We start from the raw sequence: 115,343 nt of genomic DNA, 5'->3' as shown, positions 1-115,343 counted from the left end.
TCCATTTACTGTACTTTCTACTGTATCTAAAATACCATCATTATCATCATCTATATCTATTGTATCTGGAACTCCATCGCCATCTGAATCTAATTCCTCTACAGCGTTTAATTCTACTGCGATGTGTATCGATTCTACATTATCAAAAGTAGGGTTACCATTTCCATCAAAAGGATTAACTACATTATCTAATGGATAAAAAATTAATGTCATTTCACCACTTGCATTAGGTTCAGCTTTAAAAATATAAGCTTTTTCAACCCAGTTGTTATGTGCAGAAGATATTACTGGTATCTTTTGTCTTGCATTTCCATCAATTTGGTAATCGAAAGCGTCTATAAATTTACGAGAGTAAGGGTCACCACCTACGCCATTATAATTACTAATAGAAGTCATATGGTAAACAGAAAGTTTGTATAATTTTCCATTAACAAGACCACCCATATTAGTAGTTACAGATTCTTCTGGTAACGTATTTAAGTTACCAACATCTCTCATGGAAATCCAAGTAATATCTCCGGTAGGAGGTAATGGTAATGGTGCACTAATCCAAGATGCATTACCACCATTGGTGCCTTGACCACCAGCGTTATTTCTGTTAGAAACATCTGGAGATCCACCAGTGTTAAACCAACCTACAGGTGTACATGTACCGCAGGTAGTAGTTCTAGAACCTGTACCTGTAATAGTTTGTGAAAAAGATTGAAAGTTAAAAAGGAATAAAAATAGCACAGTTAAAAAACCTATTGATTTTTTTGATGCATTTTTTTTAGATAAGCACTGAATTTCCCCAAATTCAGTTACTTGAAAAAAACTTTTTTTCATAGTATACTATTTGTTTATGTTTTTGGGGGAAATGTTTAGACTTGATTATGATAATAATTAAATCTAGTGAATTTGCAAAATTAATCATTTTTTTGATTAATTGCTAAATTTATTATATTAAACTATTTTACACTTTGTTATTACATCTTTATGACACTCAATGATTTTAAAAGTCACACTAAATATTTAATTAGTCATTAGTTTCTTTAGAACTTACATTAATGTTTTACTATATTATTAAAACTAAATTAATATGTAGTTAAAGCAAAAGAGTTAAAAATAATGGTTAATAAAGTTAAGTATAAATACTTAACTAACGTAAATTTGCATTTTGTAATATACTTATGTCAACTAAAAAAAGAGAAAAGAGAAAATATCGGTTTTTAAGAAGAGCTTTAAGGGTTTTCCTAGGAGTTGTAGTTTTTCTATTACTCCTTGTTCTTTTTGTGAGAAGTTCTTGGGGGCAAAGCATTATTGTACAAAAAGGAGTAAATTATGTTTCTGAAAAAACTAAAACTAAAGTTGTTGTAGAAAAAATGTTTCTTACTTTTAACGGAAACTTGCAATTAGAAGGTTTGTATTTAGAAGATAAAAAAGGAGATACCTTAATTTATTCTAAATCTTTAGAAGCTAATTTACCTCTTTGGTCTATAATAAGAGGAGACGCAATAGGTGTAGATGATTTAAAATGGAAGGGTTTAAGAGCTAATATTATAAGAAAAGACACCTTTTCTAGTTATAATTTTCAATTTCTAATTGATGCTTTTACTTCAAAAAAAACGAATTCAGTTGAAGATAAATCCACTTCAGAACCATTAGATATTATCATTGGAAATCTAAATTTAGAAGATATTAATGTAGATTTTAAAGATGATGTTTTAGCTATAGATAGCAAATTTAAAATTGGTTCTTTGGATGCAAGTATGGAATCTCTAAATCTTGAAAAAATGATTTTTAAGACACATGATATTTCGCTTTCTGATGCTGATGTTAAGTTTATTCAAAATCCAGTTACAATAGCATTACCAGTTGAAGAAGTTCCGCTACCGACTTTTTCTGCCGAAAGTATTACCATAAAAAATACAAAAGCATATTATAAATCTGAAGTAGATAATATCCTTGCAGATGCAAACATTAAAGATTTTTATACAGAAATTCCTGAATTAAATTTAAAAAACAAAACCTTCAATTTAAACAAAATAAGGTTGAAAAATTCGGCAATTTTAATGAAAATGAAAACTGTTGAAAATACAGTAGTTTCATCATCAACAAATACAACAAATGTAATTTGGCCAGAGATAGCTATTAAAATAAACGATTTAAATTTAGAAAATAATAATATTAAATATTTTGTAAATGATGCTATAGTGCAGAAGAATGTGTTTAACCCGAATGCAATATCATTACAAAATTTAAACTTAAAAGTTACAGATGTTTACCTTAAAGACCAAAAAGGTGGTTTAGAACTTAAAAAGTTTAATTTTATAGAGCAGTCTGGTATTCACTTAAATTCACTTTCTTTAAATGCAGAAATTACGGATAAAAATTTGGAGGTTTCAAATTTTGATATTGCAATAAATAAAAATAAAATTACAGGTTTTACAAGAGCAGATTACCTATCTCTTTCTCAATTAATTTCTTCGCCAGAAAAGACAAATGTTCAGCTAAAAATTTCTTCTTTTAAACTTTGGTTAGAAGAAGTTTTTAGGTTTCAGCCAAATTTAAAAAAGCAAGAGTATTTAAGGAAATTAAGCGCAAAAAAAATTACTGGGAATCTAAATCTAAAGGGTTCTTTAGCAGATGTAAAAATATTAGGGACTAACATAAATTGGGGAAATTCTACTGCAGTTTCTTTAAACGGAACCATAAAAAATGTAACTAAACCTGATATACTTCAACTAAATTTAACAAGTTTTAAAGCAGAAACTAAACGTACAGACCTTTTACAAATAGTAGATGAAAAGCAATTAAATATTCATTTACCAGAAGAAATTTTAGTTACTGGAAGTGCAAACGGAACTTTAAAAAATATAAGTTTAGATGGTAAAATTACCACAACACAAGGTGTAGCAAGAATTAAAGGAGGATTTAAAAATAAAGATATATTAAATTACAATCTAGCTTTAAATGTAGAAGATTACAATGTTGGAGAACTTTTAATGAATCCTAAATTAGGTAATTTAAGTCTTACTGTAAATTCTGAAGGAAGTGGAAAAAGCATTAATAATTTAGATGCTACCTTAAAGGCAAATATTTCTAAATTTCAGTTAGGCAAATATGCTGTAAAAGATTTAAAAATTGAAGGCGATATTAAAAACGGAAAAGGAAATCTTACTTCCAAATATAAAGATGAAAACCTAAATTTAGACCTAAATACTTATGTTGTTTTAGACTCTGTTGCTACAGAGGCAGACATTAATCTAAATGTAATTGGAGCAGATTTAGAAGGTTTAGGTTTTATGAATCGTAAAGTAAAAACTGGGTTAGAACTTGATTTAGATTTTAAAGGAAACTCAAAAAAATATGCTATAAAAAGTAATATTAAAAACGGAGTAGTAGTATATAATAATAGAACCTATTTATTGGGGCCTGTAAATGCAAAAGTCTACGTAGATAAAGATACAACTGCACTTTCGGTTAAAAATAAAATGATAGATTTAAATTTAGAATCTAACACAGATCCGCAGTCATTTAGTAAAGCTATACAACGCCATGTTTTTAGTTATTTTTATAGGGACGAAAAAATTTCTGATTCTATTAAAAACCCAGTTAATTTAAAATTAAAAGCTAAAATTTCTCAAACACCCTTAATAAAAGAAGTCTTTTTGGTAAATGTTAAAGATTTAGACACTATTAACCTTTCTGTAGATTTTAAAGAATTAGATAGAAAATTAGTAGCAAATATTACTGCACCGCATGTAAATTATAGCGGTAATGAGTTAGATAGTTTGGCTTTTTCTATGAATACAGATAAAGAGAATTTCAACTTTAATTTAGGGTTTAGAAACATTACAGCTGGTCCTTTAGATATCCCAAAAACTATAATTACCGGAAACCAAAATAACAACGAATTGTCTCTTAATTTTTTAGGTTTTCATCAAGGTGAAAAATTGATGAATGTAAACACAAAAATTACTGGAGATAGAAACAAATTAAGGTTTACTGTAGATAAAGATAGCTTGGTTTTAAATAGTGGAAAATGGAATATTCCAGAAAATAACGAAGTAATTCTAACCAAAAATAAGCTCGCTTTTACCGATTTTAAAATAACTAAAGGCAATCAATCAATAGAAATTACAGACAGATTACCAAATATTAAAAAAAATCACATTGCAATAAATTATAATAATTTTGAAATAAGTGAAGTTTTCAACTATTTAAATCCGAAGCAAGAAATTACTACCGGAATTTTAAATGGAGATTTTGTTTTAGAAGAACCATTTACAGATACTGGTATTATTGCAGACTTAAATGTTAGTCAACTAAAAGTATTAAAAACTCCTTTAGGTAAACTAACTTTAGATGCAAAATCTTTAGGAAATAGCAAATACGATTTTAAAGCAAAATTAAATGGAGGTGATATAGATTTAGATGTAAATGGAGATTATTATGTTAGTAATACTGTTGCCAATTTAGACTTAGATTTAATAATTAATGAGTTTAAAATGAAAGCTTTAAATACACTCTCATTAGGCGAAATAAAAGAAACTTCTGGAAGTTTTTCAGGAGAATTTAAAGTAACAGGTACAGTTGCAGAACCAAAATATAAAGGAAATTTAAAGTTTACCAATGCAGATTTTAATATTACTAAATTAAATACAAAATTTACATTAAAAGACGAGACTTTAAACATCGATAATAGTGGTTTAACAATGTCTAATTTTACCATTTTAGATGCTAAAAAGAATCCACTAATACTTTCAGGAAAAATCAATACAAAAAGTTTTATAAATCCAACTTTCAACCTAGATTTAAAAGCAAATAATTTTAGAGTGCTAAATGCAACTAAAGAAGACAACCCTTCATTGTATGGTAAAGCTTCTTTTAATGCTAATGCAAAATTAACTGGAGATTTACAAGTGCCAAAATTAAATGCCAAAATTACATTGGGTGCAGATACAGATGTAAACTATGTAATGCCCTCTACTTATGCTAATGTAGAAGAGAGAGATGGAGTTGTAAAATTTGTAAATAGAAAGAATCCAAACGCAATTCTAACACAAACAGAAGAACAAGAAGCTATAATTACTGGTTTCGATATTAAAAGTCAATTAAAAATTGGTAAAGAAGCTGTTGTTAACATAATTATAAATAAAGATACTGGAGATAATTTTAAAGTTTCTGGAGAAGGAGATTTTATTTTTACAATGTTTCCTAATGGGCGTTTGTCTTTAACAGGAGTTTACCAAATTTCTGATGGACATTACGAACTCAATTTATACAATTTAGTAAACAGAAAATTTTTACTAGCTTCAGGAAGTCGTATTTCTTGGGCTGGGGATCCTTTCGATGCAAAATTAGATATAAGAGCAATTTATCAATTAGAAACTTCTGCTTCATCTTTAATGGCTTCGCAAATTTCTGGAGAAGATTCATCCGTAAAAAATAAATACAAACAAGTGTTACCATTTAATGTGTACTTGAATATTGATGGAGAATTGTTACAGCCCAAAATATCTTTTAATTTAGATATGCCAGAAAATGACAGAGGTGCAATTGGTGGGCAAGTTTATGGACGAGTTCAACAAGTAAACCAACAAGAAGATGAGTTAAATAGACAAGTTTTCTCATTGTTAGTTTTAAATAGGTTCTACCCAGATTCTGGTAGCGATGGAAGTTCTGGAGGTTTTGCTACCATTGCAAGAGACAATTTAAATGATGCAGTTTCTGGGCAATTAAATGCTTTTTCTGATAAAATTTTAGGTGGCTCTGGGTTAGAATTAGATTTCGGTTTAAATAGTTTTACAGACTATCAAGGAGAAGCTCCAACAGACAGAACTCAACTAGATATAGCTGCACAAAAAAAACTATTTAAAGACAGGTTAATTGTTAGAGTAGGTAGTGAAGTAGATATACAAGGTAGTAGTGCAAACGGAGAAAAAACACCATTAATAGGTAATGTAAGTTTAGAATATAAAATTACTGAAGACGGCAGATACAGAATAAAAGGTTTTAGAAAAAGCGAGTTCGAAAATGTAATAGATGGACAAACAATAGTTAGCGGAATTGCTTTAATTTTTACCAAAGAATTTAATGAGTTTAAGGAACTTTGGAACTCTATTTTAAAGTCTGAAAAAGATAAAGATGATAAACTGAAAGCCGATAAAAAAGCTGCTGAAGAAAAAGGGAAAAAGCAAGAAGAAGCTGTTATAAAAAGTTTAGAAAAGAAAAAGAATTAAATGGTAAAAAATAACTGTAAATATATTGGTGTTTTACTTTTAGTAGTCGTGGTTTTCTATTCTTGTGGAATAAAAAAGTTTATTCCAGAAGATGAAAGGTTATACACTGGAGCAACCATAGAAATAGACGCAGATTCTTCCGTGCACAAAGTTGCCGATTTAAAGGAAGATTTAAAAACTGTAATAAGACCCAAACCCAACTCTAAATTTTTAGGAATGCATTTAGGACTTTATTACTATTACAAAAGTCAGAAAGAAAAACCTAGTTTTATAACTAAATGGTTGTTTAAGAGAATTGGGCAAGAACCTGTTTATCAATCGGATGTAGATGAATTAGAAGTTGAAGAAATCTTAAGAAATAGATTAGAAAACTATGGGTTTTTTTATAGCTCAATTGGTTCTTCTTTTAAAGAGCTAGAAAAAGAAGCTTCTATTATTTATAATTTAAAAGTGCCAGCATCATATAAAATGGCTAATTATAAGATAGATAGTATGGTTTCGCCAATTTATAAGGATATTAAAGATTTAACAACAAAATCTCCATTTCCAGAAAACATGCGTTTCGATTTGGCAAATTTAAAATTAGAAAGACAAAGGTTAGATGTAGAATTAAAGAAAAAAGGATACTTTAATTTTAATCCAGATTTTTTAATTTTTGAAGCTGATACCAATCAATATAAAAATAAAAGATTCGATTTATTTTTAAAGATGAAAGCTAAAGTTCCCAAAAAAGCAACCATACCCTATAAACTTAATCGAATAAACATTTACCCTAATTACAATTTAAATGACTCTACAAAAGTTAAGGAAATTCGTTTTGAAGGTAAGAGTTATCATCAAGATTCAATCTTTTTTAAACCAAAATATTTAGATGATTTTATTACCTTAAAAGAAGGTGATTTCTTTAACCCAGCAACTTCTAAAAATACAGCAAGAAGACTGTCTACCATTGGCGCATACAAGTTTGTAAATATTCAGTATAAAGAATTAGATACTTTAGCTACAGATAATTTGGGTGGTTTAGAAGCTAATATATTTTTATCGCCTTTAACAAAACGTGCAATTCGTGCAGAATTGCAAGCGGTTACAAAATCTAATAATTTTGCAGGGCCAAAATTAGCATTAACTTATAGTAATAGGAACTTATTTAAAGGAGGAGAAACCTTAAACATTAGTACAAATATTGGTTATGAAACCCAAATTTCTAGTGGAGACAATGCAGGATTAAGTAGTTTAGAGTTGGGTGTAAAAGCCGAACTTATCTTTCCAAGAGTAATTGCACCTTTTTCTATAAACGAAGATTTTTTCGAATATTCTATTCCAAAAACAAAAACAAGTATTGGTGCTACGTATTTAAGTAGAAGTAAATTATATACATTATTGTCTGGTAATTTGGCATTTGGGTATGTTTGGAATGCAAATAGATATATTACTTACGAGTTAAATCCTATTTCTGTAAATTACACCAGTCTTTCAAATACAACAGCAGAATTTGAAGAAATATTAGCAAATAACTCTTTTTTAAGTAGAAGTTTCAATCAAGAATTTATAAGTGGACTCACATTTTCTTTCACGTATAATGAGTTTTCAAATTCATCAAAAACGCATCAATTTTATTTAAATTCTACGGTAGATATTGCAGGAAATAGTATTAGTTTATTAGGTAAAGAAAAGGTTGCTGGAGAACCAAAACAATTTTTAGGTTTAGAATATGCCCAATATGCAAAAGCAGATATAGATGCAAGATATCATTTTAATTTTGGCGATAAGAATTCGCAAACAATAGCTGCAAGATTATTTGCAGGTTATGGTTATGCATATGGTAATTCTGATGTTGTTCCGTTTGTAAAACAGTATTTTTCTGGAGGACCATATAGTGTAAGAGCTTTTAATATTAGATCTCTAGGTCCTGGAACCTATAATGATGAAGACAATACAAATTCTCAAACAATTGGTTCGTTTTTCGATAAAACAGGAAACATACGTTTAGAAGCAAATATGGAATATCGTTTTCCAATTTTTTCTTTCTTTAAAGGAGCTGTTTTTGTGGATGCTGGTAATGTTTGGAACTCTGTTTCAAATCCAGATTTTAAAGATTCTAATGGTAATGAAAGAGATAAATTTACATCTAATTTTATAAATGAATTAGGAATGGGAGCTGGTTTGGGTTTACGAGTAGATGTACAGGGTTTTGTAATTCGTTTCGATTTGGCAGCTCCTTTTCACGATCCATCTTTAGAGAAAGAAAAACGTTGGGACTTTAGAGTTGATGAACCTGTTTTTAACTTCGCAATTGGTTATTCTTTTTAATCCATCAATTTTTTAAAACATAAAAAAAACCGTTAGAATTAATTCTAACGGTTTTTTTATTTATCTGTGACGATTTGTTACTACATCATTCCTGGCATTCCACCACCCATTGGAGGCATTCCTGCAGCGCCAGCATCTTCTTTAATATCTACTAAAGCACATTCGGTTGTAAGAATCATTCCAGCAACAGAAGCAGCATTTTCTAATGCAACACGAGTTACTTTTTTAGGATCTATAATACCAGCTTTTAGCATGTCTACATATTCGTCAGTTTTTGCGTTATAACCAAAGTCTTTTTTACCTTCTAAAACTTTATTTAAAACTACAGAACCTTCACCACCAGCGTTTTCAACAATAATTCTTAACGGAGCTTCAATAGCTTTGTTAATAATTTGTACACCTGTAGTTTCGTCTAAATTATCTGTAGTAATTTTTTCTAACACTTTTTTAGCACGAACTAAAGCAACACCACCACCAGCAACAATTCCTTCTTCAACTGCAGCTCTTGTAGCATGTAATGCATCATCTACTCTGTCTTTTTTCTCTTTCATTTCTACTTCAGAAGCAGCACCAACATATAAAACTGCAACACCACCAGCTAATTTAGCTAAACGTTCTTGTAGTTTTTCTTTATCGTAATCAGATGTTGTAGTTTCAATTTGAGATTTAATCTGATTTACTCTAGTTTTAATAGCCTCTGCATCTCCAGAACCATTAACAATAGTTGTATTATCTTTATCTACAGTAATAGTTTCTGCAGTTCCTAATAAATCTAAAGTTGCATTTTCTAATGAAAAACCTCTTTCTTCAGAAATTACAGTTCCACCAGTTAAAATAGCGATGTCTTCTAACATTGCTTTTCTTCTGTCTCCAAAACCTGGTGCTTTTACAGCAGCAATTTTTAAACCACCTCTTAATTTATTAACTACTAAAGTTGCTAATGCTTGTCCATCTACATCTTCAGCAATAATTAATAAAGGTCTACCAGATTGAGAAACTGGCTCTAAAATTGGAAGAATTTCTTGTAAGTTAGAAATCTTTTTATCGAATAATAAAATATACGGATTTTCTAAATCTGCAATCATTTTATCTGCGTCTGTTACAAAATAAGGAGATAAATAACCTCTGTCAAATTGCATTCCTTCTACAACATCAACATAAGTTTCCATTCCTTTTGCTTCTTCTACAGTAATTACACCTTCTTTACCTACTTTGGTAAATGCAGTGGCAATTAAATCTCCAATAACATCATCGTTATTTGCAGAAATTGCAGCAACTTGTTTTATTTTTTCTGAAGAATTACCAACTTTTTGAGTTTGCTTTTCTAAATCAGAAATAATTGCAGCTACAGCTTTGTCAATTCCACGTTTTAAATCCATTGGGTTTGCACCCGCAGCAACATTTTTTAAACCTTCTTTTACAATTGCTTGTGCAAGAACAGTTGCAGTTGTTGTTCCATCACCAGCTAAATCGTTGGTTTTAGAAGCAACTTCTTTTACCATTTGAGCTCCCATGTTCTCTAGCTCATCTGCTAATTCTACTTCTTTTGCAACAGAAACACCATCTTTAGTTACAGTTGGTGCTCCAAAAGATTTAGAGATAATTACATTTCTTCCTTTTGGTCCTAAAGTTACTTTTACTGCATTTGCTAAAGCATCAACTCCACGTTTTAATCCGTCTCTTGCTTCAATATCAAATTTTATATCTTTTGCCATTTTTTTTAATTGTTTATTCGTTTAAATGTTTATCCGTTTAATTGTTGCAACCGAAAAATGCAACTAAAAACAGAATACTTATATAATCGCTAAAATGTCGCTTTCGCGCATCATTAAATAATCTTTTCCTTCTAACTTTAAATCTGTTCCACCATATTTACTGTATAGAACAGTATCTCCAACTTTTACAGTTAAAGGTTCATCTACTTTACCATTTCCAATGGCAACAACAGTTCCTTGTTGTGGCTTCTCTTTTGCGTTATCTGGAATAATTAATCCAGATGCTGTTTTTGTTTCTGCAGGTGCAGGTTCTACAAGAACTCTATCTGCTAAAGGTTTAATGTTTAATCCCATTTTATATAAATTTTGATTAATTAAATTAATTTCTATGCATTAAAACAGTCAGAAATTATGCCAATGCACTAAAACTGACAATTTTTCTATGATTGAATTTTGAAGTTCAGTTTAAAACAAAAAAAATGCCAACGTGTCATTTTCGTTGGCATTTTAAATTATTTCTAACAGATAATTATTGTAAACTATCGTTAGTATTTGTTGTTGGTTCTACAGGTGTTGTAGATTCAATTCCATCTAAAGTATTGTCTAACTTAAAGTTGTTGTCTCCATCTCTTGGTATTGCAAAATTTGCTAATAAAATTAGAGCAAACATAGCAATTGCTAAAGTCCAAGTTGTTCTGTCTAAAAAGTTGTTAGTGTTTTGAACACCACCTAAAGATTGTGCTCCACCACCTCCAAAAGAAGAAGATAAACCTCCACCTTTAGGATTTTGAACCATAACAATTAAGATTAAAGCGATAGCTACAATCAAAATTAGAATTAAAAATGCTGTATAACTCATGATCTGTTTTTTTGTAAAATTTGTACTCTTTTAATTTGGTCTGCAAAGAAACCACTTTTTTCTGGATATTTCAAACTTAAAATTCGATAAGCTTGTATGGCGTTTTCGTACTTTTTTTGTTCCAAGTAAACTTTGGCTAAAGTCTCTGTCATTAAAGAGGAATCTTGTTTGTTTTTTGTTACTGGAACAGTAATCGTTTTATCTTTAGATAAAGGCTCTATTTTTGGATTATTTTTAATGAATTTATCTATTAAAGTAGTCTTTTCAATAGGTTTTTCTTCAGTTTTTCTAACAATCGGTTTTTTAGTCGATAATTGAAGCCATTGCTGAAAAGAATGACTTTCATTAACCGAAAAAGACAATGGTTTTCCTATTTCTAATTTCTCTTCAATTACTTTTGTTTCTATTATTTTTTCTGATGAATTAGCTTCCTTTTCTTCAATTATTTTAGCAATTGGTTCTGTAGAAACTTCTTCAGTTATTTTTGCTGTAATTTGTTTGTGAATATTTTCTTCTTTTTCAGAATTAAAATCATTTGCAGTAATAAAATCAAATAAAACAGTTCTGTCTGTTGTGTAGGCGGCTGTAATTTTAAGTTCGTTATTATATTTAAAACTATCTAGGTTTTTTAATCCCTTTAAATACAATGATCTTGCAGCTTGAAAGTATGGAAACTCTTCAACAACAGATTTTAATTCTGCAGTTTCTAATTGCTGAATTTTAGTTTTTTGTGCTATTAAGTCTATGAAAGTTTCTGTTTTCAATTTTAATATTTAAATTTTACCACTTTGCTACTGAAGCGTTAAAAATATCTTGGGTTATTCTTTCCATAATTTCATCGAAAGCAGCTTCTTGTACACTTCCAATAAGTTGTGAGTTAGCTGGGTAATCTGAATAAAAAGAGAACTGTTTTTCAAAATCGTCTTTTTCTACCAACTTATTTACAAATCTAACATTTACTGTAATTGTTAATCTGTTTTGTGCAGCAGTTTGGTCTGCAGTTGCACTCATAGGTGTAATTCTGTATCCTGTAATTTCTCCACTAAAATACAAATCTCCATTAGATTTGGTTAAAGTTAAATTTGTCTGACGTGTAAATAAATCTTGTAAATCTTGTGTAAATCGCTGACTTAAACTAGGTTCTACTAAAGGTGCTTGATTTGGAAAAAAATCTACTTGCAACGTTTTTGCATCACCTGTACTTCCTCCAGTAAAAGAATATGCTCCGCATGAAATCATCAGTAAAATACTAATAGAAATAGATGTTATATAAAGTAGTTTTTTCATGATTTTACAAATCGTATTGTTTAATTTTTCTGTATAAAGTTCTTTCAGAAATGCCTAATTCTTTAGCGGCTAATTTACGTTTATTGTTGTTTTTCTCTAAAGATTTTTTAATCATTTCTATTTCTTTGTCTTGTAAAGATAGAGATTCGTCTTCCTCAATAGTCTCAATAAAATCATAATCTTTTTCGGCAGAAGAAGATTTTTGAGGAATGTTTAAGACCTCAATATCATGTTCTCTTAATTCTTTATCGCTGTAAATTTTTTCTATTAATTGATGGTTTTCTTCTTGAACTTCTTCTAGATTTCCGTTTTTCATTAAATCTAACGTCAACTTTTTTAAATCGTTGATGTCATTTCTCATGTCAAACAAAATTTTGTACATAATATCTCTTTCTGTAGAGAAATCATTTTCTTTTTTACTACCAATAACTGCAGGGAAATTTCCTTTATTGTTAGGTAAATATTGCTGTAATTTAGAACCAGTAATTGTTCTGCTTTCTTCTATTACAGAAATTTGTTCTGCTAAATTCTTAAGTTGACGAATATTTCCTGGAAACCTGAAATTTAATAAAACACCTACAGCATTTTCATCTAAACGAATAGAAGGCATTCTGTATTTCTGTGCAAAATCTGCAGCGAATTTCCTGAACAATAAATGAATATCTTCATTACGTTCTCTTAAAGCAGGTAAATGAATTTCTACAGTACTTAATCTATAATATAAATCTTCTCTAAAGCGTTCTTTTTCAATAGCTTGCTGCATGTTAACGTTTGTTGCAGCAACAATTCTAACATCTGTTTTTTGTGGTTTAGAGGAACCTACTTTTATAAATTCGCCATTTTCTAAAACGCGTAACAAACGAACTTGTGTTGTTAATGGTAATTCACCAACTTCATCAAGAAAAATAGTTCCTCCATCTGCAACTTCAAAATAACCTTTTCTGTCTTGTGTTGCTCCAGTAAAAGAACCTTTTTCGTGACCAAAAAGTTCACTATCAATTGTTCCTTCAGGAATTGCACCACAGTTTACAGCAATGTATTTTGCGTGTTTTCTGTGCGATAAAGAATGAATTATTTTAGGAATACTTTCCTTACCAACACCACTTTCACCAGTAACTAAAACAGATATATCTGTAGGCGCAACTCTTACAGCTTTTTCTAAAGCTCTATTTAATTGAACATCGTTACCGATAATTCCAAAACGTTGTTTTATTGCTTGTAAGTTTTCCATATAGCCCCTTTTAATTTCCCCAAAGGGGAAAAACACTGTTGTGTTCTCTATTGTGTTTTATTTTCTTAAATTTTAATACCTTTTTGCTTTCTAATATAAGTAGCTAATAACCATCTTAATATAAACTTTTAGTTTGAGTGTCTCTCCCCTTTGGGGAGACTAAGAGGGGCTTCTTAATTATTATCAGAATACCCAACAACAGTTCCTTTTAAGGTTGCTGAAGTACAATCTTCTACTTTTACCATTACAAAATCACCCAATTTATAATCGCCTTTTTCAAAAACGGCAACTGTATTTTGTGTATTTCTTCCTTTCCATTCATTCGGGTTTTTCTTTGAAGTTCCTTCAATAAGAAACTCTTCAGTTTTTCCTAAATGTTGTTGTGTTCTGTATAAAGCGTGTTCTTGTTGTAAGTCGATAACTTCTTGTAATCTTCTTTTTTTAGTTTCAAAAGGAACATCATCTTCCATTTTATTACCAGCTAAAGTTCCTGGTCTTTCAGAATAAGAAAACATAAAACCGAAATCGTATTTTACATATTTCATCAATTCTAAAGTATCTTGATGATCTTGTTCAGTTTCTCCACAAAAACCAACAATCATATCTTGAGATAAAGACATTTCTGGAACAATTTTAAAGATATTATCTACCAATTCCATGTATTCTTCACGCGTATGTTGTCTGTTCATGGCTTTTAACATGGCGTTACTTCCACTTTGTACAGGTAAATGTAAATATTTACAAATATTTTTGTGTTTTGCCATGGTATGAATCACGTCTAACTTCATATCTTGAGGATTTGAAGTTGAAAAACGAAATCGTGTTTTTGGGAATTTGGTAGCACACATATCTAACAATTCTGCAAAACCAACTGCAGTTGCTTGTGCCATTTCAGAAGCTTTATTAAAGTCTTTTTTCAAACCACCACCATACCAAAGAAAACTATCTACATTTTGCCCAAGCAAAGTAATTTCTTTATAGTTTTGGTCAACCATAGATTGAATTTCCTCTAAAATGCTTTTAGGATCTCTACTTCTTTCACGTCCCCTTGTAAAAGGAACTACACAAAAAGTACACATATTATCACAACCTCTCGTAATGGAAACAAACGCAGTAACTCCGTTAGAATTTAAACGAACAGGAGAAACATCTCCATAGGTTTCTTCTTTCGATAAAATAACATTTACAGCATCTCTACCTTCAGAAACTTCTTCTAATAAATTTGGAATATCTCTGTAAGCATCTGGCCCAACAACTAAATCTACAATTTTTTCTTCTTCTAAAAACTTTTCTTTTAAACGTTCTGCCATACAACCTAAAACCCCAACTTTCATTTTTGGGTTTATGCGTTTCACCTTGTTGTATTTTTGCAAACGTTTACGAACTGTAGTTTCCGCTTTTTCGCGAATTGAGCAAGTATTTACCATAACTAAATCTGCTTCTTCTAAAATTTGAGTGGTATTATAACCCTGTTTGTCTAAAATTGAAGCCACAATTTCACTATCATTCATATTCATTTGACAGCCGTAACTTTCAATGAATAATTTCTTGGTATTTTCTTTTTTATTTTTAGTTACAAGTGCTTTTCCTTGTATTCTTTCGTCGATAACTTTTTCGATGTGTTCCATATTCAAAAAATGAATTGCAAATATACAACCAAAAATGAAAAATTGTGACAAATTGGCAGAAAAACAAAGAAATGATTTTTATAGATTTGAGTTTCTGAAAAGCAGCATCACAATGAAAAAATACATTTTAGCATTAGATCAAGGAACTACAAGTTCTAGAGCGATTGTTTTTGATAAAAAAGGAAACATAAAATCTATTGCTCAAAAAGAATTTACACAGATTTTTCCAAAACCAAGTTGGGTAGAACACGATGCTTTAGAAATTTGGTCTACACAAGCAGGTGTTGCAGCAGAAGCTATTGCTATGAAAAGTATAGAAATGGAAGAAATTGCTGCAATCGGAATTACAAATCAGCGTGAAACTGTTGTTGTCTGGGATAAAAACACAGGAAAACCAATATATAATGCAATTGTTTGGCAAGATAAAAGAACAGCTGATTATTGTGATGAATTAAAAGCAGCAGGAAAATCTGAAATAATTAAAGAGAAAACAGGCTTGGTTATCGATTCTTATTTTTCTGGAACAAAAGTAAAATGGATTCTAGATAATGTTGAAGGCGCAAAAGAAAAAGCAAAAAATGGAGAATTATTATTAGGAACTATCGATTCTTGGTTGGTTTGGAATTTTTCAAAAAAACAAAAACATATTACAGATGTTTCAAACGCTTCTAGAACTTTGTTATTCAATATATATACCATGTCTTGGGACGATGAATTGTTAGAATTATTCACCATCCCTAAATCGATGTTACCAGAAGTAAAACAATCCAGCGAAATTTACGGACATACAAAGTCCTCTTTTTTTGATTGCAATATTCCTATAGCAGGAATTGCAGGAGACCAACAAGCAGCGCTTTTTGGACAAATGTGCACCAAAAAAGGTATGGTTAAAAACACCTATGGAACAGGTTGTTTTATGTTGATGAATATTGGCGACAAACCAATTGTTTCAAAAAACAATTTATTAACTACAGTTGCTTGGAAAATCAACGGAAAAACCACCTACGCTTTTGAAGGAAGTGTTTTTATTGCAGGTGCAGCTGTACAATGGTTAAGAGATGGGTTAAAAATTATTAGAGATTCTTCTGAAGTAGAAGCATTGGCAAAATCTGTTGAAGATTCAGATGGTGTTTATTTTGTACCAGCTTTTGCTGGTTTAGGAGCACCACATTGGAATCAGAAAGCGCAAGGAACTATTTTTGGAATTACAAGAGGAACAACAGATGCGCATATTGCAAGAGCAACTATAGATGCGATTGCATACCAATCTATGGATATTTTAAAAGCGATGGAAGCAGATGCAGAAACTACAATTAAAGAATTAAGAGTTGATGGTGGAGCAACAGTTAATAATACTTTAATGCAATTTCAAGCAGATGTTTTAAACACAAAAACAATTAGACCAAAAATAGTAGAAACTACAGCAATGGGTGCCGCTTTTTTAGCTGGTTTAGCAGTTGGTTTTTGGGAAAGTGAAGAAGAAATTCAAAAAATCTGGCAAATAGATGAAACTTTTAAACCATCAAGAAAAAGAGAAAAAATAGAGGAGAATATTAAAGGTTGGTATAAAGCAATTGCAGCTTTAGAATATTGGGCTAAATAACTAAAATTTTCTATAAACCACTTTTATATATTTGTACTAAATAAATACTATGAGAAAATCGAAATCACTTTTTATAACTGCTTTAATCTTTATTGCTGTTTTTTTTAATTGTAAAGACTCTAAAAAGACAATGACAAACTCAAATTTAGATGAAAATATAGAACAGAAAGTAGATTCTGTTTTAGCATTAATGAATTTGGAAGAGAAAATTGGACAACTGGTGCAATATGCTTCAGGTGGAGATTTAACAGGGCCAGAATCTTCTAAAGGAAACAAAGAGAAAGCAAGCAAAATTAAAAAAGGTTTGGTTGGTTCACTTTTAAATGTTGCTACAGTAGAAGAAGTTCGCGAAGCACAAGAATTGGCAATGCAATCGCGCATAAAAATTCCATTAATTTTTGGTTACGATGTAATTCATGGTTTTAAAACAATGTTTCCAATTCCTTTAGGAGAAAGTGCAAGTTGGGATTTAGAAATTATGAAACAATCTGCTAAAATTGCTGCAAAAGAAGCAGCAGCTTCTGGTTTAAACTGGACTTTTGCACCAATGTTAGATGTTGCAAGAGATGCAAGATGGGGTAGAGTTATGGAAGGTGGAGGAGAAGATCCGTATTTAAATGCTGTAATTGGAGTTGCAAGAATTAAGGGTTTTCAAGGTGAAGATTTATCAAATAAAAATACGATTGCAGCTTGTGCAAAACATTTTGCAGGTTATGGTTTTGCTGAAGCTGGTAGGGAATACAGTGCTGTAAATATTGGCGAAAATGAATTACATAACACAATTTTACCTCCATTTAAAGCCGCTGCAAAAGCAGGAGTTGCAACTTTTATGAATGCATTTAATGATATTGATGGAATCCCTGCAACAGGTCATAAAATTTTACAAAGAGATATTTTAAAAGAAGGTTGGAACTGGAATGGTTTTATTGTTTCAGATTGGGGTTCTATTGGAGAATTGGTTGATCATGGTTTTGCAAAAGATAAAAAAGAAGCTGCAATTATTGCTCTAAATGCAGGAAGTGATATGGATATGGAATCGCATTCTTATGGAGCTCATTTGGCGAGTTTATTGGAAGAGAATAAAGTTTCTTTAGCAAATTTAGACGATGCTGTTAGAAGAATTTTAAGAGTAAAGTTTCAATTAGGTTTGTTTGATAATCCTTTTAAATATTGTGATGAAGAAAGAGAGAAAAACGAAATTTATACAAAAGAACATTTAGCAATTGCAAGAGATGTCGCAAAAAAATCTATTGTTTTACTTAAGAATGAAAATAATATTTTACCAATTTCTAAAAACGTAAAAAGCATTGCTGTTATTGGTCCTTTTGCAGATGATAAAAATCAACCTTTAGGAAATTGGCGAGCAAAAGCAACTTATAATTCTGCAGTTTCTTTATTAGAAGGTGTAAAAGCAAAAGTTGATAAAAACACAAAAATATATTACGAAAAAGGAGTAGAATTAACAATACCAACTGTAAAACCTGGCGATAATCAGTTTATGATTCCTCTAAAAATGAATACAGAAGATAGATCTGGAATTGCAAAAGCAGTTGCGGCTGCAAAGAAAGCAGAAATCGTTTTTTTAGCAATTGGTGAAGATGCATATCAATCAGGGGAAGGAAGAAGTTATACAAACATTGGTTTTGCAGGGTTGCAGAACGAATTGTTAGAGGCTGTTTATGAAGTGAATAAAAATATTGTTCTGGTTTTATCAAACGGAAGACCCATGGATATTTCTCATGTAAGTGAAATTTTACCAGGGATTCTAGTTACTTGGCATTTGGGTTCAGAATCTGGTAATGCAATTGCAGATGTTTTGTTTGGAGATTATAATCCGTCAGGAAAATTACCTGTTTCGTTTCCAAGAAATGTTGGGCAAGTACCTTTATATTATAATCAAAAAAATACAGGAAGACCTTATAGTGATATTCATGTTACGTATGCTGGTTATGACGATTCTAAAAAATCAGCACTATATCCTTTTGGATTCGGACTAAGCTATACTTCTTTTTCTTATGATAATTTAAAAGTAAATAAAGAAACAATAAAAGATGATGGAAAAATCACACTTTCAGTAGATGTAAAAAACACAGGAAAAGTTGCAGGAGAAGAAGTTGTACAATTGTACATTAGAGATTTAGTAGCCAGTATAATAAGGCCTGTAAAAGAACTAAAAGGTTTTCAGAAAATAAATTTGAAAGCAGAAGAAACAAAAACAGTTTCTTTTACAATTGATAAAGAAGTGCTTCAGTTTTATACTTCAAACAAAAAATGGGAAGTAGAGGCAGGAGAATTTTTATTATTTGTTGGAGGGAATTCAGCAACAAAAATGATGCAAAAAATCACTGTAGAATAAAAATTCTATAAAAAAATGAAGTAAAAACGCTTCAAAAAAAAATTAATAAAAAAAAACTACATACTTTTGCAGTCCAAAAACTCGCGGTTTCGATTGCGAGAATTACGACAAAAAAAGATACATGGCAAAGAATTTAGTAATTGTAGAGTCACCAGCAAAAGCAAAAACCATCGAGAAGTTTCTTGGAAAAGATTTTCAGGTAGAATCGAGTTATGGGCACATTGCAGACTTACCTTCCAAAGAATTAGGAATAGATGTAGATGGAGATTTTAGTCCAAAATACATTGTTTCAGATGATAAAAAATCAGTCGTAAAAAAATTAAAATCATTAGCAAAAAAAGCAGACACTGTTTGGTTAGCGAGTGATGAGGATCGAGAAGGAGAAGCAATTGCTTGGCATTTAAAAGAGCAATTAGACTTAAAAGACGAGAGTACAAAACGTATCGTTTTTCATGAAATTACAAAAAACGCCATATTAAAAGCAGTCGAAAATCCAAGAGATATCGACTATAATATGGTAAATGCACAACAAGCGCGTAGAGTTTTAGACAGACTTGTTGGTTATGAATTATCGCCAGTTTTATGGCGTAAAGTTAAAGGTGGTTTATCTGCAGGTAGAGTACAATCTGTTGCAGTGCGTTTAATTGTAGAAAGAGAACGAAGCATTCAAGACTTTAAAGCAGAAACACATTATAAGGTAGTTGCAGAATTTGCTAATAATGAAGGGAAAACCTTTAAAGCAACCATTCCAAAGAATTTCGATTCTAAAAAAGCAGCAGAAAATTTCTTAAAATCGTGTGCAAAAGCAGATTTTTCAATTGTAGATTTAACAAAAAAACCAGCAAAGAAATCTCCAGCAGCACCATTTACAACTTCAACATTACAACAAGAGGCCTCTAGGAAATTAGGTTTTCCAGTAGGTAAAACTATGCAAGTTGCACAACGTTTGTATGAAGCCGGTTTAATTACATATATGAGAACAGATAGTGTAAACTTATCTGTAGATGCAAGAAACGCGGCCGAAGAAGAAATTAGCAATTATTACGGAAAAGAATATAGCAAACAACGTGTTTTTAAGTCGAAATCTAAAGGAGCGCAAGAAGCGCACGAAGCGATTAGACCTACAAACATGAAAATGCATTCTATTGATACAGAATACGACCAAACAAGATTATATGATTTAATTTGGAAGCGAACTTTAGCTTCACAAATGAGCGATGCCTTATTGGAACGTACAAATATGAAGATTGAGAATTCTGAAAACTCAAAGATTTTTACTGCAAATGGTGAAATGATAAAGTTTGAAGGTTTCTTAAAAGTGTATTTAGAAGGAAATGATAATGAAGATGAAGAGCAAGCTGGAATGTTACCAAATTTAAAGGTAAATGAAGCTTTAGAATACAATTTTATAAACGCAACACAGCGTTTTACGAGTCCACCTTATCGTTTTACAGAAGCATCTTTGGTAAAACAATTAGAAGAATTAGGAATTGGAAGACCATCTACGTATGCACCTACAATTTCTACAGTACAGAGAAGAGGTTATGTAGAAAAAGGAACAAATGAAGGTGTAGAGAGAGAATATCAGCAATTAATTTTATCTGGTGGAAATGTGGAAACACAAACTTTAACAGAAAAGACAGGTTCCGATAAAAATAAATTAGTTCCTACAGATATTGGGAATATCGTAAACGACTTTTTAGTCGCTAATTTTTCAAACATTTTAGATTTTGGTTTTACAGCTAAAGTCGAAAATTCTTTTGATGATATTTCTGAAGGAAATGAAGATTGGACAGAAATGATTAAAGGTTTCTATCACAAATTTCACGACAATGTAGAAGATGTAAAAGAAAATGCAGATAGAGAAAGTGGAGAACGTATTTTAGGAAAACACCCAGAATCTGGAAAAACAGTTTTGGTAAGACTTGGTAAATTCGGACCAATTGCACAAATTGGAGCGCCAGAAGACGAAGAAAAGTCTTTTGCAAGCTTGAATAAAGACCAGAATTTAGGAACCATAACAATGGAAGAAGCATTAGAATTGTTCTTGCTTCCTAAAACGTTAGGAACTTATGAAGGTGAAGAGGTAATTGTTTCTAACGGACGATTTGGGCCTTATATCAAATTCGGAACCATGTTTGTTTCTTTAGATAAAGGTGAAAACCCAATGGAGGTAGATTTGCCAAGAGCAGAAGAATTAATTGTTGCAAAGCAAAAAGCAGATGCACCAATTTATCATTATGAAGATTTGCCTGTACAAAAAGGAGTTGGACGTTTTGGGCCATTTATAAAATGGAACGGAATGTTTATCAACGTAAATAAAAAATACGATTTCGATAATCTTTCAGATGATGATATTATTGAGTTAATTGAAGTAAAGAAGCAGAAAGAGATCGATAAAGTAATTCATAATTGGGAAGATGTTGGTATTCGCGTGGAAAAAGCACGTTGGGGAAGGTATAATGTTCTAAAAGGAAAAATTAAAATTGAGTTGCCTAAAACCACCGAAATTGAGAAACTTTCTAAAGATGAAGCAGTTAAGATGATAGAGGCAAAAACGCCAAAGAAAAAAGTAGCTAAAAGAAAAACTGCAGCCAAAAAAACCAGCAAAAAGAAGTAGGGATTTCTTATATTGCATGTCTATTAAAAAAAATTGATGAACCAAGACTTTTTAATCCCTGTAAAAGAATCGGTTGTGGCACATTTAGTGTTGCAATCAGATTTATGCTTGGGTAAAAAAATTAGAATTCATACAGAAAATGAAGGTTTTCCTGAACTAGATAATGTTCAAATAGCTGTTTTTGGGGTTCAAGAAGACAGAAACTCTCAAGATAATTTTGGTTGTGGTGAGAATCTGCATTTTATAAGAAAAAAATTATATCAATTATTTCCGGGAAATTGGAACACAAATATTGCCGATTTAGGGAATATAAAAAAAGGAAATGAAGTTTCTGATACGTACTTTGCTGTTAGAGAATTAACAACCTCTTTGTTAAAGAAAAATATAATTCCGGTAATTATTGGAGGTGGCCAAGATATTACATTTGTAAACTATAGAGCATACGATTCTTTAGAGCAAACTGTAAATATAACAGCAGTAGATAGTAGGTTCGATTTAGGGAATTTAGACGACCCGTTAACTTCCCAATCTTATTTAAGTAAAATAATTATGCAAGAACCAAATAACTTGTTTAATTATTCTAATGTTGGTTATCAAACTTATTTTAATTCGCAAGAAGAGATAAATTTGTTAGATAGTTTGTTTTTTGATGCACATAGATTAGGTAAAGCTAAAGAATTAGAAAATATAGAACCGGCATTCAGAAATTCAGATATTGTGTCTATAGATATTGGTGCAGTTAGGCAAAGTGAAGCTCCTGCAAACAACAATGCTTCCCCAAATGGTTTTTATGGCGAAGAAATTTGTGCAATTTCTAGATATGCAGGAATAAGTGATAAAGTTTCATCTTTTGGTATTTACGAGTACAATTCAAGACATGATAACAATCATCAAACGGCTCATTTAATTGCACAGATGATTTGGTACTTTATTGAAGGTGTCAACTTTAGGGTGAAAGATTATCCGTTTTCCGGTAAAGAAAATTACCAGAAATTTACAGTTTTATTAGAAGATGATGATCCAATAACTTTTTATAAAAGTAACAAATCTGGAAGATGGTGGATAGAAATAAATATTTTATCAAATAATAAATACAAAAGACATGCGTTAATACCATGTACATATAAAGATTATACAGACGCAACAAAGCAAATAATACCAGAAAAGTGGTATAAAGCAATGAGAAAGTTAGTATAATTGAAAGAAAATAAAAAAGAGAAAGTTAAAATGCAATTTGTAATTGTTTTTTAGCAAAAAAAATAATAGGTTTACGAACTTTTTAGTAAAGATATTTTAGCATATGAAGAAAGCAGCAATATTTGCACTTTTAATAACCGTTTTTTACAGTTGTGGCTCTAATGATAGAGGAGAATTAGTGGGTATAAAGGCCAAGAAAAAGTGGTTTTCAGAAAAACCATTTGGTATGGCTTTAATTCCTGGAGGTTCTTTTACCATGGGAAAACAAGATCAAGACATCATTGGTACAATGAATGCTCCTACAAAAACAGTTACAGTTAGACCATATTATATGGACGAAACTGAAATTACAAATAACGAATACAAAGAATTTGTTTTTTGGGTTAGAGATTCAGTTGTAAGAACAAGATTAGGATACCAACAAGAATTTGTTGCTATGGGTGCAACTCCAGATCCTACAGGAGCAGGTTTGTCTGGCGGAATTCACGAATACGCCTTTGCAGTAGCTGATACGACAGACGCAAATGCATATCAAAAATACATGTACGACAACTATTGGAGTTTAGGAGATGGAATCGATTCTATAAAACCATTAAATTGGGAAAATGAAATTATCTGGAAAAAAGAAGATTTCCCAGATGTCGATTATGTAGAAGTAATGGATTCACTTTTTATTCCAAGAGAAGAAGCCGTAGATGGTGTTAGAACTTTTAATACAAAATTCTTAAAATACAGATATTCTTGGTTCGACAGAGACAATGCAGCCAGAAAAGGTGGTAATAGAAAAGATTTTGTAGAAACGGAAGTATTAAATATTTATCCAGATACTACTGCTTGGGTAAAAGATTTTAATTATTCTTATAATGATCCAATGCACCAAGATTATTTTTATCATCAATCTTATGGAGATTATCCTGTAGTTGGTGTTACTTGGGGACAAGCAAATGCTTTTTGTAACTGGAGAACAAAAAAGAAAAATGATTATTTAAAAGGAAGAAAAAACGCAACTTCAGTTCCGGATTTTAGATTGCCAACAGAAGCAGAATGGGAGTATGCAGCCAGAGGTGGTTTAGAATTTGCAACATATCCTTGGGGAACAGGAAGTACAACTAGTGATAGAGGATGTTTTTTAGCAAACTTTAAACCAGTAAGAGGAAATTACGCAGTAGATGGCGCTTTATATACTATGGAAGCTAAATCTTTTAATGCAAACGACTACGGATTGTATAACATGGCTGGTAATGTTTCAGAATGGACAAATACAGCTTACAACTTATCATCTTACTATATGGCTTCAACAATGAACCCAAATGTAGAAGATAGAAAAAATAAAAGAAAAATTATACGTGGAGGTTCTTGGAAAGATGTTGCATACTTTTTAGAAGTAGGTTCTAGAGATTATGAATACGCAGATACAGCAAGAAGTTACATTGGTTTTAGAACCGTACAAAACTACATTGGTACAACAAACAAATAATTAACAAAAAATTAATCAAAGAAATAATATTATGGCACAGTCAAGATCTTACAAAAAAACAATGAACTTCGTATATGGAATGGGAGCAGCCGTTGTAATCATAGGAGCTTTATTTAAAATTCAACACTTTTCTATTGGTCCATTAACAGGAGGTATAATGTTAACAATTGGTTTAGTTACTGAAGCCTTAGTATTTGCTATTTCTGCTTTTGATACACCAGAAGATGATTTAGATTGGTCTAAAGTATATCCAGAATTAGGAGCAGATGGTATTGAGTCTGAAAGAGAAGAGGCTGGAGCTCAAGGTTTATTGTCTCAAAAATTAGATAATTTATTACAAGAGGCAAATATAGATGCTTCTTTAATGGCTAGTTTAGGAAATAGCATGAAAAACTTTCAGGGAGCTGCAGAAGGATTATCTGCTGCATCAGAATCTATTTCTTCAACTAATAAATACAATGAACAAGTGTCAATGGCAGCTGTTCAAATGGAAACATTAAACAATTTATATAAAGTTCAAGTAGAAAACACAACAAAGCAATCAGAATTAAATGGTGCTGTTGTAGAAAATACAGAAAAACTAAAAGAACAAATGGAGTCTTTAGCAAAAAACTTATCTTCTTTAAACGGAGTTTATGGTGGTATGCTTTCTGCAATGTCTAAATAATAATTAGTTCAATTAAAATGATTACTAACTTAAAAAACTAATTAGAATGGCTGGAGGAAAAATGTCCGCAAGACAGAAGATGATAAACTTAATGTACCTTGTTTTTATTGCAATGTTAGCAATGAATATGAGTAAAGAAGTGTTATCTGCTTTTGGTTTTATGAACGAAAAACTAGTAGAGAATAATATATCTACTACAGAAAAAAATAATGAAGCATATGCTAATTTAGCAACGAAAGCTTCAGAACAAGCAGCAAAATTTGGACCTTTAAAAGTTCAAGCTGATAAGATAAAAGCATATTCATCAGATTTTTATGCTTATTTAGCTGATTTAAAATCTAAAATGACTGCAGATATTGAAGATAAAACTGACTATGAAGCAATGGATAAGACTGCTTTTTTAGATGAGTACTTCTTTAAAGGTGATGGCATTACTGCTGAAGGTCAAGAGTTTTTAGATAATATTAATGGTTACAGAACAAATGTAATTTCGGTATTAGGAGCAGATTCTAAATTTGCACCAATTATCAAAGAAAGGTTTAATACAGAAGACGAAGTTAATAGAGATGGTAAGACAATTAATTGGTTAGATTATAGGTACAAAGGTTTCCCTTTAGTAGCTTCTTTAACTAATTTAACACAAATGCAAGCTGATATTAAAAATACAGAAGCAGATATTGTTGCAGATTTATTAGGTGGTAAATTAGAAGAATCTTTATCTCTTAACAATTATAAAGGAATTGTAGCGTTAGATAAGAACGCCTATTTTGCAGGAGAAAAAGTTACAGGAAAAATAGTTTTAGGTCGTTATGACGCTACTATGATTCCAGATAATGTAACTCTAAATGGTAGAGATTATAAAAACATACAATCAGGACAAGTAATTATAGATATGCCTGCAGGTAATGTTGGTAATCATGATATTAAAGGTAAAATAGCATTTACTCAAAATGGAGAGATTGTAGAAGTTCCTTTTGAGAGTTCTTATTCTGTTATTCCAGAACCAAGTAATGCAGTTGTTTCTGCAGATAAAATGAATGTTGTTTATAGAGGTTTAGATAACCCTATTTCTGTTTCTTTACCTGGTGTTGGAGATAATAACTTAAATGTTTCTGCTTCTGGAGGAAGATTAACAGGAAGTAGAGGTAAATATAGTTTAAGACCAAGTGCAGGAAACATTGCAACTATTAATGTAAGTGCAAAGTTAAGTAGTGGTAAAACTGTTAATTCTAAAGCAACTTTTAGAATTAAAGATATTCCTGCTGCTATGGGATCTGTTCGTAACCAATTTGGTACAGTTAGAATGCCTAAATCAGGTTTGTCTAATGCACCTATTGCTGCAGGTCTTCCAGATTTTGAATTTGATTTAAAAATTAATGTAACTAGTTTTAAAGTTAAAGTTCCTGGGCAATTAACTATTATAGTAAATGGAAGCAGATTAAATGCTGCTGCTAAAAAAGCATTATCGAAAGCTAGAAGAGGAGATATCATTAATATATATGGTATTGAAGCTACTGCTAATGGGACAAAACTTAAAAAAGTTTTACCTGTTGCGATTGAGTTAACAAACTAGAAGTAAAAAAATAAAATATGTTTAAAAATTGTTTAATATTATTTTTCGCTTTAATGATAAGTGGTTCAATAAATGCACAAGCAAATTTATTGAATTCAAAAACAGTTGATCAAATAGGGCAAAAAAACGAGCAACAATTAGCCGCAGATAACGATGGCCCATTACCATATGGTTATGTAGATGACAGAGACGTTTTATGGTCTAAAGTTGTTTGGGAATTTGTAGATTTAAATCAGAAAATAAATTTACCATATTACTTTCCTATCGATACTACAAATATCTCTACAGACAGAAGATCTTTGTTCGATACTTTAATTAAAGGAATCAAACAAGGTAAAATAAAAGAAGCGTATTCAGACTCTTTCTTTACATCTAAAATTACACAAGATGAAATCGATACACGTTTAATAAACGTTAGAGAAGAAAGTGGATATTCAGATACTTTTAGAATTCAGACACAAGATGTAGAAGGTTACATGATTAAAGGTATGTGGTATTTCGATAAGCGTCAAGGAGAATTAAAATACAGATTGTTAGCATTAGCACCAATGGGTAAAGACGTACAGTCTTTAGGAGTAGAAAATGTTGAGGATGATAATTTATATGAATTATTTTGGGTGTTTTTTCCATCAGCAAGAGATGTTTTACATGACGCAAAAGTATTCAATCCAAAAAATGCTTCACAACCAATTTCTTTCGACCATTTATTAAATGCAAGAAGATTTAGTTCTGTAATTGTTAGGGAAGAAAATATTTATGGTAATAGAGCCATATCAGATTATGTTCGTGGAAATTCTTTATTTCAATTATTAGAAGCAAATAAGATTAAAGAAAACATTAGAAACAGAGAAATGGATATGTGGAACTATTAATTCCATCATAAAACTTATATAAAAACGTTTGCGCAAGCAAGCGTTTTTTGTTTGAAGCTATTTCCTGCTTTTCGCACTCGCTTTTTTTCGTACCTCAAAAAGAGCTCAAACAAATGCTACAATCAGGGCTAAACTAGTTTGCAAACTATAGGCAAAACAAAAATCTTAAAAGTATTTTAAATTATGAAAGTAGATTACATTATTGTTGGTTTAGGATTAGCAGGTTTAGCATTTGCAGAAGAACTAATGGCAAATAATAAAACCTTTATAGTTTTCGAAGACGATTCTCAAACATCATCTTTAGTAGCTGGTGGAGTCTATAACCCTGTTATATTAAAAAGATTTACACCCGTTTGGAATGCTAAAGAACAATTAGCAATAGCGCTCCCTTTTTATAATAGAATAGAAGAAAAACTCAATATAAATATAGATGAGAAGTTTGTTATTAAAAAAGCTTTTAAGTCTATTGAAGATCAAAACATTTGGTTTGAAGCTTTAGATAAACCCAAACTAACAGACTATTTAGATCCAAAACTAGACAACCAAAATTATCCTGGAGTTATTGCAGATTTTAGTTTCGGAAATGTAAAAGAAGCAGGAAGAATTGATACAAAGAAGTTAGTAGAAAGTTATAGAGAATACTTAAAAAAAGAAAATAAAATTAGGTTCGAAAACTTCGAACATCAACAAATAGAATTCAAAGAAAGTTCTGTAAAATATAAAAGTATAGAAGCAACAAGAATTGTTTTTTGCGAAGGTTTCGGAATTAAAGATAATCCTTATTTTAATTACCTACCACTTAATGAAGTAAAAGGGGAACTGATAACTATTTTTGCACCAGAATTAAAAATTGATTTCTTATTGAAATCGACACTTTTTGTATTGCCTTTGGGTGACAATTTATACAAAGTAGGAGCCACTTTTAATTGGACAGACAAAACTTCTAATCCGTCAGAAGAAGGAAAAGAAGAGTTGGTAGAAAAATTAAAAAAAGTAATAAATGTACCCTACAAAATTGTGGAACAAACAGCAGGAATTAGACCAACAGTTTCTGGTAGAAGACCGTTAGTTGGAGTTCATCCTAAATACAAGCAATTAACAGTTTTAAACGGTCTAGGAACACGTGGAGTTATGATTGGGCCAACTGTAGCCAAAGAGCTTTTTAATCATCTAGAAAATGAAGAAAAATTAAACCTTGAAACAGATATATCAAGGTTTAATAAAAAATAGTTTTTTAAATTTAAAATTGCAGTTATTATTTAAGTTGTGGAACTCTTATAACGTTTTCTACTTCTCTCCAAATAATGTTTTCTAGAATGCCTGCTATTGGCTCTTCTAATTTGTCTGTAATAATCTAATTTTTCTTTTGTGTTTTCAATTTTTTTTGAAATAAATTTTAATAGTAACATAATTTCAAAAGTTGGGTTAATAACCCAAATTTAGCCTAAAGCTTTTATAGGATAATAGGTATCTATACCCTATTTAAACAGATGTTTGTTTTTTAAAACCCATGTTAACAAAGAACCAGTTTCATGAGATAAGTCTAATTTTAATATAATTCTACTTCTATGTTTTTCTACAGTTCTTGGAGAAATAAATAGTAAATGACCTATTTCTTTATTAGTCTTATGTTGCGAAATTAATTTTAAAATTCTTTTTTCGGAAAGAGATAAATCTTTTAAAACAGTATCAGATTCTTCAGTAAAACCAATATGTTTTTTAAGTTCTTTACTAAAATATGGAATATCATTTGTTACAGATTCAATACAAACTTCAATTTCATCTAACGCAAACTCTTTTAAAATGTAACCAAATACACCAATCTTTTTTGCCATTAAATACAAATCGATTTCTTTATGAAGCGTAATAAGAATAATTTTAGTTTTAAGCTTAAGTTTTTTACAGTATTTAGCTATTTCTATACCAGTTTTTAAAGGCATTTCTACATCTAAAATGGCTATGTCTGGTTTATTTTTTAGAATAAAATTAAGCGCCTCTTGCCCATCTGTAGCTTTCCCAACAACTTTAAAATGTTTTTCTAATAATAAATCTTCTAATCCTTTTAAAAGTATTGGATGATCATCAGCAATAAAAATTTTTTGATTTCTCATGCTTTTGGAAAATGTATTGTAAATGTTGTTCCTTCTCCTTTTACAGAATCAATTTTTAAAGTTCCTTTTAAAAACTTAACACGTTCTTTAATTGTTTTTAAACCTAAACTTTTAAAGTCATTATACTTTTCAGAAAAATCGAAACCAATACCATTATCTTTAATTGAAATAATAACCTCTTTTTCTTTGTCTATCAAATCAATTTTCGCAGAATCTGCATTTGCATGTTTAATAATGTTAGAAAAACATTCTTGTACAATTCTAAAAACATTAACTTCTTGATTTGAGTTAAGAGCATCTTTAATTTCATCAATATCACCAAAAATAAGAATGTCTTTATAGTTTTCATCTAATTGAGATATTAGATTTTCTATAGCTCTAGAGACGCCAATTTCTTCCAACTGAAAAGGATGTAATACCCTAGAAATACTTCTCATTTCTTCAATTGCATTATTTACCAATTCTTTAGTTTGAGAATCATCTTTTAGGGAAACCTTATTCTTTATAAGTAACAAACTTTGCCCAAGACTGTCATGTAAATCTTTAGAAATTCTCTTTCTCTCTTCTTCTTGAGAAAGTAATAATTTTTGAGAATATTCTTCTTGCATTTTAATCTTTTTAATAGCTTGCATTCTATTTCTGTAAAAATAAAACACTAAAAAAAGTAAGCTTGCGCCAATTGCACCAAATAATAATAATCGTTGTTTAGCTTCGTTTTCTTTAGCTAATAAATCTATAGAATTTTTTTGTTGGGTTATTTCTTTTTCTTTTTGTTCGGTTTCGTATAAAGTTTGGTAATAAGAAAGAGTGTTTGTTTTATCTGTTGTGGAAATAGAATCTTTAATGTTAGAATAATCTTTAAAGTATTTAAGGGCTTTTTTAGAGTCACCTTTTTGCTCATATATTTCAGAAAGTAATTTATTTACTTCACGTGAACCAGCTAAATTATTTCTACTTTTTTCGTGTTTTAAATTCTGTAAACTTAATTCTAAAGCTTCTTTAATATTACCTATTTTAAATAAATATAGGCTTTTTGCTTTGTTTTGAGAAGCAATGTTTAATGTGTTTTTCTCATTATTTATTGTTTCATTTACACTTAAATCTAAATATTTTTTTGCATTAACTAAATCATTTTTGTTTGAATAATATATAGAGAATTGATCATAAAAAACAGACAAATTATTAAAATTGTTATTGTCTTGTTTATTATGATTAATAGCTTTTTTAAGTGTTCTTTCAAAAAGTAGTGAGTCTCCAATTTTTAAATAATTATTTGCAAGATTATAATAATCAACACCAATTCCAGTTAAATAATTTTTTTCAATTCTTTTTTGTATTAAATTTTCTCGAGCTTCAATAGATTTCTTGCTTAAACCATTGGCTCCATATATCATAACAATTGATCCTTCAGTAAAAAACATGTATTCTTTATCACCTAGATTCTCATAGTATTTAGATGCTAGTTGGTAATCATTTATAGCTTTAATATATTCAGCAACAAAAGAATATGCCTGTCCTCTAAAATAAATTGCATCTGCTTTGTAAATAGAGTCTTTAGAAGCATAGTTTTTAATTGCTAAAGAATAGTTTTCTATGGCTTTGTTATAACTTTTGCCATTATAATATGCTCCACCTTTTTTTAAATATATACCTCCTAATAAATATGAATCTGTAATTTTATCAATATGTGTTTCAACTTTTTCAATTAAAGCTAAACTGCGTTCTCTTTGGCCTAACTTTGTGTTTATATTAAAAAAAGCACGTATAGTTTTTTCTGCCGCCTTTTCATATTTTTCTAATTCAATTGCTAAATCTACATATTGTTCTGTTCTTTCAGCAAACTTAATTAGGTCTTTTTGATTTCTAACATCATGAATCAAACTATCTAAAGAAGCTAGTTTTAAAGCTTTATTTTTTGTAGAATCAATAATTTTTAGATAATATGCTTCGTCTTTTTGGGCGTGACAGTAAAGACTAAATAGCAATAGAATTGCAAGTAATTTTAAATTTCTCATTTGATGGGGAATTTTACAAATATCTATAAAATACATGTAAATACCATCGTATTAATACCCTAAATTATAATTTTAAAAAGGGTAAGTGTTTAATAACGTTAAAATTAACTGTTTTTATTTGTTGTTTTGTCCTTGTAAGAAATAAACATATTTATCCAAAGAATTCTAGATAAACGCAAATTTACAGGGGCTAAAATAATAAGAGCGATAAAGATTGCAGCAAAAGATTGTAATAATGTAGCATTAAAAAGAAGCTTGGCAATTAAAAATGTAATAATAGAAAGACCAACTGTAATACCATAATTTACATACATAGCTCCATAAAAGAAAGAGGGTTCTATCATATATTTTAAATTACAGTTTGGGCAATTGTCATGTATTGCAGTAATTTTAGAAGGGTTAAAAGTAAACCCATTCGAAAAGAAATCGCCTTCGTGACATTGAGGGCATTTTCCTTTTACAATACTATATATTTTTGTGCCTTTTTTAAACATCTTAACCTTAAAATTTATATACTTTTGCAAAGGTAAATTTTTTACAACTTTAATTCAGTAACAATTATTACATTTCATGCTAAACGTTCATAATTTAACAGTTTCCTTTATGGGATCTGACTTGTTTTCAGGTATTACTTTCAAACTAAATAAAGGAGATCGAATTGGTTTGATTGGTAAAAACGGAGCAGGAAAATCTACATTATTAAAAGTGCTTTCTAAAGATTTAGAAAGTAGTGGTGGTACAATGGCTTTTGATAAAGATATTAGAATGGGTTTTTTAAGACAAGATATAGATTTTGTTGAAGGAAGAACTATTTTAGAAGAAGCATACCAAGCTTTCGAAGAAATAAAAGAAATAGAGTTACAATTAGATGAAATTAATGAACAATTAGCTACAAGAACAGATTACGAAAGTGAAGAGTACAGCCAATTAATTATAGATTTAACAGAAAAAACTGAACGTTATGAACTTTTAGGAGGTTATAATTATCAAGGAGATACAGAGAAAATATTACAAGGTTTAGGTTTTCAAAGAGAAGATTTTGATAAATTAACAGATACTTTTTCTGGAGGTTGGAGAATGCGTATTGAATTGGCGAAACTTTTACTTCAAAATAATGATATTTTATTATTAGATGAGCCAACAAACCATTTAGATATTGAATCTATTATTTGGTTAGAGAATTTCTTAAAAGGCTATTCTGGCGCAATTGTTTTGGTTTCTCACGATAAAATGTTCTTAGATAACGTAACCAACAGAACAATTGAAATTTCTTTAGGACAGATATACGATTACAAAAAACCATATTCTCAATTCTTATTATTAAGAGGAGAAATTAAAGAAAAGCAGTTACAAGCACAGAAAAACCAAGAGAAAGAAATAAAGCAAAAACAGCATTTAATAAACAAGTTTAAGGCAAAAGCGAGTAAAGCTTCTATGGCGCAATCTTTAATGAAACAACTAGATAAAGTTGAGTTGATAGAGGTTGATCAAGATGATAATCAAGCCATGAATGTTCGTTTTAATATTTCTAAAGAACCTGGTAAAATTATTGTTGAAGCAGAAAACCTCTCTAAAAGTTACGGAGATAAACACGTTTTAGAAGGTGTAGATTTATTAATTGAAAGAAATAGTAAAATTGCATTTGTTGGTCAAAACGGACAAGGGAAATCTACTTTAGCAAAAATGATGGTTGGCGAAATTCCTTTTGAAGGACATTTAAAACTGGGTCATAATGTAGAAGTTGGGTATTTTGCCCAAAATCAATCAGAACATTTACCTCCAGAAAAAACAGTTTTGGAAATTATGGAAGATGCTGCAACAGACGGAAACAGAATGCGTGTAAGAGACATGTTAGGTTCGTTTTTATTTGGTGGAGATGCTGTAGATAAAAAAGCAAAAGTACTTTCTGGAGGAGAAAGAAATCGTTTGGCACTGTGTAAATTATTATTATCGCCTTTTAACGTGTTAATAATGGATGAGCCAACAAACCATTTAGATATTGCTTCTAAAAATGTATTAAAAGAGGCATTAAATAACTTCAACGGAACTTTAATTGTTGTTTCTCACGATAGAGATTTTTTACAAGGTTTAACAACAACTGTTTATGGTTTTAAAGACAAAGAAATTAAAGAATATTTAGGTGATATCGATTATTTCTTGGAACAGCATAAGATTGAAAACTTACGTGAAGCAGAAAAAAGAACGGTTGTAAAAGTTGAAAAAGATACTTCTAAAAAAGAAGCACATCAATTATCTAGAGAACAAGAAAAGGAGCTAAAAAAACTAAACAACAAACTTTCTAATATAGAAACTGAAATTGCTGATTTAGAAAAAGAAATCGAGAAAATTGATTTAGAATTGGCCCAAAATTATGAAGAAGTTTCTTCCAGACCTAACTTCTTCGAAAAATACAAGGCTAAAAAAGCTAAAGTAGATTCTCTAATGGAAAAATGGGAAAAGGTAGAAGCAGAAGTTGCTAACTTTTCTTAATTACAGATAACTTATTCTTCCATAATTTCGGAAGAACAATCAAAAAAAAAACACAAATTCTTATTTAAAAGAGTGGCAATATAGAATGGATTTTACCCTAAAAGCAGATTCCCCGAATCAACAAATTCACCTTCCAATTTTGGAAGAAAAAAAAGTAGCACTTTTTATAAAACGAGAAGATTTAATTCACCCTTTTGTTTCCGGTAACAAGTTTCGAAAGCTAAAATATAATTTAGCAGAAGCAAAAAAATTAAAAAAGAAATCGATACTTACTTTTGGTGGTGCATATTCTAACCATATTGCAGCTACTGCAGTTGCTGGTAAATTAGCTGGTTTAAAAACTTTTGGAGTAATTAGAGGAGATGAATTAGGTACAAACCTTGCAGAAACTTTAAAAGAAAATGCTACTTTAAGAGAAGCTCATGAAAACGGAATGAAGTTTAATTTTGTTTCTAGAGAAATCTATCGTCAAAAAAACTCATTTGGTTTTACTGAAAAAATGAAAAACAAATGGGGCGATTTTTATTTGATTCCAGAAGGAGGAACAAACGGATTGGCAGTTGAAGGTTGTCAAGAAATTTTAACAGAAGAAGATGCAGATTTCAATTATATTTGTTCTTCTGTTGGAACTGGGGGAACCATTGCAGGAATTATAAAATCAAAAGGTAAACGTCAAAAAGTAATTGGATTTCCTTCTTTAAAAGGAGGTTTTTTATCCGAAGAAATTAGAAAATATACAATTAATAATAAAAATTGGAGTTTACAAAAAGACTATCATTTTGGTGGTTATGCAAAATATAATGATGAATTAATTCGTTTTATAAACTGGTTTTCAGAAGAAACGAATATTCAATTAGACCCAATTTATACCGGTAAAATGTTATTTGGTATTTTAGATTTAATTGAAAAAGATACTTTTCCAGATGGAACCAAAATTCTAGCAATTCATACAGGTGGTCTTCAAGGAATTGATGGAATAAATAAAAAGTTAGAAAAGAAAGGTGAACAAATAATTAAACAAATATGAAGTTAAGAATTGTATTGTATAGTCTTTGTTTATTGATTTTAGCAAGTTGTGGTTCGAGTAAAAAAGCTGCTCAAAAGAAAAGAGATTCTGGCGTTGTTTTGGTAGAGCCTATACCAGTAAAATTACCTTCTGTAAAAGAAGAGAAGCATGTTAAAAAACTTGCAAAAAAGAAACTCAATAAAAATGTTCTAAAATATATTGAAGATTATGCTGCAATTGCAGTTAAAGAAATGCACGAACACAGAATTCCTGCAAGTATAACATTAGCACAAGGAATTTTAGAATCTGGCAGTGGAAAAGGAGAACTGGCAAGTAAATCTAACAATCATTTTGGTATAAAATGCCATACAGGTTGGCAAGGAGAGCGTGTGTATCATGATGATGATGAGGATCAAGAATGTTTTAGAAAATACCAATATGTAGAAACTTCTTACGATGATCATTCAGAATTTTTAACTAAAAGAAAACGCTATGCTTTCTTGTTTAATTACAGTTCTAAAGATTATAAAAGATGGGCAAAAGGGTTAAGAAAAGCAGGTTATGCAACTGATAGAAAATATCCAGATAAGTTAATAGGAATTATAGAAAGATATAAATTACACGAATTTGATAAAGTAAAAAAGAAAGACTTTAAAATGAAAAATTCTCCTGAAGAAATAGAAAAACCAACCTATACCATTGGTAATTACTATGAAGTTAAAAAAGGAGATACATTGTATTCTATTGCTAGAAAATTTAACACTACAGTTGCAGTCTTAAAAGAAATTAACGGTTTAAAAGACAATACAATTTCTATTGGTCAGCACTTATTAACTAAATAAAAAAACAACTAGTAACCTTACCAAGTTTAAATTTACTTCTCTACATTAAATAAGTATAAATTATGCCAATAATTAAATCTGTAAACGGAAAACACCCACAAATACCAGAAGATTGTTTTGTAGCAGAAAATGCCACTATTCTTGGTGAAGTTTCATTGGGTAAAGAATGTTCTATTTGGTACAATGCTGTAATTAGAGGAGATGTACATTATATAAAAATTGGTAATAAAGTCAACATTCAAGATGGTGCAGTAATTCATGCAACCTATCAAAAATCGCCAACAACTATTGGAAATAATGTTTCTATTGGACATAATGCAATTGTGCACGGTTGTACAATTCAAGACAATGTTTTAGTTGGAATGGGAAGTATTATTATGGATGATTGTGTTATTGAATCTAACTCAATAATTGCTGCAGGAGCAGTAGTTACCAAAAATACGAGAGTAGAAAGTGGAAGTATTTATGCAGGAGTTCCTGCTAAAAAAGTAAAAGATATTTCCCAAGAACTAATCTCAGGAGAAATAGACAGAATTGCCAATAATTATGTAAAATATTCTAGTTGGTTTAAAGAGTAAGTTTTTGTAATTCTATAACTAATTCTTATTATTTGAGTGCTATCTTTGATTTGAATTTTTAAAAATAAAAATAGATGAAACAGCATAAAAAAGCAGGTTTAGCTGGAACAACTCTAGTATTTATATTTTTTATTTCTGGTTTGTATCACATTATTAGGATTAGTAAAGGGTTTAGTTTTAAAGAATCTTTTTTGCCAGAACTTATAAATCTAATTTCAACTCAAGTTCCACTTATTATTCCAGCAATTGTACTACTTTTAATTAAAGATTTTAAACAGAAGTATATTTTTTCTGTTTGGTTATACCCAATTATACTTGCATTAGGTTTAATAAATGTTTTTTTATCAAATGACGCTTTGGCAGCAGGTTTACCAATGATTGTTATCGTTTTTCCAGCTTGTATACTATTAGCAATTATATATTTTTTCTTAAGAGAAAGGCAATAGAATTATAGGTTGAATATTAAAAACTAAAAACCCGATTTCAATTAAGAAATCGGGTTTTATCAATCAACTAAACTAATCAACCAAACTAGTTATCTTTATGCTCTTTTTTGTGTTCTTTGTTTTTTCTGTGTTTTTTTCCTTTCATTTTGTTTTTCATCATCATTTTCCCTTTCATCTTTCTTTTCTTATGCATTTTTTCAAACTTCTCAAACTGATCTTTATTTAAGATTTCTTTCATGCGGTTTTTCATAGCAATTTGGTTGTCTAACATTTTGCTTTTAGCTGCATATATTTCATCAGAAGTTGATCTTTTTTTTGTTTCTTTTGAAGCCTTTCTTTTTTCCATAGCTGCTTTCCTTTCAGAAGCTTTTGCCATTATTAAGGGTTTAATTTGGTTTTGTTGTTTTTCAGATAAATCTAAAGCCAACGTCATTTTTTTTACAGCCAAATTTGTATGTTGTTCCACAGTAAATTCTGGTCTTTTATGATCTCTTTTTTTCTGTGCTTGTGTGTTTAAAGTAAAAGCGAAAACCAATACTAAAATGCTTGCTAAATTTTTCATATATAATAATTTTAATGTTTTTGTATACTTCTTTGACACTTAAAAATAACAAAGGTTTAATTTAAAATTCTGATTAACAGTTTTTTAACAAAACAAGTTCTTTTTAAAACTAAAAACCCGGATTCAATTAAGAACCCGAGTTTTTTTAACTAATCAACCCAAAACTAGTTACTATATTGTTTAATTTTTTTTCTTCTTTTTTTCTTTTCCTTTTCTACCTTTTTCTTTTGCCATTGCTTCAAACTTTGCAAATTGTTCTTTGTCTAAAATGCTAGCCATTTTTGCGTTCATTGTAGCTTCTGCTTCAGTTCTATCTTTTCTCATTTGCATTCTCTCTTCTTTAGATGGCTTTTCTCCAGAATCTTTTAAGGCTTTCCTTTTGTCATTCATCATTTTTCTATCTGCCATTTGTGCTTCTAATAAAGGTTTAATTTTATTTTGTTGCTCTGTAGATAAATTCAACTCTTTAGTCAATTTCTTAAGCACTTTTTCAGTAGATGGTTTTCCTCCTTTTTTTTGTGCTTGTGTAGTAAATGCAAAAGCAAATACTAAAACGATTACTGTTATTATTTTTTTCATTTTTATGATTTTGTTATTTATTAATTACACTTCTTTGACACTTAAAAAATCAAAAGGTTTAAATTTGTATTTCAATTAACGCTATTTTAACAATTTTAGAATGAAAAAGTTTTTCTGGTTATTACTGTTTATTCCATTTTTTGCAAATGCTCAAGATAGTATTCGTGTAGATTTAAGCAATCCACATGCAGCTATTTATACACATTTATATTTTTTACAATCAGATTCTTATGAACCTAAAAAAGCAGCAAAAGTTATTTTAGGTTTAGAAGAAAAGAAAGCAATACAAAAAGCTATTAAAATTAAACAAGTTTTAGATGGTAAGGGATTGTATGTAGACGTAAATAAGATTCCTACAAACCCCAATTTTAAAGATACCATTGGTTATTCTTCTTATTTTAGATATGTGTTATTCCCTCAAAGAATGCCTCAAATTTATGTAGAAAAGATAGAAGGAAAATGGTATTATTCTTCAGAAACTGTATCAAAAATAGATAACCTGTACAAAGAAGTTTATCCATGGTATGTACAGAAATTACAAGATATAATTCCTGTTTCTGGCCACAAAAAGTTTTTAAATTTAGAGTTATGGCAATTTATTGGGTTGCTAATTATGTTCCTTTTAATGTATATTATTTTCTTGTTAGTTAAAAGAATAGCTTTTTTTGTTTTACGTAAAATTCAACATCAAATAACTCATAACACAAATTTAGAAGTAAATAAGGTTCTTAAAAAACTAGCACATCCAATAAGTTTGTTAGTAGCTGTAGCCTTTGTAGATAAAATTTTTCCATCACTTCAATTAGGTTTAGGAACAAATACTTGGGTGTTTTTAATTTTAAATATAGCAAAGACAGTTTTTTGGATTTATGTATTCCTAAAACTAGTACAAGTTGTAATGAGAATTTATTCAGAATTTACAGAAAGAACGCACAGCAGATTAGATGACCAATTAGTACCAATTTTGCATAGCTTCTTTACTGGTCTGGTTTTAATAATTGGACTTTTTAAATTGCTAACTCTTTTTGGTGTAAATACTACAACTTTATTAGCAGGAGCAACAATTGGAGGTTTGGCATTTGCTTTGGCTTCTCAAGACACTGTTAAAAATTTGATAGGTACTATCATGATTTTTCTAGACAAACCTTTTCATATAGAAGATTGGATTGAAGCTGGAGAAGTTGTTGGAACTGTAGAAAAAGTTGGTTTTAGATCTACAAGTGTTAGAGCAGCAGATACTTCTGTATATAAAATACCAAATAGTAGATTATCAGAAATTGTTATTAACAATAAGGGTTTACGTTTATATAGACGTTATAACACAAATTTAGGGTTGCGTTATGACACGCCACCAGAATTAATAGAGGCTTTTGTAAAAGGAGTTAGAGAAATAATTATTGCACATCCAGAAACACGTTCAGACTCTTATAATGTAGAGTTTACAGGTTTTGGAGATTCTGCTTTATTAGTAATGGTAAATGTGTATTTTAAAAGTTTAGCTTGGGGAGTTGAACAATCTTCTAAACATAGGTTGCATATTGCTATTGTTAAATTAGCTAAAGAATTAGGAGTAGATTTTGCATTTCCTTCTACAACTGTTACCATTGAGAATTTTCCAGAGAAAAAAGGATTGAATCCTAAATATGATATTTCTAAAGAAAGAATAGATGCAGTAATTACAGGAGTTGTTGCAGATTTTACAAATGAAAATCCAACAGAATAAATAATATGAAAAGATTTATAAAAGTAATTTTCCGTCTATTATTATTGTTGGTATTTGCTTTTGTAATTTTCTTCTTTTGGGCTTCATCATCAACTTTAGATGAAAAAGAATATTCTAAATTGATGACAAATCAATTTGAAAATTCGATTGATAATGATTCTGTTTTTAGCATTGTCACTTATAATATTGGATATTTAAGCGGAATGACAAATAATCGTCCGATTCCGAAACCAAAAGAGTTATTTGATACTAATTTAGAGCAAGTTTTAGCTGAAACTAAAAAGGTGAATCCTGATATTGTTGCATTTCAAGAAATAGATTACAATGCTTCCAGAAGTTATAATGTAAATCAACAAAACGAAATTGCAAAACTTGGTTTTAATTATGTTGCACAAGCCGTAAATTGGGATGAAACCTATGTTCCTTTTCCTTATTGGCCACCAAGTATGCATTTTGGAAAAGTAGTTTCTGGACAATCGATAATTAGTAAATATCCTTTAAAAAAACACCAAAGAATTGTTTTAGAAAGGGTTGCAGATGCACCTTTTTATAGAGATGCGTTGTATTTAGAACGTTTAGCACAAGTTGTAAAAGTAATTTTAAATGGAAGAGAAGTTGTGTTGATAAATGTTCATTTAGAAGCTTTTGATAAACCTACAAGAGTAAATCAATTTGAAGCAGTTTTAAAGATTTTTAACAAGTATAAAGAAGACTATCCAACCATATTATTAGGCGATTTTAATTCTAGAGCGAGAGATTTAGAAGCAATAATTCAAAAAATGTTTTTAATGAATGATGTTGGAAATGCAGCTTTCAACAAAGAAAATCCTAAAAATACTTTTAATACAAGAAATCCTTTTAAAAGAATAGATTATATTTTTTACACAAAAAACTCCATTGAATATATTTCTGGAAAAGTATTAGTGGAGTTTGGAGAATCTTCAGATCATTTACCAGTAGAAATGAGTTTTAAGTTGAAATAATTTTTCTTATTTATCTTTTCGCTTCTTTAAAAATATCTTTTACTGCAATAGCATAAGACTTTGCATTACTTGCTTTTTTAATTTTTTTGTATGTTTTCTGCGGATTAGAAAAACTTTGAGAAAAGTATTCCCAGAAACCAAGCATTTTCATTTTTATAGGAGTTGGCCCAGAAAGTGCTGCGTCATATTCTTGGTAAATTCGGTCATGGAATTCATTAAAAATATGAAACCTGTTTTTAGGATATTCTGTGGTATCATTTTTTATCATACTTGGTAAAAAAGGATCTGCAATTAAACCTCTTCCAATCATCCAATGATCTATGTTGGTAAAACGTTCTTGTAGTTTTTTAAAGGCAGCTACAGAAGTAATATCGCCATTATAATACATTTTGTGTTTGCTGTTATCTAAACATTTTTGAAAGGCGTCTAAATCTGTTCCTCCTTTGTAAAGCTGTTTTCCAATTCTTGCATGAATTGCAATATTCTTTAAAGGATAGTTGTCTAAAATTGGTAAGACATCTAAAATTTCTTCAGCATTTTCATAACCCATTCTCATTTTCATAGAAACAATAATGTCAGATTCATTATGAATTTTATGAAGAATATTATTTATTTTTTCGTCGTCGTTAATTAATCCAGAACCCATTCCACGTTTTGTAACCATGGGATATGGGCAACCTAAATTCCAATTCAATTCCTTGTACCCTAATTCTTGCACATATTTAGAAACGAATAAAAATTCATCAGCATCATTTGTAATTATTTGTGGAATTACTTCAAGCTCTGTATTATTTTCTAAAAGTATATCTTTTTGATACGAGTTTTTAATAACCAATTTACCATTTAATCTTATGTATGGAGAATAGAAAGTATCAATTCCTCCAAAAAAATGATTGAATGCATTTCTAAATTTAAAATCGGTAAAGCCTTGTAATGGTGAAGATAATAGTGTCTGATTCATCAAAAAAAATAGTTGTGCAAATATAGCATACTTTTTAGAGGGTTTTAGAAATATAAAGTAAGGAATTTGATTAAGAATAAGATAAAAAAGATACAATTATAAAAATAATATAAGCAGTTCCAATACTATTAATTATCAGTAAAATGTGGTTTTTACGATGTTTCTTTTTTAAAGCTAATATACTTGGTATTAAAAATAAATGAGTTAAAAAAGTAAATGGTAAAAGTAAAACACCATAACCAAAAGAACCTCCAGCAGTAAAAAGTATTGAGATTGTAATGAATAGAAAATAAATATTTCCAAGAATTAGAAATAAAGCAATAAAAATATTGAATTTCTTAATCATTAAATAAAGATATAAAAAAACCTCATCAATTAAGATGAGGTTTATTAGTATATAAAAAGTAAGAATTTATTTAGGATCTAAAATCGCATCAATTCTATCTACAACATCTTGTAAATGGTAACGTGTTAAAGTGTTACCTCTGTTAGAAGCTGCTTTTGCATCTCTTTGTAAACGTTTTAGTTCACCTCTTGCAACAGATTTAATATCAGATTGATTAATTGTAATTCCACTTTGTTTAAAGTAACCTCTGTTGGCACCTCTTTGGTCTTTAGCTTCATTTAGTAAATAGTTTAGTCTATCTAAATGTGCTCTTTGTAAATTTCTTCTGTATGTATCAATAGAACGTCCAGTATAGATTTCACCCCAAACACCTTTTCTTAAATCACTCATCATACTAACTAAAGTATATGCTTCTGAAGAGCCATTTAAAGTTTCGTTTTCAATCATTCTTGCCATTCTCCCAGCATCTAAAAGATTGTTTAAAGTTCTTGCTTGCAAACCACGAACTCTTTCTACTGCTCCAGAAAATTCTGTTTTGCTAAAGATATTTTCGTCTAACATCCATTTTGGAGTTTCAAATAATTCATCAATTACAAATTGTAAAGCTTGTCTTTGAGTTGCTTTATCTACATGAGTATAAACAGCTCCTTCTTGGTCAGAGGTTTTGTAATATTCTGTTACACCACCAATATTGGCAGAAACATGCCCCATATATCTATTAAATTGACTTAAAACTTGTCCATACATTGTAGCTAGATCATCGTAATTTTCTCCTTTTTCAGAAGTCCACTCCTCTAATCTTGGCAATATTCTTTGCAAGTTTTTAATTCCGTACATAGAAGCTTTCATGGCATCATCACCTAAATCTTCTGTTTGAGAAGTAGGGTCTACAACTCCACCAGCTTGTTGGTGCCCGAATCTATACATTGGATCTCCAGCATGTTTTAAAATCCAACTATCTAAAATTGGTTTTTCTTCTTCTGCAGTTTTATCTAAAATTGGTCTATATCCCCAGTTAATAGCATGTTTGTCATAAACACCAATATTTGGCATTAAAGCAACACCAACATCTCCTGGTTGAGCTACATAATTAAAACGAGCATAATCCATAATTGAAGGTGCTGTTCCGTATTTTTGGGTGAAAGTTGCAGAACGTAAAGAATCTACAGGATAAGCAGCAGAACTACCCATGTTATGAGGCAATCCTAAAGTATGACCTAGCTCATGAGAAGAAACAAACTTAATTAATTCTCCCATTGTTTCTGTCTTAAAGTTATTTCCTCTAGCATCTGGATTGATGGCAGCTGTCTGAATAAAAAACCAGTTATGTAATAAAGACATTACATTATGATACCAGTTAATATCCGATTCTAAAATTTCTCCAGAACGAGGGTCACTTACGTGAGGTCCATTTGCATTTGGTATTGGAGAAGCTAAATATCTAATTACAGAATAACGCACATCTTCTGGGCTATAATCTGGATCTTCTTCTTTAGTTGGTGCTCTTTTTGCAATAATTGCATTTTTAAAACCTGCGGCTTCAAAAGCAACTTGCCAATCGTTTACACCTTGTATAATATAAGGAACCCATTCTTCTGGAGTTGCTCTATCTACATAATAAACAATCTGTTTTTTAGGCTCAACTAATTCACCTCTTTTAAACTTTTCGATGTCTTCATCTTTAACTTCTAATCTGTATCTATCTAAATAAGTTACAGTTTTACTTTTCTGGTCTTTTAAACCATAATCTGTTTGACCTCTAGCAAACCAACCAACTCTTTCATCAAAGTAACGACGCTTCATTGGAACTTTAGGTAATAATACCATAGAATTACTCATTTCTAAAGTAATAGAACCTAACGCACTGTTAGAAGGTGGTTTGTTGGCAAAATATGTTTTTACGTGACGAATTTCAATATTCTGTGGATAGCTATTTACTCTATCTATATAAGAACGAGTTTTATCCATTCTTGTAGCTTGATAAAATTTTCTATAAAACCCTGGTAAACCTAAAGGTTTAATATCTGAAGAAAATAATTCAGTTGCATCAATTACAGTAGCAGTAGAATCTTTGCTAATTGCTTTAATTGGAAAAGAGAATAAAATTGGTTCTAAATTCGAATTTACCACAGCTTCATGAACTGGTAGAATAGTGTCTGCTACTACATCATAAGAAACAATACGTAATAAAATGTTTTTGTTGTTTCTTTCCCAACGTAAAACTTGTGTGTTGGTTTTTCCACCACCAAAGCCTAATCCGCTTGCGGTTTTAGCAATTCTAGTTACCATTAACATTTCTCTTTTTAAAAGAGAATCAGGAATTTCGAATAAGTAAGAATCATCTTTCGTATGAACTTTAAATAAACCATCATCAGTTTTGTGATCTTTAGTTACCACTTTACTGTATGGTTGCATTGCACCTTTTTTAGGTTTTGGTTTCGGAGCTACTTTTGGAGCTTCTTTTTTCTTTTTCTTCCAAAATTGTGCATTAGATTCAGCAGAAAAACCAAAAACAAAAGCAACTAAAAGAATTTTTAAAAGTACTTTTTTTGTCATCATAAATGTTTTGTTTGAATAGTTTTCGAAGTTACGCAAACCTTAAATGATGGTTTCTTAAATATTTGTTAAAGAGAAATAGCTATTTATGTTAAATTTTGAAAGTAAAAAAGCCTTTGAAAATAGATTCAAAGGCTTTAATAATATATGATTTTCTAAACTTTTTTATAACCCAAAAGCTTCTTTTACAGTGTCTACATAATCTAATTTTTCCCAAGTAAAAGTTTCTACTTCTTCAGAAACTGTTTCACCCATTGGGTTAGAGAATGTTACTGTTTTAATTTCTGGAGTTCTTCCCATATGACCATAAGCAGCAGTTTCCGAGTAAATTGGCGTTCTTAATTTTAAACGTTGCTCTATAAAATATGGACGCATATCAAAAATTTCTTCAACTTTTTTACTGATTTCTCCATCTGTTAAATCTACAGTTGCGGTTCCATAAGTTTCTACATTTATACTGGTTGGTTTTGCAACACCAATTGCATAAGAAACTTGCACTAAAACTTCTTTACAAAGTCCTGCAGCAACTAAATTTTTAGCAATATGTCTTGTTGCGTAAGCACCAGATCTATCTACTTTACTCGGGTCTTTTCCAGAGAAAGCACCACCACCGTGCGCACCTTTTCCACCGTAAGTATCAACGATAATTTTACGTCCTGTTAAACCTGTATCTCCATGTGGTCCACCAATTACAAAAACACCAGTTGGATTTATGTGGTACGTAATATTATCTGTAAATAATTTCTGAATATGAGCAGGTAATTTAGCAACAACTCTTGGAATTAAAATTTCAACAATATCTTTTTTAATTTTTGCTAACATTACATCATCAGATTCGTTAAAATCGTCATGCTGTGTAGAAATTACAATAGCATCAATTCTTTGTGGCACATTGTCGTCTGAATACTCAATAGTAACCTGACTTTTAGCATCTGGTCTTAAATAAGTAATGTCTTTATTCTCTCTTCTTAAAAGTGCTAGTTCAATTAACAATCTGTGAGACAATTCTAACGCCAAAGGCATATAGTTTTCTGTTTCATCTGTTGCATAACCAAACATCATTCCTTGATCTCCAGCTCCTTGTTCTTCAGGTGAAGATCTATCAACTCCTTGATTAATATCTGGTGATTGTTCATGAATTGCAGATAAAACTCCACAAGAATTTCCATCGAACATATACTCGCTTTTCGTGTAACCAATTTTATTAATAACCTCTCTTGCAATTTGCTGAACATCTAAATATGTTTCAGATTTTACTTCTCCAGCTAAAATAACTTGTCCAGTTGTAACTAAAGTCTCACAAGCTACTTTACTGTTTTTGTCGAAAGCTAAAAAATTATCAATTAAAGCATCTGAAATTTGATCAGCAACCTTATCTGGATGACCTTCAGAAACACTTTCTGATGTAAATAAATATGACATAATATTCTTCTTTTAAATGTTGTAGGAAATTGAAATTGATTGCGTGGTCGCTAAAAGAAGTAGATAATTACTGCTTTAGCATTTTTTTAATGAGGTTGCAATCAGTTCAAATTTTTCCTCTTAATTCTGATGCAAAGTTACATTATAAAATGAAATACCAAGGTTTTTTAGTAATAATTATTTTTGATGACATCATCAATAAATCAATTTTAAAGAAGAAAAAGTAATCATTTTGAAGAATGATGAATACAAAGGCAAATAAAATATCAAATTAACATAAAATAAAAATAAAGTACTTTTTATTTGGATATTAAAATTTTCTAAACATATATTTGCACTCACAAAGTTCAATAACTTATTGAAATGTTATCAAGAAAGGTGAAGGGATTAGACCCGTTGAAGCCTTAGCAACCCTTTAGAAATAAAGAAGGTGCTAAATTCTACTCAATTATTCTATAATTGGATAGATAACAAAAAAGAATTTTCCTGTTCTGGAAAATCCTATTTTCTTAATAACATTTTTCTAATAATTTCATCATAAAAAATGATGTATTTGACTTATTTATTAACTCAAAAAAAAATAGAAAAATGAGTACACACAAATTAGCAACAAACGCGTTGCACGCAGGACATGATGTAAAAGCAAATGGAGGAACAAGAGCAGTTCCAATTTACCAAACTTCTTCTTATGTTTTTAACAATTCAGAACATGCAGCAAATCTTTTTTCATTAAAAGAATTAGGGTTTATTTATACACGTTTAAACAACCCAACTAATCAAATTTTACAAGATCGTTTAGCGGCTGTAGAAGGAGGAATTGGAGCAGTAGTTTTTGCCTCTGGAACAGCAGCAATCGCAACAGGTTTATTAACACTTTTAAAAGCTGGAGATCACATTGTGGCTTCAAGTAGTTTGTATGGTGGAACCTACAATTTATTAAGTGTTACTTTACCAAGATTCGGAATTACAACTACTTTCGTAGATGCTTCTGAACCAGAAAATTTTGGTAAAGCCGTTCAAGAAAATACAAGAGCTATTTTTGTGGAGTCTTTAGGAAACCCTAAATTAGATGTGTTAGATTTAGAAGCAATATCAGAACATGCTAAAAAAGCAGAAGTTCCTTTTATTGTTGACAATACAGTTGCAACACCTGTTTTATTGAACCCAATTAAACACGGAGCAAACATTGTAATTCACTCTCTAACAAAATATATTGGCGGACAAGGAACTTCTTTAGGAGGTGCAATTATAGATGCTGGAACTTTTAATTGGGCGAATGGAAAATTCCCTGAATTTACAGAACCTTCTGCAGGTTATCATGGTTTAAAATATCACGAAGCTTTAGGCGCAGCTTCTTATACTTTCAAATTAATTTTAGAAGGATTGCGTGATTTTGGTGGTGCTTTAAGTCCTACAAATGCCTTTAATATCATTCAAGGTTTAGAGACTTTACCTGTTAGAATCAAGCAACATTCAGAAAACGCTTTGGCTTTAGCAAAATGGTTAGAACAACAAGACGAAGTTGCTTGGGTAAATTATCCTGGTTTAGAAAGTAACAAATACAAGAAATTAGCAGATAAATATTTACCAAAAGGACAAAGTGGAATTGTAACTTTCGGACCTAAAAAAGGTTTTGAAGCTGCAAAAACAATTGCAGATAAAACAAAAGTATTTTCTTTGTTAGCAAATATCGGAGATACAAAATCTTTAATTATTCATCCAGCAAGTACAACGCATCAGCAATTAGATGAAGCTGCACAAGCAGGAGCTGGAGTTAGCCAAGATTTAATTCGTTTGTCTGTGGGTATTGAAGATTTAGAAGATTTAAAAGCAGATTTAAAAGCAGCTTTTTCAGAAATATAAAACATAAAATAGCAAGGGGTTTAAACCCCTTGTTTTAAAAATGAAAGACAAACTTCAACATATTAAAATAAAAAATTTCACCACAGAATTAGGTGCAAAAATTCCTGAAATCAATTTAAGTTACCAAGTTTTTGGTCAAGATTTAGGAACTGCGCCTGTAATTTTAATCAACCACGCATTAACTGGAAATAGTGATGTTGCTGGAGAAAATGGTTGGTGGTTAGATATTGTTGGTAAGGACAAAGCTATAAATACAGATGTGTATACAATTTTGTCTTTCAATATTCCAGGAAATGGTTTTGATGGTTTTTTAATCGAAAATTATAAAGATTTTATTGCAAGAGATATTGCAAGAATTTTTTTAGAAGGATTAATTGATTTAAAAATTAAGCAACTTTTTGCATTAATTGGAGGTTCTTTAGGTGGAGGTATTGCTTGGGAAATGATTGTGTTAAACAACAAAATTACCCAACATTTTTTACCAATAGCAACCGATTGGAAATCTACAGATTGGTTAATTGGAAACTGTCAAATTCAGGAACAATTTTTAGTAAATTCGAGCAATCCTGTACACGATGCAAGAATGCATGCGATGTTATGTTATAGAACGCCAGAATCTTTTAAAGCACGTTTTCAACGTTCTAAAAAAGAAAATTCAGATATTTTCAATGTGGAAAGTTGGTTGTTGCATCATGGAGAAAAGTTGCAAGAACGTTACCAATTATCTTCTTATAAATTAATGAATCAATTATTAAAAAGTATTGATGTCACTAAAAACGGAGAGAAAAATATAGAAGTTTTAGACCAAATTGAAGCAAATATTCACATTATTGGTGTGGATTCCGATTTGTTTTTTACGGCAGAAGAAAATAGAGAAACGCATAAAAAGTTGGCTTTAACAAAAGCAAACGTAACGTATAACGAAATTAATTCTGTGCATGGTCATGATGCATTTTTAATGGAATATGACCAATTACAGAAAATTATAGAACCTATTTTCAATAAAGATTATAGAGCAAAAAAGATGAAAGTATTAAAATTTGGAGGAAAATCTTTAGCCAATGGAAAAGGATTGGAAAATACCCTAGAAATCATTCTTAATAAATATAAAAACGGAGAGAAAATAACTTTAATTGCTTCTGCAAGAGGAAATACGACCAACGAATTAGAAAATTTGTTGACTTTGACTTCTCAACAGAAACCGTATTTAGATGCATTTGATGCTTTTAAAGATTATCAGTTAAAACCAAACCCGAATTTAGATTGCACACAAGAATTTTTAAAATTGGCAACAATTTTTGAAGGCGTGTATTTATTGGGAGATTATAGTGAAAAAATTAAAGATGAAGTCTTAGCACAAGGCGAATTATTATCCGTAAAATTAGTAGCAAGTTTATTGAATGAAAAAGGTATTTCAGCAAAACCTTCAGATGCAAGAAAATTAATTATTACAGATGATAATTTTGGAAATGCGCAACCAATTTCGGCAGTTTCTTCAGAAAATGTAGTTTCTTATTTCAAAGAAAATTCAGACACAATAAATGTGGTAACTGGTTTTATTGCATCCAACAAAAAAGGAGAAACTACAACTTTAGGTAGAAATGGAAGTAATTATACTGCTGCTTTAATCGCAAATTATTTAGATGCAGATGAGCTTCAGAATTATACACATGTAAGTGGAATTTTTACTGCAAATCCAGATTTGGTTGCAGATGCAAAGAAAATAGAGCAGTTATCGTTTTCAGAAGCGAATGAATTGGCAAATTTTGGGGCGACAATTTTGCACGCAAAAACCATTATTCCGTTATTAGAAAAGAACATTAATTTACGTATTTTAAATACGTTTAATAAAGAAGATAAAGGAACGTTAATTACATCAGAATCTTCAACAAAAGGGATAAAATCGATTTCTACAATTAACAATGTTGCCTTATTAAATTTCGAAGGAAGAGGTTTGTTAGGTAAAGTTGGTGTAGATGCAAGAATTTTTAGAGCTTTAAGTGATAAAAATATTAGTGTAAGTATTATTTCTCAAGGTTCTTCAGAAAGAGGAATTGGCTTAATTATCGATGCAAATAGAGCAAATGAAGCTGTTTTAGCATTAGAAAAAGAATTTGAAAATGACTTTTATTCACAAGATGTAAATCAGATTTCTATTGTAGATAATGTGGCTGTAATTTCAATTATTGGACAAGATTTAAGCGAATTTCATTTGCCTTATAATGCCTTAATCAAAAACCAAATTGTTCCTGTTTTATTCAACAATACCATCACAGGAAAAAATGTGAGTTTGGTGGTGAAAAAAGAACAATTACATAAAGCTGTAAATGTAATTCATGGACAAGTTTTTGGAGTTGCTAAAAAAATAAATATTGCCATTTTTGGAAAAGGAACTGTTGGTGGAACATTAATTGATCAAATTATTGAAAATACGGCATCAGTTTTGGAAAGAAGAAAAATTCAATTGAATGTTTTTTCTGTTGCTAATTCAAAAAAAGTACTTTTGAATAAAAATGGAGTTTCCAAAAATTGGGAAGCAGATTTGGTATCAAAAGGAGAAGAAAATATTGCTGTAGAAGACATTATTTCTTTTGCTAAAGCGAATCATTTCGAAAACTTAATTGCTGTAGATAATACAGCAAGTGTTAATTTTGTAAGTAATTATATACCTTTAGTAGAAGCAGGTTTCGATCTGGTTTCTTGTAATAAAATAGCGAATACATTGTCTTTTGAGTTCTATAAAGAATTAAGAAGAAAATTAAAAGAATACAAAAAACAATATTTATATGAAACCAATGTTGGTGCAGGTTTACCATTAATTGATACCATTCGTTTATTACATGAATCAGGAGAAAATATCACAAAAATTAGAGGAGTTTTTTCTGGAAGTTTAAGTTATTTATTCAATACGTTTTCTGAAGAAAATAAACCTTTTTCAGAAGTTTTACAAGTAGCAATTGATGCAGGTTTTACAGAGCCAGATGCAAGAGAAGATTTAGGTGGAAATGATGTTGCCAGAAAATTACTAATTTTGGCAAGAGAATTAGAATTAGAAAATGAGTTTGTAGATGTAAATATTCAGAATTTAATTCCAGAAAATTTAAGAGAAGGTTCTGTTGATGATTTCTTATCAAATTTAGCATTGATGAACGAGGAATATCAACAATTAAAAGAAAGTCAAGAAGAAAACCACGTTTTACGTTATATTGGCGAATTAAGTGGAGATTTATCTCAAGACACTGGGAATTTAGATGTAAAATTAGTGTCGGTTTCTAAAAATTCACCATTAGGGTCTTTAAAAGGTTCTGATGCAATTTTTGAAATTTATACAGAATCTTATGGAGAACAACCAATTGTAATTCAAGGAGCAGGAGCAGGATCTAAAGTAACAGCCAGAGGGGTTTTTGGAGATATTTTAAGATTAGCAAAACATAATAATTAAAAAAAAGTAGGCAGTTTTCTGTTGGCAGTATTTTAGTCAAGAAAAAAACTGATTGAAAAAAAAGTAAAAAAAAGTAAATAGTAGTTAGGTATTAGTTGGCACTAAAACCTAATTACTAAAACCTAACATATGAGCAAACATTTCGAAACAGAGGCAATAAGAAATCAGACAGAAAGATCTCAATTTTCTGAACATTCTACACCATTATATTTAACATCGAGTTTTGTTTTTGACGATGCAGAAGAAATGAGAGCTTCATTTGCAGAAGAAAAACAACGTAATTTATATAGTAGATTCACAAACCCAAATACAACAGAATTTACAGATAAAATTGTACAAATGGAAGGTGCAGAAGCAGGTTATGCTTTTGCAACAGGAATGTCTGCAATATTTTCAACATTTGCAGCTTTATTAAATGCTGGTGATCATGTAGTTTCTTGTAGATCTGTTTTTGGTTCTACACACAGTATGTTTACAAAGTTTTTACCAAAATGGAATATAGAAACTTCATATTTTAAAGTTGATGAAGTTGATTTGGTAGAAAGCTTAATTCAAGAAAATACCAAAATCTTATATATTGAAACACCTACAAATCCTGCTGTAGATATTTTAGATTTAGAATTGATTGGTAAAATTGCAAAAAAACATAAACTTATTTTTATTGTAGATAATTGTTTTGCAACATCTTATGTACAACAGCCAATTAAGTTTGGTGCAGATTTGGTTATTCATTCTGCAACAAAATTAATAGACGGACAAGGAAGAGTTTTAGGTGGAGTTACAGTTGGAAACAAAGAATTAATGCGAGAAATTTATTTATTCGCAAGAAATACTGGGCCAGCAATGTCTCCTTTTAATGCTTGGGTTTTATCAAAAAGTTTAGAAACTTTGGCAATAAGAGTAGAAAAACATTCAGAAAATGCTTTAAAAGTTGCAGAGTTTTTAGAAACTCAAGAAAATGTTGAGTTGGTAAAATATCCTTTTTTGAAATCGCATCCACAATATAAAATTGCTAAAAATCAAATGAGTTTGGGCGGAAATATTGTCGCTTTCGAAATAAAAGGAGGAATTGAAGCTGGAAGAAAATTTCTTAACAATATAAAAATGTGCTCACTTTCTGCAAATTTAGGAGATACAAGAACTATTGTTACACATCCATCATCTACAACTCATGGTAGACTTTCTGAAGAAGATAGATTAGAAGTTGGTATTACAAAAGGTTTGGTTAGAGTTTCTGTTGGTTTAGAAAATGTGGTAGATATTATTGCAGATTTAGAGCAAGCCTTAAACGCATAATTTTATTTTAATTTGTGTAATTTTGTTAAATGCTTTCAAAAAAGACAAAATACGGAATTAAAGCGCTTACTTATTTAGCAAGATTAGAAAACAGAGTACCTGTTCAAATTGCTACAATTTCTAAAAGCGAAAATATTTCACTTAAATTTTTAGAAAGTATTTTATTAACACTTCGTAAAAACGACATTTTAGGCTCTAAAAAAGGAAAAGGTGGTGGTTATTATTTATTAAAAGAACCATCAGAAATTCAAATGACCACTGTTATGCGAATTTTAGAAGGGCCAATTGCAATGGTACCTTGTGTTAGCTTAAATTTTTATAAAAAATGTGAAGATTGTCCAGATGAAAATACTTGTGCAGTAAACAAGTTAATGATTCAAGTAAGAGACAGTTCTTTACAGATTTTCAGAAATACTTCTTTAGCAGATTTGTGTTGTAGCTAGTCTCAATTTTTTCAAAAATTATTCACCATTAATATATCTAACTAAAACCTTTTAGTAATTAGATATTCTTAAATATTTATCACTTTTTTTATTAATCTACTAAAATTGTAGGGTTTTAAGAATTATTTAACTTCAATATTATTCTAATAGTGTTTTTTGGACTATGTTTGCATACCCTATTAATTAAGTAGGGTAATTATTTGAATTAATATTTATGATTTTAAACCAAGTCATTTTTAGTAAAAAAGCACAAAGTAGAGGTTTTGAAGAAGATAAAACTTCAGAAAAACCTTTGCGAAGTGTGGTAAAAGCATTGAGCTGGAGAGCAATTGGTACGTTAGATACTTTAGTGGTTTCTTATTTTTTAACAGGAGAAATAACTTTAGCAGCTTCAATTGCATCAGTAGATTTTGTAACAAAACTGGTTTTATATTTCTTTCACGAAAGAATTTGGAACAAAATAAAATGGGGAAAGTAATGAGTTTTAATATAGACGAAATAAACAAACAATTAGCGGATAAAAATCCGTTAGAAATTATAAAGTGGGCAATTTCTATTGCTAATAACCCTGTGGTTACTACAAACTTTAGACCTTATGAAGTAGCAATTTTAAATGCTGTTACAGAAGTAAAAAAAGATGTAAAAGTAATTTGGTGCGATACTGGCTATAACACCATTCAAACTTATAAACACGCAGAAGACATTATAGAAAAGTTAGATTTAAACATCAAATTATATGTGCCAAAACAAACAGTTGCACATAGAAATGTAGTTTTAGGAGTTCCTTCTATTGAAGATAAAAAGCATCAACTTTTTACAGAACAAGTAAAATTAGAGCCTTTTACAAGAGCAATGAAAGAGCATCAACCAGATGTTTGGTTTACAAATTTAAGAAAAGGGCAAACAGCCTTTAGAGATAGTATAGATATCGTTTCACAAAGTAAAGACGGCATTATAAAAGTGAGTCCTTTTTATCATTGGTCAGATGAAGATTTAGACACGTATTTAGAGCAATACAATTTGCCAAATGAATTTACATATTTCGACCCAACAAAAGTAGAAAGCAATAGAGAATGTGGCTTACATATCTAAAAGACATGATTATGAATCAAAGAACAATACAAGTAGATGCTTTAGAAAGCGAAGCAATTTTTATTTTTAGAGAAGTAGTAGCACAGTTCGAAAAACCGGTGTTATTATTTTCTGGAGGAAAAGATAGTATAACGTTAGTAAGATTAGCGCAGAAAGCATTTTATCCAGCAAAAATTCCATTTCCTTTAATGCATATAGATACAGGTCATAATTTTCCTGAAACTATCGAATTTAGAGATCGTTTAACCCAAGAATTAGGTGTTGAATTAATCGTGAGAAACGTGCAAGACAATATCGACAATGGAACAGTAAAGGAAGAAACTGGTAGATATGCAAGTAGAAATATGTTGCAAACTGAAACATTATTAGATGCCATTGAAGAATTTGGTTTTGATGCATGTATTGGTGGCGCAAGAAGAGATGAAGAAAAAGCAAGAGCAAAAGAAAGAATCTTTTCAGTAAGAGATGATTTTGGGCAATGGGATGAAAAAAACCAACGTCCAGAAGTGTTTGATATGTTAAATGGAAAGATAGATTTAGGTCAGAACGTACGTGTTTTTCCAATTTCTAATTGGACAGAATTAGACGTTTGGTCTTACATCAAAAAAGAAAATATCGAAATTCCTTCTATTTATTTCGCACACAAAAGAAACACTTTTTTAAGAGACGGTCTTATTTGGTCTGCAGACGATGCCGTTGTTTTTAGAGACGAAGAAGAAGAAGTTGTAGAAAGAATGGTTCGTTTTAGAACGGTTGGCGATATGAGTTGTACTGCCGCAGTTTTATCTCACGCAGTAGATATTGCAAAAGTGGTCGAAGAAATTAGAGATTCCTCCATTTCAGAAAGAGGTGCAAGAATCGACGATAAACGTTCGGAAGCCGCAATGGAAAAGAGAAAACAGCAAGGATATTTTTAGAATTATTTGGGCGTTTTAACGGGCTTTCCACTATATCTTTTTTTGAAAAAACAAAAAAAGGATGCCGTTTCAATCCCTAACGCAATAATTAAAAAACATTTTGCAAGATTCAAAAGCTTGTAAATATCAATAAAAAGAATACGAATTAAGCGATTAGTCATAAGCTAATAGCGAACAGCATAAAAGAAATGAACGTATTAAAAATAGCAACAGCAGGAAGTGTAGATGATGGTAAAAGTACCTTAATTGGGCGTTTATTATACGACACAAAATCGTTAACTGACGATAAGTTAGAGGCGATTGAAGAAAAAAGCAAACAAAGAGGTTTCGATTATTTAGATTTCTCTTTAGCAACAGACGGTTTGGTAGCAGAAAGAGAACAAGGAATTACTATTGATGTTGCTCACATTTACTTTTCAACAAGAAAAAAGAGTTTTATAATTGCAGATACTCCAGGTCATATAGAATATACCAGAAACATGGTTACTGGTGCTTCAACAGCACAAGCTTCTATTGTTTTAATTGATGCAAGAAATGGTGTTGTAGAACAAACGTATCGTCACTTTTTCATCAATAATTTATTACGAATTAAAGATGTTGTAATTGCTATTAATAAAATGGATTTGGTCGATTTTTCAGAAGAAAAATACAACATTATAAAAGGAGAAATCGAATATTTAGCCAGCAAAAGCGAATATAAAAATCAGAATTTAACGTTTATTCCATTATCTGCTTTAAAAGGTGATAATGTTGTTTCTGCATCAGAAAATATGCCTTGGTATAAAGGAGAAACATTAATGCATCATTTAGAAAGATTAGATGCAGAAGATGTGCAAGAGGAAACTCAAGTTCGTTTTCCTGTGCAAACAGTAATTAGACCAAAAACAGAAGAATACCACGATTTTAGAGGATATGCTGGTAAAATTTACGGAGGAGATTTAGAAATTGGAGATGAAGTTTCTGTATTACCTTCTCAAACAAAATCGAAAATAAAAAGTATTCATTTTTTTAATGAAGAGTTCGCAAAAGCAAAAAGCGGAAGTTCTGTAACCATCACTTTAGAAGATAATGTGAATGTGAGTAGAGGAGATATGTTGGTAAAAGTTGCAGAAGAACCAACAATTACAAAGCAAATAAATGCTACTATTTGTTGGATGGATAAAGAGCCATTGCAAGCGTCTCAAAAATATTATATCAAACATGGTGTAAATGACGCGCAAGCAAAAATTACGCAATTAAATACAATTATTAAGACGGATTTCTCTGGGAAAATAGAAAATCCATCAGCATTAGAATTAAACCAAATAGGAGATATTCAATTAAAATTAAGCAAACCTTTATTGGTAGATGCTTACAATCAAAACAAATCAAATGGATCGTTTATTTTAATCAATCCAAAAACAAATAATACAGTTGGAGTCGGTTTTATCCGATAAATAAAAGAAGATTATGCAAAGTTTTAGAACCGAAATAGAAAACCCAGTTGTAGAAAAAGACATTCTGGAATTAGAGAGAAAAATTCAACTTTTTAAAGAAGGTAAAATAGACGAAGAACGTTTTAGAAGTTTACGTTTGGCAAGAGGAGTTTATGGTCAGCGTCAATTTGGTGTTCAAATGATTCGTATAAAATTACCTTACGGAAAAGTAACCAGCGAACAATTACACAGAATTTCTGATGTTTCAGACGAATATTCTCGTGGAAGATTGCATATCACTACAAGACAAGATATTCAAATTCATCATGTGAGTTTAGATAGAACTCCAGAATTGTGGGCGCAATTAGAAAAGGACGATATTACATTGCGTGAAGCATGTGGAAATGCGGTTAGAAATATTACAGCATCAGAAACTGCAGGAATAGATATTAATGAACCTTTTGATGTTTCACCTTATGCAGATGCAACTTTTAAATTCTTTTTAAGAAACCCAATTTGTCAAGAAATGGGACGTAAATTTAAAATGTCTTTTTCAGGAACAGATGATGATACTGCAATTAGTTTTATTCACGATTTAGGTTTTATAGCCAAAGTAAAAACTGAAAACGGAGTTACTAAAAAAGGTTTTAAAGTCTTATTAGGTGGAGGTTTAGGTTCGCAACCAAGACACGCAGATGTTATTTACGAATTTTTAGAAGAAGATGTTTTAATTCCTACAATCGAAGGAGTTTTAAGAATTTTCGACAGATTTGGAGAACGTGCAAAAAGAGCAAAAGCAAGATTAAAATTTTTAGTAAAAGATTTAGGTGTTGAAGCGTTTTTAGAGTTGGTTTCTGCGGAAGTAAATGCGTTAGAAAACAAAACTTTTAAAGTTGATATAACTGCTTTTGAACAACCAATCATTTTTCAAGAAACAGCAATTCCTTCAGTAAAAATTGAAGACGAAGTTGCTTATAAAAAATGGAAAGAAACTAATGTAATTCCACAAAAACAAGAAGGTTTATTTGCCATCGGTTTAAAAATACATTTAGGAGATTTTTACACACCAAAAGCAAGATTGTTAGCAGATTTAGTTAAAAAATACGGAGCAAATGAAATCCGTTTGACTTTAAGACAGAATATTTTAATTCGTCATATTAGGTCAGCATTATTACCATTTTTCTATGTTGAATTGCAAAAATTAGGTTTCGCAAAGGCAGGTTATAATTCTACAGCAGATATTACAGCTTGTCCTGGAACAGATACGTGTAATTTAGGAATTTCAAGCAGTACAGGAATTGCAGTGGAGTTAGAAAAAGTATTGGAAGAAGAATATCCAAATTACTTAAATAACAAAGAAATTGCCATTAAAATTAGTGGTTGTATGAATGCTTGTGGGCAACATAATATGGCACATATTGGTTTTCAAGGAATGTCTATTAAAGTAGGAAATTTACAAGCACCAGCATTACAAATTTTAATTGGTGGAGGAATTTTAGGTGATGGAAAAGGTCGTTTTTCAGACAAATTGGTAAAAGTACCAAGTAAAAGAGGGCCAGAATCTTTGCGTATTTTATTGAATGATGTTGAAGAAAATCAGCAAGAAAAAGAGACTTTTTTACAATATTACGATAGACAAGGAAAAACTTATTTCTACGATTTATTAAAAGGATTGCAAGATACCACCAATTTAGAACCAAGCGATTTTATCGATTGGGGACATTCAGAAAACTACGTAAAAGCAATTGGAGTAGGAGAATGTGCAGGAGTTGTTATCGATTTAATTGCAACACTTTTATTTGAAAGTGAAGAAAAAATCACCAATTCAGAAGAGGCGTTAAAGGAAAATCAGTTTTCAGATAGTATTTATCACGCATATACATCTTTGGTAAATACAGCAAAAGCATTATTGATTGCCGAAAATGTAAAAACAAATACACAAGCAGTAATTATTTCTGATTTTCAGAAGCATTTTGTAGACACTAATAAATTCGAATTAAATGGTTCTTTTGAAGATTTAGTGTATCAAATAAAAAAAGAAGCACCAACCAAAACGTTTGCAGAAAGTTATTTGAATGATGCAAAATCATTTTATAAAAAAGCAGATGCGTTTAGAAAACAAGAAGTAAGTCATGTATAATAAAACACCAAAATTAACAGTAGTTGGCGCTGGTCCTGGAGATGTAGATTTAATCACATTAAAAGCAGTAAAAGTTTTAAAAAAGGCAGATGTTGTTTTGTATGATGCTTTGGTAAACGAAGAATTATTAGACTTTATAAACCCAAATGCAGAACTAATTTTTGTTGGAAAAAGAAGAGGTTGTTACAGATATCAGCAAGAACAAATTAACGAGTTAATTGTTGCAAGAGCAAAAACACACGGACATGTAGTTCGCTTAAAAGGTGGAGATCCTTTCATTTTTGGAAGAGGAGCAGAAGAAATGGAATTTGCAGCAAGTTTCGGAATAGAAACTGCAATGGTTCCAGGAATTTCGTCTTCATTGGCAGTTCCTGCGTATCAAAATATTCCAGTTACAAAACGTGGAAGCGCAGAAAGTTTTTGGGTAATTACAGGAACAACAAAAGAGCATAAATTATCGAATGATGTTGCATTGGCTGCAAAATCGAATGCAACAGTTGTGGTTTTAATGGGAATGGGAAAATTGCCAGAAATCATTAAACTATTTCAACAAGAAAATAAAAACGATTTGCCAGTTGCTATCATTCAAAATGGAACAAGAAGTAACGAAAAAGTAGGAATTGGAACTGTAGATACCATTTTAGAGGTGGTTAAAGAAAAAGAATTAACTAATCCTGCAATTATTGTTTTGGGTGAAGTTGTGAATCATAGAGCAGTTTTAGCGAATGTACAAGAAGAATATTCAAGAGAATTAATTGCTTCATAATGGAACAAAACGAATTATATCCAATTTTTTTAAAAACGAATCAATTAGAAACCCTAATTGTTGGTGGAGGTTTTGTGGCATTAGAGAAATTATCTTTTTTGTTGAAGTCGAGTCCTAATTCGAAAGTAACAATGGTTTCTCCCTTTTTTAGAGAAGAAACTCAAGAATTGGCGAATAAATTTGGAATAAAAATGATTGTTGATAAGTATGAAAAATCATATTTATCAAACAAACATATAGTTGTTGCCACGACAGATAATGTTGATGTAAATATTGAAGTTTACAAAGATTGTAAAGAACAAAACATATTGGTAAATGTTGCTGATAATCCTCCATATTGCGATTTTTATATGGGTGGAATTGTAACCAAAGGAAATGTAAAAATAGCTATTTCTACAAACGGAAAATCGCCAACAACTGCCAAAAGATTACGTCAGTTTTTTGAAGATGTAATTCCAAATAATATTGATGATTTAGTTAAGAATCTAAACGAATACAGAAAATCGATCAAAGGAAATTTTGAAGAAAAAGTAGAAAAACTAAACGAATTCACGAAGAGTTTAGTTGAATAAAAATATTAGAAATTAAAGATTATGATTACAACAGATATACTAATTATTGGAGCTGGTCCAACAGGATTATTTACAGTTTTTGAAGCAGGTTTATTAAAACTCAAATGTCATTTAATTGATGCTTTACCACAACCAGGAGGACAATGTTCAGAAATTTATCCGAAGAAACCAATTTATGATATTCCAGCATATCCAGAAATTTTAGCAGGAGATTTAACGCATAAATTAATAGAACAAAGTAAGCAATTTGAGCCTGGTTTTACATTAGGTGAAAGAGCCCAAACAATCGATAAACAAGATGATGGTACATTTATTGTAACTACAAATAAAGGCACAAAACATCATGCAAAAATTGTTGCAATTGCAGGTGGTTTAGGTTCTTTTGAGCCAAGAAAACCATTAATTCCTAATATTGCAGATTTCGAAGATAAAGGAGTAGAATACATTATTAAAGAACCAGAATTTTACAGAGATAAAAAAGTAGTTATTTCTGGTGGTGGAGATTCTGCTTTAGATTGGGCAATTTTCTTATCTAATATTGCATCAGAAGTAACTTTAATTCACAGAAGAAATGAATTTAGAGGCGCTTTAGATTCTGTTGAAAAAGCACAAGAATTAAAGAATTTAGGAAAGATAAATATTATAACACCTGCAGAAGTAAAAGGAATTTTAGGAACAGATAAAGTAACAGGAGTTGCTGTAGAGAAAAAAGGTGAAGATGCTTTTATTATAGATACAGATCATTTTATTCCACTTTTCGGATTGTCACCAAAGTTAGGCCCAATAGGAGATTGGGGATTAGAAATCGAGAAGAATGCTATTAAAGTAAACAACGCTTTAGACTATCAAACAAACATACCAGGAATTTACGCAATTGGAGATGTAAACACCTATCCAGGAAAATTAAAATTGATTTTATGCGGATTTCATGAAGCAACTTTAATGTGTCAGAGTGCATACAAAAGAATCTTTCCAGATAAGAAATATGTAATGAAATATACAACAGTTGGTGGTGTAGATGGTTTTGATGGAACAAGAAAAGAAGCACCAAAAGCTGTAGTAAAAGCAATTCAGTAACAAATTATTGATAGGTTTGCGTAACTTTGCAGACAGAACTAAAAAGTAGTATCAAAATGCAAGATGTAAATCTTAAAATAACAGACAGAAATGGAGTAACTCACGATGTGATTGCGCCAACAGATATGGCAATGAATCTAATGGAAGTTGTTCGTTCGTACGAATTGGCAGAAGAAGGAACTATTGGTATTTGTGGAGGAATGGCAATGTGTGCTTCGTGTCAATGTTATGTAAAATCAGATCACGAATTACCAGAAATGTCTGATGATGAAGATGCAATGTTAGCAGAAGCTTTTAATGTAGAGGATAATAGTAGATTGGGTTGTCAGATTCAAATTACGCCAGAAATTAATGGTTTAGAAGTAGAATTAGCGCCAGAATCATAATTAAAAATGAAAGAAGTAGCACAAAAAGTTCCCGTAAAAAATTACAGTATGTGTTTAAGAGATGCTGTAGAAGTTTTTACAAAAGAACTTATAAATTGTCTGTTTGATAAAAATTATCAAGAGGAAAAAGGTGCAGAAACTAAAAATAAATTCTTCAAGATTTTAGAAAGATTGTCTATTAATAATGAAGATTGTTCTTGGTCGGCTTTTGAAAATTCATTTCCAGAATTAAGAAGAAAATTAGATTTAGATGCTTTGTTTGCTTTAAATAGCGATCCTGCTGCAAAAAGTTTAAGAGAAGTTTATTTGGCTTATCCAGGTTTTTATGCAATTGCGGTTTATAGATTAAGCAATCAATTGTTAAAACAAGAAATTCCTGTTTTACCAAGAATGATGAGCGAATTTGCACACGGAGCAACAGGAACAGATATTCATCCTGGAGCAGAAATTGGAGATTCGTTTTTTATAGATCACGCAACAGGAATTGTAATTGGAGAAACCACCATCATCAAAAATAATGTAACTATTTTTCAAGGAGTTACTTTAGGTGGAATCCAAGTAAAGAAAAGTATGGCGTCTACAAAACGTCATCCAACTATAGAAAACAATGTAATTATTTACGCAAATGCTACTATTTTAGGAGGAGATGTTGTTATTGGAGAGAATTCAATAATTGGAGCAAATGTGTGTATTACAGAAACTGTTCTTGAAAATTCGGTAGTAACTGTGCAAGCAGAAAATAAAATTTTTCAAAGAAATTAAGATGAAGACTAAAAGTATTATAGATTTTGTTGGAAACACACCTTTGGTGGAAGCGCAACAGATTTTTAAAAAAGAAGGAGTTACATTATTGCTGAAATTAGAAGGTAATAATCCTGGAGGAAGCGTAAAAGATAGAGCTGCTTATAATATGATTTCTGAAGCTTTAAGAAGAAAAAATATTAAAAAAGGAGATACTTTAGTAGAAGCAACAAGTGGAAACACAGGAATTGCACTGGCTTTAATGGCTAAAGTTTTAGGAGTGAATATGGTGTTAGTAATGCCAGAAAATTCTACCATAGAAAGAGTAAAAACCATGCGTGCTTATGGAGCAAAAGTACATTTAACTCCACAAGAATCTGGTATGGAAGGTTCTATAGATTATGCCTTAAAATTAAAATACAAAAAAGGGTATTTTAGGTTGAATCAGTTTGATAATACAGATAATTCTAAAGCACATTACAAAACTACAGGACCAGAAATTTGGAGAGATACTGAAGGAGAAGTAACGCATTTTGTTTCTGCAATGGGAACTACTGGAACAATTATGGGTGTTTCAGATTATTTAAAAGAGCAAAATAAAAATATTACAATTATTGGTGCACAACCTAAAGACGGAGCTAAAATTCCAGGAATTAGAAAATGGCCAGAAGAATATCTACCAGCAATTTTCAATAGAAATAAAGTTGACGAAGTAATAGAAGTTAGTGAAGAAGAGTCTAAAGAAATGACTCAAAGATTGGCTGCAGAAGAAGGGATTTTTGCAGGAATGAGTAGTGGAGGTTCTGTTGCAACAGCAATAAAAGTTGCCGAAAAATTAGATAAAGGTGTAGTTGTGGCAATTATTTGCGATAGAGGAGATCGTTATTTGTCTTCCACTCTTTTTGAAAAAGAATAGATTTTTAAATGTATAAATACTGCAAATAAAAAAATAATCCGTTTATTTGCAGTATAGTTCATAAACTTATTGATTTACGTTATCACGAAAGGCAGAGGGATTAGACCCGTTGAAGCCTTGGCAACCTCTCACTTATGAGAAAGGTGCTACATTCTACAAGCTTTGGCTTGAAAGATAACAGCGAAAAAAACACCTTTCCTGATGACATATATTGATAAAAATATCAAAAAATGTCAAATATTTACAAAGCATTACAAGAACGAATTTTAGTTTTAGACGGCGCCATGGGTACCATGTTGCAGGCTTATAAATTCACTGAAGAAGATTTTAGAGGAGAACGCTTTAAAGACTACCCAACACCATTGCAAGGAAATAACGATTTGTTATCTATTACGCAACCAGAAGCAATAAAAACCATTCATGGAAAATATTTTGAAGCAGGTGCAGATATTATAGAAACCAACACTTTTTCTGGAACTACAATTGCAATGGCAGATTATCAAATGGAAGATTTGGTATATGAATTAAACTATCAATCTGCAAAAATAGCCAAAGAAGTTGCAGATGAATTTACAGCAAAAGAACCTCACAAACCTCGTTTTGTAGCAGGTTCAATTGGTCCAACAAACAGAACAGCAAGTATGTCTCCAGATGTGAATGATCCTGGATATAGAGCTGTAACTTTCGATGAATTAAGAATCGCATACAAACAACAAACAGAAGCATTAATCGATGGTGGTGCAGATTTATTATTAGTAGAAACCGTTTTCGATACTTTAAACGCAAAAGCAGCATTATTTGCGATTGAGCAGGTAAAAGAAGAAAGAAACATAGATATTCCTGTGATGTTAAGTGGAACAATTACAGATGCATCAGGAAGAACTTTATCTGGTCAAACTGCTGAAGCTTTTCTAATTTCTGTTTCTCATATTCCATTATTATCAGTCGGGTTTAATTGTGCTTTAGGAGCCAATTTATTACAACCACATTTAGAAGCAATTGCAAATAAAACAGATTATGCGATTTCTGCTCATCCAAACGCAGGATTGCCAAATGCTTTTGGAGAATATGATGAAACTGCCGAAGAAATGGGAGAACAAATTGAAGAATATTTAAAGAAAAATCTAATCAATATTATTGGTGGTTGTTGTGGAACAAGTCCAGAACATATTCGTGAGATTGCGAAGATTGCTTCAAAATATAAACCGAGAAAAGCAGATGCTTTGAACTCGGTTGAAAGTGCTAATTAAAAGGGAAGAAAGAAGATGAAAGTGAAACAAAATAAATACATGAAATTGTCTGGTTTAGAACCTCTGGTTTTAAACGAAAACAGCAATTTTATAAATGTAGGCGAACGTACAAATGTTGCTGGTTCTCGTAAATTTCTACGCTTGATAAAAGAAGAAAAATACGATGAAGCATTAGACATTGCAAGACATCAAGTAGATGGTGGTGCCCAAATTATCGATATTAATTTCGATGATGGATTAATTGACGGAAAAGAAGCAATGATTCGTTTCCTAAACTTAATTGCTGCAGAACCAGATATTTGTAGAGTCCCAATTATGATTGATAGTTCCAAATGGGAAATCATAGAAGCTGGTTTACAAGTTGTACAAGGAAAATGTGTGGTAAATTCTATTTCCTTAAAAGAAGGAGAAGAAAAGTTTATTTGGGAAGCAAAACAAATAAAACGCTATGGAGCAGCAGTAATTGTAATGGCTTTTGATGAAGAAGGTCAGGCAGATAATTACGATAGAAGAATAGAAATTGCCAAACGTTCTTATGACGTTTTGGTAAATAAAGTTGGTTTTCCAAGTGAAGACATCATTTTCGATTTGAATATTTTTCCTGTAGCAACAGGAATGGACGAACATAGAAGAAATGCCATCGATTTTATTGAAGCAACAAGATGGGTAAGACAAAATTTACCAAATGTTTCTGTAAGTGGAGGTGTAAGTAATGTGTCGTTTTCGTTTAGAGGAAATGACGGAGTTAGAGAGGCAATGCATTCTGTATTTTTATATTATGCGATCCAAGCTGGTATGAATATCGGAATTGTAAATCCTGCTTTGTTGGAGGTTTATGATGATATTCCTAAGGAATTATTAGAACATGTAGAAGACGTAATTTTAGACAGAAGAGAAGACGCAACTGAACGATTATTAGATTTAGCAGAAACAGTAAAAGGTTCTAAAAAAGAAAAAGTTGCAGATTTATCTTGGAGAGAAAATACACTACAAGAAAGAATTACTCACGCTTTAGTAAAAGGAATAGATGCTTTTATTATTGAAGATGTGGAGCAAGCAAGACAAGAAGCAGAAAAACCAATTGAAGTTATCGAAGGTCATTTAATGATTGGTATGAATGTGGTTGGAGATTTATTTGGCGCAGGAAAAATGTTTTTGCCACAAGTTGTAAAATCTGCTCGTGTAATGAAAAAAGCGGTTTCTTATTTAAATCCGTTTATTGAAGCAGAAAAAGGAGACAAACAAGAACCTGTTGGTAAAATTTTAATGGCAACTGTAAAAGGTGACGTTCATGATATTGGTAAAAATATTGTGAGTGTTGTACTTGCTTGTAATAACTACGAAATTGTAGATTTAGGTGTAATGGTTCCACCAGAAAAAATCATACAAACTGCTATTGACGAACGTGTTGATGCAATTGGTTTATCTGGTTTAATTACACCTTCTTTAGATGAAATGGTGTATTTGGCTAAAGAAATGCAACGTCAGAATTTTGTATTGCCTTTATTGATTGGTGGTGCAACAACATCCAAAGCGCATACAGCTGTTAAGATAGATACACAATATAAAAATGCAGTGGTTCATGTAAATGATGCAAGTAGAGCAGTAACTGTTGTTGGAGATTTGTTGAACAAAAAATCGAGCCATTTATATACAGCCAAATTAAAGAAAGATTACGACGAGTTTAGAACCAAGTTTCTAAAACGAGGAAAAGAAAAATCTTATATTTCTATTACTGAAGCAAGAAAAAGAAAATATAAAATTGATTGGGAAACTTCGGAAATTAAGAAGCCGAACGAATTAGGAATTCAGGTTTTAAAACAATTGAGTTTAAAAGAATTATTGCCATTTATAGATTGGAGTCCGTTTTTTAGAAGTTGGGATTTACATGGGAAGTTCCCAGACATTCTAACAGATAAAGTAGTTGGAGAACAAGCGACAATAATGTATGCAGAAGCTCAAGAAATGATCAAAGAAATCATTGCAAAACAATTATTAAAACCAAAAGCAGTTTTCGGTTTGTTTGAAGCAAACTCTATAAATGATGATGATATTTCGGTTCAGAAAAAAGGTGAAGAAGTTGCCATTTTTAGAACTTTACGTCAGCAATTAAAGAAAAGAGAAGGAATTCCAAACCATGCATTAGCAGATTTTATTGCGCCAAAAGAAACCAATAAAACCGATTATATGGGCGCATTTGCTGTCGGTATTTTTGGAGCGCAAGAATTGGCAGAAAGTTACAGAGCAAAAGAAGACGATTACAATGCAATTATGGCGCAAGCAATTGCAGACAGGTTTGCAGAAGCAATGGCAGAATATTTACACAAACAAATTAGAGTAAAACATTGGGGATATTCGTCAGACGAAACTTTAACAAACGACGATTTAATAAAAGAAAATTACAAAGGAATTAGACCAGCACCAGGTTATCCTGCGTGTCCAGATCATTTAGAAAAAGAAACCATTTGGGATTTATTAAGCGTCGAAGAAAACATAGGAGTCACTTTAACAGAAAGTTTAGCAATGTGGCCAGCAGCAGCAGTATCTGGATATTATTTTGCAAATAAAGAAGCAAAATATTTTGGTTTAGGAAAAATTACAGACGATCAAGTAACCGATTATTCCACAAGAAAAGGAATCACAAAAGAGAAAGCAAGAAAGTGGTTGCATCCAACTTTAGCAGAGGAAAGCCCATCTTAATCTTCCCAAAGGGAAGAAACACTCTTGTGTAAATTAGTTTGCAAAGAGTTTTGATGATGAATAAAGTTGCTAAATAAGTAGCGTTAGCGATTGAAACGACATCCTTTTTGCTTTTTCAGCAAAAAGATATAGTGTAAAGCGCGACCTTTTTAGGGAACGCCCAAATAAAGTATTAATAACATAAAATACCCGCGACAATTTTCCCTCCTTTGGAGGGATTAAGGGAGGCCTATTATGAAGATTACAGAACACATTAAAAAAGCAGACGGAAAAACATTGTTTTCATTTGAAATTATTCCGCCAAAAAAGGGAAATAACATCAATGATTTATACAATAATATAGATCCGTTAATGGAGTTTAATCCGCCATTTATAGACGTTACAACTTCAAGAGAAGAGTATGTTTACATAAATAAAGGAGAAGGTTTATTAGATAGAAAAATAACAAGAATGCGTCCTGGAACTGTAGGTATTTGTGCAGCAATTAAGCATAAATACAATGTAGACACTGTACCACACGTATTATGTGGAGGTTTTACAAAAGAAGAAACAGAATACGTTTTAGTAGATTGCCATTATTTAGGAATCGACAATGTAATGGCTTTGAGAGGAGATGCAATGAGTCATCAAAAATATTTTACGCCAAATGAAGGTGGAAATCATTACGCAACAGATTTGGTAAAACAGATCAATGATTTAAACTGTGGAAAGTATTTACACGATGTAATTGAAGCGACAAATAAGGCAGATTTTTGTATAGGAGTTGCAGGTTACCCAGAAAAACATTTAGAAGCACCATCTTTACAAACCGATTTAAAACGTTTAAAAGAAAAAGTAGATGCTGGTGCAGATTACGTAGTTACACAGATGTTTTTCGATAATCAAAAATATTTTGCGTTTGTAGAAGCTGCAAAAGAAGCCGGAATTAATGTGCCAATTATTCCAGGAATTAAGCCAATTGCAGTAAAGCGTCATTTGCAATTATTACCTCAAGTTTTTAAAATCGATTTACCCGAAACTTTAATTTCGTCTGTCGAAAATTGTAAGACAAATAAAGACGTTCGCCAAGTTGGTATTGAGTGGGCAATTCAGCAATCGAAAGAATTATTGGCGGCAGGAGTACCAGTTTTGCACTATTATTCTATGGGAAAAAGCGATAATGTACATGCAATAGCATCCGAATTATTTTAAAGTATTTTGGGCGTTCCCTAAAAAGGTCGGGCTTTCGCTACTCGCTTTTTTTGTAAAAACAAAAAAGAGCTCAAACAAACCGCTCAATCCCTAACGCGCTTACTCAAATTAAATTCAGCTAATATTATAATTAGTTACAATCAACTGTAATAATAAATACAATTGATAGACAAATAGTAAAAAGTAATTTTTTAGAAATATAGAAAGTAAATAAATTGTTTACTTTTGTAATACAAAACTGAAATAAGAATTTAAAAATATAAAAAATGGCATTAGAAATAACAGACGCAAATTTTGAAGAATTAGTATTAAAATCAGACAAGCCAGTATTGGTAGATTTCTGGGCAGCTTGGTGTGGACCATGTAGAATGGTTGGACCAATTGTAGATGAAATTCATGCAGAATATGAAGGGAAAGCTGTAGTTGGTAAAGTAGATGTAGATGCAAACCAAGAATTTGCAGCAAAATACGGAGTAAGAAACATACCAACTGTTTTAATCTTTAAAAACGGAGAAGTAGTAGATAAGCAAGTAGGTGTTGCTCCAAAAAATACATATACAGGAAAAATTGATGCTGCTTTATAGTAACAATTAATATTTTATAATATTGGAAAGGTTTGGCGAATGCTGAACCTTTTTTTAATTTAGTGAAACTCAATTTTAAAAATTAGCAAAGCTAATTTTTAAAATTGCAAGTTGAACTAACCCCGCTTTTTAGCGGGGTCTTATGAATTTTGTTCTAATAATTTAATAATAACCAAAACTAATTTTTAAAATTGCAAGTTGAACTAACCCCGTATTTTGGCGAGGTCTTAGCATGTTTAATCTAATGGTTTTAAAATGATAAAGTTAAATTTAAGATTGTAAATAGAACAAATTCTGCATATTTGCAGAACTTGAATGTAAACCTAAATTAATGAAGAATTTATTATACCTATTCTGTTCCCTAATTATAATTTCCTGCAATAAAACTAACAATAAAACTGCTATTCTCGAAAAAGGAATTTCTTTAGAATTAGCACAGTTAAGAAAACAACAAATTTCAGACGTTAACTATCATTTAGATTTTAAAATTCCGAAGGAGAAAATAAGTCCTATTTCTTCTAAATTATTGTTAGAATTGTCTTTAAATAACCTTAAAGATGATTTAATTTTAGATTTTAACGAAAAAAAATCACATTTAAAATCATTAAAAGTAAATGGACAAACTTCAGAAGTAAAACACGAAAAAGAGCATTTAATTATTGATAAAAAATTACTTGTAAAAGGAAAAAATTCTATAGAAATATTTTTTAATGCAGGTGAAGTTTCTTTAAATAGAAATGAAGAATTTTTATATACTTTATTGGTGCCAGACAGAGCAAGTACGTTGTTTCCTTGTTTTGATCAGCCAGATATAAAAGCCAACTATAAACTACGAATAACTGCGCCAAAAGATTGGAAAGTATTGTGTGGAGGTTTTGAAGAAAGTGCCATAGAAATTGATAGTTTTACAGAGCATACGTTCGCTAAAACCGATTTAATGAGTACGTATTTGTTCTCTTTTGTCGCTGGAAAATTTACAGAAGAAACCAAAAACCCAGGTGCTTTTGATATGCGTTTTTTATACAGAGAAAATAACCAAGAAAAAATTGATGAAAGTGTGGGTGAAGTTTTTAAAATTCATCAAAATTCGTTAGATTTTTTAGAAGATTACACACAAGTTAAATTCCCTTTTCAAAAAATGGATTTCGCTGCAATACCGCCTTTTCAATATGGAGGAATGGAACATGTTGGCGCGATTCAATATAGAGCTTCCTCTTTATTTTTAGATAAAAATGCGACTCAAAACAGAAAATTAAGCAGGGCAAAATTAATTGCGCACGAAACTTCACACATGTGGTTTGGCGATTTGGTTACTATGAAGTGGTTTAACGATGTTTGGATGAAAGAGGTTTTTGCCAATTTTATGGCAGACAAAATTATGAATCCTGTTTTTCCAGAAATAAATCATAATTTAAGTTTTATGATGGCACATTACCCAAGTGCGTATTCAGAAGACAGAACAAAAGGCACAAATGCAATTCGTCAATATTTAGGAAATCTAAAAAATGCGGGTTCTTTGTATGGAAGAATTATTTACAACAAAGCACCAATTATGATGCGTCAATTGGAGTTTTTATTGGGAGAAGAAGCTTTTCAGCAAGGAATTCAAGAATATATAAAAACATATCAAAATTCAAATGCAGATTGGAATGAATTGGTTTCAATTTTAGATAAAAAATCTGCTGGCGATATTAAAAACTGGAGCGATGTTTGGGTAAATTCATCAGGAAGACCTGTTTTTTATGAAGAAATCGAGTTGAATGAAAAAGGAAATGTTACAAAGTTTGTAATTCATCAAAAAGCAGAAGATGGTTCAGATAAAATTTGGACACAATCTTTTAGAATTCAATTATTAGATGAAAGAGGTTATTTGAAGAACATCAATATAAAAAATATGGGCAAATCTTTTGACATTACTTCAGCTACAAAAGATTTTAAACCAGGGCAAGTTTTATACAACACAAACGGATTTGGTTATGGCGTTTTTCCTATTTATAAAGGTAAAATAGCTTCTTATAAAGATATTAAAGATGAAGTTTCAAGAGGATATCAATATATAAATTTATACGAAAATATGTTAAATGGAGAAGTATCTCCATTAGAAACCTACAATGTGTATTTAGAGGCAATTCAAAAAGAAGAAAACGAATTAATTACTGGTTATTTGTCAGGTAGAATTCAAAATATATTTTGGACTTTTTTAAATGAAGAAGAGCAAAAAGACATTCAGAATAGAACAGAAACAACTATTTTTAATTTGTTAGAAAGTGAGTTGCCAAAAAATATCAAAAGAACGCTTTTTGGATTGTACCAGTCTGTTGCATTTTCTGAAGTTGGAACAAGTAATTTATATGAAATTTGGTCTAAAAAGAAAAATATTGAAAACCTCTTTTTAAATGAAAACGATTACACTTCTTTAGCAATAAAGTTGGCAATTTTCAAGCATCCAAAAGCCAATGAAATTTTAGAAGAACAACAAACTCGAATTTCAAATCCCGATAGATTAGAACGTTTTAAATGGTTGTTGCCATCACTTTCAAATGATGAAAGTGTAAGAGATGAATTTATGAAATCGCTTTTACAAAAAGAAAATAGAGAGAAAGAATCTTGGGTGCAAAGTGCATTGAACAACATACATCATCCATTAAGACAAGGTTCTTCAACAAAACATTTAAAATCAATTTTAGAGAAGTTAGAAGAAGTACAGTTAACAGGCGATATTTTCTTTCCAAAAGGTTGGTTGGCAAGTTCTATTGGAAATTATTCATCAAAAGAAGCGTTTGACATTTTAAGCGAATTTTTAGATGAAAATCCGAATTACAATCCTATTTTAGAGAAAAAATTACTGCAAACAACAGATAATCTTTCGAGAGCCCAAGAAATTAAAAAATAAGTATGGATTTATCAAACGTACAATCTTCGGAAATTAAAAATTTAGACATCCTTGCAAAACAAGTGGTGGAAGGTTTTATCACAGGAATGCATAAAAGTCCGTTTCATGGGTTTTCTGTAGAATTTTCCGAACATAAATTATACAATAAAGGCGAAAGCACACGACATATAGATTGGAAATTGTTTGCAAAAACAGAGAAACTCTACACTAAAAAATATGAAGAAGAAACGAACTTGCGTTGTCATATTATTATAGATAATTCAGCTTCCATGCATTATCCGATTATAAAAAAGCAAACAGTAGATTCTTTAAATAAAGTTGGTTTTTCTGCAGTTGCTGCAGCTGCATTAATGGAAATATTCAAAAAACAAAGAGATGCAGTAGGTTTAAGTATTTATGCAGATTCTTACGAATATTATGCTCCAGAAAAAGGGAGTGAGCGTCATAGAAAGATGTTATTGCATCAATTAGAGCAATTAATGGTTTCTGAATCGAATGCAACTACAGATACTTATAAATATCTCCACGAAATTGCAGAAAAGATTCACAGACGTTCTTTAATATTTGTTTTTACGGATATGTTTCAAACGTCAAAAGAAGATGAAGCACTTTTTGAAGCGTTACGTCATTTAAAATACAACAAACACGAGGTAGTTTTGTTTCACACTTTCGATGGAAAAACAGAATTAAACTTCAATTTTGACAATTCACCCAAAAAATTTGTGGATGTTGAGACAGGAGAAGAAATAAATGTTTACGCAGAGAATGTTCAAGAAAAATACAAGGAAATTGTAGAAAATTATTTTAAAGAATTGAAAAATAAATGTTTACAATATCAAATTGATTATGTTCCTGTAGATATTCATTCTGGATTTAATCAAATTCTCACAAAATATTTAATTAGTAGAAAAAAAATTAAATAAAAATCATTTTTTTGTTTGCAGATGTTAAAATCTGTTATATATTTGCAACCGCTAATAGCAACGGTCTGGTAGTTCAGCTGGTTAGAATACCTGCCTGTCACGCAGGGGGTCGCGGGTTCGAGTCCCGTCCAGACCGCAAAAAGCATCTCTTTTGAGATGCTTTTTTTGTTTATTATAATTTTGTTTTTAATAATAATTGTTAGAAACAATTACATTTATCATAATAAATAAACTTGATTTTAAAGAGTTCATAAATTTTTTTAAACTTCTTTCATATTATTTGTATATCTAAAATTAATCTTTAGATTTGTCATTCAAACCAAGAGAATAAATGTTGAACAATAATTTTACACGTTTCTATTTTTACTTTTACTTTTTTAGTAAGAGGAGAGACTTTGTATCATGTTGTTAAGAAACATAAAATATATATAAAGTCTCGAATTTAATTCGAGACTTTTTTTTTGATATTATATTAATGAATAAAACAATCGCCATACAAGGAGCAGAAGGCTCAAACCACCATAAAGTTGCACGCGACTTTTATGGAAACGACATTCAACTAAAAGAGTGTATGTCTTTTGATGTTTTGGTGGATAGTTTATTGGATAAAACTGCCAATTTGGGAGTAATGGCAATAGAAAACACAATTGCAGGTTCTATAATTCCTAATTATGCATTAATTGATAATAACAACCTACATGTTGTAGGAGAAGAATATTTGAATATTCATCATCATTTAATGTGTCTAGAGAATCAAACTATTGAAGATATAAAAGAAGTTTGGTCGCATCCAATGGCATTATTACAATGCAAGGAGTTTTTTAAAAAACATCCACATATAAAGTTGGTAGAAGATGTAGATACTGCTGAAGTTGCGAAAAGAATATCAAAAGAAAATTTAAAAGGAATTGCAGCAATTGCGCCAAAAATAGCCGCAGAAATTTTCGATTTGTCAATTATTGAAGATGAAATTCAGACGATAAAAGACAATTCAACACGATTTGTAATTGTACAAACTAACGAGCCAGCAATTAATGAGGAAGTAAATAAAGCATCGTTAAAATTTCAACTGAATCATAAACGAGGAAGTTTGGCAGCTATTTTAAATGTGTTGAGCGATTGTAAAATGAATTTAACCAAAATTCAATCTTTACCAGTAATAGAAATGCCTTGGAAATATTCGTTTTTTGTAGATGTTACTTTCGAAGAATATAAAGAATACGAAAAAGCAAAAGCGATTATAGAAATAATGGCAGAAGAATTCAAAATTTTAGGAACTTATAAAAACGGCAGAAAATAAAATGATACAACCTGCAAAAAGATTAGATACTGTTCAAGAATACTATTTCTCTAAAAAATTAAGAGAAGTAAGAGAATTAATGGCGGCTGGAAAACCAATTATCAATATGGGAATTGGCTCTCCAGATTTGCAACCACCAGCAAAAGTTTTAGAAGCAATTCAAGGAAGTTTAGGAGATGCTTCTGCTCACAAATATCAATCTTACCAAGGTTTACCAGAGTTAAGAAATGCTATTTCAACTTTTTATAAAAACAAATTTTCTGTAGAAACGAATCCAGAAAATGAAGTGTTGCCATTAATGGGAAGTAAAGAGGGAATTATGCATATTTCTATGGCTTTTTTAAACGAAGGCGATAAAGTGTTAATTCCGAATCCAGGATATCCAACATATACATCTGTCACCAAATTAGTAGGTGCAGAACCACTTTTTTATAATTTAAGTGCAGAAGACAATTGGCAACCAAATTTCGCAGAATTAGAAACTCAAGATTTATCTGAAGTTAAAATTATGTGGGTAAATTATCCACACATGCCAACTGGAACAAATGCAACTTTAGAAACCTTTAAAAAGTTGATTGCTTTTGGAAAAAAAAATCATATTTTAATCATTAACGACAATCCTTATAGTTTTATTTTAAACAATAATCCTATAAGTATTTTACAAGTAGCAGGCGCAAAAGACATTGCTTTAGAATTGAATTCTTTAAGTAAAACTTTTAACATGGCTGGTTGGCGAGTTGGAATGGTTTTAGGGAACTCAACATACATCAACGAAATATTAAAAGTAAAATCTAATATGGATTCTGGCATGTTTTACGGAATTCAAAAAGGCGCAATTGAGGCATTACAATTATCAGATTCTTGGTTTTCAGAACAAAATAAAATCTACACAGAACGTAGAAATTTAATTTGGGAATTAGCAGATAAATTAGATGCAAAATATAGTAAAAACGCAACAGGTTTATTTGTTTGGGCAAAAATTCCTGAAGGTAAAAAATCTGAAGAAGTTACAGATTCAGTTTTATACAACAACGATATTTTTATAACACCAGGAACAATATTTGGTTCTCAAGGGGAAGGATATATTCGTTTTTCGTTATGTGTAACAACAGAAATAATTAAAGAAGCTATATCAAGATTATAGATTATGAAAAATATATTTTTTATTGGTATTGGTTTAATTGGCGGAAGTTTCGCAATCGACATTAAAAAGCATTATCCAGATACTGTCTTACATGGAATTAGCAGAAAAGACGAAACGCTAAATAAAGCGTTAGAATTAAAACTGATTGACAAAAAAGCAACTTTAGACGATTTAGAAAATGCAGATTTGGTAATCGTATCAATTCCAGTAGATGCAACTGTAAAACTATTACCAACAATTTTAGATAAAATCGGTGATAATACACTGGTTGTAGATGCAGGTTCCACAAAAGAAGCAATTTGTAAATCTGTTGAACATCATAAAAGAAGACGAAACTTTTTGGCTTGCCACCCAATTGCAGGAACAGAAAAATCTGGACCAACAGCAGCAATTTCTGGCTTGTATAAAGGAAAAACGAACATTATTTGCGAAGTAGAAAAAACAACTTTTAAGTTGCAAGAAAAAGCATTAGACCTTTTTAGAGCAATTGGAATGCGTATTAGATATATGGATGCAGTTTCACACGACAAACATATTGCGTATGTTTCGCACCTTTCCCACATTAGTGCGTTTATGTTAGGGAAAACAGTAATTAATAAAGAAAAAAATGAGCGCGATATTTTCGATATGGCAGGTTCAGGTTTCGAATCTACAGTTCGTTTGGCAAAAAGTTCGCCAGCAATGTGGACGCCAATTTTTAAACAAAATAAAGAAAACGTAATAGAAACATTAGAAGAATACATCAACAATTTACAACATTTTAAAGAGTTGATGCAACAAGATAATTTCTCTGAAATTTTTAACGAAATGGAGAATACAAATTATATAAAACAAATTTTAAACGGCATAAAATAATAAGCCACAATAAGTAGAAAAATGAAGAATACAAAAGAATTAAGAACATGGTTGGACGATATGAAATTAGATCATCCACTAGTAATAGCAGGGCCTTGTAGTGCAGAAACCGAAGAACAGGTTTTAAAAATTGCACACGAACTAAAAGATTCTGATGTAAGCTATTTTAGAGCAGGAATATGGAAACCAAGAACAAGACCAGGAATGTTTGAAGGTGTTGGAGAAATTGGTTTAAGATGGTTAAAGAAAGTAAAAGAAGAAACAGGTATGAAAACCTGTACAGAAGTAGCAAATGCTGCACACGTAAAATTAGCAATCGAGAATGATGTAGATTTATTATGGATTGGTGCACGTTCTACAGTATCTCCTTTTATCATGCAAGAAATTGCAGATGCTTTGCAAGGAACAGATAAAATTGTATTGGTTAAAAATCCGGTAAATCCAGATTTAGCTCTTTGGTTAGGTGGAATTGAAAGATTATACACAGCAGGAATCAAAAATTTAGGAGCAATTCACAGAGGATTTTCTACGTACGAAAAAACGAAATATAGAAACACTCCAGAATGGCAATTAGCAATTGAATTCCAAAATAAGTTTCCAGATTTACCTTTAATTAACGATCCTTCGCATATTACAGGAAACAGAGAAATGATTCAAGATGTTTGTCAAACTGCGTTAGATTTAAATTTCGATGGTTTAATGATCGAAACTCATTTCGACCCAGAAAACGCTTGGTCAGATGCTGCACAACAAGTTACACCAACAAAGTTGAAACAGATCATGGAAGATTTAAAAATCAGAAAAGAAACCAATACAGAAGCAGATTATACAAATGCTTTAGACAATTTAAGAGCACAAATTAATGTTGCAGACGATCAATTGATTGAATTGTTAGGAAAAAGAATGAAAGTTTCCGATGAAATTGGCGCTTTGAAAAAACAAAAGAATGTTGCTGTTTTACAATCAAAACGTTGGAACGAGATTCTTGGAAACATGATTTTAGAAGGTGAGAGTAAAGGTTTAAGTGAAGAATTTGTATTGAAAATGTTCAAGGCAATTCACCAAGAATCTATCAATCATCAAGAAAAAGTAATTAACGGATAGTTTTTGGGCGTTACCTAAAGGTCAGGCTTTCACTACTCACTTTTTTTGCAGAAAAGCAAAAAAGAGTTCAAACAAGCCGTTCAATCCTTAACGCGTAGAACAAACCTTATAAGGAAGTTATTAAAACTAACTTTTAGAATATACAAACCTCACAGATATTAAGTCTGTGAGGTTTATTTTTTATTACAAATTCGTAATTTATTCTCATCTTTGTAATAATGACAGGAACAGTTTATAAATCTACAGGAAGTTGGTATCAGGTAAAAGCCGATAATGGAGAATTTTACAAATGTAGAATAAAAGGGAAATTCAGAATAAAAGACATTAAAAGCACCAATCCAATTGCGGTTGGCGACAAAGTGGTGTTCGATTTAGAAGCAAAAAACGACGAAGAGACAGGTGTTATAAAAAAGATTTTAGAAAGAGATAATTTTATCGTCAGAAAATCTGTAAACCTTTCCAAGCAAACACATATTATTGCTTCAAATATCGATCAAGTTTTTTTACTAATTACTATAAATAATCCACCAACATTTACCACGTTTATAGACCGTTTTTTAGTTTCTGCAAGAGCCTACAGAATCGATGTGATTTTAGTTTTCAATAAAATAGATTCTTACGAAATAGAAGAAAGAGCAGAAATTTTATACTTAAAAGATATTTACGAAGCCATTGGTTACAGATGTGTAGAAGTTTCTGCAACACAAAATAAAAATGTAGATACCATTAAAGAAATGATGTTGGGTAAAACATCTATGTTTGTTGGGCATTCTGGAGTTGGAAAAACCACTTTGGTAAATGCAATAGACAAAACATTAGACTTAAAAACCAAAGAAATTTCCGACCAACATAACCAAGGAAAACACACCACTACTTTTGCAGAAATGTTCGATTTAAGTATCGAAAATAAAAACGATGCAAAAATTATAGACACACCAGGAATTAAAGGTTTTGGAGTTGTAGATATAGATAAATACGAGTTAGGAGACTATTTTCCAGAGTTTTTTGCGTTAAAGCAAGACTGTAAATTCAATAATTGTATACATACAAAAGAGCCAAAATGTGCTGTAAAAGAAGCTTTAGAAGAAGAAAAAGTTTCTTGGTCTCGTTATAAAAGTTACTTACAAATTTTAGAAGGCGAAGAAGAATCAGAGCATTTTAGAACCGATATTTGGAACGAAGAAGATAATGAGTAGGTTATGAAAATTGTAATTCAAAGAGTTTCTAAAGCAAGTGTAACTATTAAAGAACAAAAAGTTGCAGACATCAAAAACGGACTTTTAGTTTTATTGGGAATTGTTAATGAAGATGCTCAAGAAGACATTAATTGGTTGGTTCGAAAAGTGGCAAATCTCCGCATTTTTAATGACGAAAATGGAGTAATGAACAAATCTTTATTAGAAAGTAATGGAGAAGTGATTGTTGTGAGTCAGTTTACGTTGCAAGCCTCCACCAAAAAAGGAAACAGACCAAGTTATATAAAAGCAGCAAAACCAGAAATTGCAATTCCTTTATATGAGAATTTTGTGAAAACATTGGAAAACGAATTGGGGAATAAAGTACAAACTGGAGAATTTGGTGCAGACATGAAAGTCGAATTGTTAAATGATGGTCCAGTAACAATCATCATCGATTCAAAAAATAAAGAATAACTAATTTGGATTTTATCAACATCCATACTCACAAAAAATCATCGGTTGAAAACGTGTTTTCTATTGAAAATAAATATCCAACTTCAGTAGATTTTTCTTCTCCTTTTTCAATCGGAATTCATCCTTGGTTTATCAATAAAAATAAAATTGAAGAAGAACTTTTACTTATAGAACAAAGTCTTCAAAATAAAAATTGTTTTGCTTTGGGCGAATGTGGTTTAGATAAAATTATAGAAGCAGATTTTAAACTTCAACAAGAAGTTTTCAGAAAACAAGTGAAACTTTCAGAAAAACACAACAAACCTTTAATTATCCACTGTGTAAAAGCATTTCAAGAAATTATTGAAATCCAAAAAGAAACAAAACCAAAACAAATTTGGATTTTACACGGTTTCAATAAAAACCTACAAGTTGCAGAAAGTTTAATTAAAAACGGAATTATTTTATCAATTGGAGTAGCAATTATCAAGAATGAAAAACTGCAAAAAGCAGTTTCAGAAATTCCTTTAGATAAATTGTTTTTAGAAACAGACGATTCAGAAGTTACAATTCAAGAAGTTTATAAAAAAGTAGCAAACATAAAAAGGTTAGAGGTTGAAGAACTTCAACAAATAATAAAACAAAATTTTAGAAATATATTTAGAGTATGAGTTGGTTAGAACGTACTGAACTTTTAGTGCAAAAAGAAGGAATTGAAAGATTACAAAATGCCAATATTTTAGTTGTTGGTTTAGGAGGAGTTGGAAGTTATGCAGCAGAATTTATAGCAAGAGCTGGTGTTGGAAAAATGACAATAGTAGATGGCGATGTTTTTGATGAAACGAATATCAATAGGCAATTGCCTGCATTACAATCTACAGTTGGTAAAGCGAAAACAAGCATTTTATCAGAAAGATTAAAAGATATTAATCCAGATTTAGAATTAACAGTTTTAAAAGAATTTTTATCACCAGAAAGAGCCTATGAAATTGTTTCAAAAGAGTTTGACTACGTTTTAGATTGTATAGATTCTATTACACCAAAAATTAATTTAATTGTGGCTGCAAGAAGAAAGAAAGTTAAAATTATTTCTTCAATGGGAGCTGGAGGTAAATTAGATGCAACCAAAATTCGTGTAAAAGATATTGCCAAAACAAAGAACTGTACAATGGCAAGAGTTTTAAGAAAGCGTTTAAAAGAAAGAAAGGTAGATAAAGGTGTAAAAGCGGTTTATTCAGAAGAAGTTCAAATTCCTGCAAGCGTAAAAATTACAGACGGAACCAATTTTAAAAAATCTTATTATGGTACCATAAGCTACATGCCAGCTGCATTTGGATTGCAAGCAGCAGCACATGTTGTTAATTTTTTAATAAAAAAGTAAAAAATAGTTTCCAAGGAAAATAAATTCATTGTATATTTGCCATGGGAAATAAATTTCCAGAATTTGAAAACTAATTAAAATCAAAATAAAATGAAAAAAGTATTTTTAACATTGGCATTAGTAGCATCAGTTTTAACTGCATGTAAAAGCGAGAAAAAAGAAAAAGTAGAAGCTAAAGAAGCTGTAAAAGTAACTGTAAATGTTGCTGAATTAAATAATGTAGATACAGATACATCTGTATTAAATTGGAAAGGAACAAAACCTGGAGGAGCGCATAATGGAACAGTTGCTCTAAAAAGTGGAGGTTTATTAATTGAAGATGGCAAATTAACACAAGGAGAGTTTATTATTGACATGACTTCAATTAAAAATTTAGATATGGCTGGTTCTGAAGGAGCTGGTAAATTAGAAGGACACTTAAAAAATGCAGACTTCTTTGATGTAGCTGAATATCCAAATGCAAAATTTGTAATTACTAAAATTGAAGAAACAGAAGGAAAACTAGCTGTAACTGGTAACTTATTAATTAAAGATATTGCTAAAAGCATTACTATTCCTGCAATGATTTCTACAGAAGGTGGTGTTACAACTTTTACAAGTGAAACATTTAATATTAACAGAGCAGATTTTAATGTAAAATATGGTTCTAAGTCATTTTTCGATAACTTAAAAGACAAGTTTATTGACGATTTAATTGAAATGTCTTTTGTTGTTAAAACAAAGAAATAAGCAAAAATTTTTTTAAAAAATAAATTAAACCCAAGACTTTGTCTTGGGTTTTTCTTTTTTTATATTGCATTGCTATATAAAAAAATATGAAGAAGAATATACTTTACGCTGTTACAACGGTACTGTTTTCTGTTACAATAACCTTTTCACAAAAAATAAACTATTCATCTTTACTAATTCCTGCAGAATTAAAGGAAAACGCGAATGCAGTTGTAAGAAATCAGTCAATAGATATTACCATAGAAGATGTAGATAAAATGGTAGTTAAAGAAAGAAGAACTGTAACAGTTTTAAATAAATTGGGCGATAGAAATGTTGCTATGTACGAGAGTTATGACAATGATACTAGAATTACAGAACTTCATGCCTTTATTTATGATGCTTTAGGAAATCAAATAAAAAAATATAAAGAAAGAGATTTTACAGACGTAAGCGCTGTAGATGGAGGAACTTTATATTCAGACTCTAGAGTTAAATATTTAGATTATACACCTATTACATATCCTTACACTGTAGTTTTTGAATCGGAATACAAAACATCTACTACTGGTTTCATACCTTGGTGGTTACCAATAAACGGATATTATATTGCTGTTGAAAAAGGACAATATTCAATTAAAAATCCTACTGGAATTCCTTTAAGGAAAAAAGAAACTAATTTTGAAGGTTTTAAAATTGAAAGCGCAAGTTCAGAAACAGAAATTTCTTATTCCATAACAAATCAAAAAGCAATTAAATATGAGAATAATGCTGTTTCATATAGAGAAATTTTACCCAAAGCAACCATAACTTTAGACAAGTTTAACTTAAAAGGTGTGTATGGCGAGTACACAAATTGGAATGAATTTGGCAAGTGGATGTATGAAAAATTACTAACAGGAAGAGATGTTTTAGATGAAGCTACAAAAACTAAAATTCAAGAATTAGTAAAAGGTGTTAATGACCCTATTGAGAAAGCTAAAATTGTATATCAATTTATGCAAGATAAAACGCGTTATATAAGTGTACAAGTTGGTATTGGAGGTTGGGAGCCTATTGCAGCAAATCTTGTAGACAAAGTTGGTTATGGAGATTGTAAAGGCTTAACAAATTATACAAAAGCATTGTTAGATGCTGCAGGTGTTACTTCATATTATACAATTGTTTATGCTGATGAAAAAAGAGATATAGATAAAGATTTTTCTTCAATACAAGGTAATCATGTTATTTTAAATCTTCCAAATAAAGGTAAAGATATTTGGCTAGAATGTACAAGTCAAACCATGCCTTTTGGTTTTTTAGGAGACTTTACAGACGATAGAAATGTTTTAGTTGTAACACCAGAAGGTGGAGTTATAAAAAGAACAACAGTTTATAAAGACGAAGTAAATCTTCAAACTACAAAAGGAGCTATTCAATTTAAAGAAGATGGAAGCTTAAATGCTACATTAAAAATTGTTTCCCAAGGTTTACAATATGATGATAAGTATAGTAATGAAGGTTATACTGAAGATGAATTAATAAAACACTACAAATCTAGTGTTTGGAATTATAACAACAATTTAGAAATTCAATCTTCAAAATTAGAAAACAACAAAAAAGACATTGTTTTTACTGAAGATTTAGAAATATCCATTAAAAATTACGCTTCTATAAATGCACAAGAATATTTATTTAGAGTTAATGTTTTTAATAAAAATAGTTTTGTACCCAAAAGATATAGAACAAGAAATTTACCGCTTAAAATAGCTAGAGGATACAAAGATGTAGACGAATTCGAAATTAAAATACCTGAAGGTTACACTCTTTCAGCTTTACCTCCAATAAAAGAACTTTCTACAAAATTCGGGAGTTACAAAGTAATCTTTACAAAAATCGATGACAATACTTTTAAATACAACAGATCTATAGCTATTAAAGAAGGAGTGTACCCAAAAGAAGATTATAAATTATATAGAAGCTTTAGAAGAAGTATTGCTAAATATGAAAATTTAAGAATTGCCATTACTAAAAAATAATTAAAATGAAGAAAATTACTATTGTATTACTGCTGTTAAGCCAAATCTCATTATTCGCCCAAGACCATAAATTTGGTAAAGTTTCTAAAGAAGAATTAGAAGAAAAATTTTATCCTTTAGATTCTACTGCAGATGCAGCTTATTTATTTAGAAAAAGAAGGACTTACTTCGATTTTATAGCGCAACAAGGAGATTTTCAGTTAGTTACAGAGATTCATGAAAGAATTAAGATATACACAAAAGAAGGGTTTGATATGGCTAATAAATCCATTTCATATTATGACCCAGATAGTGGGGCAAGAGAAGCTGTAAGTTCTATAAAAGCTTATACATTCTCTTTGGTAAACGGAAAAGTTGAAAAAGAAAAATTGTCTAAAAAAAATATTTTTAAAGAGAAAAAAGACAAGTATTATAGTCTTAAAAAAATTACAATGCCAAACATTAAGGAAGGGGTTATTGTAGAAATTAAATATAGGTTTATCTCTCCTTATGCAACTTCTGTAGATAATTTACATTTTCAATATGGAATACCATTAAAGAAGTTCGAATATCAAGTGGAAATTCCTGAATATTACACCTTTAATACTAAGTTTATAGGGTATTATACGCCTAGAATGAATAAAACTTCCAAAAATAGTTCAATTGGTTCTTTAAATTTTACTGTTAATGTTTTTCAATTTGATGGATTAAATGTTCCTGCATTAAAAAATAATGAACCCTATATTACAAGTATTAACAATTTTAGAGGTGGCGTACAGTTTGAACTAACTCAAACAAATTTTGCAAATATTGGAGGTGGTATTAAAAACTATTCTACTTCTTGGGAAAATGTTAGTAAAGAGATTTTTAAGTCTTCAAATTTTGGGTCTGAATTAAAAAAATCGAGTTATTATAAAGACGATTTAGAAAAGATTTTAACAGTTGCAAAAACAGATTCAGATAAAGTTTCGGCAATATTTCAACATGTTAAAAATCAGGTAAAATGGAATGAGTTTTATGGGAAATATACAGAAAATGGTGTTAGAAAAGCTTACAAGGAAAGAGTAGGGAATTCTGCAGACATTAATTTAATATTAACATCTATGTTACGTTCTGCAGGTTTAGATGCAAACCCTGTTTTAGTAAGTACAAGAACAAATGGCGTTCCATTATTTCCTACAATAAAAGGTTTTAATTATGTGGTTTCTATGGTAGAATTTTCTGGAGGAAGTTATGTGTTATTAGATGCAACTGAAAAATATAGTTTACCAAATATTTTACCAACCAGAGATTTGAATTGGAATGGTAGAAAAGTAACTAAAGATGGAAACTCTTCATGGGTAAAACTTACATCTTCTAAACCAGCTCTAGAAGAGAATTATTTATTGGTAAACATTACAGATGATTTAATGGCTGAAGGTATGTATAGAACCAAATATGACAATTTAAATGCCTTATCTTACAGGAAAAATAACAATCATATAAAAGAGGAAGATTTAATTACCAAATTAGAGGAGAAAAATAAGATTGAAATAGAAGATTATAAGGTTGTTAACAAAGAAAAAATAGCAAAACCAGTAATTAGAACAGTTAAGTTTGTGAGTGAAGATTTAATCGAACAAATTAATGGTAAAATATATGTAGAACCATTACTGTTTTTCTCGCAACACACGAATCCTTTTAAACTAGAAGATAGAAAATTTCCAGTAGATTTTGCAACTCCTTGGAAAGATAAGTACACTGTTTCAATAAAAATCCCTGAAGGTTATAAAGTAGAAACATTGCCAGAACCATTAGCTATTGGTTTGCCGGAAAATTTAGGGGTTTTTAAGTTTCAAGCTTCTACAGTAGGTAATAAAATAAATACCATTTGTGTTATACAATTTAATAGTGCAATCATTGCCCCACAATATTATGCAGCGTTAAAAGATTTTTATGGGCAGTTGGTTAAGAAAGAATCAGAAAAAATTGTTTTAGTTAAGATTTAATAAAAACATTTTTCATCAAGAATATTATAAACCCAAAACGAAAGTTTTGGGTTTTCTTTTTTAATTTTTTTAAGAAGGAAATCCCAACATTTCTCCCATACCAACAGTAAATAACCAGCATCCATAAATAGCATGTTCAACAGAAACTAAAAAAGTAGATTTCGTTTTTTTGTAGGTAATTGCGAATAAAATTCCACCAATAAAAGTGATGACAATCACAATTGTGTTTTGAAAGAATAAATGTGCTAAAGAAAACAAGACAGCATTTATAAAAATAAACAATCTTTCATTTTTGAAAAGATTCTCATATCGCTTAAAGAAGAAGGTTCTAAAAAGTAATTCTTGGGGATAAACAGAAAAAAAAGCATAAATAAACAGAAATATCATCCATTTAAAAGGCTGGTTTAAGACTATTTCGAAAAGATTTTCTGTATCTGTAAACCAAACAAAAATAGTAGTAAAAACAGCAATAATTACGGACTTAAAAAGTGTCGTTTTCCAAAAGTTTTTTCAATGGATATCTTTTTTAATTTTAAACTGAATTTTTTCAACCTTTAAAATAACATACAAAACATAAGCAAAACCCAAAACCCCAATAATCAGTTTTAAGATTGACGAATAATCAAAGCAAAAACTAATTGGTATCAATATAAAAATAACAAAAAGTTCAATAAGTTTATAATTGGTAGATTGCATATTAAGTCAAGTTTATAGCAGTTGTGTTCTTCACTTTTTCAATGGTAAAAATACTGTGTGTACTCCCAATATATTTTATGGCAGTTAACTTTGTAACCATAAAATCTCTGTATTCGTCCATATCTTTTGCATAAATTTTTAGAATATAGTCATAATCGCCACTTACATGAAAACATTCCGAAACTTCTTCTAATTTTAAAATTTCACGTTCAAAAGTAGTTACATATTCTTTAGAATGTTGCACTAATTTAATATGACAAAAAACTAAAAAAGATTTTTCAATTTTATTCTTGTTAATGATTGCCACATACTTTTCAATCACCTTTTCTTTTTCGAGTTTTTTAATCCGTTCATAAACAGCAGTTACAGATAAATTCAACTGTAAAGACAGTTGTTTTGTAGTCTGTTTACTGTCCTCTTGTAATAAATTGATCAGTTTTTTATCGATTTTGTCTAACATGTAAATTGAAAATTATCTAAAAATAGTAAAAATTTTAACTATTTATAGTTTATAAAACTAATTATGAGTTCAAAAATAGAAATAAAAACTGTATTTATTCAATTGTATTGATAAATAATCTATTTGCGGTTAATTTTGATTCAGATAAAAAACGAATAGTATGAAATTCAATCCAGCAGATAAAATTCAAGATTTACAATACTTTGGCGAATTCGGAGGTGTAAATCCATCCATTTCAGATTCATCAACTTACACTTTCATATCCGCAAAAACAATGTTCGATACTTTTGAGGGAAATGCAGATGGTTGTTATTTATATTCTCGTCATTCCACGCCATCAAATTTATATTTAGGCGAAGCATTAGCAGCAATGGAAGGCACAGAAACTGCCAACGTTTCAGCATCAGGAATGGGCGCAATTACCCCAGTTTTAATGCAATTGTGTGGAGCAGGAGACCATATTGTTTCAAGTAGAACAATTTACGGTGGAACCTATGCTTTCTTAAAGAATTTCACTCCAAGATTTAATGTAGAAACCACTTTTGTAGACATCACAAAGTTGGATGTTGTAGAAGCAGCAATCACAAAAAACACCAAAGTTTTATATTGCGAAGCAGTAAGTAATCCACTTTTAGAAGTTGCAGATATTGCAGGTTTATCAGCGTTAGCTAAAAAACACAATTTACAATTAGTGGTAGATAATACGTTTTCTCCACTGTCAATTTCTCCAGCAAAATTAGGTGCAGACATTGTTTGCCACAGTTTAACAAAATTTATAAACGGCTCTTCAGACACAGTCGGTGGTGTGGTTTGTGGTTCGCAAGAATTAATTAACAATTTGCGAAATGTAAACGATGGTGCAAGTATGTTGCTGGGTTCTACAATGGATAGTTTGCGAGCGGCATCAATTCTTAAAAACATGAGAACCTTGCATATTCGAATGAAACAACACAGTTTTAATGCTTCTTTTTTGGCAGAAAAGTTCGAAAAAGATGGATTAAAAACAGTGTATCCAGGTTTAGAATCTCATCCTTCCCATCATTTATTCAAAAAAATGATGAATCCAGAGTATGGTTTTGGAGGAATGTTAACCATTGATGTTGGTTCTTTGGACAAAGCCAATGAATTAATGGAGTTAATGCAACACAAAAATTTGGGTTATTTGGCTGTGAGTTTAGGTTTTTATAAAACGTTGTTTTCTGCTCCAGGAAGTTCTACTTCTTCCGAAATACCAGAAGACGAGCAAAAAGAAATGGGCCTTTCAGACGGTTTAATTCGTTTTTCAATCGGTTTAGACAACGATATTAAGCGAACTTACCACATGATGAAATCTTGCATGCAAGAAGTAGGAGTTTTGTAAAATTATTTGGGCGTTCCCTTTCAGGTCAGGCTTTCGCACTCGCTTTTTTTGTGAAAAACAAAAAAGAGCTCAAACAATTGCTCAATCCTTAACGCGAATTGCAAACCCGAAAAGGAAGTAATTTAAAAATACAAATAGATTTTTCAGACCTCACAGGTTTTAAAAACCTGTGAGGTCTATATTTTCATATAGAAAACGAACAGTTACTTCAGATTTTCTAAAGAATGAAGAGAAATAAACCAAGAAATTTTAAATTTACCTAAAACCTAAAACCTAAAACCTAAAACCTAAAACCTAAAACCTAAAACCTAAATCCCCCAAAAACGTTCTGTAAACTTCGAAAAATCTTCTTTGCTTGGCGGGTTTCCATTAAAAGGTAAAATATCCCATTCTTCATTTTCGTAAAAAACAGTAAAATTAAAAACAGATGTATTTATATCATCAGGGTTTAACATTGGGTAACGTAAATCTGTGTATTTATAAGTCCCAATTTTTTCCTTTTTGTAAACATTGTAATAACCATTACTAAACCAAGCCAATTTTTGTAGATTTTCGTCATTCATGTCTATTAAATGGTGTTGTTTATCAACTGTAATTATTTTTTCTGCAGTTTTACTTTTATCAAAAAGAGAATAAAAAGTAAGATGATATTTGTCTTCAGTTTCTGCAACTGCGTACCATAAAATATTATTTAGAATGGTTGGTTGTGCAGAAAAACGATTGTAAGAAACTCCAGCTTTTTCAAAAGATTTCTCAAATACGGAATCGATATATAGTTTATTACCAATTGTAAAAATCATGTAAGCAGAACTAATATAAATTCCTGCTTTTGTCCATTTTAATCTTTTCGAATTTGTTCTTTTCAGAAATAAAACCACAATTAAACAGATTAAAAAAGGTAGTGTATATAAAGGATCAACAACAAAAATATTATTAAAAGCAATTCTATAATCAGAAAAAGGAGCAAAAAGTTGTGTTCCATAAGGTGTAAAACAATCTAAAATAGGATGCGTAAAAAGTGATACAAAGAATAACCAAATCCAATCTTTTTGAGTGGTAGAATTTAACCTTTTTCCAGTATTGTAGAGTTTATGAATGATCCAACCAAAGAGAAAAGCCCCCAAGATTGAAAATAAAATAGAGTGCATAAAACCACGATGAAAAACCATCGCATTAATTTCATTGTCATACAAAAGTCCACCAATAAAAACATCTAAATCTGGAATTGTACCACCAATTGCCCCAAACAATAAAGCTTTATTTCCAGTTTTTTTACCGAGAATAATTTCGCCACAAGCAGCACCTAAAACAATTTGCGTTAATGAATCCATAAACGTAAAAATAGTGTAACCAAATCAATTTGCATAACTTCTTCTAAAATCGTAACATTACAGTACAAAAATTTATAAAATGCCAGACGAAAAAAATCTTTCAGAAATAAATATTGAAGATCAAAAAATTATTGAAAACAAAGAGTTAAATCTTTTAGAATCTTTAATTCCTGTGGTAATATTAATGTGTTTACTGGCATATAATATCTTTTTTGTGGAAGGACAAGAGTGGTTAGGAGGTTATACAAATCAGTACATTTTATTAATGGGAGGTATAGTTGCAGCAGCAGTTGGCTTTTTTAATAAAGTGTCTTTTTCGAGAATGATTGCAGAAGTTTGGGAAAACTGGAAAAGCGTTTTTGTACCAATTATGATTCTTTTTTTAGTAGGAGCATTAGCAGGAACTTGGCTCGTTAGTGGAATTATTCCAGCTATGGTTTATTATGGTTTGCAAGTTTTAAGTCCGGAAATATTTTTACCAGCATCTGTAATAATTGCAGCTATAATTTCGATTGCAACAGGAAGTTCTTGGACAACTTCTGCAACAGTAGGTATTGCTTTGGTAGGTATTGGAAGCGCTTTAGGAATTGCACCAGGAATGATTGCTGGAGCCGTAATTTCAGGAGCATATTTTGGCGATAAAATGTCTCCACTTTCAGATACTACAAATTTAGCGCCAGCAATGGCTGGTACAGATTTGTTTACGCACATAAAATATATGGCAATTACAACAGTGCCAACTATTATAATTACTTTAATTGTATTTGCAATTATTAGTGGAAATATAGATACTACAGGAAGTGCAGATATTAGTAATCTGTTAGCTTCAATTGATAATACGTTTCATATTTCGCCTTGGTTATTTTTAGTTCCAGGAATTGTAATTGCAATGATTTTAATGAAAACAAAACCATTAATTGCATTAGGAACTGGAGTTGTTTTAGCTGCAGTTTTTGCATTTATTTTTCAAGGAGATGTGTTAGCAAGTCTATCTGACTCTAAATTTTCTTCAATAATTAATTCCATTTTAACAGATACAAATATTGAAACTGATGATGAGAAATTATCAGAATTATTTTCTTCTGGTGGAATGAATGGAATGATTTGGACAATTCTATTAATAATCTGTGCAATGGTTTTTGGTGGTATTATGGATGCGATTGGAGCTTTAGCAAAAATTACAAAGAGTTTATTATCTGTAGCAAGTTCAGTATTTGGATTGTTTGCAAGTACAGTTGTAAGTTGTTTGGGATTAAATGCAATAGCATCAGACCAATATTTAGCAATTGTTATTCCTGGGAAAATGTTTAAAAAAGCGTATGAAGATAAAGGTTTAGCTCCAGAAAATTTAAGTAGAACTTTAGAAGATTCTGGAACTGTAACTTCGGTTTTAATTCCTTGGAATACTTGTGGTGCTTACCAAAGTAGCGTTTTAGGGGTTTCTGTAGCAGATTATTTTGTGTATGCTATTTTTAATTATTTAAGTCCGTTTACGACTTTGTTATTTGCAGCTTTAAATATTAAGATTAGACAGTTGGTAAAGAAATAAAATGATTGTTAAAGCAACACTTTCAGATGCAAAACAACTCACAGAAATCGCCTTAAAATCCAAAGCTATTTGGGGTTATTCTAATGAGTTAATAGAAAGTTGGCGAGAAGATTTAACAGTAATACCAAAAATGTTCGAAGATTTTAATATCTATAAATATCTTGTGAATAATGAAATTGCAGGATTCTATATTTTACACAGAGCAAATATTAGAACCAGTTTTTTAGAGTTTCTATTTGTTTCTCCTAGTTTTATAAAAAAAGGAATTGGCAAACAACTATTAGACCACGCAATTGAATATTGTATTGGAGGTTCATCTGCAATTTTAAATGTGTTATCAGATCCAAATGCGGAATCATTTTATGCAAAACATGGTTTTAAAGTAATAGGAAGAAGAGAAAGTTCTGTTGAAGGTAGATTGTTGCCAGAAATGGAATTAGAGTTTCCTGAAAACATGTAGTTTTGTCTTCAAAAAGATTTATTAAACCATGCAAAGAGAGATTAAACTTATTATTGATAGATTTAGAGAATTCTTATCTAAAAAAATCAATAAATATGATGAGAAGTTACCATACATAATCACAGTTATAATTGCTTTAATAGTTGTTGTTTCTGGTATAAAACTCTTTGTAAAACTTACTGAAAATTTACATACAGATTTATTAGGAACCTTTGATGCAAAAATTACAGAGTATATAATTTCTTTTAGAAACTCTTCTTTAACACACTACTTTACTTTTGTAACTGAAGTAGGAGATGCTGTAGGATATCTTATTGTTTTTCCATTATGTTCTTTACTATTTTATTTAGTTTTTAAAAGATGGAAATATGCAGGCCAGTTGACTTTAATATTACTTTTAGCATTAAGTTCTAACGTAATTTTAAAGCAAATAATTAACAGAGCAAGACCAACTTTAGAGCATTTGGTAACTGTAGAAACTTTAAGTTACCCAAGTGGTCATGCAATGACAGCTATGGCTTTTTATGGTTTTCTAATTTATTTAATTGCCACTTTTAATATTCGTAAGATTTTTAAATTCTTAATTATAACAGTTTTGGCTTTACTGATTTTAAGTATAGGAATTAGTAGAATTTATTTAGGTGTACATTTCCCTTCAGATGTTTTCGGCGGATTTATTGCCGGTTTTGTTTGGGTAATTTTCTGTGTTCTATTATTGAATCTTTTAAAAGTTTTTAAAACAGATCCTAAAACATAATTTTAGTTTGGACACAGTTCAATAATAAGAAATCTTACTTTTTTACTTTATAAGAAAGGATATTTACAATTGTAGAAATTAGTAATAAGACCCAAGGAGTCCCATGTAAAAGAACATCAAACCAATCTGCGGATTTCATTCCATGTTCTGGAGAAAAAGCATTTCCACCTAAAATCCATTGCAATTTACCCCAAATATGTGGCGGATTAAAAGGAGCCAAACCTAAAGTTAAACTTGCTAATAGAAAAAGTTTCCAATTATTTTTAAGTTGATTTTTCATAATTAAGAAGTTTAAAGTTTTTTGTATTAAATAAACCAATTCCAAACCAATCCAAAACGGATTGTAAAATCTCTATAAGGATAATTTGGTGCAGAAAAATAATTCTTTTTAGAAAAATCTGAAGTTGCATTATCAATCTTTAAATACAAACGAGTTCTTCTTACTTGTGCATTAAAAAAAACATCAAAAGTAGGGTAGCCAATTTGCTCATCATTCTGTATTCTAAATTCTGACAAAATTGGGTCGTAAGCATTTGCATTGTATGCTGTAAAATATTTAAAAGTCACACCAATATTTACCAACATTGGTTTTCCTTTAAACCAATAATCTGTGTAATAGAATGTGTTTCTAGTTACAAATTCTGGAACTCTAAAAACAGAACTTCCGCTACTAACGTTTTGATACATTATAGTATTGTCTAAAGCAAATTTACCAAGTCTAAACTCTCTATTAACTTTCGCTTTTAAATAGGTAATTTGATCTGCAAATTGTTGAGGTTGACTATCCTCATCAAAATACGTGTAGTTGTCTATGTTTGTAAAATTAAGTGAACCATTTAGCCATTTAGACTCTAAAGTAAAACCTAAATCCCTCGTATTTACGTTACTAAAATTGTTTTGCCAATTGTATTTATCATAACTATTTTGGTGTAAAAGCGTGTTGAAATTTGCAGATTTAGAACTGATTAGCAAACTTCCTTTTAAAGCAAAAACACTGTCTTTTTTATAAACAGCTTCACCCTTTAAAAAGTTACCAGACAATCTGCTACTTCCTGGAGTTAAATTACCTGTTGCATTCAATTGAAAGTTATTAATTTTAGCATTCCAATCTGCACCAACAGAAATTGCTTTTCCTTCTAATTTGGTTTTAGAAATGTTACTATTTGTGTTTAAAATAGTATCGTAACCATAACTATAATTTGTAAAATTTAATTTTGCTTTAAATTGGCCAAGTACATATTTAGAGTTAAAATCTAGGTTTAATTCGTTATTTGTAATTACACTTTTTGCTTCATTTTGGTTTGCACCAGAATCATTTCTGTCACCAAAAATACCAGTTGTAGTTGTTTTTTGTGTAAAGTTGTATGTTTTTGTTTCTGTGGTAAAAACATGCCCAATTTTTAAATTACTAAAATCTTTTTCTTTAAGACTGTCTTTACTAGAAAGTAATTTATAACTGTGTTCGTAATAAACCCTGTTTCCATCAAACTGATTTTCTGCATCATCTAGGTTTACATCTAAACGTGCTCTTGTTGTAAAGTTAGGATCATCGTCTATAAAATTTTGCAAGTCATCTGCAGGCAAACCACCATTTTCTTGATTGAAAAAATCTTGTGTGGTTAAATGTCCTCGCATTTCATATTGGTTTTCTTTAGTTCTGTAATGGAAAGCACCTCTAAAATTACCATTACTAACCAAAGCTCTTCTATAAGCTCCAAGAGAACGCAAACCTTTATAAGATAAAGAAACATTTAATCTCTTATGAAAATTAACAGTAAACAAAGCATCTAAAACTTGCCCTTGTTGCAAACCAGTTCTATAAAGAATTTCTGTAGTTGGTGTTGGTACTTCGTAATATTTTATCTCATCAATCTCTAAATAACTAAACTGTTTAGCAGTAAAACCAATATCTGGTAAAAAGCTTAAATTATTAAAAGAATATCCTAAATTATTAAAAGTTTGACCCTGATTATGAAAAGCTAACAATTCAAAATTATCAGTTCTTAAATAATTAAATTTGTATTCTTTTTCAATAGTTAATGTAGTGTCTATATAAGTTGTATCCCTTTTATGAGAGAAGATTTTATAATCTGTATACTTTGTTTTTCCATTCAATTTTACAGTTATTTCTCCAGAACTAGCAATAGAATCATTGCCAATTCTATTAATATTACTAAAGCCATTATTTTGCCCTTTGTTTGGTCTTTGAGAAAACACAGATTGTATTCCAAAGAAAAGAAGCGTAATTAATATAAAAAATGGTTTGTTCATAGATTATTTCTGCAATGACAAATGTAAAATAATTTAACGAAAATAATAGTTAATAATTATAAGGAATACTGTTAATTAAACAACCTTCTTTCTTTTAAATTTAGAGATGTATAGCTAAAAAATTTCTTTTCTTTGTAATATGTTACAATTAAACTACAGTGGTTTTTCTTTAGAGGCTGGTACAGATGAAGCTGGCAGAGGTTGTTTGTCTGGTCCAGTTGTAGCTGCAGCAGTTATTTTGCCAGAAGGTTTTTCGCATCCATTTTTAAATGATTCCAAGCAATTATCGAAAAAAAGAAGAGATGAATTAAGACCTTTTATCGAAGAAAATGCAATCGCTTTTGGAGTTTCTTTTGTTTGGCAACAAGAAGTAGATAAAATAAATGTTTTACAAGCTTCAATTACAGGAATGCATCGTTCTATAGAAGCTCTAAAAATTGCGCCAGAATTTATTATTGTAGATGGTAATAAGTTTAAAAATTATAAAGAAATTCCGCATGAAACCATTGTAAAAGGAGATGCTAAATTTATGAGCATTGCAGCTGCATCTGTTCTAGCAAAAACGTATAGAGATGAATATATGGCAAAAATTCATCAAGAATTTCCAATGTACAATTGGGCAAAAAATAAAGGTTACCCTACTAAAGAACATAGAAGTGCAATTAGAGAATTTGGCGCCACAGATTACCACAGAAAAACGTTTAAATTGTTGCCAGAACAACTAAAGTTGAAACTTTAAAATTAAGAAAGCGTTTTTTATTTGTAGCTATTTCCTGCTTTCACTACTCGCTTTTTTTGTTGAAAAAACAAAAAAGAGCTCAAACAAGCCGTTCAATCAGGGCTAAACTTTTTTATGAACTTTTAGCATTTTAATTTTAAAAACTAATTCATTTATTTAAAAACTTCAACTATTTTTACGCTCTCAATTTTACAAGATGATTAAAAAAACACGCGCAGAAATTACCAAATGCATACTTCATAAAGTAGCAAATAAATTCAATAGTGGTCAGAATGCTTTTTCTGAAGATTTAATTCGTTTCGATCAAGAAAGTTACGATTTAATGAAGAACTTCTTACTAAAACCATTTGGCAGTTTAACGCAAAGTTACCGTTTTACAAATCATGCAGATGTGCGTTTAAACGAATTAAATAACTATGCATCTGAAGTATTTAAAGAAGAAGCTTCTTTTGTAGAACATTCTAAAAACATTGTAAATCATTTATTTGAACAATCAAATTCCGCACAAATAAAAACAGGAGATGTACTTGTTGTTTTTATTGAAGGAATAGAATATAAAGATGTTTTAACAGAAGCAGTGGGTGTTTTTAAAATTGAGAATAAAGTAGATTTCTTTCAAACATATTTAGACGATAATGAAAGTTTCGATGTTGTGGTTCAGAAAGGAATTTCAACAAAAAGATTAGATAAAGGATGTTTAATTCTAAATACATCAGACACAGAAGGAACTGTGGTTTTTTCTGTAGATAATAACAATTACGATGCTCAATATTGGATTAAAAATTTCTTAAATGTAAAATTGGCAGATGATTATAATTCTCATACACAGAGTTATTTAGAAATGTGTAAAGAATTTTCTGAAGAAGTAATAAAGCCAGAATTAGGTATGCAACAGCAAGGTAATTTCTTGGCAAATACTGTAGATTATTTTAAAGAAAACGAATCTGTAGATTATGCTACTTTTAAAGACGAGGTTTTTGATGATGAGAAGCATAAAGAACAGTTTGACGAGTATAAAAAACACTTCGAAAACTTAAACGATGTCTTAATTAGAAATAATTTCGATGTTTCTGGAGTTGTTTTAAAGAAAGAAAAAAGTAAACTAAAAACCGAAATAAAACTCGACACAAACATCATTATTAAATTAGACGTAGATGCGCCTGAAGCAGCTTCAGAATATTTAGAAAGAGGTTATGATGAAGAGAAAAAAATGAAGTATTACAAAGTGTACTTCAACGAAGAGAAATAAGTATCAATATTAAAAGTAATAAAAAAGATTCCTGTGAAAACAGGAATCTTTTTTATTACTTTTAAATAAAAGCTTCAACCTCAAAAAGGTTTTTAAAATGCTTTAATATTTTTTGTTTCACTTCTTCTTGGTCAATTTTTTTTCCAAGTTCAGATTCCATTGTAGCAACCGCTTTTCCTCTAATTCCACAAGGAATAATATTATCGAAATAACCTAAATTTGTATTAACGTTTAGTGCAAAACCATGCATAGTTACCCAGCGTGAAGAACGAATTCCCATAGCACAAATTTTACGAGCAAAAGGAGTTCCAACATCTAACCAAACACCAGTTTCGCCATCACTTCTTTCTCCTTTTAAACCATATTCTGCAATGGTTAAAATAATAGTTTCTTCTAAAAGACGAAGGTATTTATGAATGTCTGTAAAAAAATTTTCTAAATCTAAAATAGGATACCCAACAATTTGTCCAGGTCCATGGTAGGTAATATCTCCACCACGATTTATTTTGTAAAAAGTAGCTCCTTTTTCTTTAAGTTGCTTTTCATTTAAAAGAAGATTACTTAAATCGCCACTTTTCCCTAAAGTGTACACATGAGGATGCTCTACAAAAAGAAAGTGGTTTTCCGTTTTTTTGTTGAGGTTTTTTCTCCTATTATTAATTTTTACATCAACAATTTCTTGTAATAATTGTGTTTGAAAGTCCCAAGTTTCCTTGTAATCTTTTATGTTTAGGTCTTTTAGTAGTATGTTTCTGTTCATAATCTCGACTACAAAGATAAATATTTACTTATATTTGGGTGTTACATTTATGTTATAAAACGTTTTATTATGAAAACAAAAATACTTTTCTTTCTTACTTTTTTGATGTTCTTTTCTTCTTTTGGAGAAATCAATGCACAACAATTATGGAGTGAACTTAATAAGCAAGACAATTCAATTTTAGAAAGTGAAATTCTTCAAAAGAAAAACTTTCCTTCAACTTATAAGTTATTTGCATTAGATATAACTGCATTAAAAAGTGAGTTAGCTTTACAGTCTAGAAATAGTGAAACTATTATTGAATTACCCAATTCAAAAGGAGGTTTGTCAAAATTCAAAATTAAAGAAACTTCGAACTTTGATGAGGAATTAGCTTCAAAATTTCCAATGATAAAATCCTATTCTGCACAAGGAATTGAAGATCCAACAGCGGTTGCAAAAATTAGTATTGGAGTAGATGGTTTTCATGCCATTGTTTTTTCAGGAAAAGAAAAAACAATGTACATAGACCCATATTCTAAAAATAATCAGAATTATATTTTATACAAACGAAACGATGTAACTAATGCCGATGATAATTTTACATGTCAAGTTAAAGAAAGTTTTTCTAAAGGTAATTTAACGTCTAATAATGTTGTAGAAAACGCTAACGATGGGCAATTAAGAACATTTCGTTTGGCTTTGGCTTGTAGTGCAGAGTATGCAGATTTTCAATTAAATAGACAAGGTGTTTCGGTTTCAGCAACAGATGCAGTAAAAAAAGCTGCAGTTTTATCTGCCATGAATACAACAATGACTAGAGTTAATGGTGTATATGAAAAAGACTTGTCTGTTAAAATGGTTTTAGTTGGTAATAATGAAGATATTGTTTTTTTAGACACCAATACAGATGGTGTTTCTGATGTGAATCAACAAGGTATTGCAAGTACAATTATAAATGAAGTTCAAACAATTTGCGATAATGAAATTGGTAACGCAAATTACGATATTGGGCATATCTTTACAATAAATGGAGATGGTTTAGCTGGTGGAGGTGTTGTTTGTCTGTCAGGTCAAAAAGCTAGAGGAGTAACAGGAAGAAGTCAGCCAGTAAATGATCCTTATGATATTGATTATGTTGCACACGAAATGGGGCATCAATTTGGAGCAAATCACACTCAAAATAATTCTTGTAATAGAAATTTATCTACAGCTGTAGAGCCGGGAAGTGCTTCTACAATTATGGGGTATGCAGGTATTTGTTCGCCAAATGTTCAAGGTAATAGTGATGATCATTTTCATGCAGTAAGCATTGCAGAAATGTGGAACACAATTCAGTCTACTGCAAGTTGTGGTGCATTAAGTGTAACCAATAATAATGCTCCAACTGCAAATGCTGGTTTAGATTACAGCATTCCAAAATCTACTCCTTTTGTTTTAAAAGGAATAGGAGCAGACGTAGATGGTGCTTCTAGTTTAACCTATAATTGGGAACAAATAGATAACGAAGTAGCGTCTATGCCACCACTTTCTACAAATTCTGGCGGACCAATGTTTAGATCTTTGCCTTCAAATACTTCTCCAAATAGATATATGCCAGATTTAGCTACAGTTGTTGCTGGGAATACATCTACAACTTGGGAAGTTTTACCATCAGTAGCAAGAAATTTAAATTTTTCTTTTTTAGTAAGAGATAACAATGCTGGTGGTGGAAGTACTGCAAGAGATGATATGGAAATTACGGTAACAAATGCAGATGCATTTACGGTTTCTGCTCCAAATTCGGCTGTTTCTTGGGATGTTGGCTCAACACAAACCATTACATGGAATAAAGGGACTACAGATGCTGCACCAATAAATTGCCAGAATGTAAATATTAAATTATCTGTTGATGGAGGTTTAACTTTTCCAATAACAATAAAAGCAAACACACCTAATGATGGTTCAGAAGATGTGGTAATTCCTAATAATTCATCTACAACTGCTAGAATTATGGTGGAAGCTGCTGACAATATTTTTTATAATGTCAACAGTACAAATTTTACAATAAATTCTACATTACCAACATTTATTATGAACAATACAAGTGGTATACAATCTGCTTGTAATACAGGAAATCAAACTGTAAGTTATGTGTTAAATTTAGATTTTATAAATGGGTTTTCTGAAACTGTTTCATTTGTAACGTCGGGAGAACCTTCAGGATCTTCAGTTTCATTTAGTCCAAATACTATTAATAATGATGGTAATGTAACCATGACAGTTTCTAATCTTAATGGAGTATCACCACAATCTTACACTATTAAAGTTGATGGAAATGCGAACACGGTAAATCAAACCACAAATGTTACTTTAAATATAACAACGTCTACTTTTGGTTCATTAACATTAACATCTCCTGCTGATGCTGCAACAAATGTAGGTATGTTTGATGATTTAACATGGAATTTAGACACAAATGCTTCTAATTACGATGTTCAAGTTGCATCTGATAATGGGTTTTCAACTATAGTTTCTAGCGGAAATGTTACAACAAATTCTTACACTTTATCAGGACTTTCCGGGAATACAACATATTACTGGCGAGTAAAACCTAAAAATAGTTGTGGAGAAGGAACGTTTTCTAATGCCTTTAGTTTTACAACAATAACGCCATCTTATTGCGAATCTAATTTTACAGATGAAATAGGAGGGTCTGAACATATTACAAACGTTACATTTAATACCATTAATAACAACTCTGGTAATAATACAGTTGATGGATATGAAGATTTTACAACAATAAATACCAATGTAAAAAGAGGGGAATCTCATCAAGTTAGTGTTACTTTAGACACTGCAGGTTTTCAAGATCACGTTTATGTATTTATAGATTGGAACCAAGATTATGTATTTAATAAAACAGATGAAAGGTATGATTTAGGTACGGAATTAGCAGATGTTGGTACCAGAACTTTTAATATTTCAGTGCCAAATGATGCTGTTTTTGGAGCAACAACTATGAGGGTTGTAATAGAATATGATGATCCTTCAGATGGTTTTGGAGATGGGCCTTGTGATACAGATCACTTAACTGAATGGGGAGAAACAGAAGATTATACTGTTGTTGTAGATAATACGGCTTCTATAGAAGATGTCACATTTAATGGGTTTAATTTGTATCCAAATCCAACTGCTGGAGCATTTACTTTAAATCTAGAAGTTTTAAACACAGATAAAGTTTCTGTTCAGTTGTTTGATGTTAGGGGAAGGTTAATTGGTGAAAAAGAATATGCCAATACTAAAACTAATTTCTCTGAAAGTATCTTTTTTGAAAAAGCTTCATCTGGCTTGTATTTATTAAAAGTTACAAATGGCAAAAAGCAAACTACTAGAAAGTTGATTATCAATTAAGAATTAAAAGTATTCACGATATGAGCCACATTATGAGAATAATGTGGTTTTTTTATGACTAATTACCAAAAAATAAAGTGTGTAAATATCTTCCTGGAGTAAATGTAAAACCACCTGCAATAATTAGTGCACCAAAATAAAGTAGTATCATTTTTATTTTATGTTTTTTTACTTGTCCTTTTTTTATGGCGATAATTGCAGTGGGAACACTGTATAAAGTTAAGAAGCTAAATAGGTGTATATAACCAAAATGATTTAAAAATTGTGGACCAACATAAGCTGGCATAAATAAAGTGATGATTGCAGTCGTAAACATTAAAATCATATAAACTTTACCTAAAGATTTATGAAAAGGAGTTCCTTTTTTTACAGATAGTAAATAAGCACCAATAAAAAAGCAAGGTACAACTGTAAACAAGTGTGTGTATAATAAATATTTATAATCCATAATCTAAAAAAGTAATTGTCTAAAATAAGGAAATAAAAAAACCGCATCAATTTTGATGCGGTTAATTAAAAATATTTTTTTCTGATTATCCTAAAAAAGGGTACTTGTAATCTGTAGGAGTTACAAATGTTTCTTTTATTAATCTAACAGAAGTCCAACGTAATAAGTTTTGCGCAGAACCAGCTTTATCATTTGTTCCAGAAGCTCTTGCTCCACCAAATGGTTGCTGTCCAACAACTGCTCCTGTTGGTTTGTCATTTATATAAAAGTTTCCAGCGGCATTTTCTAATGCTTTAGAAGCTTTTTCAACAATATATCTATCAGTAGAGAAAATTGCACCAGTTAAAGCGTATTCTGTAGATTCATCAACTAATTTTAATGAAGCTTCCCATTCTGCATCTTCATAAACAAAAACTGTCATAACAGGGCCAAATAATTCAGTTGTCATGGTTGCATACGTTGGTGATTTTGCTAAAATAACAGTAGGTTCAATAAAATATCCAACAGATTTATCGTGGTTTCCACCTATAATAATTTCTGCATCTTTATCTGCTTTTGCAGCATCAATAAAACTTGCTATTTTGTCAAAAGAACCTTCATGTATAACTGCATTTACAAAATTATTGGTGTCTTCTGGAGAACCCATTTTAATTTCGTTTGTTTGAGCTTTAACATGTTTCTTAACTTCTTCCCATAAAGAAGCAGGAATATAAGCTCTTGAAGCAGCAGAACATTTCTGACCTTGATATTCAAAAGAACCTCTTACAATTGCAGTTGCAATTTGTAAAGGATTAGATGAATTATGTGCCCAGATAAAATCTTTACCACCAGTTTCTCCAACAATTCTTGGATATGTTTTATATGTATGGATATTATTACCAATTTGTTTCCAAAGGTTTTTGAAAACATGAGTTGAACCTGTAAAATGCAATCCAGAAAAATCTGGAGAAGATAAACAAGCATCAGAAATCATAACAGGATCTCCATAAACAACATTAATAACACCATCTGGCAAACCAGCTTCTTTAAATAAATCTACAATTACTTGTGCAGAATATGCTTGGTGATCAGATGGTTTCCAAACAACTACATTACCCATTAAAGCTGCTGCTGCAGGTAAGTTTGCTGCAATAGAAGTAAAGTTAAAAGGAGAAATTGCATAGACAAAACCTTCTAAAGGTCTATATTCAACTCTGTTCCAAATTCCTGGTGCAGAAGCTGGCTGATCTTTAAAAATATCAGTCATGTATTGTACATTAAATCTAAAGAAATCTATCATTTCACAAGCAGCATCAATTTCTGCTTGGTGTACATTTTTAGATTGTGCAATCATTGTAGAAGCATTCATTCTTGCTCTGTAAGGTCCTGCTAAAAGTTCTGCAGCCTTTAAGAAAATAGAAGCTCTTTCCATCCAAGAAACGCTAGACCAAGCTTCTCTTGCAGCTAAAGCTGTAGAAATTGCTTCATCTATATGAGATTTCTCTGCAACATGATATTGCCCAACCACATGTTTATGGTCATGAGGAGGTGTAATGTTTCTTGTGTTTCCTGTTCTAACTTCTTTACCATTAATGTGCATAGGCACATCAATATTGCTGTTGAACATTGCTTTATAAGTTGCTAATACTTCTTCTCTTTCTGGAGAACCAGGAGCGTAACCTTTTACTGGTTCGTTAACTGCTGTTGGAACATTGAAAAATCCTCTTGCCATTCTGTATGTTTTTAATATTAAATCTATTAATTTTGAAGTTGCAAAGTTACAAATTTTATCAATCGATTTGAAGACTTTCAAAAATGAATTTTATTTGATAAATACATGTGCACAGTTACTTATTTACCTCTTGCTAATAATAATTTTATTTTAACTTCAAATAGAGATGAAACTCCTTTGAGAAAAACAATTCCACCAAAAAAATATATAGAAAATGGTGTGGAATTAACCTACCCAAAAGATGAATTAGCTGGAGGAACTTGGATTGGTTTAAGTGAAAAAAAACGATTGGTTTGTTTGTTAAATGGTGGATTTACAATTCATAAAAGAAAAGATTCTTATAAAATGAGTAGAGGAATTATTGTAAAAAATATCCTTACAAATGAAAATGCGCTTAATTATATAGAAACCTTCGATTTTAATGATATAGAACCTTTTACGCTTGTTTTTGTAGATTGGAATAAAGGTTTGGAAACCTACGAGTTAGTTTGGGACGGAGAAATTAAACATTTTAAAAAATTACCACAAGAACCTAAAATTTGGTCTTCTTCAACATTATATACCCAAGAAATGAAAGAATTAAGAAAAGATTGGTTTGCAAATTTTTTAAAAGAAAACCATGAGTTTCATCAACAAAAAATAATAGAATTTCATAAAAATGAAAATTTAGGAACTGTTGAAACTTCACCAAAAATGAAGCGTCATTTAGTAGAAACTGTAAGTATTACTTCAGTTAAAAAAACAGCTTTAGAAATTAATATGCAGTATCTAGATTTCCTTAATTAAGAGCACTAAAATAAGGCAAAAGAAACCAATAGTAAGAATATAATTCCGACTAAAGCAACAATAGAATAACTTACATTTAAGAGTATAAATTTAAAAAAAGTTTTAAAATATCCTTGTTGATAGAATTTCTTCATAGCAATTATTAGGTATAATAAAAACAGTACTGTAAAAATCCAAAGTTCTGGATTTACACCAAAAATTTCCAATAAAAAGAAAATTGAAAACAGCATAAAAAATACTGTTTGAATATGGAAAACAAAAATTAAATGATCTACATACGTATATTTTCTTCTGATGTAAAAAAGCTTTAAAAATAAAGTAAAAAGCGGAAGAAAAATAAATAAAGCAACAGAACCATAAGATAAAATTTGACTTAAAAATTGTTCTCTATTATCTTTCTTAACTAGAGAGTTTGCAACTTTTGCTCTTGTATATAGAAATCTGTTTGTGAAATTTTTATCATAATTCAAAGAATCTAAAGCTACATCTATTTTAGAATCTGGATATTTTTTCTGATACTTTATAAAATCATCTAACCTAGTGTCACCTCCAAAAGACAAGTTAATATCTCCACTTTTATCTATATCTACTGTTTTTGTAGAATCTCTAGCATCTTTTTCAATCTCTTCTAGAATTTTTTTTCTAGTCTCTTCCGGAATAGGGATAAAAGAATTCTTCAACTTTTCATCCATCTTATTTTTAATGGAATCTATCTTTTTATCGCTTATAACTTCCTTTTCCTTTGAAGTTTCTTTTTTTAGAACATCCGCAATATCTGCTTTGCTTTCTTGTGTTAGATCTTTATATTTTTCTTTGGTATTAGAAACACCAACAATTAAAAAGAAGATAATAGAAACTGTTAAATAAAAACGAAAAGGATTAGAGTAGCGTTGTCTTCTGCCTTCTACATAATTTTTAGAAACGGTACCAGGATTTATTAAAAGCGGAATAATAGTTTTCCAAAATTTAGCATCAAAATTGAATAAACCATTAAATATTTCATGAATAAAACTCTTAAAGGTAATTTTATTTCCTTTGTTGGCTTGTCCGCAATCTGGACAGAATTTTTCTTGTCCGTTAAACGGATGACCACAATTTAAACATTCTGGGTCTTTTATTTTTACTAAATTCTTTTTAGACTTTGTTAGTTTGATAGTGTAGTTGTTGTTAGTTGAAAAGTTGGTATAATTACTTTAAATTGCTCAAAAGTGTCAAGATTTATCATCGTGTAAAAACCTTTCATAGAACCAACATTAGATTCTAAAAGGCAACCAGAACTATAGGTGTAAACGTCGTTTGGTTTTAATATTGGTGTTTGTCCTACAACACCTTCTCCGCTTACAATTTCTGTTTTATTAAGAGAGTCGTAAATTTTCCAAAATCTATCTGTTAGTTTTACGGTTTCTGTAGAAGTGTTTTCAATAGTTATAAAGTACGAAAATACATGGCACAATCTATTATTTCTATAGCTAATACCATTGTGTTTTGTTTTTACAGAGATTTTAATTCCTTTTGTAATTTGTTGTACCATTATGAGTAAATGTAGTTTTTTTGACGAATACAAACAAATCTAAATAACGGTTTTATCTATTTTGATTGAAAAAACCTGTACCAACTCCAATTACACGTTCATAAAAACTTCCAAAAGGCTTGTAGTAAACTAGTACAGTATATTCGTTTTCGGTTTCATAAAAAGTACCATTAACATCATTTGTATTTACAATATTATCATCACCAACTGTTGCATAAGTGTAATTGTAAAAACCTTGTTTCATTAAGAAGCTTCCTTTGTATGTTTTTTCTGAAGGAAAATATTCCATTTTATTTTCTTCGGAAATGCTAAAATTATTAAAAGCTCCATAGATATAAATGTCTTTATTTTTAAAAGGTTCATCTACCAAAAGAGAAAAATGCATCATGGCATAATCAGATTCCGTTTTAGAATCTTGTGCTTCTAGCGTTCTAACAACAAACTGACCATTAATGTCTGGGTTGTATCTGTATTCTCGGTATTTGTTATAGGTAAAAGGATAGATGTAGTGATGAAAAACATCTTTCTTTTCAATTTGTACAATGTTTAAACTTTTATTTCTAACAAACTTACTGTCGAAGTTTAAATATTCATTTCCTCCCCAGAAATTGGTTTTGTTTGTATAGGTATATACAAGCTGATTTGGTTTAAAAAAAGTAGGTTGTAAATCTGTTATTTTTTCATTCCAATTATTATTTTTTATTACAGCAACGTTTATTTCTTGCCCTGGATTGTTAATTTTTAAGTTGGGGTGGTTTATTATAAATTGAACAGTCTGTTGAGAGTTTAGTGTTTTGGTATTTCTACTTCTAGCAACAGAAACACCTACTGTGGTTTCGTTTTCATACAAAACAAATTTTCTGGTAAAAACCACTTCGTTATAGCCATTTAAAACTGACAAAAGGTAGTTTCCGCTTTTAGTAATTACTGTATTTATGTTGGGAATTCTTACTGAATAATGCGTGTAGCTTTGTAATGTATTAAAAGAATTTGTTGCATCATTTATGTAATTTTGGTCAAAACCATCTATAAATTGACTGGACAGCAATCTGCTTTTTTTCCAGTCATGCGTCATGTGTTCTATTTTATATTGATATTCTTTACTATCTGCATCCAAATCATCAAAAGATAATTCTAAAACCGTTCCTAAAGGCACAATTGAGGTAAAATTGTTCTCTTGTAAAGGTCTTAATTGAATGGTTTTAATGTTTTGTGCTTCTAAAGAACACAAGGTAAATAGGGAAAAAAGAAATATTATTTTTTTAATCATCATACTAAATTATCTTTCAATTACAAGAATAATCAAATTTTAAGCCAAAAAAGAATAACGATAACGATTTCTAAAAATATATTATTTAGAATTATTATAAATAAGAATAATTCAGTAAGATTACCTTCAAAATATATCATTGTTAACCCTCAAAATCTTTAAATTTGCATGATTTTTTTAGATAACTAAATATTCCAATTTACTATGTCAAAAGACATTCGTATTAAAAAAGGCTTAGATATTAAGCTTGTTGGTCAAGCAGAAAAAACAACTACTTCTATTAATTTAAGTAGTGTTTATGCTGTAAAACCAGAAGACTTTCACGGAATTGTACCTAAACTTGTTGCCAAAGAAGGAGCTGAAGTAAAAGCGGGAGAAACACTTTTTTATTCAAAAAGTGACGAACGAATTTTATTTACAAGCCCCGTTTCTGGTAAAGTTACAGAGGTAATTCGTGGAGCAAGAAGAAAAGTATTAGCGGTAAAAATTACAGCAGACACAAATCAAGTTCATAAAGATTTTGGAACTAAAAATGCGACTTCTATGTCTGCAGAAGAAGTTAAAAATCATTTATTTACTTCTGGTTGTTGGCCTTTTGTAAAACAACGTCCTTATGACGTAGTTGCAAATCCTAATCAAGCACCAAAAGCAATTTTTATTTCGGCTTATGCAAGTGCACCTTTAGCAGCAGATTTAGATTATACTTTAGCTGGTAAAGAAGCAGAATTGCAAGCAGCAATAGATGCTATTTCTAAATTAACTGATGGAAAAGTACATGTTTCTGTAGGCGCTAATTCAAATTCTCCTTTATCAGGTTTAAAAGGAATTGAATTACATAAGGTTTCAGGACCACATCCCTCAGGAAATGTAAGTACTCAAATAGCAAAAATAGATCCTATTAATAAAGGTGAAGTTGTTTGGGTTGTTACACCACAAGATATAGTAGTTATTGGTGAATTATTCTTAACAGGAAAGTTAAATTTAACAAGAACAGTTGCTTTAACAGGATCTCAATTTAAGAATCCACAATATGTATCTGCAATTGCAGGAGCAACTATTTCAGATGTTACTGCAAATAATTTGAATGATGACAATACAAGAATTATCAGCGGAAACGTACTTTCTGGAAAGGAAGTGAAAGAAGATGAGTTTTTAGGTTATTATGACAATCAAATAACGGCAATTCCAGAAGGAGATGACTATGAGTTTTTTGGATGGAACAAACCAATTTTCAATAAAATTTCAACTTCAAGAGCTTTAACTTTTTCTTGGTTAACACCAAACAAAAAATTCGATTTGAACACTAACACAAATGGTGAACATAGAGCTTTTGTAGTAACTGGTTCTTATGAACAGGTTTTTCCTTTAGATATTTATCCAATGCAATTATTAAAAGCATTTATGTATAAAGATTTAGATGAAATGGAAGCTTTAGGAGGTTATGAAATAGCTCCAGAAGATTTTGCACTAACAGAATTTATTTGTGTGTCTAAACAGCCTCATCAAAAGATAATTAGAGAAGGTTTAGATTTAATGAGAGAAGAATTAGGATAAGATTATGGGCTTAAAACAAAATTTACATAATTTAAAAGAGAAATATAAAGGAACCAAAATGGCACCTGCGTTTAACGCAATCCATACCTTTTTATATTTACCGAACGAAGTTACTCATAAAGGAGGAACTCATATAAAAGCAGCAGACGATTTAAAGCGTACAATGAATATTGTAATTATGGCTTTAATTCCATGTTTGATTTTTGGAATGTTCAATGCAGGTTATCAACATTATGCAGCTATAGACGGTTCTTTAAGAACAGATGTTTTGGCTAATTTTTTCACTTTTGATAATCTTTGGATTGGAATCATAAAAGTATTACCACTAGTAATTGTTTCTTACGGAGTTGGTCTTTTAGTAGAATTTATTTTCGCAGTAATAAAAGGTCATGAAGTAGAAGAAGGTTATTTAGTAACAGGAATGTTAGTTCCATTAATTGTACCTGTAGACACACCTTTATGGATGTTGGCAGTTGCAGTTGTATTTGGAGTTGTAATTGGTAAAGAAGTTTTTGGTGGTACAGGAATGAATATCTTAAACCCAGCTTTAACAATTAGAGCATTCTTATTCTTTGCATATCCAACATGGATGTCTGGAGATAAAGTTTGGGTATATGACGCAGTAGAAAGAACAGGAACTGCAGATGCAATATCAGGAGAAACTATTTTAGGAAGCTACGCACAAAACCAAGAAGTAATTTATTCTACTTGGGACAAGTTTGCAGGTTTTATTCCTGGTTCTATTGGAGAAACTTCAACTTTATTAATATTATTAGGTGCAGCATTTTTAATTTTTACAAAAATTGGAAGCTGGAGAATTATTGTTTCAACATTTATTGGAGCAGCAGTAATGGGCTTAATTTTCAATCAAATTGTAGCAGCAGATATTATTACAGAATCTAGTAAGTTTTACGGATTAATGAACACAGTTTGGTGGGAACACTTAATGATTGGTGGTTTAGCATTCGGAGCCGTTTTTATGGCAACTGATCCTGTAACAGCATCGCAAACAAATAAAGGAAAATGGATTTACGGTTTCTTAATTGGTTTTATATCAATAATGATACGTGTATTTAATCCTGCATATCCAGAAGGCGTATTTTTAGCAATTTTATTGATGAATGTATTCGCTCCAACAATAGACCATTATGTGGTTCAAGGAAACGTAAAGAAAAGATTAAAACGTACTAAAGTTAAAACTGCCTAATTATGAGTAAGAGAACAGATAGTAATGGATATACAATGGTTTTCGCCGTAATTATGGTGTTAATCGTTGGTTCTTTGTTAGCTTTTTTAGCATCGTCTTTAAAACCTACAATCAAAGAAAACGAAAGAATAGAAAAGCAGCAAAACATTTTGTATGCTATGGGTATAAATGAAAATGATGATTCTAGTGCAAATTTTGTTTCGACAGAAGTTGCAGGAGATGAGTTTAAGAAATATATCACAAAACAATTAGTTATAGTTGTTGAAGGTGATAAAATTGTTAAACAGCAGAATAGGGCAGAATATATGGCTGAAAACAATAAACAAGAACCTTATTTAATTGATGTTAAAAAGCAACAAACATTAGCCAAAGAAGGGAAACAAAGAAAGTTACCTTTATTTGTTGGTGAGAAAGATGGTAAAACATTTTATGTAGCACCAATTAGAGGAAAAGGTCTTTGGGATGCAATTTGGGGATATGTTTCTATGGATGAAAATATGGTTGTACAAGGAGCATATTTCGATCATAAAGGAGAAACACCTGGTTTAGGAGCAAACATCAAACAACGTTACTTTATGGACGATTTTATTGGTGAACATTTGTTAGACGATTCTGGTTATTTCCAAGGAATTACTGTTGCCAAAGGTAACAACGATCCAAAGAACGAAGAAAAAACAGATTATGAAGTAGATGCAATTGCTGGTGCAACAATTACTGGTGATGGTGTTTCTGCAATGATTAAGAAAGATTTGGCAATGTATGTGCCATATTTTAAAACATTAAAAAAATAATTTATGGGACTTTTATCAAAAAAAGACGCAAAATTAATAACAGATCCATTAGCGGATAATAACCCAATTACTATTCAAGTATTAGGTATTTGTTCTGCTTTAGCTATTACAGCAGAGCTAGAAGCTTCAATAGTAATGTCGGTTTCTGTATTATTTGTATTAGGATTAGGAAACGTAGTTATTTCTTTAATGAGAAATATCATTCCATCTAAAATTAGAATTATTGTTCAACTTATTGTAGTTGCAACTTTGGTAATTATTGTTGATTTAGTTCTAAAAGCCTTTGCTTATGAATTAAGTAAAACATTATCCGTTTTCGTAGGATTAATTATTACAAACTGTATTATTATGGGACGTTTTGAGGCTTTTGCTTTAGGAAACGGACCATGGAAATCTTTTTTAGACGGAATTGGTAATGCACTAGGTTATGGTGTAATCTTAATAGTAGTTGGTTTCTTTAGAGAATTATTAGGTTCTGGTACTTTATTAGGATTTAAAGTTTTAGGAGATCCAATCGAAAAAACTGGGTTGTATGCAATAGGGTATGAAAATAACGGGTTTATGTTATTGTCTCCAATGGCATTAATTGTAGTTGGTATAATCATTTGGATTCAACGTAGTAGAAATACATCATTAATAGAAGAAAATTAAAATTTGGGTTTTAGTTGATGGTTGTTAAGATTTAGTCTTAACCACAAAAAACTAATTACAAAAAACAAAATATATATGGAACATATAGAATTATTTTTCAAATCGATATTTATAGACAACATGGTATTTGCTACATTTTTAGGAATGTGTTCTTACCTTGCTGTATCTAAAAAAGTAGCTACAGCTGTAGGTTTAGGAGCTGCTGTTATTTTTGTATTAGCAGTAACTGTACCTTTAAACTGGTTATTAGATCAATACATTTTACAAGAAGGAGCTTTGTCTTGGTTAGGTGAAGAATATGCAGCTTATGATTTAAGTTTTTTATCATTTATCATGTTTATTGCAACAATTGCAACCATGGTTCAGTTGGTAGAAATTATTGTTGAAAAATTTTCACCTTCATTATACAATTCATTAGGTATTTTCTTACCATTAATTGCAGTTAACTGTGCAATTTTAGGAGGAAGTTTATTTATGCAATCAAGAGAAATTCCAACATTAGGTTTATCATTAACTTACGGAGTTGGTTCTGGAATTGGATGGTTTTTAGCAATTTTAGCAATAGCAGCTATTCGTGAGAAAATTCGTTATTCAAGTGTTCCTCCAGCTTTAAGAGGTTTAGGAATTACTTTTATTATAACAGGATTAATGGCAATTGGTTTTATGAGTTTTGGTGGAATGTTAACTGGTGGAGATGAAAAGGGAGAACCTTCTACAGAGCCAAAAGTTACATTACAAGAAACAAAAGAAGAAATTAAAAAAGAGGATGCTAAAGAAATTGTAGCAGAAAACTTAAATACAAACAAGCAGTAAATATGATATTAGCAGCAGGTACTACAGGAACTATTTTAGCAACAGTAGCAGCTTTTTTAGCTATTGTGTTAATATTAGTAACGTTATTATTATTTGTAAAACAAAAATTATCTCCTTCTGGTCCAGTAACATTGACTATTAATGGAGAAAGAAAAATAGAAGTTGCTTCTGGAAGCACACTTTTAACAACTTTAGGAAACGAGAAAATATTCTTACCATCTGCATGTGGAGGTGGAGGTTCTTGTGTACAATGTGAGTGTCATGTTAATTCTGGTGGAGGTGAAGCTTTGCCAACAGAAACACCTCACTTTACACGTAAAGAATTAAAACATGGTATACGTTTAGCTTGTCAAGTTAAAGTAAAACAAGACATGGATATTTCTATTCCAGAAGAAATTTTTGGAATTAAGAAATGGGATGCAACTGTTGTAAGAAATTACAATGTAGCATCTTTCATTAAAGAATTTGTTGTGGAAATTCCAGAAGATATGGGTTACAAAGCAGGTGGATATATTCAAATTGAAATTCCTCCTTGTGAAGTAAAGTTTTCTGAAATGGACATAACTGCACATCCAGAAGAACATGAAACTCCAGATAAATTCGAAGCTGAATGGGACAAATTTAAGTTGAGACCATTAGTAATGAAAAACAACGAAGTTGTTGAAAGAGCATATTCTATGGCTTCTTATCCTGCAGAAGGAAGAGAAATTATGTTAAATGTACGTATCGCAACTCCGCCATTTGATAGAGCAAAAGGTGGCTGGATGGATGTAAATCCTGGTGTTGCATCTTCTTATATTTTCAACTTGAAAAAAGGAGATAAATGTGTAATTTCTGGACCTTATGGAGAATTCTTCATTAACGAATCTGAAGCAGAAATGCTTTATGTTGGAGGTGGAGCAGGAATGGCACCAATGCGTTCTCACTTATATCACTTGTTCAGAACTTTAAAAACAGGTAGAAAAGTAACTTATTGGTATGGTGGACGTTCAAAAGCTGAATTATTCTACATTGAACACTTTAGAGCTTTAGAAAAAGATTTTCCAAACTTTAAATTCTTCATCGCATTATCAGATCCTTTGGATTCAGATAATTGGAAAGTAAAGAAAGATATTAGTGATGATGCTGGAGATGGTTTCGTAGGATTCATACACAATTGTGTAATAGATAATTACTTAAGCCTTCATGAATCTCCAGAAGATTTAGAATTGTATTTCTGTGGCCCACCATTAATGAACAAAGCAGTTCAGAAAATGGGAGAAGACTTTGGTCTTGCAGATGAAAACATTAGGTTTGACGACTTTGGAGGATAGACTTCAACATTAAATAATATGTTATAAAACCGATTCAGAAATGAGTCGGTTTTTTTATTTTAATAAAAAATTTTTAGAGTATAAAATCAATAGTTCAGAACATTTAAGAATAATTTAAAATTATTTATTTTTATATTAGCTACTTGAAAAAGTCCCTCAATTTAAGAAAATGTCTAAATGTCCAGTTTGTAGTAGAGATAAAAAGAAAAAATTAGTTATTTATGATTTTGTTCCTTTGTTGGGTATAAAAAAATGCTATAATTGTCGTAAAAAATATATTTGGATTCGTTTCTATCGCAAGAATTATTTTATTGAAAGTAAGTCACTTATATAGTGTAATATAAATTCCATAAAAAAAAAGCTTTAATATTTTATTAAAGTTTTTTTTTATGGAATTATAGAAGATAAATCTATTTATTGTCTTCAATTTTAACATCAACATTACCTTTGTCATCAGCTTTAATGCTCCCTTTAGAAGTTTCAATACTTACTTTTTTCTTTGCTTCTACTTCAGTTTTTACAGTTTTTTCTTTTTTCTTATCCTCCCTACAAGAGCTGAATGATATTGCTAAACAAAAAGCAACAAACATTAATTTTTTCATAATTTATAGTTTTAAAAGTTGCTGCAAGTTATAATACTATAAGTTCAATTTTTTGCTCATTAAATTTAATTGTTACTCCATTTACAATTAATTTAAAAAAGTATCTAAGTGATAAGTAGGTTCGCCATTATCTTGTTCAAACAATTTAGAATAATCCATAATATTAGTAGTATTATCTAATTTGCACAATAATGCTATAACTGCAGATAAACCATTAAATAGAACTTCTTTACTTCTTGGGTTTAAAGGTTTAGAATTGTAATGACATAAAGGAGTTTTAAAACCGCAAGCTTCTAAAAACACTTTTTCTATTTGTAATATTTCTTGTGGAGAATAGCCATTAAATTTTCTTCCTAAATTTTGATGAACTCTACCCACGTAACTTAATTCTAAAGAGCCATGTTCATTAGAAAGATGTTTCCAACTATCATGATTGTCTAAAATATTACCAACAGCACAAGCTGTACAATCTTCTGGGTTTAGTTTATTATTATGAAAAGCATTATACAGTTTAATTAAAGCTTGTTCTAATCTTCTAGATGTTTTCATAATATATTCTTTTAATCACTTTAAATATAAGTAATATTATAACTCAACACAAATTGAAATTATAATGCATTACTATTTTTCAATTAGAATGAAAGTCCTTTTCTTAACAATATTATAAATCGTATTTTTGAATACTAGAAATATTCAGAATGAAACGTATTGAAAAAATCTTAAAAAAGAATAAATACATTAAAATAAAATTAAAACAAATTGCTACGAATCATTTAGAATTGAAAGCATCAATAAACGATGTTAAAGGCAGGTTTATTTTAGATACAGGAGCATCAAACTCTTGTGTAGGAATCGATTTAATAGCGCATTTTAATTTAATTGCAGAAGAAAGTGAAACCAAAGCTGCTGGTGCGGGAGCTACAGACATGGAAACTCAAAAATCTGAAAACAATTCTTTAAAAATTGGAGATTGGAAAACAAACAAATGTCATTTGGTGTTATTCAATTTATCGCATGTAAATACAGCCTTAACACAACATAAAGCAAAAGAAGTACACGGAATTATTGGTGCAGATATTCTACAAAAAGGGAAAGCTTTTATAGATTATAAAAAGAATGTATTGTACTTAAAGAAAACAAAGAAATAATTAATTAAATAGATAAAGAATGAGTTTGCAAAAACAAGTAATGGATAAAATGAAAGAAGCAATGAAAGCAAAAGATACAGTTGCTTTACAAGCTTTAAGAGCAGTAAAATCGGCCTTTTTATTAGCGAAAACAGAAACTGGTGTAAAGGAAGAATTAACAGCAGAACAAGAGTTGAAAATTATTCAAAAACAAGTGAAGCAAAGAAAGGATAGTGCAGCTATTTTCGCCAAACAAGGTAGAGAAGATTTAGCAGAACCAGAATTAGCGGAAGTTGCAATTTTAGAACAATTTATGCCAGAAGCATTATCTGAAGATAAAATTGAAGAAGTAGTTATTGCTACAATTAATAAAGTTGGAGCTGCTGGAATGAAAGATATGGGTAAAGTTATGGGTATAGTTTCTAAAGAATTGGCAGGCCAAGCAGATGGAAAAACAATTTCTACTTTGGTAAAAAAGAATTTAGCATAAAAAAAAATGGCTCCATAGTTCAACTGGATAGAATATCAGATTTCGGCTCTGACGGTTGAAGGTTCGAATCCTTCTGGAGTCACCAATAAGAACCTAAAAATAGAAAAGATATGTTAACTTGGAAAGACATCATACATTTTGCAAATAACGGTGGACCATCACCAGACAAACGTGTTGAAAAAACTGAAGAGGAATGGAGAGCATTATTAACTTCAGAACAATTTAGAATTACTAGAAAAGCAGGAACAGAAGCTCCTAATTCTGGAGATTCATGTAGTGCTCACGATGCTGGTAAATACAACTGTGTTTGTTGTAATACGCCTTTATTCGATTCGTCAATAAAATTCGATTCAGGTTCTGGCTGGCCAAGTTTTTCTCAACCAATAAAAGAAAATGCAATTAAATATATAAAAGATGTATCTTTTGGTATGATTCGCGTAGAAGTGCAGTGTAATACTTGCGATGCTCACCAAGGACATGTTTTTCCTGATGGACCAGAACCAAGTGGATTAAGGTATTGCATTAATTCAGAATCTATGAAACTCCAAGAATAAAAAGAGAACTTTATTTTTTTTCTAACCAATAAAAAAAACAGAGAAGTATTTTATGCTTCTCTGTTTTTAAGTTAAGACTAATTTTTTTAAGAATTTTAATAATGGATACAATTCCGAAAATTAAATTGTACGGAGCAGAAAGATGCCATAAAACGCATTATTATCAAACATTACTTAATAATATAGGTTTGTCTTTTGAGTTTTTAGATGTTGAAGCTAATAAAGAAAATGCAGAAGAGTTATTGGGTTTGTATAAAAGTAGAAAACTTAATTTCCCCACTATTACAATAGGTAAAAAGAAATTTCGCAATCCAAATGAAGAAGAACTAACAAAATGGTTAAACAAGTTAGTATTCGATAAATAATCATATAAAAAATAGTTAAATAATACTTTATGAGTTGTTTTCTTGTTATCATTTCTTCTTACTTATAGTACCTTTGTTTGTGTAAAATAGCGAAGTATGGATTTTAAACTGAATATAAAAGATTACTTTAATGAAGAGCTTCCAGAAGATCCTATTAAAGAAAATACAAGAC

At 30.4% G+C, this 115,343-nt stretch carries 100 protein-coding genes, 2 tRNA genes and 2 riboswitches (2 of these 104 running past the window's edge); of the genes, 71 read left to right on the top strand and 31 right to left on the bottom strand.

The window, feature by feature from the left end; all coding sequences use genetic code 11:
* On the bottom strand, window positions 1-825 hold the 5' end (the start) of the coding sequence (locus H9W90_RS09890; RefSeq protein ID WP_187481439.1) for a DUF8693 domain-containing protein. The gene continues 12,750 nt to the left of window position 1, outside the view; 825 of the gene's 13,575 nt are visible here — the first part of the coding sequence; the start codon lies at window positions 823-825; its stop codon lies beyond the left edge, outside the window.
* A gap of 344 nt (window positions 826-1,169) precedes the next feature.
* Between H9W90_RS09890 and H9W90_RS09885 the strand changes: the two genes are divergently transcribed.
* Together H9W90_RS09885 and tamL are read left to right on the top strand one after the other, a co-directional pair.
* Window positions 1,170-6,224 carry a translocation/assembly module TamB domain-containing protein gene (locus H9W90_RS09885; RefSeq protein ID WP_187481438.1) on the top strand — a complete coding sequence of 1,685 codons (5,055 nt, stop codon included), beginning with the start codon at window positions 1,170-1,172 and terminating at the stop codon, window positions 6,222-6,224.
* Window positions 6,225-8,534 (top strand): translocation and assembly module lipoprotein TamL, encoded by a 2,310-nt coding sequence (gene tamL, locus H9W90_RS09880; RefSeq protein WP_187481437.1) that lies wholly within the window; start codon window positions 6,225-6,227, stop codon window positions 8,532-8,534.
* Window positions 8,535-8,614: 80 nt separating this feature from the next.
* Here tamL and groL read toward each other — a convergent pair whose 3' ends face one another.
* From groL to miaB, 7 genes are all read right to left on the bottom strand, one after another.
* Complete coding sequence (gene groL / locus H9W90_RS09875) at window positions 8,615-10,249, bottom strand: chaperonin GroEL (protein ID WP_187481436.1); 1,635 nt, start codon at window positions 10,247-10,249, stop codon at window positions 8,615-8,617.
* A 78-nt stretch (window positions 10,250-10,327) separates the two neighbouring features.
* Window positions 10,328-10,603 carry a co-chaperone GroES gene (locus tag H9W90_RS09870; RefSeq protein WP_088355328.1) on the bottom strand — a complete coding sequence of 92 codons (276 nt, stop codon included), beginning with the start codon at window positions 10,601-10,603 and terminating at the stop codon, window positions 10,328-10,330.
* A 175-nt stretch (window positions 10,604-10,778) separates the two neighbouring features.
* A complete protein-coding gene (gene secG, locus H9W90_RS09865; protein WP_187481435.1) occupies window positions 10,779-11,108 on the bottom strand; it encodes a preprotein translocase subunit SecG in 330 nt (109 codons plus the stop codon).
* Complete coding sequence (locus H9W90_RS09860) at window positions 11,105-11,872, bottom strand: DUF8458 domain-containing protein (RefSeq protein WP_187481434.1); 768 nt, start codon at window positions 11,870-11,872, stop codon at window positions 11,105-11,107. The genes secG and H9W90_RS09860 overlap by 4 nt, the downstream gene beginning before the upstream one ends.
* 16 nt (window positions 11,873-11,888) lie before the next feature.
* Complete coding sequence (locus tag H9W90_RS09855) at window positions 11,889-12,395, bottom strand: LptE family protein (protein WP_187481433.1); 507 nt, start codon at window positions 12,393-12,395, stop codon at window positions 11,889-11,891.
* A gap of 4 nt (window positions 12,396-12,399) precedes the next feature.
* Window positions 12,400-13,626: a sigma-54 interaction domain-containing protein gene (locus H9W90_RS09850; protein WP_187481432.1), complete on the bottom strand. Its 1,227-nt coding sequence runs from the start codon at window positions 13,624-13,626 to the stop codon at window positions 12,400-12,402.
* 173 nt (window positions 13,627-13,799) lie between these two features.
* Complete coding sequence (gene miaB, locus H9W90_RS09845; RefSeq protein WP_187481431.1) at window positions 13,800-15,254, bottom strand: tRNA (N6-isopentenyl adenosine(37)-C2)-methylthiotransferase MiaB; 1,455 nt, start codon at window positions 15,252-15,254, stop codon at window positions 13,800-13,802.
* A gap of 112 nt (window positions 15,255-15,366) precedes the next feature.
* Between miaB and glpK the strand changes: the two genes are divergently transcribed.
* The 9 genes from glpK to H9W90_RS09800 all read left to right on the top strand — a co-directional run bounded on the left by glpK (window position 15,367) and on the right by H9W90_RS09800 (window position 28,849).
* Entirely contained in the window at window positions 15,367-16,857 is a 1,491-nt protein-coding gene (gene glpK / locus H9W90_RS09840) for a glycerol kinase GlpK (protein ID WP_187483969.1), read from the top strand.
* Window positions 16,858-16,906: 49 nt separating this feature from the next.
* Window positions 16,907-19,213 (top strand): beta-glucosidase BglX, encoded by a 2,307-nt coding sequence (gene bglX / locus H9W90_RS09835; protein WP_187481430.1) that lies wholly within the window; start codon window positions 16,907-16,909, stop codon window positions 19,211-19,213.
* Window positions 19,214-19,334: 121 nt separating this feature from the next.
* Window positions 19,335-21,833 carry a type I DNA topoisomerase gene (topA, locus tag H9W90_RS09830; RefSeq protein ID WP_187481429.1) on the top strand — a complete coding sequence of 833 codons (2,499 nt, stop codon included), beginning with the start codon at window positions 19,335-19,337 and terminating at the stop codon, window positions 21,831-21,833.
* Window positions 21,834-21,869: 36 nt separating this feature from the next.
* A complete protein-coding gene (locus tag H9W90_RS09825) occupies window positions 21,870-23,030 on the top strand; it encodes a formimidoylglutamase (RefSeq protein WP_187481428.1) in 1,161 nt (386 codons plus the stop codon).
* A 103-nt stretch (window positions 23,031-23,133) separates the two neighbouring features.
* Window positions 23,134-24,507: a T9SS ring complex lipoprotein PorK/GldK gene (gene porK / locus H9W90_RS09820; RefSeq protein WP_187481427.1), complete on the top strand. Its 1,374-nt coding sequence runs from the start codon at window positions 23,134-23,136 to the stop codon at window positions 24,505-24,507.
* Between the two features lie 31 nt (window positions 24,508-24,538).
* Complete coding sequence (gene porL / locus H9W90_RS09815; protein WP_187481426.1) at window positions 24,539-25,174, top strand: type IX secretion system motor protein PorL/GldL; 636 nt, start codon at window positions 24,539-24,541, stop codon at window positions 25,172-25,174.
* 46 nt (window positions 25,175-25,220) lie between these two features.
* Window positions 25,221-26,747 (top strand): type IX secretion system motor protein PorM/GldM, encoded by a 1,527-nt coding sequence (porM, locus tag H9W90_RS09810; RefSeq protein WP_187481425.1) that lies wholly within the window; start codon window positions 25,221-25,223, stop codon window positions 26,745-26,747.
* A 17-nt stretch (window positions 26,748-26,764) separates the two neighbouring features.
* Window positions 26,765-27,619: a type IX secretion system ring subunit PorN/GldN gene (gene porN / locus H9W90_RS09805; protein ID WP_187481424.1), complete on the top strand. Its 855-nt coding sequence runs from the start codon at window positions 26,765-26,767 to the stop codon at window positions 27,617-27,619.
* A gap of 183 nt (window positions 27,620-27,802) precedes the next feature.
* Window positions 27,803-28,849: an NAD(P)/FAD-dependent oxidoreductase gene (locus tag H9W90_RS09800; protein ID WP_187481423.1), complete on the top strand. Its 1,047-nt coding sequence runs from the start codon at window positions 27,803-27,805 to the stop codon at window positions 28,847-28,849.
* Window positions 28,850-28,878: 29 nt separating this feature from the next.
* Here the strand turns inward: H9W90_RS09800 and H9W90_RS09795 are convergent, their stop codons facing one another.
* From H9W90_RS09795 to H9W90_RS09780, 4 genes are all read right to left on the bottom strand, one after another.
* Complete coding sequence (locus H9W90_RS09795) at window positions 28,879-29,028, bottom strand: hypothetical protein (protein WP_187481422.1); 150 nt, start codon at window positions 29,026-29,028, stop codon at window positions 28,879-28,881.
* Between the two features lie 69 nt (window positions 29,029-29,097).
* Complete coding sequence (locus H9W90_RS09790; RefSeq protein WP_187481421.1) at window positions 29,098-29,730, bottom strand: response regulator transcription factor; 633 nt, start codon at window positions 29,728-29,730, stop codon at window positions 29,098-29,100.
* Window positions 29,727-31,745: a sensor histidine kinase gene (locus H9W90_RS09785; protein ID WP_187481420.1), complete on the bottom strand. Its 2,019-nt coding sequence runs from the start codon at window positions 31,743-31,745 to the stop codon at window positions 29,727-29,729. Before H9W90_RS09785 ends, H9W90_RS09790 begins: the two co-directional genes overlap by 4 nt.
* A gap of 104 nt (window positions 31,746-31,849) precedes the next feature.
* A complete protein-coding gene (locus H9W90_RS09780) occupies window positions 31,850-32,239 on the bottom strand; it encodes a DUF983 domain-containing protein (protein ID WP_187481419.1) in 390 nt (129 codons plus the stop codon).
* 76 nt (window positions 32,240-32,315) lie between these two features.
* On the opposite strand from H9W90_RS09780, the gene H9W90_RS09775 reads away from it, so the two are divergent.
* The 5 genes from H9W90_RS09775 (at window position 32,316) to H9W90_RS09755 (ending at window position 37,107) form a co-directional block, all read left to right on the top strand.
* Window positions 32,316-34,235, top strand: coding sequence for an ABC-F family ATP-binding cassette domain-containing protein (locus tag H9W90_RS09775; protein WP_187481418.1), 1,920 nt, complete (start codon window positions 32,316-32,318; stop codon window positions 34,233-34,235).
* Window positions 34,236-34,320: 85 nt separating this feature from the next.
* On the top strand, window positions 34,321-35,262 hold the full coding sequence (locus H9W90_RS09770; protein ID WP_187481417.1) for a 1-aminocyclopropane-1-carboxylate deaminase/D-cysteine desulfhydrase: 942 nt from the start codon (window positions 34,321-34,323) through the stop codon (window positions 35,260-35,262).
* The gene (locus tag H9W90_RS09765; RefSeq protein WP_187481416.1) at window positions 35,259-36,083 is read left to right on the top strand and encodes a glucosaminidase domain-containing protein; all 825 of its coding nucleotides are present in this window, start codon (window positions 35,259-35,261) and stop codon (window positions 36,081-36,083) included. The genes H9W90_RS09770 and H9W90_RS09765 overlap by 4 nt, the downstream gene beginning before the upstream one ends.
* A 62-nt stretch (window positions 36,084-36,145) precedes the next feature.
* Complete coding sequence (locus H9W90_RS09760; RefSeq protein WP_187481415.1) at window positions 36,146-36,661, top strand: gamma carbonic anhydrase family protein; 516 nt, start codon at window positions 36,146-36,148, stop codon at window positions 36,659-36,661.
* 74 nt (window positions 36,662-36,735) lie between these two features.
* Window positions 36,736-37,107, top strand: a complete 372-nt coding sequence (locus H9W90_RS09755; RefSeq protein ID WP_187481414.1) for a hypothetical protein — start codon at window positions 36,736-36,738, stop codon at window positions 37,105-37,107.
* Window positions 37,108-37,192: 85 nt separating this feature from the next.
* Here H9W90_RS09755 and H9W90_RS09750 read toward each other — a convergent pair whose 3' ends face one another.
* Both H9W90_RS09750 and H9W90_RS15450 read right to left on the bottom strand, forming a co-directional pair.
* Entirely contained in the window at window positions 37,193-37,669 is a 477-nt protein-coding gene (locus tag H9W90_RS09750; RefSeq protein ID WP_187481413.1) for a DUF4890 domain-containing protein, read from the bottom strand.
* Between the two features lie 180 nt (window positions 37,670-37,849).
* Window positions 37,850-38,248, bottom strand: a complete 399-nt coding sequence (locus tag H9W90_RS15450) for a Spy/CpxP family protein refolding chaperone (RefSeq protein WP_254712474.1) — start codon at window positions 38,246-38,248, stop codon at window positions 37,850-37,852.
* Window positions 38,249-38,348: 100 nt separating this feature from the next.
* Here H9W90_RS15450 and H9W90_RS09745 point away from each other — a divergent pair, with 100 nt between their 5' ends.
* Both H9W90_RS09745 and H9W90_RS09740 read left to right on the top strand, forming a co-directional pair.
* On the top strand, window positions 38,349-39,971 hold the full coding sequence (locus H9W90_RS09745; RefSeq protein ID WP_254712473.1) for a mechanosensitive ion channel family protein: 1,623 nt from the start codon (window positions 38,349-38,351) through the stop codon (window positions 39,969-39,971).
* Between the two features lie 5 nt (window positions 39,972-39,976).
* A complete protein-coding gene (locus H9W90_RS09740) occupies window positions 39,977-40,954 on the top strand; it encodes an endonuclease/exonuclease/phosphatase family protein (protein WP_187481412.1) in 978 nt (325 codons plus the stop codon).
* A 10-nt stretch (window positions 40,955-40,964) separates the two neighbouring features.
* Here the strand turns inward: H9W90_RS09740 and H9W90_RS09735 are convergent, their stop codons facing one another.
* The 4 genes from H9W90_RS09735 to metK form a co-directional block, all read right to left on the bottom strand.
* Window positions 40,965-41,915 (bottom strand): tRNA dihydrouridine synthase, encoded by a 951-nt coding sequence (locus H9W90_RS09735; protein WP_187481411.1) that lies wholly within the window; start codon window positions 41,913-41,915, stop codon window positions 40,965-40,967.
* A 70-nt stretch (window positions 41,916-41,985) separates the two neighbouring features.
* On the bottom strand, window positions 41,986-42,261 hold the full coding sequence (locus H9W90_RS09730; protein WP_187481410.1) for a hypothetical protein: 276 nt from the start codon (window positions 42,259-42,261) through the stop codon (window positions 41,986-41,988).
* A 66-nt stretch (window positions 42,262-42,327) separates the two neighbouring features.
* Window positions 42,328-44,817: a zinc-dependent metalloprotease gene (locus H9W90_RS09725; RefSeq protein ID WP_187483968.1), complete on the bottom strand. Its 2,490-nt coding sequence runs from the start codon at window positions 44,815-44,817 to the stop codon at window positions 42,328-42,330.
* Window positions 44,818-44,982: 165 nt separating this feature from the next.
* On the bottom strand, window positions 44,983-46,239 hold the full coding sequence (gene metK, locus H9W90_RS09720) for a methionine adenosyltransferase (RefSeq protein WP_187481409.1): 1,257 nt from the start codon (window positions 46,237-46,239) through the stop codon (window positions 44,983-44,985).
* 363 nt (window positions 46,240-46,602) lie between these two features.
* A riboswitch (SAM riboswitch) is annotated at window positions 46,603-46,713 on the top strand.
* 114 nt (window positions 46,714-46,827) lie between these two features.
* Between metK and H9W90_RS09715 the strand changes: the two genes are divergently transcribed.
* From H9W90_RS09715 to H9W90_RS09555, 33 genes are all read left to right on the top strand, one after another.
* Window positions 46,828-48,102, top strand: coding sequence for an O-acetylhomoserine aminocarboxypropyltransferase/cysteine synthase family protein (locus H9W90_RS09715; protein WP_187481408.1), 1,275 nt, complete (start codon window positions 46,828-46,830; stop codon window positions 48,100-48,102).
* A gap of 40 nt (window positions 48,103-48,142) precedes the next feature.
* Window positions 48,143-51,544, top strand: a complete 3,402-nt coding sequence (thrA, locus tag H9W90_RS09710; RefSeq protein ID WP_187481407.1) for a bifunctional aspartate kinase/homoserine dehydrogenase I — start codon at window positions 48,143-48,145, stop codon at window positions 51,542-51,544.
* A 129-nt stretch (window positions 51,545-51,673) separates the two neighbouring features.
* A complete protein-coding gene (locus tag H9W90_RS09705) occupies window positions 51,674-52,840 on the top strand; it encodes a trans-sulfuration enzyme family protein (protein ID WP_187481406.1) in 1,167 nt (388 codons plus the stop codon).
* A 29-nt stretch (window positions 52,841-52,869) separates the two neighbouring features.
* Window positions 52,870-53,283 (top strand): RrF2 family transcriptional regulator, encoded by a 414-nt coding sequence (locus tag H9W90_RS09700; protein ID WP_088355358.1) that lies wholly within the window; start codon window positions 52,870-52,872, stop codon window positions 53,281-53,283.
* A 214-nt stretch (window positions 53,284-53,497) separates the two neighbouring features.
* A complete protein-coding gene (locus tag H9W90_RS09695; RefSeq protein ID WP_187481405.1) occupies window positions 53,498-53,761 on the top strand; it encodes a DUF2061 domain-containing protein in 264 nt (87 codons plus the stop codon).
* On the top strand, window positions 53,761-54,375 hold the full coding sequence (locus H9W90_RS09690; protein ID WP_187481404.1) for a phosphoadenosine phosphosulfate reductase domain-containing protein: 615 nt from the start codon (window positions 53,761-53,763) through the stop codon (window positions 54,373-54,375). The genes H9W90_RS09695 and H9W90_RS09690 overlap by 1 nt, the downstream gene beginning before the upstream one ends.
* Window positions 54,376-54,386: 11 nt before the next feature.
* Entirely contained in the window at window positions 54,387-55,292 is a 906-nt protein-coding gene (cysD, locus tag H9W90_RS09685; protein WP_088355361.1) for a sulfate adenylyltransferase subunit CysD, read from the top strand.
* Window positions 55,293-55,480: 188 nt separating this feature from the next.
* The gene (locus tag H9W90_RS09680; RefSeq protein WP_187481403.1) at window positions 55,481-56,728 is read left to right on the top strand and encodes a sulfate adenylyltransferase subunit 1; all 1,248 of its coding nucleotides are present in this window, start codon (window positions 55,481-55,483) and stop codon (window positions 56,726-56,728) included.
* A 13-nt stretch (window positions 56,729-56,741) separates the two neighbouring features.
* The gene (locus H9W90_RS09675) at window positions 56,742-58,847 is read left to right on the top strand and encodes a ferredoxin-like domain-containing protein (protein WP_187481402.1); all 2,106 of its coding nucleotides are present in this window, start codon (window positions 56,742-56,744) and stop codon (window positions 58,845-58,847) included.
* A complete protein-coding gene (gene cobA, locus H9W90_RS09670) occupies window positions 58,840-59,613 on the top strand; it encodes a uroporphyrinogen-III C-methyltransferase (RefSeq protein ID WP_187481401.1) in 774 nt (257 codons plus the stop codon). The genes H9W90_RS09675 and cobA overlap by 8 nt, the downstream gene beginning before the upstream one ends.
* Window positions 59,613-60,185: a precorrin-2 dehydrogenase/sirohydrochlorin ferrochelatase family protein gene (locus tag H9W90_RS09665; protein WP_187481400.1), complete on the top strand. Its 573-nt coding sequence runs from the start codon at window positions 59,613-59,615 to the stop codon at window positions 60,183-60,185. Before cobA ends, H9W90_RS09665 begins: the two co-directional genes overlap by 1 nt.
* 21 nt (window positions 60,186-60,206) lie before the next feature.
* Window positions 60,207-61,262, top strand: a complete 1,056-nt coding sequence (locus H9W90_RS09660) for an NAD(P)/FAD-dependent oxidoreductase (protein WP_088355366.1) — start codon at window positions 60,207-60,209, stop codon at window positions 61,260-61,262.
* Between the two features lie 56 nt (window positions 61,263-61,318).
* Window positions 61,319-61,648, top strand: coding sequence for a 2Fe-2S iron-sulfur cluster-binding protein (locus H9W90_RS09655; protein WP_088355367.1), 330 nt, complete (start codon window positions 61,319-61,321; stop codon window positions 61,646-61,648).
* A gap of 6 nt (window positions 61,649-61,654) precedes the next feature.
* Window positions 61,655-62,410, top strand: a complete 756-nt coding sequence (epsC, locus tag H9W90_RS09650; protein ID WP_088355368.1) for a serine O-acetyltransferase EpsC — start codon at window positions 61,655-61,657, stop codon at window positions 62,408-62,410.
* 1 nt (window position 62,411) lies between these two features.
* A complete protein-coding gene (gene cysM, locus H9W90_RS09645; protein ID WP_088355369.1) occupies window positions 62,412-63,305 on the top strand; it encodes a cysteine synthase CysM in 894 nt (297 codons plus the stop codon).
* A 76-nt stretch (window positions 63,306-63,381) separates the two neighbouring features.
* A riboswitch (SAM riboswitch) is annotated at window positions 63,382-63,486 on the top strand.
* A 49-nt stretch (window positions 63,487-63,535) separates the two neighbouring features.
* Window positions 63,536-64,555 carry a homocysteine S-methyltransferase family protein gene (locus H9W90_RS09640; RefSeq protein ID WP_187481399.1) on the top strand — a complete coding sequence of 340 codons (1,020 nt, stop codon included), beginning with the start codon at window positions 63,536-63,538 and terminating at the stop codon, window positions 64,553-64,555.
* Window positions 64,556-64,570: 15 nt separating this feature from the next.
* On the top strand, window positions 64,571-67,255 hold the full coding sequence (metH, locus tag H9W90_RS09635) for a methionine synthase (RefSeq protein WP_187481398.1): 2,685 nt from the start codon (window positions 64,571-64,573) through the stop codon (window positions 67,253-67,255).
* Between the two features lie 234 nt (window positions 67,256-67,489).
* Window positions 67,490-68,446 carry a methylenetetrahydrofolate reductase [NAD(P)H] gene (metF, locus tag H9W90_RS09630; protein WP_187481397.1) on the top strand — a complete coding sequence of 319 codons (957 nt, stop codon included), beginning with the start codon at window positions 67,490-67,492 and terminating at the stop codon, window positions 68,444-68,446.
* 266 nt (window positions 68,447-68,712) lie between these two features.
* Window positions 68,713-69,030, top strand: a complete 318-nt coding sequence (gene trxA, locus H9W90_RS09625; protein WP_187481396.1) for a thioredoxin — start codon at window positions 68,713-68,715, stop codon at window positions 69,028-69,030.
* A 331-nt stretch (window positions 69,031-69,361) separates the two neighbouring features.
* Window positions 69,362-71,923, top strand: coding sequence for a M1 family metallopeptidase (locus H9W90_RS09620; protein WP_187481395.1), 2,562 nt, complete (start codon window positions 69,362-69,364; stop codon window positions 71,921-71,923).
* Between the two features lie 2 nt (window positions 71,924-71,925).
* Window positions 71,926-72,846, top strand: coding sequence for a DUF58 domain-containing protein (locus H9W90_RS09615; RefSeq protein ID WP_187481394.1), 921 nt, complete (start codon window positions 71,926-71,928; stop codon window positions 72,844-72,846).
* Between the two features lie 62 nt (window positions 72,847-72,908).
* A tRNA-Asp gene (locus H9W90_RS09610) sits at window positions 72,909-72,982 on the top strand.
* 339 nt (window positions 72,983-73,321) lie between these two features.
* The gene (locus tag H9W90_RS09605; RefSeq protein WP_187481393.1) at window positions 73,322-74,146 is read left to right on the top strand and encodes a prephenate dehydratase; all 825 of its coding nucleotides are present in this window, start codon (window positions 73,322-73,324) and stop codon (window positions 74,144-74,146) included.
* A 1-nt stretch (window position 74,147) separates the two neighbouring features.
* On the top strand, window positions 74,148-75,290 hold the full coding sequence (locus tag H9W90_RS09600) for a pyridoxal phosphate-dependent aminotransferase (protein ID WP_187481392.1): 1,143 nt from the start codon (window positions 74,148-74,150) through the stop codon (window positions 75,288-75,290).
* Window positions 75,291-75,293: 3 nt separating this feature from the next.
* Window positions 75,294-76,145, top strand: coding sequence for a prephenate dehydrogenase (locus H9W90_RS09595; protein WP_088355405.1), 852 nt, complete (start codon window positions 75,294-75,296; stop codon window positions 76,143-76,145).
* A gap of 21 nt (window positions 76,146-76,166) precedes the next feature.
* Window positions 76,167-77,249, top strand: coding sequence for a bifunctional 3-deoxy-7-phosphoheptulonate synthase/chorismate mutase type II (locus tag H9W90_RS09590; RefSeq protein WP_187481391.1), 1,083 nt, complete (start codon window positions 76,167-76,169; stop codon window positions 77,247-77,249).
* A 218-nt stretch (window positions 77,250-77,467) separates the two neighbouring features.
* Window positions 77,468-78,445, top strand: coding sequence for a ribosome small subunit-dependent GTPase A (rsgA, locus tag H9W90_RS09585; RefSeq protein ID WP_187481390.1), 978 nt, complete (start codon window positions 77,468-77,470; stop codon window positions 78,443-78,445).
* Between the two features lie 3 nt (window positions 78,446-78,448).
* Window positions 78,449-78,901 carry a D-aminoacyl-tRNA deacylase gene (gene dtd / locus H9W90_RS09580; protein ID WP_187481389.1) on the top strand — a complete coding sequence of 151 codons (453 nt, stop codon included), beginning with the start codon at window positions 78,449-78,451 and terminating at the stop codon, window positions 78,899-78,901.
* 53 nt (window positions 78,902-78,954) lie between these two features.
* Window positions 78,955-79,551, top strand: coding sequence for a TatD family hydrolase (locus tag H9W90_RS09575; protein ID WP_187481388.1), 597 nt, complete (start codon window positions 78,955-78,957; stop codon window positions 79,549-79,551).
* On the top strand, window positions 79,548-80,261 hold the full coding sequence (locus H9W90_RS09570) for a tRNA threonylcarbamoyladenosine dehydratase (protein ID WP_187481387.1): 714 nt from the start codon (window positions 79,548-79,550) through the stop codon (window positions 80,259-80,261). Before H9W90_RS09575 ends, H9W90_RS09570 begins: the two co-directional genes overlap by 4 nt.
* Window positions 80,262-80,351: 90 nt before the next feature.
* On the top strand, window positions 80,352-80,990 hold the full coding sequence (locus H9W90_RS09565) for a YceI family protein (protein ID WP_187481386.1): 639 nt from the start codon (window positions 80,352-80,354) through the stop codon (window positions 80,988-80,990).
* Window positions 80,991-81,076: 86 nt separating this feature from the next.
* On the top strand, window positions 81,077-82,987 hold the full coding sequence (locus H9W90_RS09560; RefSeq protein WP_254712472.1) for a DUF3858 domain-containing protein: 1,911 nt from the start codon (window positions 81,077-81,079) through the stop codon (window positions 82,985-82,987).
* A 5-nt stretch (window positions 82,988-82,992) separates the two neighbouring features.
* Complete coding sequence (locus H9W90_RS09555) at window positions 82,993-84,954, top strand: transglutaminase family protein (RefSeq protein ID WP_187481385.1); 1,962 nt, start codon at window positions 82,993-82,995, stop codon at window positions 84,952-84,954.
* A 69-nt stretch (window positions 84,955-85,023) separates the two neighbouring features.
* On the opposite strand, the gene H9W90_RS15445 is transcribed toward H9W90_RS09555, so the two are convergent.
* Together H9W90_RS15445 and H9W90_RS09545 are read right to left on the bottom strand one after the other, a co-directional pair.
* On the bottom strand, window positions 85,024-85,341 hold the full coding sequence (locus tag H9W90_RS15445) for a CPBP family intramembrane glutamic endopeptidase (protein WP_254712471.1): 318 nt from the start codon (window positions 85,339-85,341) through the stop codon (window positions 85,024-85,026).
* Window positions 85,342-85,651: 310 nt separating this feature from the next.
* Window positions 85,652-86,110, bottom strand: a complete 459-nt coding sequence (locus tag H9W90_RS09545) for an Lrp/AsnC family transcriptional regulator (RefSeq protein ID WP_187481384.1) — start codon at window positions 86,108-86,110, stop codon at window positions 85,652-85,654.
* 160 nt (window positions 86,111-86,270) lie between these two features.
* Between H9W90_RS09545 and H9W90_RS09540 the strand changes: the two genes are divergently transcribed.
* Window positions 86,271-87,470: an aminotransferase class I/II-fold pyridoxal phosphate-dependent enzyme gene (locus tag H9W90_RS09540; protein WP_187481383.1), complete on the top strand. Its 1,200-nt coding sequence runs from the start codon at window positions 86,271-86,273 to the stop codon at window positions 87,468-87,470.
* Between the two features lie 308 nt (window positions 87,471-87,778).
* Here the strand turns inward: H9W90_RS09540 and H9W90_RS09535 are convergent, their stop codons facing one another.
* On the bottom strand, window positions 87,779-88,801 hold the full coding sequence (locus tag H9W90_RS09535; protein WP_187481382.1) for a metal-dependent hydrolase: 1,023 nt from the start codon (window positions 88,799-88,801) through the stop codon (window positions 87,779-87,781).
* 79 nt (window positions 88,802-88,880) lie between these two features.
* Here H9W90_RS09535 and nhaC point away from each other — a divergent pair, with 79 nt between their 5' ends.
* From nhaC to H9W90_RS09520, 3 genes are read left to right on the top strand one after another with little or no spacing between them, the layout of a single operon-like run.
* Window positions 88,881-90,350, top strand: coding sequence for a Na+/H+ antiporter NhaC (gene nhaC / locus H9W90_RS09530; RefSeq protein ID WP_088355416.1), 1,470 nt, complete (start codon window positions 88,881-88,883; stop codon window positions 90,348-90,350).
* Between the two features lies 1 nt (window position 90,351).
* Complete coding sequence (locus H9W90_RS09525; protein ID WP_187481381.1) at window positions 90,352-90,810, top strand: GNAT family N-acetyltransferase; 459 nt, start codon at window positions 90,352-90,354, stop codon at window positions 90,808-90,810.
* 28 nt (window positions 90,811-90,838) lie between these two features.
* Complete coding sequence (locus tag H9W90_RS09520; RefSeq protein ID WP_187481380.1) at window positions 90,839-91,567, top strand: phosphatase PAP2 family protein; 729 nt, start codon at window positions 90,839-90,841, stop codon at window positions 91,565-91,567.
* 34 nt (window positions 91,568-91,601) lie between these two features.
* On the opposite strand, the gene H9W90_RS09515 is transcribed toward H9W90_RS09520, so the two are convergent.
* On the bottom strand, window positions 91,602-91,847 hold the full coding sequence (locus H9W90_RS09515; RefSeq protein WP_187481379.1) for a hypothetical protein: 246 nt from the start codon (window positions 91,845-91,847) through the stop codon (window positions 91,602-91,604).
* Window positions 91,848-91,873: 26 nt separating this feature from the next.
* Window positions 91,874-93,838: a putative porin gene (locus tag H9W90_RS09510; RefSeq protein WP_187481378.1), complete on the bottom strand. Its 1,965-nt coding sequence runs from the start codon at window positions 93,836-93,838 to the stop codon at window positions 91,874-91,876.
* Window positions 93,839-93,977: 139 nt separating this feature from the next.
* On the opposite strand from H9W90_RS09510, the gene rnhB reads away from it, so the two are divergent.
* Window positions 93,978-94,577, top strand: a complete 600-nt coding sequence (rnhB, locus tag H9W90_RS09505; protein WP_187481377.1) for a ribonuclease HII — start codon at window positions 93,978-93,980, stop codon at window positions 94,575-94,577.
* Between the two features lie 196 nt (window positions 94,578-94,773).
* Complete coding sequence (locus H9W90_RS09500) at window positions 94,774-95,826, top strand: nucleoid-associated protein (RefSeq protein ID WP_187481376.1); 1,053 nt, start codon at window positions 94,774-94,776, stop codon at window positions 95,824-95,826.
* A 61-nt stretch (window positions 95,827-95,887) separates the two neighbouring features.
* Here the strand turns inward: H9W90_RS09500 and lipB are convergent, their stop codons facing one another.
* A complete protein-coding gene (lipB, locus tag H9W90_RS09495; RefSeq protein ID WP_187481375.1) occupies window positions 95,888-96,586 on the bottom strand; it encodes a lipoyl(octanoyl) transferase LipB in 699 nt (232 codons plus the stop codon).
* A 69-nt stretch (window positions 96,587-96,655) separates the two neighbouring features.
* Between lipB and H9W90_RS09490 the strand changes: the two genes are divergently transcribed.
* Window positions 96,656-99,958 carry a reprolysin-like metallopeptidase gene (locus H9W90_RS09490; RefSeq protein ID WP_254712470.1) on the top strand — a complete coding sequence of 1,101 codons (3,303 nt, stop codon included), beginning with the start codon at window positions 96,656-96,658 and terminating at the stop codon, window positions 99,956-99,958.
* Between the two features lie 58 nt (window positions 99,959-100,016).
* On the opposite strand, the gene H9W90_RS09485 is transcribed toward H9W90_RS09490, so the two are convergent.
* Window positions 100,017-100,406 (bottom strand): DUF2306 domain-containing protein, encoded by a 390-nt coding sequence (locus H9W90_RS09485; protein WP_187481374.1) that lies wholly within the window; start codon window positions 100,404-100,406, stop codon window positions 100,017-100,019.
* A gap of 85 nt (window positions 100,407-100,491) precedes the next feature.
* On the bottom strand, window positions 100,492-102,117 hold the full coding sequence (gene pruA / locus H9W90_RS09480; protein WP_187481373.1) for an L-glutamate gamma-semialdehyde dehydrogenase: 1,626 nt from the start codon (window positions 102,115-102,117) through the stop codon (window positions 100,492-100,494).
* Window positions 102,118-102,222: 105 nt separating this feature from the next.
* Between pruA and H9W90_RS09475 the strand changes: the two genes are divergently transcribed.
* Complete coding sequence (locus H9W90_RS09475) at window positions 102,223-102,903, top strand: NRDE family protein (RefSeq protein ID WP_187481372.1); 681 nt, start codon at window positions 102,223-102,225, stop codon at window positions 102,901-102,903.
* A 5-nt stretch (window positions 102,904-102,908) separates the two neighbouring features.
* Here H9W90_RS09475 and H9W90_RS15440 read toward each other — a convergent pair whose 3' ends face one another.
* From H9W90_RS15440 to H9W90_RS09460, 3 genes are all read right to left on the bottom strand, one after another.
* Window positions 102,909-103,595 carry a hypothetical protein gene (locus H9W90_RS15440; protein ID WP_254712469.1) on the bottom strand — a complete coding sequence of 229 codons (687 nt, stop codon included), beginning with the start codon at window positions 103,593-103,595 and terminating at the stop codon, window positions 102,909-102,911.
* 452 nt (window positions 103,596-104,047) lie between these two features.
* Window positions 104,048-104,434: a Co2+/Mg2+ efflux facilitator ApaG/CorD gene (gene apaG, locus H9W90_RS09465; protein ID WP_187481371.1), complete on the bottom strand. Its 387-nt coding sequence runs from the start codon at window positions 104,432-104,434 to the stop codon at window positions 104,048-104,050.
* A gap of 52 nt (window positions 104,435-104,486) precedes the next feature.
* A complete protein-coding gene (locus H9W90_RS09460; RefSeq protein ID WP_187483964.1) occupies window positions 104,487-105,704 on the bottom strand; it encodes a type IX secretion system plug protein in 1,218 nt (405 codons plus the stop codon).
* 204 nt (window positions 105,705-105,908) lie between these two features.
* Between H9W90_RS09460 and H9W90_RS09455 the strand changes: the two genes are divergently transcribed.
* The 6 genes from H9W90_RS09455 to nqrF all read left to right on the top strand — a co-directional run bounded on the left by H9W90_RS09455 (window position 105,909) and on the right by nqrF (window position 112,033).
* Window positions 105,909-107,258 carry a Na(+)-translocating NADH-quinone reductase subunit A gene (locus tag H9W90_RS09455; protein WP_187481370.1) on the top strand — a complete coding sequence of 450 codons (1,350 nt, stop codon included), beginning with the start codon at window positions 105,909-105,911 and terminating at the stop codon, window positions 107,256-107,258.
* A 4-nt stretch (window positions 107,259-107,262) separates the two neighbouring features.
* Window positions 107,263-108,465, top strand: a complete 1,203-nt coding sequence (locus H9W90_RS09450; protein WP_187481369.1) for an NADH:ubiquinone reductase (Na(+)-transporting) subunit B — start codon at window positions 107,263-107,265, stop codon at window positions 108,463-108,465.
* A gap of 2 nt (window positions 108,466-108,467) precedes the next feature.
* Entirely contained in the window at window positions 108,468-109,256 is a 789-nt protein-coding gene (locus H9W90_RS09445) for a Na(+)-translocating NADH-quinone reductase subunit C (RefSeq protein WP_187481368.1), read from the top strand.
* A 3-nt stretch (window positions 109,257-109,259) separates the two neighbouring features.
* The gene (locus H9W90_RS09440; RefSeq protein WP_187481367.1) at window positions 109,260-109,907 is read left to right on the top strand and encodes an NADH:ubiquinone reductase (Na(+)-transporting) subunit D; all 648 of its coding nucleotides are present in this window, start codon (window positions 109,260-109,262) and stop codon (window positions 109,905-109,907) included.
* Window positions 109,908-109,982: 75 nt separating this feature from the next.
* On the top strand, window positions 109,983-110,720 hold the full coding sequence (gene nqrE / locus H9W90_RS09435) for an NADH:ubiquinone reductase (Na(+)-transporting) subunit E (protein WP_187481366.1): 738 nt from the start codon (window positions 109,983-109,985) through the stop codon (window positions 110,718-110,720).
* Between the two features lie 2 nt (window positions 110,721-110,722).
* A complete protein-coding gene (nqrF, locus tag H9W90_RS09430; RefSeq protein ID WP_187481365.1) occupies window positions 110,723-112,033 on the top strand; it encodes an NADH:ubiquinone reductase (Na(+)-transporting) subunit F in 1,311 nt (436 codons plus the stop codon).
* A gap of 410 nt (window positions 112,034-112,443) precedes the next feature.
* On the opposite strand, the gene H9W90_RS09425 is transcribed toward nqrF, so the two are convergent.
* A complete protein-coding gene (locus H9W90_RS09425) occupies window positions 112,444-112,635 on the bottom strand; it encodes a hypothetical protein (protein ID WP_187481364.1) in 192 nt (63 codons plus the stop codon).
* A gap of 87 nt (window positions 112,636-112,722) precedes the next feature.
* Complete coding sequence (locus tag H9W90_RS09420) at window positions 112,723-113,184, bottom strand: Na(+)-translocating NADH-quinone reductase subunit F (RefSeq protein ID WP_187481363.1); 462 nt, start codon at window positions 113,182-113,184, stop codon at window positions 112,723-112,725.
* A gap of 149 nt (window positions 113,185-113,333) precedes the next feature.
* On the opposite strand from H9W90_RS09420, the gene H9W90_RS09415 reads away from it, so the two are divergent.
* The 6 genes from H9W90_RS09415 to H9W90_RS09390 form a co-directional block, all read left to right on the top strand.
* Window positions 113,334-113,783: a retropepsin-like aspartic protease gene (locus tag H9W90_RS09415; protein WP_187481362.1), complete on the top strand. Its 450-nt coding sequence runs from the start codon at window positions 113,334-113,336 to the stop codon at window positions 113,781-113,783.
* A gap of 19 nt (window positions 113,784-113,802) precedes the next feature.
* Window positions 113,803-114,252: a GatB/YqeY domain-containing protein gene (locus H9W90_RS09410; RefSeq protein ID WP_187481361.1), complete on the top strand. Its 450-nt coding sequence runs from the start codon at window positions 113,803-113,805 to the stop codon at window positions 114,250-114,252.
* Window positions 114,253-114,260: 8 nt separating this feature from the next.
* Window positions 114,261-114,337, top strand: a tRNA-Arg gene (locus tag H9W90_RS09405).
* 25 nt (window positions 114,338-114,362) lie between these two features.
* Window positions 114,363-114,806, top strand: a complete 444-nt coding sequence (gene msrB / locus H9W90_RS09400; RefSeq protein WP_187481360.1) for a peptide-methionine (R)-S-oxide reductase MsrB — start codon at window positions 114,363-114,365, stop codon at window positions 114,804-114,806.
* 101 nt (window positions 114,807-114,907) lie between these two features.
* Entirely contained in the window at window positions 114,908-115,171 is a 264-nt protein-coding gene (locus tag H9W90_RS09395; RefSeq protein WP_187481359.1) for a glutaredoxin family protein, read from the top strand.
* A gap of 96 nt (window positions 115,172-115,267) precedes the next feature.
* Window positions 115,268-115,343, top strand: the start of a protein-coding gene (locus tag H9W90_RS09390) for a protein adenylyltransferase SelO (RefSeq protein WP_187481358.1). Its footprint extends 1,493 nt past the window's final position; 76 of the gene's 1,569 nt are visible here — the first part of the coding sequence; its start codon is at window positions 115,268-115,270; its stop codon lies off the right edge, out of view.

The organism is Polaribacter pectinis (assembly GCF_014352875.1).
Taxonomy (GTDB): Bacteria; Bacteroidota; Bacteroidia; order Flavobacteriales; family Flavobacteriaceae; genus Polaribacter; species Polaribacter pectinis.
This window is presented reverse-complemented; position numbering and strand designations above follow the sequence as displayed.

Excerpts from the sequence above, each read along its gene's own strand:
- H9W90_RS09885 (WP_187481438.1), top strand. The coding sequence starts at position 1,170 with ATGTCAACTAAAAAAAGAGAAAAGAGAAAATATCGGTTTTTAAGAAGA.
- tamL (WP_187481437.1), top strand. The coding sequence starts at position 6,225 with ATGGTAAAAAATAACTGTAAATATATTGGTGTTTTACTTTTAGTAGTC.
- groL (WP_187481436.1), bottom strand. The coding sequence starts at position 10,249 with ATGGCAAAAGATATAAAATTTGATATTGAAGCAAGAGACGGATTAAAA.
- H9W90_RS09870 (WP_088355328.1), bottom strand. The coding sequence starts at position 10,603 with ATGGGATTAAACATTAAACCTTTAGCAGATAGAGTTCTTGTAGAACCT.
- secG (WP_187481435.1), bottom strand. The coding sequence starts at position 11,108 with ATGAGTTATACAGCATTTTTAATTCTAATTTTGATTGTAGCTATCGCT.
- H9W90_RS09855 (WP_187481433.1), bottom strand. The coding sequence starts at position 12,395 with ATGAAAAAACTACTTTATATAACATCTATTTCTATTAGTATTTTACTG.
- H9W90_RS09850 (WP_187481432.1), bottom strand. The coding sequence starts at position 13,626 with ATGGAAAACTTACAAGCAATAAAACAACGTTTTGGAATTATCGGTAAC.
- miaB (WP_187481431.1), bottom strand. The coding sequence starts at position 15,254 with ATGGAACACATCGAAAAAGTTATCGACGAAAGAATACAAGGAAAAGCA.
- glpK (WP_187483969.1), top strand. The coding sequence starts at position 15,367 with ATGAAAAAATACATTTTAGCATTAGATCAAGGAACTACAAGTTCTAGA.
- bglX (WP_187481430.1), top strand. The coding sequence starts at position 16,907 with ATGAGAAAATCGAAATCACTTTTTATAACTGCTTTAATCTTTATTGCT.
- topA (WP_187481429.1), top strand. The coding sequence starts at position 19,335 with ATGGCAAAGAATTTAGTAATTGTAGAGTCACCAGCAAAAGCAAAAACC.
- H9W90_RS09825 (WP_187481428.1), top strand. The coding sequence starts at position 21,870 with ATGAACCAAGACTTTTTAATCCCTGTAAAAGAATCGGTTGTGGCACAT.
- porK (WP_187481427.1), top strand. The coding sequence starts at position 23,134 with ATGAAGAAAGCAGCAATATTTGCACTTTTAATAACCGTTTTTTACAGT.
- porL (WP_187481426.1), top strand. The coding sequence starts at position 24,539 with ATGGCACAGTCAAGATCTTACAAAAAAACAATGAACTTCGTATATGGA.
- porM (WP_187481425.1), top strand. The coding sequence starts at position 25,221 with ATGGCTGGAGGAAAAATGTCCGCAAGACAGAAGATGATAAACTTAATG.
- porN (WP_187481424.1), top strand. The coding sequence starts at position 26,765 with ATGTTTAAAAATTGTTTAATATTATTTTTCGCTTTAATGATAAGTGGT.
- H9W90_RS09800 (WP_187481423.1), top strand. The coding sequence starts at position 27,803 with ATGAAAGTAGATTACATTATTGTTGGTTTAGGATTAGCAGGTTTAGCA.
- H9W90_RS09795 (WP_187481422.1), bottom strand. The coding sequence starts at position 29,028 with ATGTTACTATTAAAATTTATTTCAAAAAAAATTGAAAACACAAAAGAA.
- H9W90_RS09790 (WP_187481421.1), bottom strand. The coding sequence starts at position 29,730 with ATGAGAAATCAAAAAATTTTTATTGCTGATGATCATCCAATACTTTTA.
- H9W90_RS09785 (WP_187481420.1), bottom strand. The coding sequence starts at position 31,745 with ATGAGAAATTTAAAATTACTTGCAATTCTATTGCTATTTAGTCTTTAC.
- H9W90_RS09780 (WP_187481419.1), bottom strand. The coding sequence starts at position 32,239 with ATGTTTAAAAAAGGCACAAAAATATATAGTATTGTAAAAGGAAAATGC.
- H9W90_RS09775 (WP_187481418.1), top strand. The coding sequence starts at position 32,316 with ATGCTAAACGTTCATAATTTAACAGTTTCCTTTATGGGATCTGACTTG.
- H9W90_RS09770 (WP_187481417.1), top strand. The coding sequence starts at position 34,321 with ATGGATTTTACCCTAAAAGCAGATTCCCCGAATCAACAAATTCACCTT.
- H9W90_RS09765 (WP_187481416.1), top strand. The coding sequence starts at position 35,259 with ATGAAGTTAAGAATTGTATTGTATAGTCTTTGTTTATTGATTTTAGCA.
- H9W90_RS09760 (WP_187481415.1), top strand. The coding sequence starts at position 36,146 with ATGCCAATAATTAAATCTGTAAACGGAAAACACCCACAAATACCAGAA.
- H9W90_RS09755 (WP_187481414.1), top strand. The coding sequence starts at position 36,736 with ATGAAACAGCATAAAAAAGCAGGTTTAGCTGGAACAACTCTAGTATTT.
- H9W90_RS09750 (WP_187481413.1), bottom strand. The coding sequence starts at position 37,669 with ATGAAAAATTTAGCAAGCATTTTAGTATTGGTTTTCGCTTTTACTTTA.
- H9W90_RS15450 (WP_254712474.1), bottom strand. The coding sequence starts at position 38,248 with ATGAAAAAAATAATAACAGTAATCGTTTTAGTATTTGCTTTTGCATTT.
- H9W90_RS09745 (WP_254712473.1), top strand. The coding sequence starts at position 38,349 with ATGAAAAAGTTTTTCTGGTTATTACTGTTTATTCCATTTTTTGCAAAT.
- H9W90_RS09740 (WP_187481412.1), top strand. The coding sequence starts at position 39,977 with ATGAAAAGATTTATAAAAGTAATTTTCCGTCTATTATTATTGTTGGTA.
- H9W90_RS09735 (WP_187481411.1), bottom strand. The coding sequence starts at position 41,915 with ATGAATCAGACACTATTATCTTCACCATTACAAGGCTTTACCGATTTT.
- H9W90_RS09730 (WP_187481410.1), bottom strand. The coding sequence starts at position 42,261 with ATGATTAAGAAATTCAATATTTTTATTGCTTTATTTCTAATTCTTGGA.
- H9W90_RS09725 (WP_187483968.1), bottom strand. The coding sequence starts at position 44,817 with ATGACAAAAAAAGTACTTTTAAAAATTCTTTTAGTTGCTTTTGTTTTT.
- metK (WP_187481409.1), bottom strand. The coding sequence starts at position 46,239 with ATGTCATATTTATTTACATCAGAAAGTGTTTCTGAAGGTCATCCAGAT.
- H9W90_RS09715 (WP_187481408.1), top strand. The coding sequence starts at position 46,828 with ATGAGTACACACAAATTAGCAACAAACGCGTTGCACGCAGGACATGAT.
- thrA (WP_187481407.1), top strand. The coding sequence starts at position 48,143 with ATGAAAGACAAACTTCAACATATTAAAATAAAAAATTTCACCACAGAA.
- H9W90_RS09705 (WP_187481406.1), top strand. The coding sequence starts at position 51,674 with ATGAGCAAACATTTCGAAACAGAGGCAATAAGAAATCAGACAGAAAGA.
- H9W90_RS09700 (WP_088355358.1), top strand. The coding sequence starts at position 52,870 with ATGCTTTCAAAAAAGACAAAATACGGAATTAAAGCGCTTACTTATTTA.
- H9W90_RS09695 (WP_187481405.1), top strand. The coding sequence starts at position 53,498 with ATGATTTTAAACCAAGTCATTTTTAGTAAAAAAGCACAAAGTAGAGGT.
- H9W90_RS09690 (WP_187481404.1), top strand. The coding sequence starts at position 53,761 with ATGAGTTTTAATATAGACGAAATAAACAAACAATTAGCGGATAAAAAT.
- cysD (WP_088355361.1), top strand. The coding sequence starts at position 54,387 with ATGAATCAAAGAACAATACAAGTAGATGCTTTAGAAAGCGAAGCAATT.
- H9W90_RS09680 (WP_187481403.1), top strand. The coding sequence starts at position 55,481 with ATGAACGTATTAAAAATAGCAACAGCAGGAAGTGTAGATGATGGTAAA.
- H9W90_RS09675 (WP_187481402.1), top strand. The coding sequence starts at position 56,742 with ATGCAAAGTTTTAGAACCGAAATAGAAAACCCAGTTGTAGAAAAAGAC.
- cobA (WP_187481401.1), top strand. The coding sequence starts at position 58,840 with ATGTATAATAAAACACCAAAATTAACAGTAGTTGGCGCTGGTCCTGGA.
- H9W90_RS09665 (WP_187481400.1), top strand. The coding sequence starts at position 59,613 with ATGGAACAAAACGAATTATATCCAATTTTTTTAAAAACGAATCAATTA.
- H9W90_RS09660 (WP_088355366.1), top strand. The coding sequence starts at position 60,207 with ATGATTACAACAGATATACTAATTATTGGAGCTGGTCCAACAGGATTA.
- H9W90_RS09655 (WP_088355367.1), top strand. The coding sequence starts at position 61,319 with ATGCAAGATGTAAATCTTAAAATAACAGACAGAAATGGAGTAACTCAC.
- epsC (WP_088355368.1), top strand. The coding sequence starts at position 61,655 with ATGAAAGAAGTAGCACAAAAAGTTCCCGTAAAAAATTACAGTATGTGT.
- cysM (WP_088355369.1), top strand. The coding sequence starts at position 62,412 with ATGAAGACTAAAAGTATTATAGATTTTGTTGGAAACACACCTTTGGTG.
- H9W90_RS09640 (WP_187481399.1), top strand. The coding sequence starts at position 63,536 with ATGTCAAATATTTACAAAGCATTACAAGAACGAATTTTAGTTTTAGAC.
- metH (WP_187481398.1), top strand. The coding sequence starts at position 64,571 with ATGAAAGTGAAACAAAATAAATACATGAAATTGTCTGGTTTAGAACCT.
- metF (WP_187481397.1), top strand. The coding sequence starts at position 67,490 with ATGAAGATTACAGAACACATTAAAAAAGCAGACGGAAAAACATTGTTT.
- trxA (WP_187481396.1), top strand. The coding sequence starts at position 68,713 with ATGGCATTAGAAATAACAGACGCAAATTTTGAAGAATTAGTATTAAAA.
- H9W90_RS09620 (WP_187481395.1), top strand. The coding sequence starts at position 69,362 with ATGAAGAATTTATTATACCTATTCTGTTCCCTAATTATAATTTCCTGC.
- H9W90_RS09615 (WP_187481394.1), top strand. The coding sequence starts at position 71,926 with ATGGATTTATCAAACGTACAATCTTCGGAAATTAAAAATTTAGACATC.
- H9W90_RS09605 (WP_187481393.1), top strand. The coding sequence starts at position 73,322 with ATGAATAAAACAATCGCCATACAAGGAGCAGAAGGCTCAAACCACCAT.
- H9W90_RS09600 (WP_187481392.1), top strand. The coding sequence starts at position 74,148 with ATGATACAACCTGCAAAAAGATTAGATACTGTTCAAGAATACTATTTC.
- H9W90_RS09595 (WP_088355405.1), top strand. The coding sequence starts at position 75,294 with ATGAAAAATATATTTTTTATTGGTATTGGTTTAATTGGCGGAAGTTTC.
- H9W90_RS09590 (WP_187481391.1), top strand. The coding sequence starts at position 76,167 with ATGAAGAATACAAAAGAATTAAGAACATGGTTGGACGATATGAAATTA.
- rsgA (WP_187481390.1), top strand. The coding sequence starts at position 77,468 with ATGACAGGAACAGTTTATAAATCTACAGGAAGTTGGTATCAGGTAAAA.
- dtd (WP_187481389.1), top strand. The coding sequence starts at position 78,449 with ATGAAAATTGTAATTCAAAGAGTTTCTAAAGCAAGTGTAACTATTAAA.
- H9W90_RS09570 (WP_187481387.1), top strand. The coding sequence starts at position 79,548 with ATGAGTTGGTTAGAACGTACTGAACTTTTAGTGCAAAAAGAAGGAATT.
- H9W90_RS09565 (WP_187481386.1), top strand. The coding sequence starts at position 80,352 with ATGAAAAAAGTATTTTTAACATTGGCATTAGTAGCATCAGTTTTAACT.
- H9W90_RS09560 (WP_254712472.1), top strand. The coding sequence starts at position 81,077 with ATGAAGAAGAATATACTTTACGCTGTTACAACGGTACTGTTTTCTGTT.
- H9W90_RS09555 (WP_187481385.1), top strand. The coding sequence starts at position 82,993 with ATGAAGAAAATTACTATTGTATTACTGCTGTTAAGCCAAATCTCATTA.
- H9W90_RS15445 (WP_254712471.1), bottom strand. The coding sequence starts at position 85,341 with ATGATATTTCTGTTTATTTATGCTTTTTTTTCTGTTTATCCCCAAGAA.
- H9W90_RS09545 (WP_187481384.1), bottom strand. The coding sequence starts at position 86,110 with ATGTTAGACAAAATCGATAAAAAACTGATCAATTTATTACAAGAGGAC.
- H9W90_RS09540 (WP_187481383.1), top strand. The coding sequence starts at position 86,271 with ATGAAATTCAATCCAGCAGATAAAATTCAAGATTTACAATACTTTGGC.
- H9W90_RS09535 (WP_187481382.1), bottom strand. The coding sequence starts at position 88,801 with ATGGATTCATTAACGCAAATTGTTTTAGGTGCTGCTTGTGGCGAAATT.
- nhaC (WP_088355416.1), top strand. The coding sequence starts at position 88,881 with ATGCCAGACGAAAAAAATCTTTCAGAAATAAATATTGAAGATCAAAAA.
- H9W90_RS09525 (WP_187481381.1), top strand. The coding sequence starts at position 90,352 with ATGATTGTTAAAGCAACACTTTCAGATGCAAAACAACTCACAGAAATC.
- H9W90_RS09520 (WP_187481380.1), top strand. The coding sequence starts at position 90,839 with ATGCAAAGAGAGATTAAACTTATTATTGATAGATTTAGAGAATTCTTA.
- H9W90_RS09515 (WP_187481379.1), bottom strand. The coding sequence starts at position 91,847 with ATGAAAAATCAACTTAAAAATAATTGGAAACTTTTTCTATTAGCAAGT.
- H9W90_RS09510 (WP_187481378.1), bottom strand. The coding sequence starts at position 93,838 with ATGAACAAACCATTTTTTATATTAATTACGCTTCTTTTCTTTGGAATA.
- rnhB (WP_187481377.1), top strand. The coding sequence starts at position 93,978 with ATGTTACAATTAAACTACAGTGGTTTTTCTTTAGAGGCTGGTACAGAT.
- H9W90_RS09500 (WP_187481376.1), top strand. The coding sequence starts at position 94,774 with ATGATTAAAAAAACACGCGCAGAAATTACCAAATGCATACTTCATAAA.
- lipB (WP_187481375.1), bottom strand. The coding sequence starts at position 96,586 with ATGAACAGAAACATACTACTAAAAGACCTAAACATAAAAGATTACAAG.
- H9W90_RS09490 (WP_254712470.1), top strand. The coding sequence starts at position 96,656 with ATGAAAACAAAAATACTTTTCTTTCTTACTTTTTTGATGTTCTTTTCT.
- H9W90_RS09485 (WP_187481374.1), bottom strand. The coding sequence starts at position 100,406 with ATGGATTATAAATATTTATTATACACACACTTGTTTACAGTTGTACCT.
- pruA (WP_187481373.1), bottom strand. The coding sequence starts at position 102,117 with ATGGCAAGAGGATTTTTCAATGTTCCAACAGCAGTTAACGAACCAGTA.
- H9W90_RS09475 (WP_187481372.1), top strand. The coding sequence starts at position 102,223 with ATGTGCACAGTTACTTATTTACCTCTTGCTAATAATAATTTTATTTTA.
- H9W90_RS15440 (WP_254712469.1), bottom strand. The coding sequence starts at position 103,595 with ATGGATGAAAAGTTGAAGAATTCTTTTATCCCTATTCCGGAAGAGACT.
- apaG (WP_187481371.1), bottom strand. The coding sequence starts at position 104,434 with ATGGTACAACAAATTACAAAAGGAATTAAAATCTCTGTAAAAACAAAA.
- H9W90_RS09460 (WP_187483964.1), bottom strand. The coding sequence starts at position 105,704 with ATGATTAAAAAAATAATATTTCTTTTTTCCCTATTTACCTTGTGTTCT.
- H9W90_RS09455 (WP_187481370.1), top strand. The coding sequence starts at position 105,909 with ATGTCAAAAGACATTCGTATTAAAAAAGGCTTAGATATTAAGCTTGTT.
- H9W90_RS09450 (WP_187481369.1), top strand. The coding sequence starts at position 107,263 with ATGGGCTTAAAACAAAATTTACATAATTTAAAAGAGAAATATAAAGGA.
- H9W90_RS09445 (WP_187481368.1), top strand. The coding sequence starts at position 108,468 with ATGAGTAAGAGAACAGATAGTAATGGATATACAATGGTTTTCGCCGTA.
- H9W90_RS09440 (WP_187481367.1), top strand. The coding sequence starts at position 109,260 with ATGGGACTTTTATCAAAAAAAGACGCAAAATTAATAACAGATCCATTA.
- nqrE (WP_187481366.1), top strand. The coding sequence starts at position 109,983 with ATGGAACATATAGAATTATTTTTCAAATCGATATTTATAGACAACATG.
- nqrF (WP_187481365.1), top strand. The coding sequence starts at position 110,723 with ATGATATTAGCAGCAGGTACTACAGGAACTATTTTAGCAACAGTAGCA.
- H9W90_RS09425 (WP_187481364.1), bottom strand. The coding sequence starts at position 112,635 with ATGAAAAAATTAATGTTTGTTGCTTTTTGTTTAGCAATATCATTCAGC.
- H9W90_RS09420 (WP_187481363.1), bottom strand. The coding sequence starts at position 113,184 with ATGAAAACATCTAGAAGATTAGAACAAGCTTTAATTAAACTGTATAAT.
- H9W90_RS09415 (WP_187481362.1), top strand. The coding sequence starts at position 113,334 with ATGAAACGTATTGAAAAAATCTTAAAAAAGAATAAATACATTAAAATA.
- H9W90_RS09410 (WP_187481361.1), top strand. The coding sequence starts at position 113,803 with ATGAGTTTGCAAAAACAAGTAATGGATAAAATGAAAGAAGCAATGAAA.
- msrB (WP_187481360.1), top strand. The coding sequence starts at position 114,363 with ATGTTAACTTGGAAAGACATCATACATTTTGCAAATAACGGTGGACCA.
- H9W90_RS09395 (WP_187481359.1), top strand. The coding sequence starts at position 114,908 with ATGGATACAATTCCGAAAATTAAATTGTACGGAGCAGAAAGATGCCAT.